We start from the raw sequence: 114,416 nt of genomic DNA on the forward strand, positions 1-114,416 counted from the left end.
CAAATTTCACACCTACATCTTTTGAACCACCTTCACTTCTTACGAGCTGAATAATTTTATTCGCTTCTTTTTGTGAATGCTTTGCCGATTTAACTGTTACTTTAATGTCTGTTCCATCAGCTCTTACAAGAGCATCCTTATATCCGCCTTGAGATTTAATCACTGTCTCAAGTAATTGTTGCTTCGTTTCCATCGTAGTGATTGCATCAAGATTATCTTTCGCTTTACTCTTTTCTTCTGCTGAAGATTTTGATGACTTCATTACATTTTGTAACTTTTCTTTCTCTACACTACGCTGATCTTCCATTTGCATACGTAGCGCTGTAAAATTCTCATCGCTTGATTGAACTGTTACGCTAGCCTCTTTTTTACTTGCTTCTTTTTTGTCATTCTCTTTCTTGTCTGTTTCTTTATTTGTAGTTTCCTTGCTTGTATTTTCTTTTGTTGTCTCTTTATTTGTAGTTTCTTTCGTTGTTTCTTTTGTAACTGCTTTATCAACGCCTTGCTTTTCTTGTCCCATCTTTTCACCCGTTGCCGGTGCTGCTGTATTCATTTTATCAGGAGTTGTTACGTAATAAACAGATAGTACAACCACTAAACTTAACATCGTTAATAGCCAAACCGTTTGTTTTTTTAACACTTTATTTCCTCCCTATCAATTTTTCGGTGATACTGAAACGCGATGAGCTGGTACATCTAATAATCGCGTCACAGCTTCTTTTACCATTGCTTTTATTTGTATATTATCCACTCCCTTTGCTACGACCAGAACACCTCGTACTTTCGGTTTCTCTGTTCGCAAAACAATTGGAGTTTCTTTATCACCTTCACGTATAATGACTGTCTTTTCATCAAGAGACTCGTCTTCTACTTCCCTTTTCCCGCCTGCTTTATCAGTTTCACCTGTCGTTTGTGAACGTTTTACTGTATTTTTCTCGAGTATTTTTTCTTCAGATGAATCTAAGTTCACTTTAATAGTTACATCTTTTACTCCGGCTATCTCTTCTAAAGAAGCTTTCAATTCTTGTTCATACGCTTTTTCGTATTTTTCTACATTTGACATATTATCATTGTTTTTTTGACCGAAAGTTGGTACATCTTTATCTTGGCTTTGACTTGTCTTTTCTTTAAACACAGGCACTTCTTCTTTTTTAGGTGATAAGAAATTACTAGAAAACATAAGCGCAATCCCAAGTATGAGTAGGACAAGCAAAAACTTAGGTGTTACCTTTTTCCCCTTCTCATTACTTTCTTTTCCATCCCCATTTAATAGGTTTCGAAAAAATGAGAACCTCGAATTTTTATCTTTATTGTCCATTTACGCTACCTGTCCTCCCTTCCATCTGAACTTGGATTTGTTTATCCTCTAGTTGCCACCTGCTTGAAAAGAAATCTTTCATTTCTACATTCGTTTCTTCTATTTTTTTTGGAGGTTCTTTCATATTAATTTCAATTGGCTTTACTGTTTCGATTGCATCCTTTTTACTACGTTCTTTTTCTTTCAACGTCACAACAACAGATTGAATATCTTTCGCTGACTTTACTTCTTCTGCATGTTCCACTGCGACTATTTGTATTTCAGAGACTGTCATACCATACTTTTTCTCAAACTCTTTTCCTACGTCTTTTTTCATTTTGGTAGCCATCTCTTCTAAACTATATGCACGTGTTAGAGCTTGTATTTCTTTTTTCTTCGAATCTATCGAATTTTTTACAGATCCATCTGCTACGTACTTTTCCTCATTGAAATTTGCGATAACTTCATTTACATCTGTTTGTAACAACTTAAATAGAGGCGTTAAAATTAATACGACTAACAATAGACTTACAACGAATTTAACGTACTTTTGCAAATTTGAATTTGGAAGAATAAGATGAAGCATTGTCGCTAAGAGTAAAAAAACGATAATATTTCTAATCCACTCTGTAACAAATTGCATACTCTTCACCTCCTACCGCATCATGAGAGTAATGTTCCCGGCAGCAATAATAATTGTGATACTTAAAAAGAACATAAATGATACGATAGCTAAGCAAGCAAATACGTAAATGATACTTCGTCCAATGATATCTAAACATTGAATAATTGCTCCTCCGCCTACTGGTTGCAATACTGCTGCTGCGAATTTATAAATAAACGCGATACAAAAAATTTGAATCGCTGGGAAAGCGACAATTAAGCATAAAATAACGAGCCCGATAATTCCGACTGTGTTTTTTAATAATCCAGATGCACTAATAACAGTATCCGCCGCCTCAGTAAACATCCTTCCTACTACAGGAATGAAATTTCCTGTTACAAATTTAGCCGTTTTCACAGCTATACCATCAGCAACGGCTGACGCTGTTCCCTGTACAGATAATACGCCTAAAAAAACCGTCAAAAAGATACCAATAATCCCAACACTAACGTTTTGCAAAAGCTTGGACAATTTCGTAACTTTATATTGATCACTCATCGTGCTTACAATACTTAATATAGTTGCAAGTAATAAAAGTGGTAGAACGATATAGTTCATAAGAAGCCCACTCGTATTCATTAAGAAAATGATGATTGGATGAAAAAATGATACAGAAACAACACCGCCGCCTGTTGCTACGAGTGCAAGTAAAATTGGTAATAGCGCTAGTATAAAATCTACCATTGTTTGTATCGTCTCTCTTGCATATGTCATAACGACATAAAAACTATTTAAAGCGAAAATAATAAGTACCATGTATACGACTGCATCAGCGATTTTACTCACGCTACTCTTTGAAAAAGCAGATTGCAACGATTGCAACAATGCACTGAAAATCGTGAGCATAATGAGCGTTCCAAGTAACTTTCCATTTGCAACAAGCTCATGAAATAAATATTTTAGTAGACCTATCATCCACTCTTTTATGGAAAACTCTTTTTCTCCCTTTACAAACTCCATAAAGCTTCCTTTTTGACTCTCTGGTAAATAGCCTCCATACTTTGTAACAAGCCCGTCCCAAAATTGCTTCACATCTTCAATTCCGAGCTTATCCAATTGTTGATCAACGACGTTTGTTTCTATAGGAGAAGCTTGTACAACAATCGGTAAAGAAAAGAAAAGGAAGCAAGCAAATAATAGCTTAGCTCCAAACTTCCTCAACATTCACTCCCCCTTATCCCGTAGGTAAAAAACCGAGAATTGTTTCAATTACAACCGTCAAAATAGGAATTGCCATGACGAGAATTAAGATTTTCCCAGCTAATTCAATTTTCGAAGCGATTGCACCTTGACCAGCATCCTTTGTAATTTGCGCACCAAACTCAGCGATATAAGCAATCCCTATAATTTTCAATAACGTTTCTACATATACGTTGCTAACCTTCGCTTCACTCGCCACTCTCTCAATCATTTGTAAAATAGAATGAATTTGATCGATTAAGAGAAGAAACATCATGCTACCAATGAACACAATAAATAACGATGTAATACTAGACTTATGCTGATTTAAAACAGCAGCTAAAAATGTAGCAACGAGGCCTAATCCGACAATTTGTATAATTTCGATTCGAACCGCCTCCTTTACTGGAAGAGAAAGACACTTTTAATCTTGTCGAATAGAGTATTAATTAAAAATGCAACATGAAACAAAATAACGACAAAACCGACAAGGATAACCCAATTTGCAATATCCTCTCGCTTTAATTCTTTTAGTACAGTATGAATGAAAGCTAAAACAATGCCGATTCCGGCGATTTGAAATATTAATCCAACATCAATGGACATCGCCTTTCTCCCCCCTATAGCAGTAAAATTACGATAAGTAGCCCTGCTAGTACCCCTAAACTCTTTATCATTTTTTCATATTGTAGTTGTAATGCTTTCGCTTCTCCTTCTTCTCTCTCCAAATGTGTAATACATAAGCGAATATGTTTTTGCTGTGATTCACGATCATGTTGTCCAAGTGTTTCACCAAATTGTTGTAAGATTTCATACTCGGTTTGTTTAAACGCCGTTAACGTCCAGTTCTCCTTCAAACTATCAATCCAAGCTTCTCTAACTGTTTGCTCCCCGTCCTCTAGCCGTTTCGAAAAGCTTTGAAATATCCAATTTAACGGCTTCGGCATTTGTTTGACTAAACGCTCTGCAGCCTCAGATAACGGCGTGTGTCCATACATAATTTCAGCTTCTAATGATTGCAATGCTGCCTTCAATAACCTAAGTTGCCGCGGTCTCTCACTGTACCTTTTAGCGTATGAAAATCCGAAAAAAGTGCTAACAGCAACTATTAATACCGCACCAAATATTTTCACCATACGCCTTGAACCTTTCTATGGGATAATACTGGTTTTCCATCTCTATCTTTCACTTGCATAACTGTTCCTGGCCCTCTCGCTTTTGATAATTCCACAAACCTATCAAATACACCAAGTTCCAGCACCGCCTGTAACGATGGACGTTTCACAACATCATCATAAGAAAATCCATGTGCACTTATAAAAAGCTGAACACCTGCATGTACCGCCTCCATAATCGCTTCACTATCTTCTTTACGTCCAATTTCATCTACGATTAATATGTCTGGGCTCATAGAACGAATCATCATCATCATTCCTTCAGCTTTTGGACAAGCGTCTAATACATCTACTCGCACGCCAAAGTCATATTGCGGGATTCCTTTCACACAGCCCGCAATTTCTGATCGTTCATCAACAATCCCCACTTTACATGAAGGAATTTTCGAAGCACTTACACCTTGACTCATACAGCGTGCTACATCTCTTAAAAGTGTTGTTTTCCCCGTTTGCGGTGGGCCAATTACCATCGTGTTTAACCATCGCGATTCATAAAGATATGGCAGAAGCGGCTCAGCAATCCCTATTTTTTGACGGGCAATACGAATATTAAAAGAAGAGACATCTCGAATCATTTTCACTGCGCTTTTTTCTGTAATGACTTTTCCAGCTAGGCCAATTCTATGTCCTCCTCGTAGTGTCACATATCCACGTTTCAATTCCTCTTCCATCGTATAAATTGAGAATTGACTTAATTTATTCAATAAATGGATTGCATCTTCCGCTGTAGCGATATAGTCATAGAAAAACACTTCTCCATGTGCAATACACTCTAGTGGCCTTCCAATTCGAACGCGAATTTCCTCTAGAGTATCGTATTGTTTACAGCCTTCAACTAACTGTCTCATCGCTTTCGGTAAAACTTCTAATACTTCTTTCATAAGCTTCTCCCCACTATACTCGACTTACTATTTCAACAACGCGATAAAAATGCAGCCAATTCCAAGCGCTAGAAAAAAGAGTTTCAAGAAAGAAATCTCACTTGCTACACTCGCTATGCCAATTGTCATTGTTAAAATTAATACGGTCGGTCCAACAAACGCCAACATACCATTTATAAACAATGCTTTCTTCGCATCATTCACGTAAAGCATAAGCAAAGCGGCGAATATTTCCGCGCTTCCTGAAAACAACCGAAGTAATCCCATAACAAGCACGGATGTTTCCATTGCCGCTAGCCACTGTTTCATTCTCCCACCTTCTCCCATAACAGTTACTACTTCCTTATTCTGAAAAAGAATATATTTGTACAACCATATGCAGAGGTTGTCTATTTCAGAAGTAAAAACATAATTTTTCTCTATCGACTTAATCTAAAACTGAATATTCTAATTAATTTATGGTATATTTAATAGAAAAGGAGCATAGATGATGAAGCAAGTTACTTTATTACCGCTCGATTTACGATATGCAAATGTGATTTTTGAGCTATCAAGCAATCCACATGTAAAAAATGCATTAGGGCTAAAAGTAGAATCAGTGGAAGATACAAAAACATTCATTCTTTTTGCAATTGAAGAGGAACGAAAAAAGCACTCCTTATCAAGAGTGATTGTAAATGAAGAAAATGAAATAATTGGCCTCACCACACTTAAACATATTAATTATGAGAAAAAGCAATCTCACATTGGCAGTTGGATCGGCTATCCATACTGGGGAAAAGGATATAACGAGGCCGCTAAAAAAGAAATCTTTAAAGTTGCTTTCTTAGACTTACAACTCACATACGTATTCGCTGGTGCCAAAACGACTAACATTCGCTCTTTAAAGGCGCAAGAGAAACTACCTTATATTTCATTGCATGTGGAAAACAAGTTTCCAGGCGAACATGCTGCACTTGAGAAAGAAGTAAAGTCACCTTGCTCACTACATGTCGTATCACGCAAGAATTTTTCAAATTGGTTGGAAGTACAAAATGAGGGGGGAAAATATGAAAGGATTGAAAATTAGTTTAACAATTGTAGTAGAATTAGCTATTATTTATCTTTTTTCAAAAATGGTCGGCTGGTCATTTATGGAGAGCTTTTTCCTTGGCAGTCTAGCAATATTTGCAATTACGTGGTTAATTATTATGAGTACCTTTAGAAATAACAATATGGATCATGCAACGAATAAAACTTTTACCGGTATTGAAACTGGTGAAATACGCCCGTTTCAAATTGTTTTGACTCCATATATTATGGGTACCCTTTCACTCGTCACAGTTAGTTTTGCTATAACTGCAATTTACTATCTGCCCTATTTCCTATAAAAAAAGCACTCGTGATAATCACGAGTGCTTTTCTACTATGCACGAGAAACGTATTTACCTTCACCAGTGTTGATGATAAGCATTTCGCCTTCGTTAATGAAGATTGGTACTTGTACAACAAGACCAGTTTCTAATTTAGCTGGTTTTGTTACGTTAGAAGCTGTGTCACCTTTAATACCAGGCTCTGTTTCTGCAACTTTTAATTCAACTGTGTTCGGAAGTTCAACACCAAGTACTTCATCTTGGTATGTCATAATAGATACTCCCATGTTTTCTTTTAAGAATTTCAATTCGCGCTCGATTTGGTTTTCACCAAGTTCGATTTGCTCATAAGTTTCGTTATCCATAAATACGTGAGACTCACCGCTCGCGTATAAGTATTGCATACGACGGTTTTCGATGTGTGCTTTTTCTACTTTTTCACCTGCACGGAATGTTTTCTCTTGAACAGATCCTGTGCGAAGGTTACGTAGTTTAGAGCGAACGAATGCAGCACCTTTACCTGGCTTTACGTGTTGGAAATCCATTACTTGCCAAAGGGCATTGTCCACTGAAATTGTTAAACCTGTACGAAAATCGTTTACTGAAATCATGTAAAAAAATCCTCCTGTGTATTACAAAATAATAAGTTCTTTTGGTGATTTCGTTATTACTTCATTACCTTCACTTGTTACAATGATATCATCTTCAATACGTACCCCGCCAACACCTGGAATATAAATACCTGGTTCTACTGTTACAGCCATACCTGGTTCAAGTACTGTATCAGAACGGAACGCTAAACCTGGTGCTTCATGGATTTCAAGACCGATTCCATGACCAGTAGAGTGTCCGAAGTATTCACCATATCCTTTTTCCGTTATGTAATCACGCGTTAATGCATCAGCCTCACGACCCGTTAAACCAGCTTTAATACCGTTCACACCACGTAGTTGTGCTTCTAAAACGATATTATAAATTTCTTTTAATTTATCAGATGGTTCACCGACTGCAATCGTACGAGTAATATCAGAGCAATATCCTTTGTAATAAGCGCCGAAGTCTAATGTAACGAAATCTCCTTTTTCTATCACTTTTTCAGATGCCACGCCGTGCGGTAATGCCGAACGAAGACCTGAAGCAACGATAATATCAAACGAAGAAGATGTTGCTCCTTGTTTTCTCATGAAAAATTCAAGTTCATTTGACACTTCAATTTCAGATACTCCCGGGCGAATGAATGATAGAATATGCTCAAAGGCAGCATCTGCAATCTGTGCAGCTTCCTTTAATATCTTAATCTCTGAATCAGTCTTTATCAAGCGTAACTTTTCTACAAGCCCAGAAGTTGGGATGAATTCAGCTTCGATCGCTTCATTATGCGTTACGTAAGAGCTATATGTAAGAGTATCTTGCTCAAAGCCTAGCTTTTGAATTCCAAGTTCTTTAACTTGTTTCGCAACTTCATCAAGAATTAATCCTGGATGCTGCACTATTTCGTATCCAACTGCTTGCTTACTAGCTTGCTCTACATAACGGAAATCTGTAATAAATAGAGCACGCTCTTTTGAAATTAGTACAACACCAGCTGTTCCTGTGAAATTCGCCATATATCTACGGCTATGTTCATTCGTTAATACGATACCGTCAATACCAGCCTCATCAAACGCACTTCTTAATCTCTCGATCTTTTCCATTACTTTATGCCTCCCTCAATTTCTCCATTAATGCAAATAACGCTAGCTTATAACCATAAAAACCAAATCCAACAATTTGTCCCGCACAAACAGCCGCTGTCACAGATTCATGACGAAACGACTCACGCTGATGAATGTTAGAAATATGTACTTCAATAACTGGAATCGAAATGCTCGCAATTGCATCTCGAATCGCATAGCTATAATGCGTAAATGCTCCAGGATTTAAAATGATCCCTTCATATATATCTTCAGCCTCATGAAGACGATCGATAATAGCACCTTCATGATTCGATTGGAAACATTCTAACTCCACTCCCATTTTCTCTGCTTCGTGTTTCATATCTGTTTCAAGCGTCGCTAACGTTCCTTTTCCGTATACATTTACTTCCCTAACGCCAAGGCGATTTAGGTTAGGACCATTTACGAGGAGTAACTTTTTCATTTTCTTAAAGCTCCTTAATATTAAAAAATGTCTATACGACATTTTAACATAGGAATCACTTATTTGAATAGTTTGTCTTCTCGACCCCTTCTCCTCTATTTGTATTATTCGATTCGAATGCTACAGAATAGGAAATAAAAACACCATATAATATAAAGAGACATATTGTCGTTACAATTGTTTCTTTCGGTAAATGGAGTGCACTTTTAATAACAGGTGCCATTAGCCCCATCCCCAAAAATAATAATGCCCACCAAAACAAACCGTATAGTACGCCAGGGAATACTCCTTCAAACTTTTTAAAAAGGGCTTTATAGAGAAATGCCACTAAAATTGAAAGAAGTCCCATACAAACGATACCTAGTACATTTCCCCAAACCCCTTCTTTCCAATCTCCAAATGCAAACGGTAAAAGTAAATAGTTAGGTCCAGCTTCTGTAAATGAGAATATATGAAGGAAATACCATATACCTCCCCAAAATAAGCCACCAAATAAACCAATTTGTACAAAGTTTCTTATTGTTGATTGTTCTTGATTCACATTGACACCTCCGCACACTAGTATGCCCGAAACTATTTTGAGGCATGTTTAAATCCTGCAAAATTTGTCTATAAAAAGAATAAGAAATGTCCGACTCTCGTAACATTTTCCCTTGTCATCTGCCTGTATTTGTCGATAAAATAAAGGAAACTCGGTGATTGTCTTATTTCAAGATGACAAAACCAAGTATGACAATTGCCTCTTTTTCTACATAAGAGAGAAACAAATACAGGTTGGTGTTAACATGGCAGAAGAGTCAAAACAAATATATGGCGGGCAGGCAGTCATAGAAGGAGTTATGTTTGGCGGTAGAGAATATACTGTTACAGCGGTTCGTCGTAAAGATAAATCGATTGAATTTTATCGTTTACCACGCGTTCGTAATAAAGCATTGTCTCTATTAAAGAAAATTCCATTTTTACGAGGTATTGCCGCTATTGTGGATGCAAGTGCGAACGGAGCGAAACATTTAAACTTTGCTTCAGAACGATTTGATGTCCACCCAGAAGAAGATGAACAACTTGCAAATAAAAAAGAAGAACAATCAAAATTAACGATGGTATTAGGAGTTGCAGCAGTTGGCGTTTTATCGTTCATATTCGGTAAAGTAATTTTCACAGCAGTTCCTGCACTTTTAGCTGAATTAACGAGACCGATTTTCCCATCTCATACAGGGCAAATCATTGTCGAAAGTGTCATTAAGCTCATGCTATTATTGAGCTATATATACTTCATTTCTTTAACCCCACTTATTAAGCGGGTATTTCAGTACCACGGTGCGGAACATAAAGTAATCAATGCTTATGAGAATAATCTTCCACTGACTGTAGAAAATGTTCAAAAGCAAACTCGCCTCCATTATCGCTGTGGCAGTAGCTTTATTATATTTACAGTCATTATTGGAATGTTTGTCTATTTCCTCGTCCCTACAGATCCACTTTGGGCAAGGGTAGTAAACCGAATTTTATTAATTCCAGTTGTTCTCGGTATTTCTTTTGAAGTATTACAATTTACCAATCGATTACGAGATGTCCCTGTTTTACGAGTACTTGGATATCCAGGATTATGGCTGCAACTATTAACAACGAAAGAACCAACAGATGATCAAGCGGAAGTTGCAATCGCATCGTTTGAAGAATTATTACGTTTAGAAAACAAACAATAATTATTTAAAAATGGTGTTCAACTCCTTTCCTCATCGTTAATATACTAATTTTAATATATGTTTTTAGGAGGTGTCCCTTATGAACGGTCGTTCGTTTACATTCGCTATATTTGTGCTTATTATCGGATTGGCAATATTCGGCCTTGTTTCATCTGTTATTACAAATCCAATGGAAGTATTGAAAAACATTGGTATCATGTTAGCTGTCGTCGGTATCTTTTACTTACTCTACAAAATGTTTACAAACTCTAGTGGTTCTGCAAATTCGCAAAGCTCATATAAGCGTGCAGCGAAACAATCGAACCGCAAACACGGGAAACAAAATGTAGCACCCCTAAGCAATTCTTTCTTGAAACGAAATGCTTCTGATGACAAGGGGAAAAAGGGTAATTCTCCATCGTTGAAAAGAAAAAGAAAACAATCTCATTTAACTGTCATTGAAGGTAAAAAAAACAAAAAGAAAGACCGTGCTTCCTTTTAGGAAATACGGTCTTTTTTTATCCCGGTTGGTGCGGGGCTAATAATCAGTGGAAGATGCGAAAAACCCTACTGATTAAAGTTTCACTTTATATGTTGAAGCACTTCTTTCAAACTTTTCTCTTTCATACTTTCGATACGAAGGTGATGGTTTTCAAATTGCAAATTTCTTGTCACATCATTAGGTACGACGACACACTTTAATCCTGCTGCCACCGCTGCTTTCAATCCATTCAATGAATCTTCAAATACAACAGCTTCTGATGGTTCAATTTCTAATTCTTCTATCGTAACTTTATAAAGAGCTGGATCTGGTTTTACCTTCTCTACATCTTCTCGCGTTTTAATCACTTCAAAATAATCTCTAATTTGTAGCTCTTCTAAAAAACGAACGACCCACTCCCTAGATGAACTAGAGGCTAATGCGATTTTCAATCCAAGTTCTTTCGCTTCTTCTAAATATTCTTTTACCCCGTCACGCGCTTTTGGTATTTTCATTTTCTCTTTATGTAAAGTTGTTACTTTTCCCTTTAATGCATGCTCGTTAAATTTTTCTTTTAATTGCTCTTTTAAATATGCATAAAGCACTTCATCTGTCGTTCCAATACATTTTGCAAATTCCCCTAAAGGTAACTCGCCGCCGTATTCACGAACAGCATCTCTGAAAGAGTGAAACCATATTGTTTCTGTGTCCACAATTAATCCATCAAAATCAAAAATAATTGCTTTCATTATTCTCCCGTCCTTTTCGATTGAAATAAAAAAGGAAACGCCACACGTTCCCCTTAATTACTTTTCTCTTCATTTGCTTTTTGAACACCACGAAGTGTTTTTACTCGAACTTCATCTTGTTCAAAGTATTGTACTAAATCACCGATACGGTCAATTGATTCCCAACTTAAATGATGTTCAATTCCTTCTACATCATTATAAATTTTGCTTTCATCCACACCGATAATGCGCATAAACTGTTCTAACAATTCATGACGATATACGAGACGTTCTCCGATTTTTTTACCTTTTGATGTTAATACAAGCCCTCTATATTTTTCATAAATTAGATATTCGTCTTTGTCTAATTTTTGTACCATTTTTGTTACAGAGGATGGATGTACACTAAGCGCTTCAGCAATATCAGATACACGGGCATAACCCTTTTCATCAATCAACAAATAAATTTGTTCAATATAATCTTCCATACTAGGGGTAGGCATCGGTTTCCTCCATCCAATTTCATTTTGCTTATTCCGTACGAAGCAATCAATAAAATGATACACCAGAAAGAATAACGTGACAAGGTGGAAACGAGCCTAAATATATAAAACAAAAAAAGAATCCAGATTCCCCTTATGTAAAATATTGAATTTCTGCATCGGGAAAATACTCATATATATAACCTCGTATTGTTTCTTCTAATACTTCCACATCATCCTTTTGATATACATATTTCCCAATACCGTATCGTCCCCATTTATATTTCCGCTTCTCTTCATCCATTTCAAGTTTCGTATTCGGATAACGTTCTTGAATGACTTTTTTGGCTGGTTTCGTAAAACGATGTTGAATTAATTCGAACGTTAAATTTGGTATCTTCATGTCTTTTAACGCATTGTACAATCGTTCAAACAATTCACGGTACCCTTCTTCCCACCCTTCATGCATATAAATTGGCGCAACAATAAAGCCAAGAGGATAATTAGCCCCCGCTACTTTACGAGCAGCCTCAATTCGCTCTTCAAATGGCGATGTCCCTGGTTCAAAATTTTTAATAACATAACGTGAATTAATACTAAATCGAAAACGCGTTTTCCCATTATGCTTTGCATCTAATAAATGATCAACATGCGAATATTTCGTAACGAAACGCAAACGTCCATGTTCACTTTCTCCGATAAACTCTATCGCCCGTTTTAATGCATGTGTCAAATGATCAATTCCAACGATGTCTGATGTACACGCCGCTTCAAATCTTGTTATTTCAGGGGCCCTTTCATCCATATATTGCTTTGCCTTCTCAAAGATTTCATCTAGATTCACATACACCCTTACGTAAGGTTTACTCCCAAGTGTCGTTTGCAAATAACAATAATGACAATGTCCCATACACCCTGTTGCAAGCGGAATTGCATATTCAGCTGAAGGTTTTGATGTATCGAACTTTAACGTCTTCCTCACCCCAACGACAAGTGTTGCTTTTGCATTACGATACTTTTGCAATTCATTTTCCCCTGGAAAATTTCTAATTTGATTGTGTGATGTCGTTTCACGGATTTCTAATCCCATCTTCGTAAACTTCTCATAAAGCTCTTTTCCAAGCGGATATTCGAGTGCCCTCGGTTCAAAGTAAACGAGTTTTGGCATAAATGGTTTCATGTGCTTCCCTCCTCTCATTAGTATGGGAAGCACATGAAAATTAACACAGATTAAAGTTTTCCACTTCAGTAACTTGCGTTGCAAGTTACTGACTGTTATAATTTGGATAACAGCTACCTTGCAAGGCAAGTTACCTGGATAAAAGGTGGTGAAATCATGCACAGCCAAATGTTAAAAGGTGTACTAGAAGGTTGCATTCTATATATCATTTCACAAGAAGAAGTGTACGGATATGAACTAAGTACAAAATTAAATAAACACGGCTTTACATTCGTAAGTGAAGGAAGCATCTATCCTTTATTGTTACGCATGCAAAAAGAGAAACTTATTGAAGGTACATTAAAGGCTTCCTCTCTGGGACCGAAGCGAAAATATTATCACGTAACTGATAAGGGATTAGAACAACTTGAAGAATTTAAAAAAAGTTGGGGAATGGTTTCAACGACGGTAAACAACTTATTACAAGGGGAGTGATAGGGATGAAAGCGAAAGACATGGTTGAATTGAACAATAAAAAACGCGAGCTTCTAACACCTGAAAACGAAGCTGCTTACGGTGATATGCTAGTATATCTCCGATTCTCTAACGTACCCGAACAAAAATTAGAAGAAATTTTATTAGAAATATTAGATCATCTCATCGAAGCACAAGCAGAAAATAAAAATGCTTATGATATTTTCGGAAATGATTTACGATCTTACTGTGATGAACTTATATCAGCTTTACCAACCCAAACAAAGCTAGAAAAAACTTCTTTAATCGGTTTTGTTATTAGCTTACTTCTTGCTATACAGTTTGGAATAGATGCACTTGTTTCGACTTTCATTTTAATCTTCGGGAAGAATATCGAACAATTAAGCCCAGCTTTTAGCATCCCTGGAACCACTTTGTTCGTTTCACTTATTATACTAGGTATACTTTTCATTTTATATTTATTAAAGCGCTATTCCTTTAATCAAAAGATGAATTGGAAAAGAAGGATTCTATTTGGATTCGCATTTGCTACTCCATTTTGTTCAGCTGTATTTTTAAATGTCTATTTTAAAAAACAACCTTATCTCATTTATCATCTAACCTTTTGGCAAAACGCCTTAATCGCTATCCTATTTTTTATTTTATATAAATTACTATACAAAAAATCAAATTTTTAACAGCCCTTCAAACGGCTGTTTTTCTTCTGTATAATTTTACAAATTGAAAAATTTCATAAAGAAAATAAGAAAAATGCAAAATAATTAAAGTTAATTGTTGACGTGATGCTTTTATTATCGGTATCATAAATCTTCGTGAGCAATTATTTTTCGTTATACGATTTTTTTATTATTACTGAATTTTTGAGAGGAGAAATTTGATGTCAGTTAAGAAGAAAACGCAAGTACGCACCGGCAAAATGGTACGTGAACTAATGTTAGCAGACGAAGATGTAAATGCTTCGCTAATTATGGTATATAGTGAAAACGGTGTAAACGCAGAAATTAAAATCGAGGGCTTAACGCCGAAATGTAACGAAGAATTATTTTTGAGCGGAAACGTGGATTGGAACAAGAGTGTTATTTATAAAATTGTTGATTTCACTGGGAACGCTGAGGTTGGTAAAGTTACATTAACAGCGATGAACAAAAACAATGTTTCTCTAGAAGTTGAACGCGTTATGTGGAGCAAAGAAAATAAAGAAGCTGCTGAGCAAGAAGAAACAGTTGTAGAAGCTACTCCGAAAAAAGAAGTAGTTGCAGAAGCTCCAAAAGCAGTTACACCTGCTCCAAAGCCTATTACGCGAGTAGCAACACCTGCTGCACCTAAACCTACTCCGGTACCAACGTCGAAGTCAGTAAGTGTTGAAGCAGCTATAGAACTATCTACTCCAGCACCTGTGAAAAAAGCAGTACCTACTCCAGTTACAAAGCAAGAGACAGCACCGGTTACTCCTATAAAACCGAAGCAACCTGCTTTGACTGAAACAAATACAAAACTACAAGAAAATTATGTTAAACTTGTGAAAAAGACAATTGAAGTTTGTCAAGATTACGAGCTTGGCATCGACATAGATGATTCTATTGAAGGATTAAAAAAAGAACTACAAAGCCAAGGTATTAGCGTTACATTCGACAAAGAAATTATGGACGTTGTAAATCGCCTTCGTTCTTTACAAGATAAAGGAATCAAAGTAGAAAAAGTACTTAATTTACTATAAAAATAAGGAGATGGCGGTCGCCATCTCCTTATTTTTTATAATTCCATTCATTACTTTCATACTTCTCTTTTGCTAAAGTTTGAACTTCATGAAGCTGTTCTTCTGTTAGTTCATACGGCACAAGCTCTATATCTAAACCTTTTTCAAATCCAGTTTCAAACGCTTTAATTAACTGTTCAATCGTAAATGTGCGGTCTGTTAATTCATTAATCGCTACCGCTTTAGAAGAAAACATGTTTTTCATACGCTCTTTTACTCGCTCATTTGGGAATAAAAATAGGTCGTATAACTCATCTAAATCTATTTCTAACGGAATAGAACCGTGTTGTAAGATAACACCTTTTTGACGTGTTTGGGCACTACCCGCGATTTTTCTTCCTTCAACTACAATCTCATACCAAGATGGTGCATCAAAACATACTCCTGAACGCGGATTTTTTAAATTCTCACGATCCGCTTCTGTTTTCGGAACTGCATAATACGCTTCTAATCCTAATGCCTTAAAACCGTCCAATAAGCCTTGCGAAATAATTCGGTATGCTTCTGTAACTGTTTTTGGCATATTCGGATGATCTTCAGACACAATAACACTGTACGTTAATTCTTTGTCATGTAGTACACCCCTGCCGCCTGTTTGACGACGAACGAATCCATATTTCTTTTCGTTAACTACATCCATATTTATATCTTTTTCAACACGCTGGAAATACCCGACTGTTAATGTTGGTACTTCCCATTCATAAAAACGAATTGTTGGTGACATTTTCTTTGCACTTTGCCAATTTAATAAACATTCATCTAACGCCATATTAAATGCTGGTGAACATTGACCAGAGTTAATATAACACCATTTTTCTTTTCCCATCCTGCACCTCATATAACCAATTATTTTTCACATTCTCTAGTCTACCAAATTCGACAAAATTTGTGAAAGAATACGAAATTTCTTCTTATATACAAATGAATCTGTTGCATAAATACATATGGGCATTATAATATTGAAAGTAGGATAAGAAAAAAGGAGCGATAGAATCGTGTCAACAAACTTGATTATTATACTAGCCGCAATTGCAGCATTCATCGGCTACACTGTATGGATGTATTTCTATCAGAAAAAATTAATTAAAACACTTTCAGAAGATGAATTTCGCGCTGGCTACCGTAAAGCACAGCTTATCGATATTCGCGAAGCGGATGAATTTAACGCGGGACATATTTTAGGTGCGCGTAACATTCCATTATCACAAATTCGCCTTCGCCACAAAGAACTTCGCCAAGATCAACCGGTTTATTTATATTGCCAAAGCGGATTCCGTACAGGTCGTGCAGCTCAATACTTAAAAAAACAAGGCTACACAGATTTCTACCAATTAAAAGGTGGATTTAAATCTTGGTCAGGAAAAATTAAAAAGAAATAATATACAAAAAACTAGCTGCACGATACAGCTAGTTTTTTCATTCCATATTGTTCGCAATGTACAGCAGATTTTGTTTAATCACATCTTCAGCTTTCTCATCTACATTACGATATAATAGCTGATATTCAATCCCCTTCTCTTTCCATATAAGCGTAGCAAATTCGTCCCCTCTCTCGTAATCATCCTTATTTTTAAAATAAGCAGGTGCTCCATTATTCAATTTCATTTGTTCTTGAAATCGATTCTCTTCTACGAGGTATGGAAAACTGTAAGAAAAGTTGGCCACTGTTAATTCTATATAATCGTGCCTTCCTTTCTCTTGTTGCTTATATTTAATCGTTAAGACAGCATTCTTCTTTCCCATCGTTCTTACCTCTCCCTGCACATCACTCGTAATGTCATAAGGTAAAAACGTTGGAACTTTAAACTTCGCCGGAAAATATTTTGGAAGTTCCTTTAGCGGAATCGGATCAGTAACACGGTCCTTAGCCCCTCCTGTTGTTCCTACAAATGTTTTTTCTTCTTGCATCGTTTGCTGAAATGAACATGAGCTAAGTATTACACTAGAAAACACGAAACAAATGATTCCTTTTTTCAATTTGTTTCCGCCCTTTCATACCGCTCTCTTAACGAGTGAAGCGTTTATACTCTCTACTATTCGCTTCGTTATCAAACGCCTCCTCCGAAAACTTTCCACGTTATTCTCACACATTCTGACAAAAATTATTTGCAGACATACAAAAAAGACCCCACTATTCTTACGCCCAAATAAAAAGGTTACGCGAACAACAGAAGTCATGCTTATAACATAGATTGTGAAAAGCTTTTCAGGTCAAGATTTTTTTCATTCTTATTATTTTCCCCTTATAATTAAGGAAAGAGGTGATACATATGGCCAATATAAAACAAATTGCAAAAACTGCTGGTGTATCTATATCAACTGTTTCTCGTGTTCTTAATAATCATCCTTACGTAAAAGAAGAAAAGCGTAAGCGTGTTTTAGATGCAGTTGAAGAATTGAACTATGCAAAAAATATAAATGCTATCCATTTAATAAAGGGAAAAACGTATACAATCGGGGTTATGCTACCTTTTATTAATCTTCCGTACTTTAGCACGATCATTGAAGGAATCGGAAACGAAGCGTTAGCAGCTGGATATCATATTAATTTATGCCAAACGAATTACGATAGTATTGAAGAAATTCGCGTTCTTGAAATGATGAAAATGAAACAATTTGACGGGATGATTATTTGCTCTCGCACGAGTTCATGGGAACAAATTGAACCGTTCGCAAAATTTGCTCCTATTATTTCATGTGAAAAAATGAACCATCCCCTCATTTCATCTGTCTATGTAGATCATTACGAAGGATTCCGCCTTGGTACTTCCTATTTACTCAGTAAAGGTCATGAAAAAATCGGCATTTGTTTAGCAAGAAAAACAAGTGTTAATTCAATCGAGCGTGAAAAAGCTTTCGCCGATACTCTTCGTCACGAAGGAAAAACAGTGCACCCTGATTGGATTTTCCATCAATGTTATACGATGCAGGACGGGGCAAAAATACTTCATCGTATTTTAAACATGAAAAATCGTCCAACCGCTATTTTCACAGCGAACGATCAAGTAGCTGCTGGTTTATTAACAGAGGCAAAAAAACATGGCATTCGCATACCTGAAGACCTCGCTATACTGGGATTTGATAACCATGAAATTTCAAAAGCATTAGAAATTACAACTATTGAGCATCCCGGGCTCACAATGGGATCACGTGCTTTTTCTTTATTTCATAAACAGATACAAAACGAACACATTATTGGAAACTCAGAAGAACTTTCATTCCATTTAATTGAGCGAAAAACAGTCTAGAAAAGAGTGCCAACCATAGCACTCTTTTTTCAGTTCTTCACCTATTGACTTTATATTTTTTATCTCATATAATGAACCTAACGAACGGTAGGTAGGGGATGAAAATGACAGCAAACCGCATTAAAGCTGTAGCACTTTCTCATTTCGCACGCTACGGCTACGAAGGAACTTCATTAGCAAATATTGCTCAAGAAGTTGGGATTAAAAAACCATCGATTTACGCACACTTTAAAGGAAAAGAAGAGCTATATTTTACATGCTTAGAATCCGCTCTTCAAAAAGATTTACAAAGCTTCACTGACGATATCGAAAGTTTTTCAAAATCGTCTACTGAAGAATTGCTAGTAAATCTGTTAAAAGGTTATGCAAAACGATTTGGTGAAAGTGAAGAATCAATGTTTTGGTTACGAACTTCTTATTTTCCGCCGGATGCATTTCGCGAACAAATTATTGATAAAGCGAATGTACACATTGAAAATGTCGGAAAACTTTTATTCCCTGTGTTTAAAAGAGCAAGCGAACAAGATGAACTGCATAACATTGAAGTAAAAGACGCTTTGGAGGCTTTTTTATGCTTACTTGACGGTCTTATGGTTGAACTACTATACGCAGGTTTAAATCGTTTTGAGACACGTTTAGAAGCTTCTTGGAAAGTATTTTGGCGCGGACTTTCAAACTGACGGATTGCTCCTTTGCAATGCGTCGTTTTTAAGCCCTTTACCTAACGACTGGTAGGAAGGAGAAATGACATATGGCATGGATTTATGTAATCATAGCTGGTATTATTGAAATCTTTTGGGTTATTGGACTTAAAAAAGCGGAGGCACCACTTGAGTGGGCTGGTGTTGCTCTATTAATTACAATTAGTTTCGTCTTATTATTTAGAGCATATAAAGATTTACCTGTCGGCACTGTATACGCAGTCTTTACAGGAATTGGAGCTGGTGGAATCGTTCTTACAGAGATTTTCATCTTCGGAGAACCTTTCTCTATCGTAAAAGTATTATTAATCGGTTTAATCTTCTTCGGAGTAATCGGTTTAAAACGAGTAACAGAAGAAAAAGAAGCGAAGGAGGCCGCATAAAATGGCTTGGGTATTTTTAATTCTAGCTGGTATTTGTGAAATTGTTGGTGTACTCTTTATGAAAGTAGCCACTGAAAAGAAAGGCTGGGCACCAAAAGTTATTTTAATCGCTAACTTTGGCGTAAGTTTCTTCTTCTTATCTCTTGCAATGAATACATTACCGATGGGAACTGCTTACGCAATTTGGACTGGAATCGGAACTGCCGGAAGTGCACTTCTCGGTATTCTTATTTTCCGCGAGTCAGCGGATTGGCGTCGCCTTGCCTTCTTAAGCTGCATTCTGTGCGGCGCTGTTGGCTTAAAATTATTAGGCTAACGTGAGGTGAATGTCATGTGGAAAGAAAAAGGAAAACAAATGTTAGCATGGATTACACTCGGGATCGTCATTCTATTACAAATAAGTTTTCATATAATAGAATGGCTGTTTCATAAAGTATTATCCATTCTTACATTCCTTCCTAACATGGCACTTGAAATTGCATCTATCGCTTGGTCAATTATTGCCTCCATTACAATCGTGATTATATGGAGTATCGCCAAGCTATGGAACAAGTTATTTAAAAAGGACAGTTCTTCTGAAAAGAAGTAACTGTCCTTTTTTATCCCGCATTAACGGGCAGTAAGACCCCCACTGATTAAAGTTTCACTTTATATTCATTCTGATTTTCTATAGAAATTTGATGCGATCAGACAAAGCAGACCAGCTATGACAACACTCATACCAATCCCTTTATACAAATTAGGAAATGGCGATGGTATATCTGAGTAAAAATTTGCTAATATGAGACCGATTGAAAATAAAAGTACCCCAATTCTATATAACCACTTTCTTTTGTTCATCATTCTCCCTCCTAAAATTTTTCATATCCTTCTTTCTTTTGGACATACTACCTAAAAAAGGAGTGGGTTATATGCAAAATTCTATACATAAGCAGATCCTGTTTTTATTTTTCCTCTTTCTCATTCTCGTTATCGTTTTCAGCTTTATATTACATACTCCAAAAGATGTTGTACCAAACAGCCTCTCTGTTTATAAACTCTTACTTTCATATTGTCGTTATTGAATAAGGTGCCTTATATAAGGCACCTTTTAAAATTCTCTCTTCTCATACAATTTCACTGAAACGAAGATAGATACTATGAACATGCAAATTGAACTAACGAATAACACGCTGTTGTATAGTTGAATTTGTTCCAGGTTGATTTGAAACAAAGTTTCTAAAATAACAATCGGCGCCATGAATATTACTATCGTAATAAAAATAGTTTTTTTATACCCTAGCCAAAACGATATCGGTAAAACAAAACTTAAATACACTAAAATAAAGCTAATACTAGCAACCATTGTCGTTTCAATAAATTCAAATAGGTTAACCCCATTCTTCATTCCCATCGTGAAACAACCGACCGTTACGCTTATAAAAAGAATAATAATTGCTACTATATATTTCGCAAATACAATTTGTTTTCTCAATATTGGTAAACTATTTACTATAACTTCACTCTCATTTTTACTATCTGCTTCAAATGTTTTTACTGTTGCCCCAATTGTAATAATTACAGACATAATTATGAATAGATTTTCCGTATCTGTTAAAGCCATATAAAAGAGAATAGGATAGAGTATGTACCAAATTAAAAATTTCCATTGAATGATGAAATCTTTTAAAATTAATTGCTTGATCATGTATTACACCTCCTAATATGAAAATGTCCCTTCTATAACTCTGCCTCCTGAAACATTTTCATTGAGAGAAACATTGATATGACTATACTTACTAACACTCCGATACCAAGAACACTCATTGCTAGTGTAGCCTCTTGAGAGTGGAGTACTTTTAACATAATTATTTCATCACCAAAAATATTGCACATAAGGCCAATCATACCCATTAAAGGAAAAATCATAATCACATTCAAGACAGTAATAGCTTTATATCCTCCAATGTAATTAGTAGGTATCGTTACTACACAATAAATCAAAGTTGCTACTATTGCTGAAAATATTGCATATCCAGGAATAACTATATCTCTGTTCAACAAAATATTTCCTAATATTACGACTATAGAAGTTATGCTCAAACCGACTATAATAAATAATGTGCTTGAAATATATTTAGCTATAACTATCTCTTTTCTCATTATCGGCAAACTCACTAATACTTTTTCTATTTTACTTTTCTCGTCATAATAAAAAGAAATATATATAATCGTACTACATGTTATAAATAATCCTATTGCAATCCCCATTGGTTCGACGGAATTCTTAAAAATAGATAAAATGGGTATTAAAAAATAGAAAGGAAACATCTTCTTCTGTAAGAAAAACTCCTTCAAAATCAACTGTTGCATCTGAATTCTCCTCTCTATAAATCACGCGTTTCATAAATTTTAATTGTAAGAAACATAGAAGCAATGTAAATACTAACTAATGTAATGAATCCAACTATAAATACACCAATATGCATAGGATTCATAATCCACTCAATGAATGAAGGTGCTGTTTCATTCAGCCCATCACTAATAAACATCCAAAAAATTACACCCACTCCCATTGATGCTGCTGATATTATACTTCTTACTACCTTCGATTTTGTACCGTAATAACTAGGGAAAAGTATCACAACAAAAAACAAGGCGTAAACAGCTCCATTTATTACTTCATACCATGGAATTTCAATGTATAGATTAGGATGATAGGCACCGATATCACCAATGACCACAATGCCTCTTATAAGAAAAACAACTAACATCGTAGAGAGTATGCCACCAACAATGAATATTGCACAGGAAATATATCTAGCAATGATGATATCCTTTCGGCTTACCGGTAAACTATTTATAATAATGTCACTTTTATTCCTTTCATCCATAAAGATTAACGTCATAACCGAGGAAAGGGTTATAAATAAACAACTCATCGGAAATAACAATTCACCACTTGGCTCTAACATAAATAACAAAAGAGGCATAACAAAATTCACTAACCACGTTACCCGAAAAAAGAACAAATCTTTATATATGAGCTGACGCATAGGCACCTCTCCCTTTCGCAGTGTAAACGATGATATCATCTAATGTAGGATTTTCTAGTACGACCTCATTTCCAAACCAATCTATAATTGCTTGTTTATCCTTCGCTAAACCTTCGAAACCAAACTTATTTTTTCGTAATCCAACAAATAGCTCTTTTCCTTCTTGATCTAATAAATCATTACTTCCCTTTACGATTACGTAATTCTCCATTAATTCATCTTTCTCACCAGTAAATATAATTTCTCCATCGTTGATGAACGTAATATAATCCGCGATGCGCTCTAAGTCTGTTGTAATGTGTGTGGAAAATAATACGGATACTTCATCCTCCATTACAATTTCTTGCAGCATATCAAGTAATTCACTTCGAACAACTGGGTCTAATCCTGCTGTTGGTTCATCCATAATAATGAATTCCGCATGGTGTGAAAGTGCGATTGCAATCGCAAATTTCATTTTCATCCCTTTGGATAACTCTTTAATCTTTTTATACGTTGGAACTTGTAATCTCTGCATATACGATTGATACTGCTTTTCGTCCCACTTTTTATATAACGGTGCAATAATCCGTTTCATTTGCTCACACGTTAAATCTTCGTAATAATGATTTTCATCATATACAAAACCGATATTTTGTTTTATTTCCTTTTCGGCTTTCTTATTGTCCTTGCCAAAAACTTTTATATCGCCGCTATCTTTTCTAATTAAATTCATAATCATTTTGATTGTCGTACTTTTCCCGGCTCCATTTGGTCCAACAAATCCCATAATATATCCTCGTGGTAATGTAAAACTTACATTTTTCACTGCAAAATCTTGATAACTTTTACAAACGTTTTTTAGCTCTAACATCCCTTATTCCCCCTCATATAAACACGCAATCATCTGCTGTAAATCTTCAAGTGAAAGCTGCAACGCTTTACTTTCATTTACAACCTCTTCCACTTTACTTTCCAATAAACGAAGCCTTTGTTCTTTTAGTAGTTCATTATTTTTACGTGAAACATAAGTCCCTTTCCCAGCAACAGTTTCTATATATCCTTCTTTTTCAAGCTCCTCGTACGCACGCTTCGTTGTAATTACACTAATCTGTAATTCCTTCGCTAAGCTACGAATAGACGGTAATTGGTCTCCACCCTTTAAACCACCATTTAAAATAAGCTGGCTTAATTGTTTTCTTATTTGCACATAAATAGGGTCTTGGGAAGAATTCGAAATAATAATATTCATGTTTTCCTCCAGTGTGTATATACTGTATATACCTTATATACACAGTATATACACACCATCCTATTTTTGGCAAGAAAAAAAGACCAACATTTTCCTGTTGGTCTTTCGTATATGTATCACTTTTCAAAGCGATCTAACATTTCGTCTCTCATTCCGAAACTAACAACCGCAATTCCTACATACATAAAAAGAAGGAATGCTGGATGAACTGTATTGTACCAGCTGCTATCAACAATTAAATAAATCGTTAACGCCACAACAAGAACAAACGCTAAAATAAACATATAAAAGTGTCGTGTATTACCCATGATAAACTCCTCTCTTCTCTCTTCACCATTCAACAGTATATTGTATCGAATAATTCGATATGACTCAAGGTTAACTTTCTGTTATGTAATCAAGTTCTACCTTTACAATGTCCTCACACGCTATTGAAATGATTGTTCCTTGTTTATCAATCGCTGTCACTTCTCTATTATCCATTACACGGTGCGCTACTCTTTCTAACACTTTCCCTTGGTCTCGGTAACAAAATTCTTTTACATCTTTAATTGTTTCTCCATTTTCTAAATGGTATACCATTCTATAACATCGATATCCCACGCTTCCACCCCCGTCTTGCTCGTTTTTTCACATATACATAAAAATGAGTAATTTCTACCTCATCACATCTTCTTAATTTCAATAAAATTCTAACAAAAATAAATACTTTTATCAAACCGACTTTTTCAACAAAATCACCTATAAAACCGCATCTTTACAGCAATATGAAACAAAAAATATAAATTTTTAACATTTTTTTCATTCTAGCCACACCAATTTTGCAAAAAAAAGAACCCGCATGTAGCGAGTTCTTTTTTTTCCAATCACACTTGTACAGGTGCTAGCTTTTCATAACGTAAAACTGGTTTACGAGCAGCCAATGTTTCATCTAAACGTTTTATTACTGTTGTATGTGGTGCTTCTTGTACAACTTCTGGATTTTCTTCTACCTCTTTAGCAATTTGAATCATCTTATCAATGAAACCATCTAATGTTTCTTTTGATTCTGTTTCTGTTGGCTCAATCATAATACATTCTTCCACATTTAATGGGAAGTAAATTGTTGGTGGATGGTAACCGAAATCAAGCAGACGTTTTGCAATATCTAATGTACGTACACCAAGTTTCTTTTGACGACGACCTGACAATACGAATTCATGCTTGCAATGTCTATCGAACGGAAGATCATAGAATGGTGCTAATCTTCTCATCATATAGTTCGCATTTAATACAGCATACTCAGTTACTGCACGCAAGCCATCTGGGCCCATAGAACGAATATATGTGTATGCACGAACGTTAATTCCGAAGTTACCATAGAATGGTTTCACACGCCCAATTGCTTCTGGACGATCATAGTTAAAGTGATAGCCATTTTCCGTTTTCTCTAAAATCGGCTTTGGTAAGTACGGAATTAAATCAGCTTTCACACCTACTGGACCAGAACCTGGACCACCGCCGCCATGCGGACCTGTAAATGTTTTATGAAGGTTTAAATGCACAACGTCAAATCCCATATCTCCTGGGCGCGCTTGGCTTAATACCGCATTTAAGTTTGCACCATCATAGTATAATTTACCGCCTGCATTATGGACGATTTCAGCCATTTCTAAAATATTTTCTTCGAATAGACCTAATGTATTTGGATTTGTTAACATAAGTGCTGCTGTTTCTTCGTTTACAACACGTTTTAAATCATCTAAGTCAACAAGACCATGTTCATTTGATTTCACCGTAATTGTTTCAAAACCAGCTACTGTTGCAGACGCCGGGTTTGTTCCGTGAGCAGAGTCAGGAACAATTACTTTCGTACGGTTAAAGTCACCGTTCGCTTCATGATATGCACGAATCAACATTAATCCTGTCCATTCTCCGTGTGCACCAGCTGCTGGTTGTAACGTAACAGTATCCATACCTGTAATTTCAATTAAATGTTCTTGTAAGTCATACATTAATTCCATTGCACCTTGCACTGTTTTTTCATCTTGAAGTGGATGAATATTTGCAAAGCCTGCGAAACGAGCTACGTTTTCATTAATTTTCGGATTATATTTCATCGTACAAGACCCAAGTGGATAGAATCCAGAATCCACACCGTGGTTACGGTTTGAAAGCGCTGTGTAATGGCGCATAATATCAAGTTCAGATACTTCTGGAAGCTCTGCATCTTCTACTCGAATATAATCACTCTCAAACACATCTTCTAATTTTACTTCTTCTACATCTAATTTGGGTAAGCTATATCCTACGCGTCCTTCTTTAGTCACTTCAAAAATAAGTGCTTGGTCTTGGTTCTTCATTGGATAGCCCCCATTTCGTTTACAAGTGTGTCAATTTCCTCTTTTGTACGAAGCTCTGTTACCGCTACAAGCATATGGTCTTCATGCTCTTTATAATCACGGCCTAGGTCGTAACCACCGATAATATTCTTTTGTATTAATACATCATTTATTTCTTTAACTGGACGTTTACAATCTACAACAAATTCATTAAAGAATGGACCAGCGAACGTTACTGTGAAACCTTTCGCTTCAAATTGACGTTTTGCATATTGTGCTTTAGAAATGTTTTGACGTGCCATTTCTTTTACACCTTGTTTGCCAAGTGCCGTCATTGCAACAGAAGCTGCTAATGCATTTAACGCTTGGTTTGAACAAATGTTAGACGTCGCTTTATCACGACGAATATGCTGTTCACGTGCTTGTAACGTTAATACAAATCCACGTTTACCATCTGAATCTACAGTTTGTCCGACAAGACGTCCTGGAATTTTACGCATAAATGCTTTCGTTGTTGCAAAGTAACCACAGTGCGGTCCACCAAACTGCGTTGGGATACCGAATGGTTGTGCATCACCGATTACAACATCAGCACCGAATTTTCCTGGCGGTGTTAATGCGCCTAATGATAATGGATTTGAAGAAACGATAAATAATGATTTTTGTTGATGAACGATTTTTTCGATATCAGCTAACTTTTCCACTTGTCCGAAGAAGTTTGGATATTGAACGATTACACAAGCAACTGTATCATCTACTTCACTTTGTAATACTTCTAAATCTGTTACACCGTTTTTATGATCAATTTCAACAACTTCAAGATTTTGACCTTTTGCATATGTTTCAAGTACTGCTCTTGATTCTGGATGAACTGCCTTAGATACAAGAATTTTCTTTTTACGAGTATGACCAGCTGCTAGCATTGCCGCTTCAGCTAAAGCTGTACCTCCGTCATACATAGAAGAGTTTGCTACATCCATTCCTGTTAATTCACAAATCATTGTTTGGAATTCAAAAATTGCTTGTAATTCCCCTTGTGAAATTTCTGGTTGGTATGGTGTGTAAGCTGTATAAAACTCTGAACGAGAAATAACATGATCAACAATTACTGGAGCGTAATGATCGTATACACCTGCTCCTAAGAAAGAAGCATATTCTTTTAAGTTCGCATTTTTGCTAGCCATTTGAGATAGCTCTTTTAAAAGCTCTGGCTCTGATTTTGCTTCTTTAATTTTTAAATCCCCTTTAAAACGAACACTCTCTGGAATATCAGAGAATAACTCATCAATCGTTTGAACGCCGATTGTTTGTAACATTTCTTTTTTGTCTTCTTCTGTCATTGGAAGATAACGATGCAACATGAAATCTACCCCTCTCCCCGTTACTTTGAACGTTTATAAAATGGTGTTGGAACAACTACTGCTTTGACGCGTTTATTACGAATTTCAATTTCTACTTCTGTATCAACTGCTGCGTATTTTACATCAATTAGTGCTAAACCAATGCTTTTCTTTAACGTTGGAGATTGTGTACCACTCGTTACTTCCCCGATTTTTTCTTCTCCTATAAATACAGGGTAATGCGTACGAGGAATACCGCGTTCGATTACTTCGATGCCGACTAATTTACGAGATGCACCGTTTTCTTTTTGCTCTTTTAACGTTTCTTTTCCAAAGAAATCTGCTTCTTTATTTGGTTTTACCGCAAAGCCAATTCCCGCTTCAATCGGTGTAATATCTTTTGATAACTCTTGTCCGTATAACGGAAGTGTTGCTTCGAAGCGAAGTGTATCACGAGCACCTAAGCCACATGGTTTTAAGCCCTCTTCTGCTCCCACTTCAAGAAGTTTCTCCCAAAGTTTTGCTGCATCTTCACTCTTACAGTAAATTTCGAATCCATCTTCACCTGTGTAACCTGTACGAGATACAAGTGCAGGAATTCCATCTACAAGAATATTATTTTTAAATTTAAAGAACTTAATTTCTTTCAAATCTTCTGACACAACTTTTTGTAAAATGCCTTCTGCTTTTGGTCCTTGAATTGCAAGCTGCGCAACTTCACTAGAAACATTGACTACTTTCGCATCGCCAATTACATGGCTAGCTAACCATTCGTAATCTTTCTCGATATTTGATGCATTGATTACTAATAAATAGTCTTCTTCACCACGTTTGTAGATTAATAAATCATCTACTGTGCCACCATTTTCATAGCACATAGCTGTATATTGTGCGCCCCCTACCTTTAAGGTAGATACGTCATTTGTAACAACACGTTGTAAAAATGCTAAACTATCTACACCTTTTACCTCTACTTCTCCCATATGAGATACATCGAACAAACCTGCTCCTGTACGTACAGCTTCATGTTCCTCTTTAATGCTTGAAAATTGAACTGGTAATTCCCAACCACCGAAGTCGACTGTTTTCCCACCATACTTCGCGTATACATCAAATAACGGTGTACGTTGTAATGTAATCATGCTCTTTCCCCCTTATGCTCTGACAAATCAATAAAAGTTGCTTCCCATATCTAAACATTTTCATTCTGAAAAGATAAGGTTATACGGAATCTCAGTATATTTTTTTATGAAAGCGTAAATAAAAAGTTACTTTCTTGGATAAAATACGAAAGATTCCACACATTTCACACCATTATCCTAACATTATTCGCTATATTTCATCAATATTCTAGCATAAAAAATAATTTAGAATTTTTTATTCTTAATCCTATTAAATACAACTTTTAAGATTTAGACCTTTATCGTTGTCTATTCTTTAACTTTTAGTAATTGTGATAGCGCCTTATTACAAGGCTTATAATAAAGATTTTTTTAATAATCACTTTAGTTTATAAAAGGTGGGAGAGTCTTAATGAATGTCGATATTTCCGTAGATCGAACGTGGCAAAATAATTTTTTAAAAAGAATTGATGAAGATGGTCCTTGGACAAATTGGGATTTATATCATTTAGCTTATAAAACAGAGAAATCGTTACTCGTCCCTACTTTTGATGGATTGCAAGCACCGAAACATTTATCACATTTCACGCCGCTTCCACATCAATTAGAGGTCGCTCAAAATGTCATTGAACAAATGAATGGTAAAGCGATTCTAGCAGATGAAGTTGGACTTGGAAAAACGATTGAAGCTGGACTTATTTTGAAAGAATATATGGTTCGAGGACTTGTAAAAAAGGTACTCATTCTCGTTCCAGCTTCTCTCGTATCTCAGTGGGCGTATGAACTAAACACAAAATTTTTTATTCCTGCGGTCGCTCAAAAGAAAAGTTATTCTTGGGAACAAGCTGATGTCATCGTTTCATCAATCGATACTGCGAAACGTTCACCGCATCGCGATATCGTTTTAAACCTAGAGTATGACCTTATTATTATCGATGAAGCACATAAACTAAAAAATAATAAAACAAAAAACTATGAATTTGCACAGCGATTAAAAAAGAAGTTTTGTTTATTACTAACTGCAACTCCTGTTCAAAATAAAATCGATGAAATCTTCAACCTCGTTTCTTTATTAAAACCAGGTCATTTAGGCAATCAATCTAATTTTGAAGAATATTACGCTTCCAAAAATCGTTCCACTGAATCCGATGAAGATTTAAAAGCTCTTATCAATAAAGTAATGGTTCGAAATAGACGCAATAACACTGGCATTGATTGGCCGAAGAGGCATGTACGAACAATCTTCGTTGAATTCAATGAAGAAGAACAAGCTTTGTATAATGAAATTGAAAATTGGCGTGGACAAGATGCCGTCACATCTGCTTTCTCATCCTTAACTTTAAAACGGGAAGCATGTAGTAGTCGTGAAGCTGTTTACTATTCATTAAAAAAACATGTAGAAAAAAGACAGAAAGAAAATGAGCACTACATAAAGGACCCACATATTGATGTGCTGATGGACAAAATTAATCATATTCCGTTCAACTCCAAAGCAAATAAAGCACTAGAGCTTATAAAAGAAGTTGACGATAAAGTCATTATCTTCACTGAATATAGAGCTTCACAAATGTATTTACAATGGTTCTTACAACAACATGGCATTTCCTCTGTTCCATTTCGCGGTGGATTTAAGCGCGGGAAGAAAGATTGGATGAAGGAGCTTTTCCAAAATCATGCCCAAGTATTAATTGCGACCGAAGCTGGTGGTGAAGGAATTAACTTACAATTTTGTAGCCATATGATAAATTACGACTTACCGTGGAATCCAATGCGACTCGAGCAAAGGATTGGACGTATTCACCGTCTTGGACAAAAAAATGATGTCCACATTTATAACTTAGCAACAAAGCACACTGTTGAAGAGCACATTTTAAAACTACTATATGAAAAAATTAATTTATTTGAACGTGTAATCGGTGAACTCGATGAAATTTTAACGAGAATCAACATGAAAAATATTGATGCGCATATTCAAGAAATTTTCGCGCAGTCAAAAAGCGAAGGTGAAATTCGAATCAAGATGGAAAATTTAACATCTATTATCGATTTTGCGAAGCGCAATGAAGCAGAGGTGCAGGACTATGCAGCAAAATGAAATTCATAATTACTTATATAACTTTTTTGAGGCGAATAACTGCGAAATTTTAGAACGTTCCCCTCACCTATTAGACGTGCAGTTAACAATTGAAATGGATAAATTATTAATGAACCGCCCTTTCTATTGGCACTATCTTGAAAAAACAGGAGGCGTTCCGAACCCGATGCGCCTTACTCTTATTACAAATCCGGAAAACGAAGAAAACGAAGGTGAACTTATTCATTACGGTTCACCCCGTTTGCATCAAATATTTGAAACAACAAAAGAACTAGGTTCATACATACGTTTATATGAGGAAGTGAAACATAGCGGGGCAACTCATACCCCCCTTCATCCTTGGCTTGGTGTAAATATAAAAGTATCTTATCAATGCGACCGAAAAAAAGACATACTTCATTCCATCGGTATTCATCTTATTTCCGGGACAATGATTGCAAACTTTCACGACACTTTAGCAGAGATCAAACTCACACCGAAAATACCTGACTTTTGTTTTACCCTCTCACCTATCATTAAGCCACAAAGTGGCTTACAACGTATAGAGGATGCTTTAAAAAGTATAATCGCTGAAGATGACCACACGTGGGCAAAAGAAGCGAGAGTGCGTTGGAATCACGATTTAGACCTTTTAAATCGATTTTACGAAGATAGCGATGAACTTCCAGAAAGCTATGAAATTGAAAAGCAAGCATTACAAGAACAATACGAGCCACGCATTACAATACAAATTATAAACGGTGGTCTCTTTTATGTTACCGCAAATCATTTTCTATCTTAAAGAAAGCTCCTTCAGATTGAAGGAGCTTCTTTTAAGATATGTTCCCAGCCTATTCTCTATCTTCATTACGCTCTTGCTGTTTTTTCTCTGTCATACGTTTCTGATATGCACGATCCTTTGCACTTACATGGTTTGCATCAGTTGGAAGATTCTCTTTTGAACGACCAATTCCATTACTCATCTTTTTCGCCTCCTTTTTGCATGTTTCAAAATGCATCTTTATTTTCAGCTAGAGGCACAATCCTTATACAAAAAAATAAGAGCAGCCAGTAGCTGCTCTTACTCATTCACGTATTTTTGAAACATATCATGGATGCCTTGATTTACGAGGTTCGAGATCTGTTCGTCAGATTTATTCGGATAACGATCACGTAATCTGATAGATGCCTTCACCATTAAATTTTCTAATACAGAACGGCCACCTTCTCCATAAATAATTTCAGCATACTTAACCAGTCTTCCATCCTCTAATGTTGCTGGATTATGATTGAAGAAAAATTTACTCATTGTCTCCACCTCTCTTTTGATAACGTTTACATTTATATAGATTATTTATGTTATTTATTTCACAATATTGTATGCATGTATATTTAATTAGTTTCATTATAAAGTAACATATCAATAGTAAATATGTGATTTTCCATCCATTTTGTGAACAAATCAAAAAATGAAAGCGTTTCCTTTATTATATACTAAAAAAACTTACTACGCTAGGGACAATTTTTTTAATCTACTAATCATCTACTTTTCTTTTTTTTATTAAACCTTATACAATTTTCAGAAATTATATTATAAAATATATGTATGACTTAAGGAGGATTTGTATGAATCAAAATAAAAAAGCTATATTAGATCTTGTCTTTTATCTCGTATTCCCATTCCTCATTTGGAAATTTGCAAAACCTTATATCGATCCTTATTACGCAATGTTAATTTCCTCTGTTCCGGGGATTATTTATACACTGTATACCTTTAAAAAAGAAAAACAGTTTAACGTTACAGGGTTCTTTATTTTAATTACACTCATTTCTAATACAACGGTAGACTTAATATCTCGATCAGCGGAACGAATGCTATGGAATGATGCATATTATCATATCGTACTTGGCTGCATCGTTATATGTACAATCTTTATAAAAAAACCACTTATGTTATATTTCGCAGCGGATATTTCAGCACTGCAAGGTCATGATCGTGATAAAAGTCGTGAGCTTTATCGTGATAGTCGTATATATCCAGCACTGCAATATTTAACACTATTTTTCGGCCTTCAATTTATATTAAAAAGCTTCTTGAAAATCTATTTCATCTCTGTTTTCGGTGTAGATGGATATGGTGAAATGAGAGCTATTATGACCGCTGTTGGCTGGGGTATTTCTATTTGCATCGGAATAGGGTTTGTATGGGTAAATAATAAGATACATGCGGTTACTGAAGAAAAAGAATCTGTGCAACAATAAATAAAGATCCCCTAGCAGCTTGTTGCACTAGGGGATCTTTATTTTGCCAGACATATTACGAAAAAGTTAGCTTGATTTTTTTCTTTTATTTTTTACATTTCGATAAAACAAAGCAGCGCTCAGTGGCATAACACCAAACCATTTATTTAAGAATGGCTCTTTCTCCGCACGACGTTGTTGTTTCTGTTGTTTTCGATCCTCTTTTGGAGCATCCATATATGACACAAATTGCTGTGTCACAAAGCGTACATAATCATTAGTAGACATATTATCATCACCTCTACTTGATTAGTATGTCCACTTTTTTATTCATTAATCTTTTGCTTTAATTCATTCATGATTTGCTTTACCGACTTATTTGTCGTATCGATATGAATATCAGCCTCTTCATAATAAGCTCGGCGCGATTCAAATTTCGTTATAAATGCATCTATATCTTTCTTCTGAAATAGTGGACGTGTCGTATCTTCACGAAGCCTTTCTGCAATTACATGTGGATCGCAATATAAATACACAACAGTTCCATTTTCCTTCATCCACTTTCGATTTTCCGCTCGTTCAATAATCCCTCCACCCGTTGTAATAATTACATTCTGAACCGGTAGTGAACGTAACATTTCACTTTCATATTCCCGAAAAGCCATTTCGCCTTCTTCGGCAAAAATATCACGAATTGCCTTCTCTTGCTTCTCTTCAATTTTTTGGTCTGTATCTACAACATCCATATGAAGTTCTTTACTTAACACTTTTCCAATTGTTGTTTTCCCGGCTCCCATATAGCCAGTTATGTATATAGATTTCATTTTCGTTCCTCTCAATCATCCGTTATTATTTGTTATTATAACGAAAGATGTTACTTTATTTAATAAAAAAACGTTTTGTTCTTCTTATGCTATGAAGAACAAAACGTAACATACTCACTATTTTCTCGTAATCAAACAAGCTGGCTCACTTTTACTTATAAGTACCTCTTCTCACCCACTGCGTTGCAATCCATTTCTCACCTTTCGTTACAGGTGCTCCTCCATGTAACGTAAGCTCATTTAGTAATTGATCTTGATAAAAATACTCAAAGTATACTGCCATTCCCTTTCTAGGGTGTACAGAAAGATTTAATTTCGGAAAGAATGTTTCCCCGCCTTCTTCTACATCATTTAAGTACATCACAAGAGTACTTATACGATTATTAGCAGCTGACCTGCTATGTTCTGCAAAATAATCATAGTGCGCTTTATATTCTTGATCCACTTCATAATTTAAAATGTGCAATCCTTCTCCATGCGCTACAGGAACATTCGTGATAGATGAAATTCGTTTTTCAATCTTCGAAGTAAGTTCATTCTCTTCCAAAAATGCACCACTACTCGTTCGAATATCATTTACATCACGTGATGAACCAACTTTAGAACGTTTCATATTACTTTTAGACAATTCAATCAATTCAACACACTCTTCATCACTTAATACATTTGCTAATACAACAATAAGAGGTTCTTCGAATTTTGAAATAATTTGTATTTCCCTATCCTCTGTCATAATCGTATTTCCTTTATGATCAAAAATAGTTTGTTCCTTACTTTCACCTATTTGATTGTTATTTGTCATTTTCTTATCTCCCTAGAAAAAATGATTGGATAGCATGAATATATCATATTCTTTCTACCTTTCTCTTTTTTGAGAAAATTTAAACTTTTGAACATCGTTCTTATCCCTTTCCTCAAAGAAATTGACTCCCTCCACAATAGAAACTCATGGTTCTTCTCCATATATTTTACATATTATCCTTCTACCCAATCAAATATTTTATTATCCTTTTTCCTATAGTGAAAGCTCACTGTATAGAAAACTCTCTGTTTTGTAACACATTGCAACGAAATGATAATAACATCATTTTCAAAGACGTACTTTCCACTCACTTCTCCTCTTTCATACTGAAATAAAAAAACATCCTCTTTTTCTTTTTGCTGTAAGTCTCTTTTTATATCTGAAATAGCTCGATCAACAAGTTCCTCCATGAAAAAACTTTGTTCTATTTCAGAATAAAATTTTTTATCCGAAAGTAACATATTCGTTTCGTACATCAAAAATGAAATGAATAAAATAAGAAAAATAATTGTTCCTGGCATTACAAATCCATTTTGTTTTCTCATGTTTCTATCTCAATTTCACTATAGCGCACAGCCACGCCTTCATATATTTCACCACTTATATCTTTCACATATATATATAAGAAATGAGGTGTTAATTTATACGAAATCGCTTCAATCCTTTGTAATATAAATTCCCTTCCGCGCATATTTACTTTTCTTATTAAATTACTATTCAACTTTTCATACGTCACCTGATCACCATTACGAAGTTGGAAGCGTAAAATATTCCCACCGTTTTCTAGCTCTATCTTCCTCCCACTTGATACTTCACGAAACTCTAATTGCATTTGTCCTAAAAACACATCCCACTCCCAGTCATTTAATCCTTTTGAATGTGTATTTTCTATCCCCATAATATGAAGACGCGGTAAAAGTAAAAAGAACATTGATAAAAGCAACAAACATGCAATCATTTCTATTAATGTAAATCCCGCTTCTTTTTTATTTTTCCTTTGCATAAAGGCATTGCTCCATCGCTTTTCCTCTCCTATCTTTCCACATCGTACAAACTTCATCTCCTCTCCAATATGTGTAATATACAATTCCTTTTATGACTTGCTCTTTTACTCGCTTTTCCTCATTCTCATACTTAAATAAGGCCGCTTCTTTTTTTAATAATATTAATGCTTTATAGCTCATTTTTATATTTTTTCTTTCTTGCATAATTAATAATGTTTGCGGGAGCAATAACGATGCCGCCATCATTATTAAACTTAACGCTACAACCATTTCAACCATTACTGATCCTTTTTGACACTTCACGATACGTAAATCTCCCTCTTCCAAGCTGAAATACAATCTCATATTTATACCCTCGATAGGAAAGTAAAATCGTACCACCCCTATTAATATTCCCGCTCGGATTATATGTCATTGGATTTGGAAAGGTATGCAAATCCATTTGGACATCTTTATCATATTCTCTCTTAACAATTAAAAGGTCTGTCTCCGATTCCGAAATATAATACATCTGTTTCCCTTTAAACCAGCGTAACGTATAATGTTGTTGACGCTTAATCGCCAACTGCTGCATATACAAAATATCATTTGAAAACTGTTTCAAAAACTGCTCAACTTTTTGTTTTTCATGTAATGAAGTAACGTTAAAATGCGTAACAACACTCAGTACAGAAATAGCAAATAAGACAAGTAGCATTTCTAAAAGAGTAAAACCTTTTTGCTTCACGATTTCCCAGCTGATACCGTACCATCATCGGAAATATGGATTGGTTCACCTTTCGGGCAAGTTTTTGAAGTAATATACTTTCCTGTTTCAAGTTCCTCTATTGATGGAATCTTATTATGTTGCAAGTGATATGCTTGTATTTGTGCTTCTATAGATTTCACATAGGCTGCACATCCTTTTCCTTGGACGGATGAGCGCTGTGTAACTACATTTGGAATAATTAATAGTAATAATACAGTTATGACAACCATAACTAATAACATTTCTAAAAGAGTAAAACCCTCCTCATTCTGCATGTAAATGCCCCCTATATAGAATTCATCATTTGAAACATCGGCATAATCATCGCTAAGTACATCAAAATGACTATAACCCCAAGACATGTAAATAAAATGGGTTGAATCACAAATAACATACGTTTAATTTTTTGTTCTACCTTTTCAATAATGAGCTCACTGTAATCACCAAGCTCATTTGCTAAATTACCGTTTGCTTGTCCATGCGTAATGATATAAGAAAGTTCTTTTTCGTAATAACCGCTTTTATCAATAATAGATTGTAACGGTTCTCCTGCAATTAATTGCCGCTCAATTCGGTCTGCTTCATACTGAAAGAACGGATGATACTTTTGCTTCATCATTATTGTTAATGCTTCGTGTACCGACAATCCACCGTGTAATAAACCACTTAATTGAGTGGAAAAATAATGCGAATGATTTAAAATAAGAAATGTTTTCATAAGGGGAATACGGATCATAATCTTTACCTTTTGAGTAGGCGGAAGTTTTCGGAAATAAAATATATATAAACTAAATCCCGTTATAACGATAAGAACAATCATATAAATGAAGTAGGGTAATAATTTAATTGCAACTAAAATTTGCTCCGTAAGTGGTGGTGCTGTAGAACGTAAAGAACTATACATCATTTCAAACTGAGGCAATAAAATGAGGTTAAAAACAGAAAGCATAATCATTAAAAAAAATGATAAAAACATAGGATATCGCATTACTTTCATCATATCTTTCCTATATTTATCTTTCTTGTAAAGAAGTACGCTCCCTTGTTGCAAAGCAAAAGAAATGTCACCATGTCGCTCTGCATAAAACAAATAACTTAACATCTCAGAGTGAAACATTAATTGGTGAAAAGAAGCGTGCAAACTTTGTCCATTTTTCAATCCCTCGATCATACGCTGTAACTGTAATTTCTTCCCTAATGGTAGTTGCAACTGCAAAAATTCTAACGCCTGCAAAAGTGAGTAACCTTTCTCTAATAAATCACTTAATCTTTTACATAATAATGCTTGATCACTTAAACTCCATTTTCTCTTAAACATATACATCTTCTTCTAAAAAGCCTAAAGCATACCCTTTTCGAACCGACGATTCCAACGTTTTATAGTGATACGTAACATGTTCTCCACTTGCTTCTTTAATCGCTTGTTTTAATTCATATCCATATAACAGTTCATAAATGCTTGCCTGTCTCACTTTCCTCATTGATTTACATAAAGTTGCACACTTCCCTCTGCAAAATGGACATTTTAATTCGACGAGCCGCTGAGCAGCTACTGCTAATAATGATTGTTCAATTTCTTGCCTTGTAATACCATAATCCATAAATCGTAGTATCGCTCCTTTCGCATCATTTGTATGCAAGGTTGTCATTACTAAATGTCCCGTCAAACTGGCCCTTACAGCTACTTTTGCTGTTTCTTCATCACGAATTTCGCCAACTAAAATAATATCTGGATCATGACGCAAAATAGCCTTTAATCCTGTTTTATATGTGATACCAGCTTTTTCATTTATTTGAATTTGTAATAAACCGTCTTTTCTTTGCTCAACTGGATCTTCTAGTGTAATGATGCGACGTGTTTGCCATTTTCTAGCTACTTCTAATAACGCATACATTGTTGTTGTTTTTCCAGAACCAGTCGGCCCAGTAAATACGAGTAACCCATGCGAATGCTTTAAAAAAGAGAGTAATTTTTCCGTTGAACTTGGAAATAACGAAAGGTGAGACAACGGCTGAGCAGATGCTTGTAAATGGAGGCGAATAACGAGACTTTCTTGATATACTGTTGGAAGTGTTGAAAGGCGTAAATACACTTCTTGTCCATCAATTTGTAAGTACAACGAACCATTTTGAGGTTTTCTCCTCTCTCCTATATCCATTGATGCTAAAAATTTAAAGTGCGAAACAAGCTTTTCTCCAAATCCCTTTTCAATACACCGTTTCGTAATTAAATCTTTTCCAATACGTAATTGAATCGCCACATCCTTCTGCCTGGGCACAATATGTAAGTCCGATGCTTGCACCCCACAAGCTTCTTTCATAATCATATTTGCAAAAAGCTCGACACTATTCATCAAGTTTCCCTCCTCACTATGTATATATCATAAAAAAATGCACAAGAAAAATTAGAGATTTTGTATTTTCACTAGGATAAAAAGGGAAAATATGTTTGTGAAATTATGAACAATTTCTGAATTATTGTCTGAAATTACCTATATGGAAGTTTATCTGTATTATAATGTTAATATCTTGGATAAAGTGATAAAGGTGGAGATCCTAATGGAACAAGCTTTAAAAATTACAGGTGTGTTATCTGACCCTACTCGTTATTACATTTATAAATATATTTCGCAAAAGCATAATTACGTAACTGTACAAGAAATTGCAGATGAGTTTAACATTCATCCAAACGTAGCGCGTTTACATTTATCTAAATTAGAAGATGTTAATATGCTCAAATCAGAAACAAAAAAAACTGGGAAAGGCGGCAGACCAAGCAGACTATACGTCTTGTCTCAAGATGTCATCCAGTTACAATTCCCATTTCGCGATTATCAATTATTAGCGCAGATAGCATTTAATTCACTGCTAAGCTTAGGTAGTGCTGGTGAAAAAGCGCTATATGAAACAGGGAAACAATTCGGCAAAGAATTAATGCAACAACATATGCATCGCTTAAATGTAAGTGCAGAAGCATTGACGATAGAACAAAAAATGCTAATCGCAAAAGAAGCATTCTCAACAGCTGGCTTATCCCCTGCTTTTGAATTAAGTACAGATGGCACAAAAATTTTCTATGATGTACACAATTGCCCATTTAAAGAAGTTGCTGCGCATCATCCGACTGAAATTTGTAATATGCACGGAGATATGATGAAGGGGATTTTTGAAATCCTATTCCCGAACGTGGAATTAACACGAAACGATAGTCTACTAGATGGCTGCAAATCTTGTAACTATAAAGTGAAACTTTAATCAGTGGGGGGGTGTTCTTCCCCCACTGATTATTAGCCCGCACCAATCGGGCTTTTACGGGCAGTTATCTCCCACCTAACTTCCTCTCATTTGCCGAATTTTGAGGTGGGAGTTTTACTGCCCGTTAATGCGGGATAAAGTTCAAATTTAGTTTTTCAACTAAGAAGAAGTCAATATTATAATTGGCTTCTTTTTATACGAATGAATATTTACAATAGTTAGAAAAATAAACTATAATGAAAAGAGGTTTTACTTTTTTTAGAAAAGGAGGGAGATGGCATGGAGCGCATGTTTCGCGTTCTCGGCTTTTGGACTGGAATTTTCTCGGTTATGTTTTACGTAGGGGATATGCATTCGACCGCACTACTATTTTTAGGACAAACAGGATTCTTCGTACTTTTAAGTTATTTAAAATTAACAGAGCGTATGTATATATACGTATTCGGAGCATATTTAACCGTTTTCTTCATCGGATTTACATGGTACACAACATTTTTACTTGTCCCTGGAGCTGGGCATTAAGAGATGGCAAATTGCCATCTTTTTTTTAATTCCGTAATTCCCTAGTTGACTTATAGGTTTTATTACCTTATATTCTATATAACACATTGGAATTAGGGGGAATCAACATGAATACACTGCTTGTCGGGATTAACATCACAGTCATGCTCATTTTAGTTGGCGTATTGTATTATATGCAACGTAAGCATGTATCTTTTAATAAACGTGTATTTACTGCTTTAGGAGTCGGAATTATCTTTGGTCTTATATTACAATTTATTTATGAACCTACTTCTAAAGTAATTATCGAATCAAATACCTGGTTTAGTTTAATTGGTAACGGTTATGTGAAATTACTTCAAATGATCGTTATGCCACTTATTTTAGTATCTATTATTTCAGCATTTACAAAATTACAATTAACGAAAAACCTTGGTAAAATCAGTGGTCTTATTATCGGAATTTTAATTCTTACTACAGGAATTGCCGCAGCTGTCGGTATAGCTGCAAGCGCAGGATTTGATGTATCAGCAACAGGTTTACAACAAGGTGATGCAGAATCTGCTCGTCTGAAATTAGTAGAAGAAAGATTTACTTCTATTGAAAAGACAACAATTCCAGACAAATTGTTAGAACTGTTGCCTACGAATCCTTTTCTTGATTTAACAGGTGCTCGTCCAACATCAACAATTTCTGTTGTAATATTTGCAGCCTTTATCGGGATTGCCTTTATAGGTGTAAAACGAAAATATCCAGAACAAGCAGAGCTATTTAAGAAAATGCTTGATGCTGTATATGCAATCGTAATGCGTATGGTAACATTAATTTTACGTCTTACTCCATACGGCGTATTAGCTCTTATGGCAAAGACAGTTGCTGGTAGCGATATTAACGCTATTTTAAAACTTGGTAACTTCGTGTTAGCATCTTACGTAGCTCTTATCGTAATGTTTATCATTCACTTATTATTAATCGCATTATCTGGTTTAAATCCAATTCAATATTTGAAAAAAGTGTTCCCTGTATTAACATTTGCATTCACATCTCGCTCTAGTGCTGGTGCAATGCCATTAAATATTGAAGCTCAAAAAGAAAAGCTTGGTATTTCTGAAGGAATCGCTAACTTCGCTGCATCCTTTGGGGTATCTATCGGTCAAAACGGTTGCGCAGGTATTTATCCAGCAATGCTTGCTATGATGGTCGCTCCAACTGTAGGAATTGATCCATTACAACCACAATTCATTTTAACTTTAATCGCTGTCGTTGCTATTAGCTCATTCGGTGTTGCCGGTGTTGGTGGCGGTGCAACATTCGCAGCGTTAATCGTACTATCTACAATGAACTTACCAATCGGCATTGTCGCTCTTGTTATCTCAGTTGAACCATTAATCGATATGGGTCGTACAGCTCTTAACGTAAGTGGTTCTATGACAGCTGGTCTTATTTCTAGTAAATGGCTTGGTGAATTAGATCAGGATACGTACAATCAAGATGATGTAAAAACTGGTGAGATTGCTTCATAATAAAAAAGGACGCTAACAAAAATGTTAGCGTCCTTTTTTATCTACTATAGCCTCGGGTTTGAACATTTTTTGCTTGCACTTGCATTGCAATGGTAACTCTGTAGATCTACTCAATAAATAATCACTTTGTTTATGAAATTTTGTACAATGATCTTATTGGATAATAAATCATCTGATTCACTTTCACACTCTTTTATTTCATTTAATAATTTTCATTTTATCCTTCAATCCATCCTATACCCACAAATAAGAGCAAAAAACCTATTATTAAAGAAATCCCTCCCAAAAGAAAATAAAATGGTGGTCCATATAACGGATTATTAAATAGTTCTAAAATATTCCCCCATACAATACCCCATCTATCTTTCTTTGTTGTCTGTTCTTTAATCTCTTTTACGAATTTATAAATACTTAGACAAATAAAAATGAAACCTAACAATATTAAACCCACCGTTATTACAATCGCCATATTCATATTACTCCATTAATTTTTTATAAAACTGACTATAGTTGTGATTACACTATACTTTATTTAGTCGTTTATTTTAACACTACATTCGATACCTTCCTATCACATAAAACTGCCCTCCAAATATTACATTGAATACTTGGAGAGCAGCTCATCTATAAGACATCTATCGATATGTCTTGCCATATAAATTTTTATCGATTGAAATATTCATTATTTGCTTTTTTTCCTACTATTCCACCATGTGATAGCCTTTGGTTTAACCTTAACATACCCCTTTCCTATCCAGTGTTGTGCATATCCAAATAGATTATCTGCTGCGATACCTTTCGTATCACTCTTTAATACGTTATCCCATGTATTTAACTTCTTTATTTTGTTTTGTCACCGCAGTGACATATATAAAGAAAGAAGAGCCAACATCAGCTCTTCTTTCTATCATATACTGATGAACCTATTTTTCCTTAAATAGCTCATAATCATATATTACGCACAATACAACTGTATAAACAATTGCTATAATATAAAAAAATATGATCGGAGTACCCTTTAAAATAGGAGTTAACAACTCAGTAAATGCCACAATTACTACTAATATAATTGGCAACAAAGTCAACAAGGCTGATAGCATATACTTTTCTTTTATACAATACAACATAATTCCTATTGCAAATAGAACTATAATTACACGTATTGGATATTCTAAAATTATATAAATGAAATGCTCTATATATTGGAGATCCATCATACGCAGCTTTACCAAATGTCTAAGCATCTTCTAACAGTCCGATTCCCCCTAAAGCTTTCCCTCCAACTTTTCTAGCTTCCTTATTTATAAATGCCTTATTAAAAGCTGGCATATTTTCCTTTTTATACATAGCTTTCCCCGTAAAATACCCGCTCGCAAACTCAAAACTAGACGATATAGCTTTCCAACCACTTGCATATCCATCTGCCCAAGCCTTAAAACCGGCTTTAGCTCCAGCCTTTGTTGAATACCAAATCTTTTTCCATGCTTTATTTCCATCAGGATCGATCTTCATTACCGGATTATTATAACCATACGTATACCCATTCTGCGTTACTGTATCATCCTCATCACCCGGATCTGGATCCACCATGCTCCGGATTATAGTATCTCGCAATCAAGTAATACATACCGATTTCTTTATCATACATGTATCCTGCATATCCAAATGGGTCGTCTGCTGCGTTGTATTCCCCTTATCATCATAACTGCAAAATTTTTTAATACAAAAGAAAGAAGAGCCAATACCAGCTCTTCTTTCTCAAAAGTAGTCCTTAACCTATTCTTCCTCTTCTACTTCTTCTGTATCATATAATAAACCTTCATTTGCAACAAAAATCGGTCCATTTGCTACATCAATGCGAAGTGTCCATGCCCACGGCGCAGATACACGATTATAAACACCTTTCCAAAATTCCATTGACTTTCTTTCAAACTCTTCCATCTCTTTTAAAATCTCTTTATAAGCATGTCCATCCAGTTGAAAATTTATTTCTTGCATCCTCATTAACGCATGATGCTTGGCTTCTATCTCCGCGGCAACTCGCATCTCTTCTTCCGTTGCCATATCAATAATTGTCCCATCTGGTGGTAAGATTTCATATACATTTTCTACTCTTATATACTCATTCGGTACTTCTTTGAATCTATTTCTTCTATTTCTACTAAGCATTTTTAATCCTCCAAAATGAATTTATTATTAAATACAGATTTCTTCTTTCCAACTACTTGTTTTAGACTGGACCACAATTAAATTTTCACTTTCCCATTTCAATGTCCCCAAAAATCTTGCATACACCATTTCGTTACCTACCTCCTCCACTAATAATTGATCACGAATCTTTAAACCCTTTTCATCATACACTTCACATCTTAGTTGGAAACCTTTTACACGATGAATTCCTTTTAATATCGCTATCTTCTTACGGCTAGGGCTTTTCTTAGGAGTTTTCCCTACCAAAAATATCCCTTCATAGTTTTGCTTTACTATTTCATCCAAAGAATCTTCAATATATCCCCTTATAGTATTCGGCAATAGATTTGAGTTTTCTTCGAGTGCAGGTATTACATATTGGCGCACTAATTTACAAAATTCTTCATATTTTTCTTCAACTGAATTAAGTGTTAAAAAATCCATAAAATCATATGAGATAGATATATCAATTTGATTCATATCCACAATGAATTCACAGAAATCTCCTTTATTAACCTTAGCTAAACAAAATACTTCTACAATTTCAATACCGTTTAGTCCTAAATCAAATTCTCTTAACTTTCTAGAAAAAATCAATTCAAAAATTCTTATTTCATGAGCTTGTAATTTATGTTTCTTCGATCTATTTTTACACCAATCATAAAACATAACGTCTATCATTTGTTATTATACACTCCCTATTCTCACCACCATGGTTGTGGTCTTTTATGATACTTGGGATTAAATTTCCCTTTAGCTTTTGATATTCTATTCACATGACCTTGTTCCCACTTCAAGGCTTTATTTCTAGTCATATTCTTCTTAACTATCCTTGATTCAAAATGAAGATTTTTAGCGTTGTTATTCCAACTATTCACTTGACGTGTAGCTCTATAAGATTTTCCAGCATTAAACGTTGCCGCTATAGATTTTGTTTCTTTTCCATTCTCTACAACTTTCACACTTGTACGATTTCCAAATCCATCATATGTGTATGATTTACTTGTTCCGTTTTGTAATGCTTCGTTTAATAATTGGTTAATCGGGTCATATACAAAGTTTGTTTCTGTTACTTTCCCGCCTGCACCTTCATGTTTAATCTTCGTACGGTTGCCCGATTGGTCATATTCATATCGTTCAGAAAGAAGAATACTGTTTGACGTACCTACTACTAAATCTTTAATTTTATTCGCATGGTCATAGTTGAAGGTAGAACCTGAGCCATTTCCAGCTGTATACGTACGAACATTTCCTTGATCATCATAATCAAATCGATATGTTTGAGAACCATCTGTTACACGTATATTTTGATCTAACGTGTTGTAATCATACGATACTTTATTTGTGTATCCACCTTGCGTTACTGTTTGTTCTTTTAATTTTTCTGTCTTACTGTTTGCTTTGTCATGATACGCCCAGTCAATTTTTCCACCTCGGCTATCCGTTGCACTTGTGACACGGTCAGCCTTATCGTATGTTTTTGTACGTTCTACACCATTGATATGGTCTTTTATTTTCGTAACTTGTCCATTCTGATCACGTTCGAATGTAAATGAATCTTTTCCATTTCGCTTTTCACCAATCGCGCGATCTGCTGTATCATATACAGATTCTAAAATAGAGCCGTTTGGCATTGTTGTTTTAATCTTGTTTGCATTTTCATCGTACGTATTTTCAATACGGCGGTTTAATGCATCGATATACACTGTATTTTTATTATCTACATCATATTCATATTTGTGTGTTTGTGTTTTCCCACCAAACATGACAGATTTTTCTGTTGTATTTCCATTATGATCATAACGATAATTTACAGAAGTACCATTTTTTAATGTAACCTTTGTTAATAGATTATCTTTGTTGTAATCATATAATTTTGTATTTCCTTTTTCATCTGTCTCGCTCTTTTTGTTTCCTGATGCATCGTATGCGAAGGTATTTTTTTGCCCCTCTTCATCATACGCGGCAATAACATTTCCATCGTTGTCATACTCGTTTTTAATAAGAGCATTTCCTTCTAGTAAACGAACATCATCAAACCATACTTTCCCTTTATTATTATTTCTAAATAACAGATATACTTGAATCTGCTTAATTGGTTTCTTAGCTGGAATGACAACCGCACTACGGTTCCAATCATTTGTCCCACTTGGGAATTTTGCTTGATAATTTTCACCGCTGCCATCTTGATAGTAAACATCTGCCCAAATTGAATAGTCTCGTGATAGTTTATCTGGCGCATCATTTTCTACATTTTCAGATTTAGACATTCCTGTTAACGTGATTGGTTCTGCTTTTTTCTGATTTAAATTTACATGATTGCCATATCCTACATTTGAACCGCCATATTGGCTACGCTCTAATACAATAGACGAATGTCCTGTAAAACTTTCCTGATGAGAAACATCTTTTGGATCACAACTTGTTCCGTCTCCTCGAATCCATCCAGGAATACATCCTTGTTCAGTTACATTCTCTACACTACTATTTGTAATAGGATTGAAACTAGAAGAAACTTCTCCTTTTTCAAGCTGTAATTTATCAAACCATACGGAACCACTTGTAGAAGAACCACCATTTTCTACTTGTAAATAGATTTTTACTTTTCTTGTTTGCTCTGTTGTTTTAAAGGTTACTTGGCGATTAACCCAGTCACTTTTTCCTTGCACTTTATTATGACGAGTATCGTGCCAACCACCATCTATACCCGCACCATGTTCATTTAGTGACTGTACATTGAAGAAAGCTGCACCATTAGATAAATCCGTTTTCACCATACCACTTAATGTGTAAGTTGTATTTGGTTCTAACGTTATTTCTTGAATTGCGGCAATATAGCCCCAATCATTATTCGTTGCTTTCGTTGTAATTTTGATTGATGATTCCCCGCCAAGACCACCTGGTGCTGGTGTTGCATCTTTTGCGATAGAACCGGAATTATTGTTATTTACTGGTGCCCATTTATCCGTGCCATTTATCTCGAAGCTCGGATTTTGAATCAGGTTTTCCCCTGTTCCTAACTCTTTACTTGTTTCAATCGGATTGCCGTATTTATCATCTTGAGTAACAGAAGATGTATGTGCCGATTGATCTGTTTCAGATACTTCTGTGTTTGCTGATTTATAAGCAACAGTTGTTTCACGATTTTCGTTATCTGTCGCTTTTATAATCCCATTGTCTTTATTGTACTCAAACTTTTCTGTCCCCATTTCATCAGTAACAGAAGTTACATTCCCATTATTATCATAGGTCGCTGTTTCTGTTTGATTTTTAGGAGTTGTTGTTTTCACTAAATTATTCGCATTATATTCATACGTCGTCGTTAAATTCAGACGCCCGGAATCTTCAACTGTTTTCACTGGATTTCCAGCATCGTTATACGTATAAATAGTCTTACGCCCTTTAGGATTCGTTAACGTAACTTCTTTCGCATCCGTATTATATGCTAATGTCGTAGCTTTCCCTAATGGGTCTGTCACTTTTACTAATCTATTATTCTCGTATGCATACGATGTTTTATACGGTTTTGCATCGGTATGTTGCGGGTCATAAATAGATGTTAATAAACCATTATCATATCCGTATTTATATACTTTTCCTTCTGGTGTTGTAGAAGAAACAAGTAAATCTCCATCATATTTAAATGTAATCGTCTTGCTATCTGGACCGATTACTCTTGCTGATTTTTTATTATTTCCATCATATTGTACGACTAACTCTTTACCAGAAGCGTTCTTTACTTTTGATAAACGTGATTCACCATCATACTCATACGTCGTCGTATTTCCGTACTTATCTTTTGTATACTCGATACGTCCTTGTGCATCTCCAGATTTATAGAAAGTAACCGTTTGGTCTTTATCTTTTATTTCATATCCGCCTGACACTTGCTTAATTTCTAAATATACACCTACTGGAGCTTGATACGTATTATCTCCCGTTCTAGTAAATGTGATATTTGCTCCATCTGCAGAAATTAAAAGTAAGTTTCCATTTCCGTCGGCCCAAATTCTTTCTTCTAATCCACTAGACCAACCTGTACCAAATAAACCTACCTTTTTACTTAGACTATTATACGTTCTTTCTACTGATACATCTGGTCCACGCCCTGATAACGTAATATCTTTCTCACTCATGATAAAGTTACCATTTGTAGCATTCACTTTACCATTTAACACCGGAACCGATGCCCAGTAATCAAACATCCCTATAAATCCGAAATCTTGGGAGAATCTAGGTACAAACTCATGCGAAATTTCACTTTCAGCATGCCCAGCTTTACTATACGCTGTTACACGGAACCAGTAGTTTTTCGAACCTGCATAGATTCCACCAGAATTCTTATACACAGGTGATGGATCAACTGCTAATTCTGCACCTTTTTTATCGTGATGAAGTAAATATTGGCCTTTCGTTATTTCATCTTTTGTTGGCCAAATCTTCTCATTTTGCGTTGTCCAATTTGTTTTATTTCCCCATTAAGTTGGTAACCTTGTGTCATAGGTTTATGACGAAAAAGTCACAACTAATTTACACAGATTGTTGTAATATCAATGAGTTATTAGTTAGCGCCGTTGTGTCGCTATACAGCCCCTTTAAACACAGAAAAAGAGAATACAATAACATATTCTCTTTTCTCAAATATATTTCATTATCTCACAGCCCGTCCCTTTCACAAATAACCATTTTGCTCGCACCATTTATGAAATTGTCCTACATCTACTCCAACTAACACAATATCCTTTAGCTCTACATCAATACTTTGTTCCCCAATTACAATAGAAAAATGGGATTCTAATTGTTTTTCATTTTTCTTTACAGTTCCAATTCGGTTCCGATGCGGCCCATTTTTTATATATGCTTTTTGTCCTACAATATCAAAGTTCAAGATTCTCACCTCTTTTACTGCGCTCAAATTGGAAATACAATCTCCACCTCGGAAAATTTCCTTTCATTGCACTATTTCTCTATATATATGACGAAACAATAAAAGAGTCCTTCCTTCTTTACAATTATTTTTTCTTTGTTTCATTTTTATGATTGAAACGTAAAGTTTATAATAAAATACACTTGGAAGCGCTTTCTACGTAATTTTTTATGTTATAATATAAAAGTAGAACTTCGTAAAGAGGGTTAAAAAATGAATATAAACATGATTAACAAAGTAATTGAAGCATTAAAAGTATATGGCTTTCAGGATGTATCATTCTGTGAAGAAACGAAGCAATTTTTATTTCATAACGAAACCGATATTATGAGCGGCTATGCAGAAATAACATATAGTAGTCAATTCGAAAAATTTAACGTACAAATTCATCCAATTGAAACGCATCACCAAGCAGAGTTACAAGAGGTTGAAAGACATATACAAGCTTGCATACGAAAAGTAGAGTATTTAAATGCACTTCTTACTGGACAAACAAAGCTAGATGATAAAATTATTATTATGTAAAAAAAAAGAACGTGAAGCTATCACGTTCTTTTTCATTATACGTTCATTTTCCCCTTCAGCTGTAATCCTGTAACAGATTCTAATACATCCATCGCTTCTTCAAACGTCATATCAAAAATTGTCTTCTCTTCTATATAGGGAAACTGTCTAAAGCGCTTTTCTAACATTTTCACTGCATCCGATGTGAAGTTTGCGCTATCAATGCCAAATTCTGTTTCAAGAAGCACAATCCAATCTAACACATGAAAACCTAATCCATTTACGAATGAAATAAGTTTTTCTTCTGGCTGTGGAGATAAGAATACGTTTCGCTCCAGCTCACTGAAAAGTTCTTCTCCTAAAATTCCTGCTAACTCATCATCATGTTCGCGTTCAATAATCTCTTCATAACCGTAATCATCAACAAGCTCTTCTACTTCTTCACTATCCGCAAAAAGCAATTGACTAAGAATTGCATCTTTCTTAAATTCACTGTTTTGTACAACCTCTAAAAAACTTGTTTCCCATCCATTTTCTAATTTCATATTTATAACTCCTTTATATGCTTTACTTATAATAACTGTGCCCAAAATAGCCTAATGGTAACCTTCACTCTTTTTTTGCAAGAAATATTTCTCACTGCATTCCCACGTCTAACATTCCACTTTATTCAATATATATGAGACAAGCCCCTCAACTTCTCCTTCGAAAATATCAACTTCTCGTAAATGGTAGAATGTCGTTTGCAACTCATTGCCCTTGTGATATATATAAATTTTCTTTTCTAAAGCAATTGCCATCCCTAATTCTGTATGACTTCCATTCCCACCCTCTAGTATGAGTAAGAAAACATCAGCTTCTCGTATCGCTTCTTGTTCTTCTTCACCAATCTTTTGCAATTGTTCTCTATTGGTTGCTCTTTCATTTTTCGTCCAATCATATGTATGCTGCCATCCCACTTCTTTCAACTGGCTTGATACGAAACGAACAAGATGTTTATTTTGAAATCCTGAAGCAATATAAAATTTCATTTATATTCACTCCTTAAATATGTATGGGGAAACTCCTTTTTTAGCGTTAATGGGATTTTTTCAAAAAAAATCCCCATCCTTAGAACTTATTTGCGTTTCAATGATGGGGTGCCTCATGATCTTCTTTTATTTTTTGTTTTTTATAACTTTCATCAGCTAACATTTCTAGTTCAGCTGTTATTTCTGATTTTTCAAGCTCTCGTTCTTGTGAAAATTTCCGTGAAATATAAACAATAACACTACCAACGTACAACACAAAGCATATAATAAGTGCAGTATTTTCATAGAGACTTAGCTCCAACACAGTCACTCCTAATCCATTCGTATTTTCACGCTTAATCAATTGGAATTTCCCTATTAACCATTTGTTACCCCGCATTAACGGGCAGTAAGACCCCCACCTCAAAATTCAACGAAAACAAAGAAGTTAGGTGTGGGATTAACTGCCCGTAAAAGCCCGATTGGTTCAACTAATAATCAGTGGGGATGAACCCCCCACTGATTAAAGTTTCACTTTATTGTAACATAAAAATATCAATTCTTGGAATCTTTCATCCTACTAAAAAAGACATGATTGTTTAATCATGCCTCTGAAATATGTTGAATGATAGTTTTAATCGCTTCTTTTCCATTATATTTTTTTAATGCTGTTTTATACGTCTCATTATTATGAGATAGCTCTTCTATATGCTTTATAAGTGAGTTCACCGTTACATCCTCTTCATATAATACCGATGCATACCCTTGTCTTTTAAAGGATTCAGCATTTAAAATTTGATCTCCACGGCTTGCAAATTTCGATAACGGAATTAAAACCATCGGCTTTTGCATTGTTAAAAATTCAAAAATCGCGTTGGATCCCGCACGCGAAATAACAAAATCTGTTGCTGCTAATATATCCGGCAACTCTTGATGTACATATTCAAATTGTCTATATCCTTCTTTATTTTGTAAGGATTCATCAAGATTTCCTTTTCCGCAAAGATGCACAATTTGATAATTTTTCAGAAGATCTGGAAGTGCCGATCGAACCGTTTCATTAATTTTCTTTGCGCCTAAACTTCCTCCCATAACAGTAATAACTGATTTCTTCCGGGAAAACCCTAGAAACTTTAAACCTTTTTCAAGATTTCCTCTTAGTACGTCTTCACGTACAGGCGATCCTGTATATATTACTTTTTCTTTCGGTAAATGTTTCGCTGCTTCTTCAAATGTAACAAATATTTTCGAGGCAAAACGGAGCGCAATTTTATTTGCTAGTCCAGGTGTCATATCAGATTCATGTAATAAAACTGGCACTCTATTTAGCCACCCTCCTATTACGACTGGTACGGATACGAAACCACCTTTTGAAAAAATAACATCCGGTTTTAGTTTACGAATTGTTACGTACGCATCCATAACACCCTTCATCACGAGAAAAGGATCTTTTATATTTTTCAAATCAAAATAACGACGTAGCTTCCCGCTTGCAATACTATGGTATGGGATTCCTTCTTTTTCTATAATCGTTTTCTCAATCCCTTGATGAGAACCAATATAAGAGATATCCCAGTTCTGCTTTTGTAAATGTGGAATAATTGCTAAATTAGGTGTTACATGCCCGGCCGAACCGCCACCTGTAAAGACTATTTTTTTCATACGTCTCCCCCTTCTACACTATAGTACACTAAAATACCTTGCCTCAGGGTGAGAAAATACCATAGCCGTTACAGACGCTTCTGGCTCCATCATAAATCCTTCTGTTAATGAAATACCTATTTCTTCTGGATGAATTAAGCAAAATAATTTTTCTTGATCAGCAAGTTCTGGGCATGCTGGATAACCAAATGATACGCGTATTCCTCTATATTTTGTACGGAATCTCTCTTCCATCGTCAGTTCAGGTGAATCTGGAATTCCCCAACGATCACGAATGAGCATATGTGTTTTTTCAGCAAGTCCTTCTGCTAATTCAAGTGCTAACGACTGAATCGCATGACTGCGTAAATAATCTCCCTTCGCCTTCCATTCCTCTGCAATATCTCGAACCCCTTCTCCAACGGTAACAGATAAGAAAGCGACATAATCCATCTCATCTCCAATCGGGCGTATATAATCTCCTAAAGTACGGTATGGTGCTTTCCCTTGTCTCGGAAATTCAAATCGCTCTATAATACGTGTGTGATCTTCCGGATCGTATATAATTATATTTTGTCCATCACTTTGCGCCGGGAAAAATTGATACACCGCTTTTGGGCGTAACCAAGATTGTCCTTCTTGTAATAATTCATCAATTAAATCATTTAGCTCATGTGCTCTTTTATCCCCTTCTTGCAAGAGTTTTTTTACGTTTCCTTTTAACCCAAGATGGTGTCCAATTAACATTTGTCTATTTAAAAACGGTGCAAGATGAAGGGCAGGAATATCCCGTAATACAACTCGTTTCGTCGAATCTGGTATCATAACAGTTGCTTTTGGCAACGGCTCAATAACTGCGGGAATTTCTATTTTTTTCTCCTCTTGTTTCACAATATGAAGATGGCGTTCCTTTTTATCTCGCTTCATCTTTTCACGTTCTTCTTCTTTTTGTAATTTGTTAATAATATCAAGACCTGTCATTGCATCACTTGCATAACATACGAGCCCTTTATAAGATGGAGAAATACGATTATCTGTAAATTTCCTCGTTAGTGCTGCACCACCTACAACAATTGGAATATCAATATTCGCTGCTTTTAAATCTTCAGCAGTCGTTACCATTTGTTGCGCTGATTTTACTAACAAACCAGAAAGGCCAATAATATCAGGTTTCTTTTCTTGTACTTCTTGAACAATTCGATCCGAACGAACATTAATTCCTAAATTAATAATTTCATATCCGTTATTTGATAAAATAATTTCAACAAGGTTTTTCCCAATATCATGTACGTCTCCTTTAACAGTCGCTAATAATACTTTCCCTTTTTTTGCACTCTCACTAGATTCCATATGTGGCTCTAAATAACTTACGGCAGCTTTCATACTTTCAGCACTTTGCAATACTTCAGCAACGATAAGCTCATTACCATTAAATAATCGCCCCACCTCATCCATTCCTGTCATAAGCGGCCCGTTAATAATATCCAGAGGTTTTCGTCCTTCTGTAAGCGCGAGACTTAGATCTTCTTGTAGTCCTTGCTTCGTACCTTCTACAATATAATTTGCCAGTCGTTCATCAAGTGTTAGCGTTTCTTGTATAACGACATCTTTCTTTTTGGCAACACGATAAAAGTTTGTAAATTTTTCTAACGTCTCTTTCGTCGTTTCAAATAATAATGCATCCGCAAGACGTTTTTCTTCCTCTGGAATTAACGCATAGCGTTCTAATTTTTCCGTATTAACAATCGCATAATCTAATCCTGCTTTCGTTGCATGATATAGAAAGACAGAGTTTAATACTTCACGTCCAGCTGGTGGTAAACCAAAAGATATATTACTCACACCTAGAATCGTTAAACATTCTGGTAACGCTTCTTTAATAAGACGAATTCCTTCTATAGTCGCTGCCGCTGAACCTATATATTCTTCATCACCTGTTCCTACAGGAAACACAAGCGCATCAAAAATAATATCAGATGGGCGTATACCATACTTTTTCGTTAGTAATTCATAGCTTCTTTTAGCAATCTCTATCTTTCTTTCTGCACTAACTGCCATACCATCTTCATCAATTGTCCCTACAACTATCGCAGCACCGTATTTCCGAAGAAGGGGTGTCACTTTTTCAAAACGTTCTTCTCCATCCTCTAAATTAATAGAATTGATAACACCTTTTCCTTGAATATAAGTAAGAGCTTTCGCCATAACATTTTCATCTGTTGAATCAATCATAATCGGTACTTTTAACACTTTCGTAACTTCTGCCAAGAATCTTTCCATATCTTCTATTTCATCACGATCAGGGTCTGCCATACAAATATCAATAATATGAGCATTTTTCTTCACTTGCGCTCTTGCCACTTCAGCAGCCTCTTCAAATTTCCCTTCTGCTACTAATCTTTTAAACTTACGCGATCCAATTACATTCGTCCTTTCTCCAACAAATAAAGGCCTCATAGAATCATCGTATTGCAACGCTTCTAGTCCACTAATTCCATGTCCAACCCTTTCATGATGCTCACGAGGGTTAATCGAGGCAAGCGCCGATTTCATTACACGTATATGTTCTGGTGTTGTGCCACAACAACCACCAATAATATTAATCCATCCTTCTTCAGCAAAACGTTTTACTTTTTCAGCAAGTGACGCTGGAGATTCGTGATAATGCCCATCTTCATCAGGAAGACCAGCGTTTGGATAACACGAAATATAACACTCCGATAAATCAGATAGGGAACGTATATGTTCCCTCATAAATTCTGGACCAGTAGCACAGTTTAATCCAACCGATAATGGCTTCATATGCTCTACCGATAAATAAAAGGCTTCGATCGTTTGACCCGCTAAAGTCGTTCCCATCGGTTCAATTGTTCCAGAAATCATAATAGGTACTATTTTGTTTAGTTCTTCAAACGCCGATTGAATTCCAATGTACGCAGCTTTCACATTACGCATATCTTGACTCGTTTCAACGAGTAATACATCAACTTCTCCTCTTAATAGTCCTCTCGCTTGCCTTGTATAGGCTTCAATTAACTCTTCAAAAGTCACACCACCTGTAACACTAATCGCTTTCGTCGTTGGTCCCATCGCTCCCGCAACATACACTTCTTTCCCACTTTCTTTAACCGCTTGCTTCGCCAAAAGCGCTGCCCTTTCGTTTAACTCTTCATCTAAATGAGACAATGCATAATCACTTAATACAATATTTGTTGCACCAAACGTATTCGTTTCAATAATATCTGCTCCAGCTTCAATGTAGACTTTATGAATATTTAAAATAACATCCGGTCTTGTTTTTACTAAATATTCATTACAACCTTCGTATTCTTCTCCTCCAAAATCTTCCGCTGTTAAGTCTTCTTGCTGAATCATCGTTCCCATTGCACCATCTAATATTAAAATTTCATGTTGTAATCTCTCTTCTATTCGTTTCATCAATTAATACCTTCTTTCACTTCTTGCTTTTCTCTCACATATTTCACGAGATGTTCTGTAATTTCATATTTTAAAAACGGTGTAATAAGATAAATACCGTTAAAGTATTTCATCGCCGCATCGATCAACTCTTGTGAAATACGAATCCCTTCCTCTATGGCTGCCTCTTTCGTTTCATGTCCATCCATTCTTTGTCTTATCTCTTCAGGGAGAGTAATACCCGGCACTTCAAAATGAAGAAAATCTGCGTTCCGCTTACTTACTAACGGCATAATTCCAATAAAGATAGGTTGTTCCAAATGCTTTGTCGCTTCATATACTTCTTCTATTAAAGCAACATCATATATCGGCTGCGTTAAGAAATATTCAGCACCAGCATCAATTTTTCGTTCCATTCGCTTGACCGCTGCTTTTAAATGCCTTACATGAGGATTAAATGCACCTCCAACAGAAAATCTTGTTGCCGGACCAATTGATTTCCCTAAAATAGAGCGTCCGTCGTTCATCTCTTTAATCATTTTAATGAGCTCTATCGATGACAAATCATATACAGAAGTTGCACCTGGGAAATCACCAACGCGCGCTGGATCACCAGTTAAAGCTAGCACTTCCTCCATACCTAATGCTGATAATCCAAGTAAGTGAGACTGTAGTCCAATGACGTTATGGTCTCTACACGTTAAATGCGTCAATACTGGAATATCATGCTTCGTTAATAATGCACCCATAGCCATATTCGAAACACGAGGAGATGCTAATGAATTATCTGCTAGAGTAATAGCATCCGCTCCAGCCCTTTTCAGTGCTCTTGCCCCTTCAAAAAAACGCTGCGTGTCTAACGTTTTCGGTGGATCTAATTCCACTACAACTGTCGTTTGTTTCTTTGCCTTTTCTGCTAGAGTAACATGAGCTCTCGAACGCTTCTCATGTGTATGGACCACTTTAGGCCTTTGAATCGTCTCCTTTGCTATTACAGGTGCAACATTTGCAATAGCACGTTTCATTCCTTCAATATGTTCCGGGGTAGTACCACAACAACCACCTAATAAACGAATACCTTGTTCAATAAATTTCGGTGTCATTTCTTCAAAATACGCTGGACTTCCCTCATATACGTAACGCCCTTCCACATAATTCGGGAGACCTGCATTCGGATATGCTGATAAATAGCCATTTTGAGGAATCGATATCATTTTGAAAGCTTCCGTCATGTGAAGCGGGCCTAGTTGACAGTTCAACCCAACAACATTGGCACCGTAATCTAAAAGCTGTTTTAATATTTCATTGACATCATTCCCATTTTGAGTCGTACCTGCCTCATGTAACGCTAACTGAGCAACAATCGGAATATTCGTTTGTTTACGCAATACTTTAACCGCATGCAATAATTCAAATTCATCATAAAAAGTTTCTAATAGTAATCCATCAACCTGTTCTTCTAGTAAAGCACCTGCCTGCTCAAGTAACATAAATTCTCGCTCTATATCAGTCGTTGTAACAGCACCAATATGTTTCATACCTCCAATTGTCCCTAAAATTGCATTCCGATCTGTTACTGATGCTTTCGCAATATTCACTGCCGCTTTATTAATTTGGACAACTTGATTTTCTAGACCATACATGCGGAGTTTCGCTTCATTCGCACCATACGTATTCGTTTGAATAACATCCGCTCCAGCAGCTACATATTGTTTATGGATCGATATAATTAAGTCCGGATCAGACAAATTCAATTCTTCAAAACTACTTTGTAAACCATGCGAATGTAATAACGTTCCAACCGCACCATCACCTATTACAATTCCTTTTGATAATAAATCTAGTAATTTCACGAATCTCCCTCATTTCTATCAATATAAAAACCCCCTCTTCACTTTGAAGAGGGGGACATAATTGTTCCTCCTCTTATTATGCAAAACACACGTTTTGCAGGTTTTAGCACCGTTTCAAACATTTAGTTTGAAGGTTGCCGGGTTTCACAGGGCCTTTCCCTCCACCGCTCTCAATAAGAGTTTGTCTTTATTATTTTATTTATGTAGCTAAAAGGAAATACGTTCCCCTTTTAACAATGTTTGTTAATTTTTTATAAATTTAGCACGCACTAAAATAAAAGTCAATGACACTTGCGGAAAAATAAAAATTATTTAAAATAAAGTTGCAATTCAATTATCTTTTGTTGTAAAGTTAAAACCATAATAAAATTTCATACGAACATTCTTATCTAGAGAGGTAGAGGGACTGGCCCTTTGACGCCTCAGCAACCATTAACATTCATTCGTTAATAAGGTGCTAATTCCAGCAAATTGTGAAAGATTTGACAGATGAGAAGAAGACTCTATTCAATCCGAAAGCCTTCTTCTTAGAAGGCTTTTTTTATTTTCACTTAGTCGTTCACTTTAAAAAGGGGGAATTTTCACATGTCAACAATCGAAACAAAACTAGCACAAATCGGGAACCGTAGCGAAGCTACAACAGGAACGGTTAATCCACCTGTTTATTTCTCAACTGCTTATCGTCACGAAGGAATTGGTAAATCTACTGGATTTGACTATTCAAGAACTGGAAATCCGACTCGTGGCCTTTTAGAACAGGCAATTGCAGACTTAGAAAGCGGTGAGCAAGGGTATGCCTGTAGTTCAGGAATGGCGGCTGTTCTCCTTGTCCTTTCACTATTCCGTTCCGGAGATGAGCTTATCGTATCTGAAGACTTATACGGGGGAACATATCGTCTATTTTCCGAACATGAAGACAAGTGGAATATTCGATGTAGATACGTAGATACACAATCTATTAAACAAATTGAGCAAGCAATCACATCTCAAACGAAGGCTATTTTCATAGAAACACCGACTAATCCATTAATGCAAGTAACTGATATCGTAAGTGTAGCAAGTGTAGCGAAAAGGCACGGACTACTTCTTATTGTAGATAACACGTTCTATACACCTTATATACAGCAACCATTAACAGAAGGTGCAAACATCGTCCTTCATAGCGCAACTAAATATTTAGGCGGTCATAACGATGTACTAAGCGGACTTGTCGTTGCGAAAGGGAAATCTCTTTGCGAGGAGCTTGCTCATTATCATAATGCCTCTGGTGCTGTCTTAAGCCCGTTTGATTCATGGCTATTAATTCGAGGCATGAAGACTTTAGCACTTCGCATGAAACAGCATGAAGAAAACGCTCATGCAATTGTTGCTTATTTAAATGATGAAGATGGTGTGACAGATGTATTTTATCCAGGAAGAGGTGGTATGATTTCATTTCGCCTTCAAGATGAAACTTGGATTAATCCTTTCTTACAATCTTTATCCTTAATTACATTTGCTGAAAGTCTTGGCGGTGTCGAAAGTTTAATGACTTATCCAGCAACGCAAACTCATGCCGATATTCCAGAAGATGTTCGAACAGCACGTGGTGTGTGTAATCGTCTTCTCCGTTTTTCAGTCGGCATCGAAAATAGCAACGACTTAATTCAAGACTTAAAGCAAGCAATTAAACTTGTAAAAGAAGGTGTAAGAATATGAGTTATTCCATAGATACGCTTTTACTGCATAATCAATACAAGCATGACACACACACAGGAGCTGTTAACGTTCCCATCTATAACACATCAACATTCCATCAGTTTGATGTAGATGCTTTCGGAAAGTATGACTATAGTAGATCTGGAAATCCAACACGTGAAGCTCTTGAAGATATCATTGCTTTATTAGAAGGCGGGACAAAAGGATTTGCCTTTGCATCAGGCATTGCAGCCATTTCTACTGCATTTCTCCTTCTTTCACAAGGTGACCATGTTCTTATTTCAGAAGATGTATATGGAGGTACTTATCGAATTGTTACTGAAGTTCTCTCCCGTTATGGTGTTTCACATACATTTGTTGATATGACCAATGTGGAAGAAGTAAAAGAAAACATTAAACCAAATACGAAGCTCTTTTATGTAGAAACACCTTCTAACCCACTTTTAAAAGTGACAGATATTCGTGCTGTTTCTAATCTTGCAAAATCTATTGGTGCTCTTACTTTTGTTGATAATACATTTTTGACACCACTATTTCAAAAACCGCTTGATCTTGGCGCTGATGTCGTTCTTCATAGCGCTACAAAGTTTATTGCTGGTCATAGCGATGTCACCGCCGGATTAGCTGTCGTAAAAGATGAAGAACTCGCTCAAAAGCTCGGCTTTCTACAAAACGCTTTTGGTGCTATTTTAGGACCGCAAGATTGTTCTCTCGTGCTTCGCGGCATTAAAACATTGCATGTACGTCTCGAACATTCAGCTGCAGGTGCCAACAAAATCGCACATTTTTTACAAGAGCACACTAAAGTTCAAAATGTCTATTATCCTGGCTTACAAACACATCTTGGATTTGACATTCAACAATCTCAAGCTACATCAGCCGGAGCTGTCCTATCTTTCACTTTACAATCAGAAGACGCACTCCGCCAATTTTTATCAAAAGTAAAACTACCTGTCTTCGCAGTTAGTTTAGGAGCTGTCGAATCGATTCTTTCCTACCCAGCTAAAATGTCACATGCAGCATTGTCGCAAGAAGCTCGTGATGAAAGAGGTATTTCTAATTCATTACTTCGTTTATCGGTTGGTCTTGAAAATGTTGACGATTTAATATCCGATTTTGAAAATGCCCTTTCTTATGTAGAAGAACCTGTAAATGCATAAAGGGAAGAAACGAAGCTGTGTACGAATAATAAAACTCTTCAAGAAATAAAATAGTTGTTTAAAAAGATGAACTCTAGAATAAATGACTGATGACTTGATTATTCTAAGATGTATCAGTTACATCCAAACATTTCATTATCATCATAAAGAAGCTGATCATAATCAGCTTCTTTTCTTTTAACCTGTTATATATTCTATATATAACATTACAATTCCTTTGTCATATTATTTTAAAAATTTTGTATATTCATTTGAAAGAATAAGAAAATCATGATAAAATTGTGTTACGAATATATCTATATCTTTCAATTTTTGAAACGCATCAAAATTTTCACTCAAAAATGTCATTTTACAAAACTGTGCAAATTTATCTATTTTATTTACATCAGGGTCTCTTTTCTTACAATTTCTTTACTTTAGGACTTTTTTTCTGCAACAACTGTTTTCTTTTCTTTGATTTTTTGGTATGTATAGTATGGTATAACAGCTCACACGGAGGTGGAAAAGAACATGTTAGAAACCTTTCAAAAAGAAATAGAACTATATGAAAGCAATGCAGAATTATTGAAAGTGCTTGCTCATCCTGTTCGCTTATGTATTGTAAAGGGATTAATTGAACGTGGCCCAAGCAACGTTTCTACAATGTACACAGGCTTAAACATGCCACAATCTACAATTTCACAGCATTTAGCAAAGTTAAAAAGTGCTAAAATCGTTTCTAGTGAAAGAAAAGGATTGGAAATTTACTACAAAGTAGAAAACGAAACAATCATTCAACTCGTTCGCGTATTATTAGGTTAGGGACCTATAGACAGAGAAAAAGAGTGTATTCTATATTTTTCATCTCATATCTTTAATATAAATATATATCATGAGAGAAAATATATAATGCTACATAATTAAAAGTCGTATTAAAAAACAAGACACAGAAAATACTGTGTCTTGTTTTTTTCATATTGTTAAATATTGATTCAAAAGTAAATTCTTCATATCTTTTGTGTGTATAACAACATCGAAAGCATTACCTAATCCTCCGTTCAAAATCATAGAGCGAATAGCTCTATTTAGTTTTTGAGTTTCAGAAAAAGGGTTGGTATCTTGATGGCTAGCAAGCTGATCTAATATTCCTGCTGCTAACAAAAACTCTGATTGCTTCCTATGCCATATCGTATTAATTCCTTGTAGCTCAAAATTCATCTTCAACTCATCCCAATGAACATGCGTAGTAAGGTCCATTTCTCCTGGATATGCAAGAGGATTACGAATTAGCTTGTGCTTATAATATCCTCTTAAACTTCCTTCACGATGTGCAGGATGCATCCATTCTTCTTTTGTATATCCATAATCAACTGTAATACATATACCTTTCTGAAACCATTTCGCAATCTCTTCTATATACTCTTCCATTGCAATAGGCACTTCAAAGCGCTGTCCCTCAGCAATATGAATGTTATATTTCAATAAGTAACGACCGACTCTTTTCTCTATCGGTCTAAATACTTCTGTAAGGTTTCCCTCATCTGTATACGTGATACGTACTTCATACAAAATTCCATTTCTTTTCTCAACTATCTCAACAGGAAACGCATCAAATAATTCATTCGAAAAAATAATTCCTTCGAAAGACTCTCCCATTTCAATATAAGATGTATAATACGACACATTATCAAATAAGCAAAGCCTCTCCTGTTGTAGCCTTCTATGAAAAGGGCTCACTTCAATAATTGAATAGTTTAAATTGATAAAGGTTTCCGGAGATAATTGTTTCCATTCTTGTAAAACATCATAGGCAAACTTTCCTGTTCCCCCACCAATCTCACAAATATTTGGAAAAACTTCTCCCTTTTCAACAAGCCGAATAAAAAACTTAGCAAAAGTCTTCGCAAATACAGAAGATACATTGCTACTCGTAAAAAAATCTCCCTGTCTTCCAATTTTTTCACGTTCTCTCATATAATACCCATGTTCCTCTGCATATAATACGAGGTTCATATACGTACTATATGAAATCGAATGATCCTTTTCTTTTTCCATCCATTCTCTTAAAATGAGCTCCATCCCCATAATGACTCCTTATTGTAAAAATGGATTATTTTCTTTTTCAAATCCAATACTTGTTTCTGGACCGTGTCCACATAGCACTGCTGTTTCATCTGGTAATACAAATAGCTTCTCTTCAATACTTCCAATTAATTCAGCAAAACTTCCACCAGGTAAATCCGTTCTTCCAATACTCATTTGGAACAATACATCTCCAGAAAATACAGCATTCGCTGCTTTACTATAATAAGAGATACTTCCTGGAGAATGTCCTGGTGTCTCAAAAATTTCAAAACTAAAAGAACTGATCGTTAATGTACCCTCTTCGTCGATAATATGATCTGCTGGTTTTGCTGTAATACTGCGGTTCATCATAAAAATTTGCGAGCCATTCACAGTTGCATCGCCTAACCAATTCGCTTCTTCTTTATGTACGTATACCGGAATATGAAAAGCGTCTCTCACGGCATCAACAGCACCAATATGATCGAAATGAGCATGTGTTAATAAAACCGCAAGTGGCTTTAACTGTGCTTCCTGTAAATATGTAACAAGTTTCTCTCCTTCATGACCAGGATCAAAAATAATACACTCATTTTGATCATTCGTTAAAATATAAGCATTTGTTTGTAATGGGCCTAAAGGCATTTGTATCCATTTCATATGAAAATCTCCTCCAGTTATTTAATTTACTTTTAATGATACAACATTTCTTTCTCTTAGGAAAAGAAGGCGTGTTATCTCGACAATCATTTTTAAAACATGTACAATATAAAAGAGTAAATATTCTAAAAACTTATTCTAAGGAATGAGTAGACAGAGGAGGATATTGTATGGGCCTTGTTATTATTTTTACGCTAGTCACTCTGTTAGCTGTATTTGCTACGCTTAGAACACTTCGCGAAAAAAACTTATTCGCGGGTGGCTTCGCTATTGCAACCGTACTTGTTTTCGGATGGTTTACAATCATGACTGTTCTATATAATGGGTACCCACCAGCTTAATCCATTTACATTTTTATTCTCCAACAAGATCTTGCATAAAAAGAGGAAGGGGGCCCCTTCCTCTTTTCATTATTCACAACTTATATCATCTTCGCCTCGTATTTGTGCTTTTTTACAAGCCACGCTCCTCCAATTACACCTGCATCATTACCAAGTATTGCAATTGCTAACTTTGTGCTCTTTACAGCACGAGAGAAAGCATATTGCTCGAAATAACGTTGAATTGGCTCTAATAGTGCGTCTCCAGCTTTAGATACGCCACCACCAATTACGATTTTCTCTGGGTTCAACGTACTAGCAAGGTTCGCTACAGCTAATCCTAAATAAGAAGCTACTTTTTCCACTACTTCACCTGCTAGTTCGTCACCTTGTCCAAGCGCTTCAAACACATCTTTTGATGTAATAAGCCCTTCTTCTGCTAACATAGAACGTAAAACACTTTCTTTATCTGTCTCTTGTATTTGTTGCATAGCAACACGTACAATACCTGTTGCAGAGGCTACCGTTTCTAAACAACCCGACTTCCCGCAATTACATGGAAAAGCGTTCTCTGTAACAACTGTAATATGTCCAATCTCACCAGCAGCACCGCTTATACCATGTACAATCTCACCATTGGCGATAACACCACCACCAACACCAGTGCCAAGTGTCATACAAATTAAATCTTTTGCTCCTTCACCAGCACCTTTCCACATTTCACCAAGCGCCGCTAAGTTTGCATCATTATCAATAACAACAGGTAATCCCGTTTCTACTTCTAGTAAATCTTTTAACGGATAGTTTTTCCATCCTAAATTAACCGCTTCATAAATCATTCCAGATGCCACATGTACAGGACCAGGAGCTCCCATACCAATACCAATTAGCTTACTTTTTAATTCACCTAATTCTTCTAACTTTTTATCAATAGCTTTCGCTACATCAAGTGTAATATGTTTTCCTTGTTCATTTGTATTCGTAGGGATTTCCCACTTATGTAAAACTTCACCGTACACATTAATAAATGCTAATTTAATCGTTGTACCACCAAGGTCAACACCAACTAACCATTTCTCTTCCATGTTACGTACCTACCTTTATCTATTTCTTATTTATCTCTTTTTGAATTTCTTGCTTCAACAAAAATAAAGCTGTTTGATAGTCTTGTGGATCGATTAGTTGTGATTGATTTAATTCACGCAATTCATCTTGCATTAATTGTAAATCAGCGATTCGATCACCCGTATAAATAATCGTGCCAAATTTCTTTAGCAATTGCTGAATATCATAAATGGATATCATTTCATCACCCTTTATGCTCACTTACTATAAAAAAATTATAATAAGAAAACGTTCACATATTTTATTATAATCAAGAAGAAAAAGTCTCGTCAATTTTTATTTGTCTATACAAGCCCATTTATAACCATTGTTCCTTTTTCTGTAATAATTTTTTCTACATTTTTATCAAATGGCTCTACCGGAATATGTTTTACAATTTGAAAATCATAAGCTAATGATAGCGTTTTCCCTTTATAGTGCACGAGATAACGATCATAGTAGCCACCGCCATATCCAATCCGTTCTCCTCGGCGTGTATAAGCTACTCCCGGCACGATAAGAAGATCAATTTCACACGCATTCACTTCTTCCGTAAGCGCTGGAATCGGTTCACGTAAATTCATATATACTGTTTCTAATTGATTTAAATTACTAATTTGTCGAAAAGACATCGTTCTTGTCCCTTTATTACACTTCGGAACAACAATTTTCTTTCCTTCTTCCCAAGCTTTTTCGATAATAGGATATGTATTCACTTCATGCTCCATCGAGAGAGTGATTCCAATTGTTTTAGCTTCAACCCACTCTTTTTGTCCATACACCGAAACTGCAATTTGTTCCGATAAAGTTGTATACTGTTCTTCAGATAAAGAATTCATGTGTTCTATTATTTGTTTGCGTAAACGTATTTTCTCTTCTTTCACACACTTTTCCCCCTTGCAGTGACACTTTACTCTACGAAGATAGTGTATCACTTTTACGTAGGAATCGCATAAAAAAAAGAAACAGTAGGAAAATATTCCTACTGCTTACTTTGTTTCACGGTGTAACGTAGACTTCTTGTCACGCTTGCAATACTTTTTAAGCTCGATACGCTCAGCGTTGTTACGTTTATTTTTCTTTGAGATATAGTTACGATCTCCGCATTCTGTACATGCTAGAGTAATATTCACACGCATTCTTATTTCCCTCCAGTCACTAATAACTTAAATCAGACTATACTATAATACCACTTTTAAAATAAAAATTCTACACCTTTTGATATTGTCTAATTTTTTCTATAAGATTTTTCATATTTTCCCTTGCTATTACTGGGTTTCTAGCATGTGAATACACCAAAATTTTTGGTTGTTTTGTATCAGAAACGATATAAGACCACTCTTTTTCGGTATATTTGAACTGTATCCCTTCAAATATACCTTCTTCTTTTCTTTCCATATCGGCCAATAATTTCCTCATTACTTTCCCTTTTTCCTTCCATGAACATACAACTTCATCATAAAGTAGATACAGTGGCGGTGATTGCTCTGCTATGCTAAGTAATGTTTTTCCTTGCAACGCTATTAATTCGAATAATTTTCCAATTCGATATAAAATATCTCGTTTCCATCTTAATTGAAAAGAGTTTTTTTCGTTATGCATATAAAAGAGGAGATAACATTCCCCTAATTTCAAAGACATTGGGTAAACATTATCTGCTGATTCGAGTAATAAATCTGGAATATCTACTTCTTCAAAATCAGTTCCTTGGTAAATATTACTGTGAGTGTCATATAATTCGAAGCGATTTCCGTGTTCAGAAAACATAAGCGCCATATTTGCTTTACTCGATTTCATCAGAGCTTTCACATGATCTTTTTGTTCACTCGCGTAAATCCATGTAACTGTGCATCCAAGCCTTTGTAGAAAGATCATAAGTAAATGTTGTAACATATCATTTCTCTTATTAATAAGAAGATGAAACTTCTGTTTTTGTATCGTTTCAATATCAATACGCTCTAACACAGCTTCTACATAATTATTTACAGAAACGTGAACTAGCTTATTTCGCCCCATTTCTTTCTCAGAAGCGTAATAAAAAGACTCAGACATATATACTTGTTCTATCGCTTTTTGCTGCTTATACGTTAAAAACGAGCCCTCCTTGCCATACAGTTGTATAACAATCCCTCTTTCGCTTTCTACTTGAACGAAAACTCCACCTGCACATTGCAAATTATGAATGGCATACTGAAAAAGCGACTCATTCATTTCTTTACATTCCATCGTATGAATCCCGCTGCCATGAATGGCATGGAGGAATAAATTTTTAAAGGAAGTTGTTTCTATATTTTCCTGACTTCCAATCAATATACTCTCTCCTTTAGCAAAAAGAGATCCATAAGCCATTGCAACTTTCACAATAAATTGAGGAGTAATTTCAACATTACCCCTTCCTACAATCCGGCTTTTTTGTAACCATCCTGCACTCTTTTCACTCTCTTTAACACCGGCAGAACCTACTATCGAATGACTATCTATCTCCTTATATGGCCATATTTTTCCTTTTTGCTTAATTACTGTACTTTTCCCTATATGACAATGATCCGCTACAATACTTTTTTGAAAAAGTGTAACATCATCTTCGACCATTGTATGATCTCCTATTGTTGTTTCTAACAACTCACAATTTTTTCCTATATGAGAGTTTGCAAAAATGATGCTTTTTTGAAGATGAGAATAACTTGAAACGATACTATTTTTCCCGATAATAGAGTACGGTTCAATTACAGCCCCTGCACCAATCATTGCTCCTTCTCCAATAAAAGAAGGGCCATGAATTTTCGTCCCTTTTCCTATCGTTACACCTTCTCCCATCCACACCATCGGTAATACTTCTGTATATGGAATAGGCACCTTCAATTTTTTCGTCAATAAATCGAATTGAGCTTGCCGATATTGATCAAATGTACCAATATCTAGCCAATAGTCTTCTGATAAATATGCAAATAAAGCATTTTTATTTGCCAATAAAGGAAACACATCATGACTGAAATCCGAAAATCCCATGGATGGTATGTAAGAAAAGATTTCTGGCTCCATTATATAAATACCTGTATTCACAATATTAGAAACTACCTCATTCCAGCTCGGCTTTTCTATATATCGTATAATTTCTTGTTCTTTATTCATTACAACTAAGCCAAATGAGAGTGGGTTTTCTACTTCTTTCACAAACATCGTTACCATTCTCTTCTTCTGTTCATGAAATGCAATTCCTTCTGATAATTGAAAGTCAGTTAGTGCATCCCCACTAATAACAACAAATGTTTCATCTAAAAAACTTTCCGCTTGCTTAATACTCCCTGCTGTTCCAAGCGGAGGAGAATCTTCAAAATAATACAAGTTAACTCCCCACTTACTACCATCACCAAAGTATTGCTTAATAGCGGTACTCATATATTGAACTGTAATTGCAATTTCACGAATACCATGCTGACGTAATAATTCAATATTATATTCAAGAACTGGTTTTTCTAACAATGGTAACATCGGTTTTGGAGTATTACATGTTAATGGTCTAAGGCGTCTCCCTTTTCCTCCAGCTAAAATAACCCCCTTCATATACTTCAGCCTCCACTTATATAATGTTCAAGAACTCCGTATATCATTTACCCCACATTAACTGCAGTAAAAGTCCGGTTTGGTACGATCTAACAATCAGCGAGAGACAGCCCCACTAATTAAAGCCTCACTTTATAAATAAATGTACCTTTTAACTCCCACCAAAAAAGAAAGCGCTTACCATTAACTTGGTAAAATAATTAATAAGACGTAACTAACATATATGTACTTATTTTTCCATTAATTATGATACATCTTATCATCATAGACTAAAGGAAACAATGAGCTTTTTTTGTCATGTTTTGACTAAAAAAAGCAGGTGATTTCTCATCACCTACTTTTCCCCCTACTCATTCAATAAATAATGCTTTCCTTTTACTACATAAAATACATTCTCGGCAATATTTGTAACATGGTCTGCTACACGCTCAATATATCTTGCAACAAAGGATAGTTGTGTAATTTGTGTAATCGCTTCTGGTTGTCCAGGGATAGATGAAATAAATTCACGAATCGCCTTCCCATAAATTTCATCAACTGAATCATCCATTTCAGCAATTTGTTTAGCAAAAGTTAAATTTTCTTGCTCATATGCTTCTAATGCTAAATTTAACATCTTATGAGCAATCTCAAACATTTCCTCAATATTATGTAAACTAACAACCACTTCTTTTTCACCAAGACGAATTGTTGATTTCGCAATATTAACAGCATGGTCTGCAATACGTTCTAAATCTGTCGCTGTTTTAATTGAAATGAAAATTCTTCTTAAATCACTTGCTACAGGCTGCTGCTTTGTAATAAGCATAAGCGCAAGGTCATTTATTTCCTCTTCTAAATTATCCATGCGATAATCTCCATCAATGACTTCTAACGCTTTCTCTACATCCCTGTTGTGAAGACCTTCCATAGCAATCAATAAAGCTCCACTTGCTAACTCACCAAGCTCGATCACCTTTTGCTGTAACGTTTTTAAATCACATTGAAACTGTTCTCTTACCATCATTTCTTCCCCCTCAATATTATGTGCCATTATATATAAAGTGAAACTTTAATCAGTGGGGGTTTTGTTCATCTCCCACTGATTATTAGCCTTCACCAATCGGGCGTTTACGGGCAGCCCGACTCCCACCTAGCTTCTTTGCTCCATCCAAATTTTGAGGTGGGAGTTTTACTGCCCGGCAAATAGCGGGATAAATCCCCTACCCCGCCTCTTGTATGTTTATTACGCCTTGAGAAAAGAGAAATATTACTCCCCTATTAGAATGAGGTGAAAGTGAGAAATGCCGATACGATAAACTTAACTAAATCTATACAATTCAATCAAATTCACACAAGTTAGTGCTTCAAAGTGTTCTCGCAACCCCGAAGGGATGAGGGGTATAACACTCCACACGAGGCAGTATCGTTACCTCATATTATCAAGCATTTATTTTACCCATCTTGATAAATTTATCGAAGCATTCAAATCCCTATCGTGATGGCTATTGCATTGAACACAGTCCCATTCACGAATCTTTAAACTCCACTGTCCTTCTGATTGAACTGAATGGTCGTATTTAACTCCGCAACATGAGCAAATCTTGCTGGAAGCGAACCATTTATCAGCTTTTACATATTCAATGCCGTACTTCTCACACTTGTATGATAAACATTGAAAGAAGAAGTTTAATTTTTGAAATGAAAATGCTTTCGATAGTTTTTTGTTTTTTAACAGGTTTGAGATAGGTAAGTCTTCCACAACAATCCTCATTGGTTTGGTTTTCACCAATTTAGCTGTTGATTGATGGATATGGTTATTTCGGATATTCGTAATTTTCCTAGATAACCGAAGGTGCTCAGTTTTAGCTTTTTCATATCCGGCAGATTGAATTTTTACACCTTTTTTAAATCTCCTAGACATATCTCTTTGCGCTGACTTTTTCCTTTTCAAAAGTTTTTTAACCTTAGCATCTTTGTTTATATTTCGTTCTTTCGTACCATTAGAAGCTACAAACAGCTCTTTTAAACCAACATCCACACCAATCGACTCATTGGTTAGTTCTTGTGATTCAAAGTCTTCCTGGAACCCTACACTAATCCACCAGTGACGACCATCAAATGTAACTCTTGGATTTGATGATTTTTTGTTTCTTGGTAGTTGTTGGCTTGTTTTCACTTCTCCAATAGACTGAATATCAACTACTTTCTTTCCTATAATCAGTCTTTCATAATTGGCATAAAATCCTTGAATTAAATCTTTTTTGGATTTATAAGAAGTGTGATAACCATTTTTGTACTTTTTGAACGAATTTCTTCTCGCCTTATCAAAATCTTTTGAAGCCTGTTTGGGAACTTGTGCGTTGATTTCATTTAACCACTCATATCTCTTTCGCTTCTTGATCTTTGTAAATCGTTTCTGTAAATCTAACTGTGAAACAGATTTTCCAAATAGCTTATAGTATCTATCACTCATTCTTTTACAATAGTTATAAGCGAATCTTGAAGCTCCAGCATGATTTCTAAGCACTTTTTCTTGTTCAGGCGTTGGAATCAGTCTGACTTTCTTCGCCAATATCATCAGAAGTCAACTCCTTAATCATCTGATTGATTTTTTCTACTTTCGCAACATTCACGCTCACCATTTCTAGCCACGTTGTAGTTCAATCAGCTTTAGGGATTGCCCGCAGTTAACCCTCACTACTAGCCAATCACTTGACTAGCAGGGCTTACTGATATATTTAATTAACTTTGGTTATAATTGGTTAAATAAATCGTAACAGTTAGTTACCCTCTGTTAAGAGGGTATTTACTCTTAGCCTTGCTAGCGATATCAACCAAATCGTCCTGTAATGTAGTCTTCTGTACGCTTATCTGCAGGTGTTGTAAATAATTTGTTCGTATCTGTATATTCCACAACTTCTCCACTTAAGAAGAAAGCAGTTTTATCTGAAATACGTGCTGCTTGTTGCATGTTGTGCGTCACGATAACAATACTAAAGTCTTTCTTTAACTCCTGAATTAGCTCTTCTACTTTTGATGTTGAAATTGGATCTAGCGCCGATGTTGGTTCATCCATTAAAATTACGTCTGGCTCAATCGCTAAGCAGCGTGCAATACATAGGCGCTGTTGCTGTCCACCTGATAAACCATATGCGTTATCGTGCAAACGATCTTTTAACTCATCCCAAATCGCTGCTCCGCGCAAGCTCTTTTCAACAATTTCATCAAGTGTTTTTTTGTCACGAACACCATGGATTTTCGGGCCATATGCTACATTTTCATAAATAGATTTTGGGAATGGATTTGGCTTTTGGAATACCATACCCACATGCGTACGTAATTCTTCAACCGGATATGACTTTTCGAATATGTTTCGTTCTCTATATTCGATAACGCCCGTAGTTCGAACGATAGGCACTAACTCTACCATACGATTTAGTGTTTTTAAGTACGTTGATTTACCACAACCACTTGGACCGATAATCGCTGTTACTTCATTCTCATGAATACTTAAGTTGATATCTTTTAAAGCGTGGTCTTCTCCGTACCATAAATTTAAATTTTTCGTATCAAATACCACTTTTTTTGGTGCTGTCTCAATCTTTTTCTCGTTTTTCACCTGTACATTTACTACTGTTGCTACCATTTGAATTCCCCTTTCATCCACTTCCAACTTATTTTCGATTTCGTAACCATAAGACAAATATATTTATAAAGAGCAGCAACCCTAACAAAACAATCATCCCAGCTGCTGCTACATACTGAAATTCTTCTTGTGGTCTACTCATCCAATTAAAAATTTGAATTGGTAAAACCGTAAATCTATCAAACATACTGAACGGAACATAATTTGCAAAGGCAAGAGCCCCAATGACTAATAATGGTGCTGCCTCACCAATTGCTCTCGATACCGCTAACGTACATCCCGTTACAATCCCTGGTAAAGCTACTGGCAATACAATTTGATACATCGTTTGCCACTTCGTAGCACCTAATCCGTAAGAAGCCTCTAGTAATGAGCTCGGCACAGTTCGAATCGCTTCTTGACTAGCTACAACAACAGTTGGTAAGACGAGTAAACTCATCGTCAGTGCCGCTGCAATTATGCTCTCTCCTAAATGGAGAGCGTATACGAAAATAGTTAACCCGAGTAAACCAAACACAACGGAAGGTACCCCTGCTAATGTTTGATTATTTAATTCAATTAACTTTTTAAAAACGGACTCCTTCGCATAATGCTCTAAATAAAGAGCTGTTCCGACTCCAAATATAAAAGAGACCGGTATAACAATGCTCATAAATAGTATTGTTCCTGACAAAGCAGCTACAATCCCAGCTTCTCTCGGATTACGTGAGGCGAAGTTTGTAAAGAAATCTATTGAAAGATAACTTATACCTTTTTCAAAAATTTGAAAAAGCAATATAAAAAGTATTACTACTGAAAACAAAATTGCTATATAAAACAAACACTTGTAAATCCGATCCTTTAAAAAACGCGATGCCATATTTTCTTGTATTCTTTTATGGTTTAACATTCGCATATTATGTCACCCTCCTAAAACGGCGCATAATATATTGCGAAATGATATTCATAATAAAAGTAAACATAAATAACGTTGCACCTACAGCATACATGCTGTAATAAGTAATCGTTCCGTGCGGAGCATCACCTAAACTCACTTGTACAATATAAGCTGTTAATGTTTGAATAGAATGAGTCGGATCTATTGATACATTAGGTGTTGATCCAGCAGCAATAACAACAATCATCGTTTCACCAATTGCCCTGGAAGCTGCTAATATAATCGCTGCCATTATGCCCGTAAAAGCCGATGGAAACACCACTTGTTTTACCATCTCAAAACGAGTTGCTCCTAGCGCTAATGAGGCTTCTTTAATTCCTTTTTCTACAGCTCTCATAGCATCTTCAGAGAGAGACGCAATCGTCGGTATCATCATAAACCCTATAACAATACCTGGACTAATAGCATTAAAAAACTGTAAATCTGGTATAATCCGTTGTAAAAGTGGTGTGACAACTGTTAACGCGAAAAAACCATATACAATTGTCGGGATGCCTGCTAGTAGCTCTAACAACGGTTTTAATATTTTCCGAGCGCCATTCGAAGCGTATTCGCTTAAAAACACGGCACAACCTAAACCAATAGGAATTGCTACGAACATGGCAATTGCTGTTACAAGGATTGTTCCACATATAAGTGGTAATATACCGAATTTTGGATCTTCAAAAAAAGGTAACCATTCCTTTTCTGTCAAAAAAGAATACAATGATATCTTTTGAAAAAACATGATTGTTTCATTTGCCAACGTAATAATAATTCCAAGTGTCGTTACAATGGACACGCTAGCAATGGCTTTTAGTATTAACGGAACAATTCGATTGATTCGCTGCGTTTTTTTTCTTCTATTTGTATTTCTCTCAATCAAATGTTGTACAGAAAATGTAATTTGACTTTTGTCATTATGAGCCACAGATGAAAACCCCTTTCCACCCTGACATTACCTTTTTATTTCTGTTAACATTCGCAGCTGTTCATTATATTTTTCTTTTGGTAATTTTACATATCCGACCTCTTCAGCAAGGCTTCCAACATGCTTAATCATAAACTCAACATAATTTGCTACATTAATTTTATTTCTGATAGATGCATGATTCACATACGTAAATAGCGGCCTAGATAATGGCTTATACGTACCCGACTGAATGGTCTCTTTCGTTGGAAATACACCATCCACCTGTATTGCTTTTACCTTATCTCGATTGGCCATATAATAAGCATATCCTACAAAAGCAATGGCATTTTTATCATTCATTACCCCTTGCATAATAACTTGATCGTCTTCAGACAAAGAAACCGTTTTTACAAGGCGATTATTTTGTAAGACAACATTTTGGAAATAATCATAAGTACCAGAGTCTACGCCTGGCGCATAAAATTTAACTTGTTCACGAGGCCATGATGAATGAATTTGTGACCATCGTTTCAATCTTCCATTTTCACTCCATAATAGACGTAACTCGTCTATCGTCATATTGTTTACCCACGTATTTTGACGATTCACAACAATCGTTAGACCGTCATAAGCAACCTCAAATGGTGTAAATTGAATGGATTTTTTCTGCATTGCATTTTCTTCTACCGGTTTCATCAATCTCGAAGCATTGTTTATATCTACTTCTCCTTTACTGAAACGATTAAATCCTCCCCCTGTCCCAGAAATACTAATAGAAATTTTCACGTTTGGATGGGCCTTTGTATATTCCTCTGCTACTGCCTCTATAATGGGGAAAACCGTTGAGGATCCATCAACTCTCACTTCTCCCATTTCATTTGTAGCGAATGCAGTAGACATATTAAAACAAAGGAAACATGTCGATAATGTCAAAACTTTAATCGATGCGCTCATCCATTTCACGTGTTCTTCCTCCTAGAAGTAACCGGAAATAACAGGATTACAGATATAAGAATACTGCTAAACTATTAATTCGGTTTTAATTATTTGTAAAAGTTTTGTAAAGTCCCACAAAAACAACTGTATACACAAACTTTATTTTCACTTTTGTACTTTAGATGCAGGAAATTTTCTAATCATCCATAAAGCGAAACTTTAATCAGTGGGGGTTTTGTTCATCCCCCCACTGATTATTAGCCCTCACCAATCGGGCGTTTACGGGCAGCAGGGCTCCCACCTAACTTCTTTGCTCCAGCTGAATTTTGAGGTGGGAGTTTTACCGCCCTCAAACGCGGGATAAAACTGCTATCGCCTATCACACACAACAAACTTAGAGCGTATGCACTAATCTTGTTGTGTTCATCGTTTTTGAAACTACATGTTTTTTCAATATTTTATGCTTGTCCACATTTACTAAACCATATGCGTAAGGCATAAAAAAAAGCACACTATCTTTTCAGATAGTGTGCTTTTTTTACAACTTTTTTATTCATCATCTTGATTTTTATTTTTTTTCACTTTTTCATCTTGCGGAGCTTCACCAGTTAATGCTTGTTTTTTCAAATCAAAGTAAGCGTCCATTATTTCACGACTGATATATCCATTAATCCCTGTTTTATCATCATGTACCCATGGCACAACAACAGAAAATGCTACTTCTGGATCTTCAAGTGGCGCATAACCTACTAATGTTAAGTTATATGTTTCAATACGCTCACCCTTTGCATTTCTACCAATCTCTTTATCTCCGCCATACACAGTTTGAGCTGTACCTGTTTTCCCAGCGGCTTTATATGGTGCACCTGCAAAGTATTTTGTAGCTGTACCACCTGTATCGTTAAACACTTGTCTAAATCCTTCTTGAACACGTTTAATTTGTGATTCAGGCATATCAACACGATTTAATACTTTCGGTTCCATGGATTGAACAACTTTTCCAACTTCCTCTGGCTTCGCCGATGGCTGACGAATTTCCTTTACAACTTGGGGTTGCATACGATATCCACCATTTGCAATCGTCGAAATATATTGCGCTAATTGAAGCGGTGTATACGTATCATACTGCCCGATTGATAAATCTAATAAGAAACCTGGTTGATTTCCTTTACCTATTTGACCAGCAGTTTCATTTGGCAAATCAATTCCTGTTTTCACACCAAGTCCAAACTGACCAAAATAGTAACGCATAGTATCGAACGCACTTTTCGGAATATCTAACGTACCGCCTCGTACATATGGAACCCCAGCGATATTCATCGCTGTTTTAAACATATAAACGTTAGAAGACATTTTTAACGCTGTCAGGTCATTAATATACCCCATCGTTTTCCAAGATGACTTCGTAGGTGTCCCTTTTAATTTAATCGGTTCATCATACTGTACAGCTCCAGGTTGAATCGCACCAGTTTGATATCCCGTAAGTACTGTCGCACCTTTTACAGTTGAACCCATCGGATAAGAACTTGTCATCGTTCCTAATGCAAAATCATCTACTTTCGTTTCCCCGTCTTTATTCACTAATTGTTTCCCCGCCATAGATAAAACTTCACCATTTTTCGGGTTCATCATTACAACGAATGCACGGTCTAAAAGAGGCTCGCTCCCTTTAAATCTCATTAAGTTTTTTGTAAGAATTTCTTCTACGCGCTTTTGTAATTTCATATCGATCGTTAAATTTAGATCGTTACCTCGTTGTCCTTGTGACACATTAATAGTTTCTAAAATATTACCCTCTTTATCTGTAACATTTCTTACTTCAGCTTTTGTACCGTGTAGGCTATCTTCATATTGTTGCTCAAGGTAACTTTTTCCTACGCGATCATTACGATTATAATCACGAACAAGATAGTAATCTAATCTTTCTCTCGGTAACCCTTCATCAGAAGAAGTTACACCACCAAGTACACTTCGGAACATATCGTCATACTTATATTTTCGCTCCCAGTCAACATTTGTATCTACGCCTGGTAATTTCGCTAAATTTTCACTAATAATCGCGTATTCTTCTTCTGTTGCACCTTTTTTAACGATTTGCGGCGTCATTGCATATCCGCTTTCCATCTTGCTTTTGATCGCCAATATTTCTAAATCTTTTGCTGACAATTGATTAATCTCTTCTTCTGTTACACGATTTCGTTGACGTTCATCTAGTTCTTTATCTTCAATTTTATTCGCTTTAAAATCTTCACGATCTTTTTTTGTGATTTTTGCTTCTGCTTCTTCTTTATGTAAAGCAAGCCAATAATCTTTCTTATCGCGATCTGTTAACTTATCTGTTGGGACTTCAATTAAATCTGCTAACTTTTTCGCCGTTTCTAAGCGATCTGCTGCAGTTGATCCCTTCATTTTTGTAAATGTAATTGTACGAATAGGCTCATTATCTACGACCGCTTCTCCATTACGATCAAATATTTTCCCGCGTGGTACAGGATTGCTTATCGTTGAATTTTCTTTTTTCTCAACTTCATTTTTATATTCCTCACCACGAACAATTTGTACGTATCCAAGCCTTACAATAACCGCGGAGAACATTAAAAACACGCAAAAAAACAACACGTTTAACCGAAAGGGAACGTGGGTTTTTTTCTTTGTCTGGTTCTTTTTCTGCTTCTTGCTCATACAAACCCCCTCTACCAACAGCTATGTAATGTGAAAGGGACACCTTCATACAGGTGCCCTCACTGCTGTCTTACATCTTTTTCTATTCTAGCATAAAACACGCGATAAGTTAACCTTCTGGTTCAGTTTGATTCTGTGTGCTCCCTTGCGCTACAACACTGGTTTTGTTCACATTCCCCTCATCATATTTGACATTTTTAACTGCAAAATAAATAAGGAAATGTCCAGCTCCTAAAATACATAGTAAGAAAGGTAAACTTTTTTCAGGCGGAAAAAATATGACAGCACATAAAAAACTTAAAATGGAACAAATTCTTCCAGCATTTAACCATAATTCCCTGACCACTATATATTCTACACGCCATTCTCTCGCCTGTTTTGCTCTACCAATTACATCGTATGTCATGGAGCCGTACGGAACGAGTAAAATAGGATATGCAACCGCAATACATGCTGCATAAATAAGTAATTTCGTATATGTAACATTAAAAATAACTAAAAATACAACCGCGTATAAAATAATACCGCCAAGTAAAATTGCTTTTTTTCGCCATTCTTTCTTTAACATACGAGCAACTAAATAATAGCATACAAATGATACTGCAGAATTCACTAAACTATATTTCCCTAGTGCTAACTCGCTACCAGATGCTAAATAGACATATACCGAAATAACGAAAATAAACGTTCCCTCTCTCAAACCTTGGAAGAAATGAGCGCGCGTAATTCTTCCCCAGTTTTCATCAACTTGCCGCTCTTTCAATACTTGCACAATTTCATAGCGTCCTTCACATTCCCTCTTCGATAAAAAAAAGCTTAGAACGACTGCAAACGCAAATAACATTAACGAGAGGAAGAAAACGACAGTATAACCACTCCATTTTTCCATACGTGAAATTGTATATCCGGCTGCTATCGGTCCAATCATTCCAGAGAACGATGTAAGAAGTCCTAGAAAACCGTTAAAAAAATCTCTTGTTTCTGGTTCTGTAATCTCAAATGTTAACAAGTTAAAAGCGAGCCAATAAAAACCATAACCAACTCCTAAAAGGGCTCCCATTAATAAAATATAGTGAGATGCACTTTTTCCCGCTACTAAAACGACGATAAAAAAAACAGCTAACGTGCCTACACCGATTCTCAATAAAATCGAGCGATCAATACGTTTCGCTAATTTCCCGCCCACAAGAAATGTTAGAGGCTGCAATACAACGCTGGCCAAATTATACAAGCCCAGATTCACATAATTTTGTGTTTGCTTCCATAAATAAATGTTTACAAACGTATTCGATAAAGAAATTGCGAGCGTGTATAAACCTCCTATAACGAGCAATAATACTAAATCCCGATTCACTTCAACATCACCGATTACATGTTTCCACTTCATACACAACTCTCCTTTACTTCATGTTCTAGTCTTCCAAAAACAAGCTCAATTATGTAAAAGGAGAACATAGAAAAAAGCTAGGAGAAAACCCCCTAGCTTTTTTCTAGCTGTATTAACTTTAATTATTTTGCTTCTTGGTAAAGTTTTTCAGCAACGTTCCAATCTACAACGTTCCAGAATGCACCGATGTAGTCAGGACGACGGTTTTGGTAATTTAAGTAGTAAGCATGCTCCCAAACATCTAAACCGATAACTGGAGTTTTACCTTCAGTTAGAGGAGAATCTTGGTTTGGAGTGCTTGTTACTTCTAACTCACCATTGTTTACTACTAACCAAGCCCAACCAGAACCGAAGCGAGTTGCGCCAGCTTTTGCGAATTCTGCTTTGAATGCATCGAAGCTACCGAATTTCGCTTCAATCGCAGTTGCAAGTTCGCCTACTGGTTGTCCCCCGCCGTTTGGAGATAGGATTGTCCAGAAGAATGTATGGTTAGCATGTCCGCCACCATTGTTACGTACTGCTGTACGGATTGCTTCAGGTACTTCGTTTAAGTTTGCAACTAATTCTTCAACGCTTTTGTCAGCTAATTCTGCATGACCTTCTAAAGCAGCGTTTAAGTTTGTAATATACGTGTTGTGATGTTTTGTATGATGGATGTTCATTGTTTCTTTATCAAAGTGAGGTTCTAAAGCATCATACGCATAAGGTAAATTTGGTAATTCGTGTTTTGCCATTGTTATATTCCTCCCGGTTTATGTATTGTCACTACATATGTGACCTACAACTTCATTCTACCCTAATTGCCATAGGGTGCAAACAAATAAATCGCTTTGTCTTGCTATCATTAAAGTAGCAAAATTCCCACTTCTTTTCAATTAAAATGCTCATATATTCCGAAAAAAAGCTTCCTTCTACAAGGAAGCTTCCTGCTGACATAATAAACATATGAAATGGATATGGACCCTGTAGGACTCGAACCTACGACCGGACGGTTATGAGCCGTCTGCTCTAACCAACTGAGCTAAGGGTCCACGATTATGTATGTACCATTAAAAACAACTAAATTCCAATCGGATATATCGTTTGAAAAATGTAAGATAAATTTACCATATACGAAAGAAAAGTGTCAATTGTATTTTTCTCTACTAAAAGAAGTAAATTAATAAGAAGGAATTTAGTCCTCTCTACTATATGTAAATATAATATATCTTGAGCTTCTCTAGATTCGTACGTTACAATGATTTTATACATACATAAAGGAAGTGAATCTATGTCCATTTTTACACAGCTAGCAAAAAGCGTATATTCGCCTAAAGATATGGCGCTTTTCCGTTTTCAAAAAATCGGTAAAACCATTTTGTATATTATGCTTCTTTGCCTAATCACTACTATTCCAAGAACTTTCTTGTACGGTAGCGTTATTCAAGATGGTGTTAACATGGTAAATAAAGTAATCGAAAAAGATTTACCTGATTTTAAAATTGAAAATGGCGAGCTAACAGCTGATATTGATCAACCTATCGAAAAAGAAGATGGAAATGCCCTTTTCGTATTTGATCCAAATTCAACAGACTTAGAAAAATATCAAAATAAAACAGGTTTATTTGTTTTAAAAGATAAAGTAGTCTCCATGGGGAATGGTCAAACACAAACATACTCCTATAATGACTTATTAGGCGCATCTCTTGAGAAAAAAGATTTACAAGATTTCATTTCGTTATTTGACAGTATTTATCCAATCTTATTATTCGTTATTGGGTTCTTACTGTACTTGTTCCAATTATTTATTACCTTTGTAGGAGTTACATTGCTTGCCTTCATCGGTTCTGCGATGAGCGGTCAACGCAAATTATCTTATAAACAAGTTTGGACATTAACTGCTTACAGCTACACAATTCCAACAATCTTCTTTATGATTATGGATTTATTCAAAATAAACGTACCTGGCGCAACATTCATTTACATTGCAGTTGTTTTAATCGTTCTATACTTAACAATTAAAGAAGTTCCAAAGCCGAAAGAAAAACAAGAACTATAAAAAAATGCCTAAATAGGCATTTTTTTTTTGGACAAGCATATATTCCTAGCAAAGGAGTGAAGGATATGAAGAGATTAGGTGTACTCTTATTCGTGCTTGTCCTCGGTTATATATTTTATTACGACATAAAAATCGGTACTTTACCGATGTTAAGTTCATACAAAAAAACATCTGCTGCCCAAACGATAAAAAAAGAAAATACAGATACAAAACAAAATAAAGAGAAAGAAACAGAAAAAGAAACGGATACAGCTTATAAAGCAATCGAAGTAAAAACTGGCGATACAGTTCTTTCTATTACAGAAGCGATTAATAAGAAAAAAATTCCTTCTATTGAAAAAGTAATTGATGATTTTAAGCAATTAAATAAAAATACATCTGCTACAAAAATCCAAGTTGGAAAGTCTTATAAATTCCCCTTATATCAATAAGCAATCACTTAATCCTTGTCAATTACATAAAGGCGCTGATACAATAGTAAAAGTGAAACCGAGTACTTTGGTTTCTATAGCCCTTTCTCACACATACTATCATTGATGTAAGGGACTAAAATAAGAAACTTCTTTTATAAGGAGAGCGATCAATTCGTGAATGAAATGACTCAACGCACAAAAACACGTCCAGTTAAAGTCGGTAATTTAACAATTGGCGGTAACAATGAATTAATTATACAAAGTATGACGACAACAAAAACGCATGATGTTGAGGCTACAGTTGCTGAAATTAAACGTTTAGAAGAAGCTGGCTGTCAAGTTGTTCGTGTTGCTGTTCCAGACGAACGCGCAGCAAATGCTATTGCTGATATTAAAAAACAAATCAACATTCCACTTGTTGCTGATATTCATTTTGATTACCGCCTTGCTTTAAAAGCAATCGAAGGCGGCATTGATAAAGTACGTATCAATCCAGGTAACATTGGACGTCGCCATAAAGTAGAAGCTGTTGTAAATGCAGCGAAAGAGCGTGGCATTCCAATCCGTATCGGTGTAAATGCCGGCTCATTAGAACGTCATATTTTAGAAAAGTATGGATATCCAACTGCTGATGGTATGGTCGAGAGCGCACTGCACCATATTAAAATTTTAGAGGACTTAGATTTCCACGATATTATCGTATCAATGAAAGCCTCTGATGTTAACTTAGCAATTGAAGCATACGAAAAAGCTGCTCGCGCTTTTGATTATCCATTACATTTAGGTATTACAGAATCAGGAACATTGTTTGCTGGGACTGTAAAAAGCGCCGCCGGTCTTGGAGCAATTTTAAGTAAAGGCATCGGAAATACACTTCGTATCTCTTTAAGCGCTGATCCAGTTGAAGAAGTAAAAGTTGCACGTGAACTATTAAAATCATTCGGTCTTGCATCTAATGCCGCAACACTTATTTCTTGTCCAACTTGTGGTCGTATTGAAATCGACCTAATTAGCATTGCTAATGAAGTCGAAGAATACATCTCCACACTTAAAGTTCCAATTAAGGTTGCAGTACTCGGCTGTGCCGTAAACGGTCCTGGTGAAGCTCGTGAAGCTGACATCGGTATTGCCGGTGCACGCGGAGAAGGTTTATTATTCCGTAAAGGGCAAGTCGTTCGTAAAGTACCAGAAGAAACAATGGTAGAAGAACTGAAAAAAGAAATTGATGTAATCGCTGCTGAAATGGCTGCCGAACGAGAAAAAGAAAAAGAAAAGCAAGAACAATAAAAAGAAGGTTGCCACAATTTTTGTGAGCAACCTTTTTTTACATTCAAATTAAAAACTCGTCAGTTATATAACTGACGAGCCCTCTCATTTTGCACATTTTGGGCAACGACCATATATTTCAAACTTATGCCCCGTTACCTCATAACCTTTAAAATCTTTATTCATAAAATCCATCGGGCAGGAATTAATCTCTTTTGTACCACCACAATCTAAACAAATGAAATGATGATGATGTTCCATAATGGAGCATGTAAAACGGAAATGCTTTTCACCATTTAATTCCGTTTGCTCTAAAACACCGACTTCAGCAAAAACCGTTAAGTTACGATAAATCGTATCAAAACTAAGTCCTGGATAACCACCCTTCATATGCTCTAAAACATCTTTCGCAGTTAAATAACGATTATGAGCTGCGAATAATCTCAGCATTTCTTCCCTTTTCCCCGTATGTTTGTATCCCTTTTCCTTCATTAGGCGTAAAGCTTCTGTTAGATTCATACCTATCCCTACTTTATGCAGTTTTTTTCTTCTTCCATAAAATTGCACCAATTAAAATAAGAACCGCTATCATAACAATTGTACCACCTGGAGCTAAATCAAGTTGATACGAAGCAAACATTCCACCAATTACTGCAATTTCACCAAATAAAATGGAAAAGAAAATTGTTTGTTTAAATCCTTTTGCAATACGAATACTTGCTGCAACTGGTAACGTCATTAAAGATGATACGAGAAGAACACCTACAACACGCATTGATACCGCAATTACAAGAGCAACTAATATAATGAAGATAAAGTGAATCCACTTTGCACTTAAACCGGTTGATACAGCGTATTCCTCATCAAATGATAGTAAAAACAACTCTTTGTATAATAAAACAATCGTCGCAATAACAACAATTGCTACTATACCAATAATAATTAAATCCGCACTTGTTACAGCACTTACACTACCAAATAAATAACTAAATAAATCCGTATTGAATCCATTAGCAAGTGAGATGAAGATAACTCCAATCCCCATCCCTGCTGAAAGTATAATCGGGATTGCTAACTCTTGATAATGTTTATATACAGTACGTAATTTTTCAATTAGCAATGCTCCACCGATTGAAAAAAACATCCCCATATATAAAGGGTTTAAAAACCCACCGGTAAAGATTGTCTTTTCAAGTAATAAACTTGCTGCAATTCCTGATAACGTCACATGACTTAATGCATCCGCAATAAGCGACATGCGGCGAATTACAACGAACACGCCGATAAGTGGTGCGACAAGCCCTATTAAAATACCAGCGTATAAGGAATTACGTAAAAAATCATATTGTAAAAAATCCTGTATCATTATATCCTCCCGTGATGCCCATGTTCATGTTCTAAGCGATGAACATGATGTCCATATAAAATCGACATTTCTGCATCTTCTAACTCTCGGAATTTCTCTACATTCCCATGGAAATGTAAATGCTGATTCAAACATGCAACATGCGTCACCTTCTCTGTCACAGCACCCATATCGTGCGTAACAAGAATTAACGTAATTCCCAATCTTTTGTTTAAATCCTCTAGTATCTCATAAAAACTTGCCACATTCTTCACATCAATCCCAACAGTAGGCTCGTCCAAAATAAGCAATTCCGGATCACTTACAAGTGCACGAGCAATAAATACACGCTGTTGTTGTCCACCAGAAAGTTCTCCAATGTTGCGACCTCGAAACTCGCTCATACCTACATCAGCAATCGCTTTTTCTACTTTCGCATTATCGTCTTTCGTAAAAAAGCGAAAAAGCCCTTTTTTCGAAACGAGCCCCATTGAAACAACCTCGAAAACAGTTGCCGGGAAACCTGAGTTAAAGCTACTTGCCTTTTGGGATACATAACCAACTTTATTCCACTCTTTAAATTTCTTACTATCAATGCCAAACAATCTAATACTTCCTTGCTTTGGTTTTAAAACACCCAATAAGCATTTAAGTAAAGTCGATTTCCCTGAACCATTCGGTCCAACTAAACCTAAAAAAGCTCCCTTCGGAACTTGCAAATTAATATCTTCTAACACGTTGCGATCTTCATACCGAAACGTTAATCCTTCTATTTCCAATATATTATTCATAGCATCTCACCTATTTTAATTCAGAATGATTCCGATTTATCTCTATTTGAATTATAGTACAGCTTATTATAGTTGTAAACCAATCTGCCTAAAATATATTCTTTATTTCAAGAAACCTTATTATTATAACAAAAAGCAGAGAATAATTCTCTGCTTTCAAAAGATATTACAATTAACTTTTTAGTGAATTGCTGATTTAAACTTACCACCATTTGTCTCTTGTGTATTCATAATCGTAACAAATGCGTTTTCATCAATTTCATGCACAATTGATTTTAACTTCGTCACTTCCAGACGTGTTACAACTGCATAAATAACTTCTTTTTCTTTATCTGTATAGCCACCTTTAGCAACAAGTTTTGTTGTTCCACGACCAAGGCGGTGTAAAATTGCATTTGATACTTCCTCATATTGATCCGATACTATTAAAACTGCTTTCGTTTCGTCCAATCCTTGAATTACCGTATCAATTGTTTTGAATGCGATATAGTACGTCATAACAGAATACATCGCTTGTTCAACACCAAAAACAAATGCTGCCCATGCAAAAATGAATAAGTTCACAAACATTACGAATTCACCAACAGAAAACGGTAATTTCTTCGTTAATAGAATTCCCATAATCTCGGTCCCGTCTAACGATCCACCATGACGAATAACAAGTCCTACACCAATCCCTAAAATAAGACCGCCGAAAACTGTTGCTAAAATCGGCTCTGTTGTAAATGGCGGGATAGCATGCAACGTTGATTCAATAAATGCTAAAGCTACAATTCCAAATGCTGAAGATAACATGAATGTTTTTCCAATTTGCTTATACCCGGAGTACATAAAAGGAATGTTGAGGATAACAACTAAAGTAGAAAAGCTTAACCACCAAATATTAGGAGTAAGATAATCTAATATAAGAGAAATACCAATAATTCCACCATCAATAATTTTATTTGGCATTAAAAACAGTTCAATCGCTACCGCCGCACACGCTGCCCCAAAGACAATCATAACTAAACGATATACAAGATGAATAACACTTTCTTTTCGATGTTGCTTTTTTTCCATAAGTCCTCCTTATACTCTTTATCTATAGTTTTGTTCTTATATTATAACATAAGCTTCTTTTCCCCATTGAAAAAATGCACCTTGATACGAATATGTACAAGCTATGCGTACATATATTTCGATAGAAGAACGTGTGAAGGAGGACAACACGATGAACCTCATTAAACAAATTGTCAACAAAAAATTAAATCATATTTCTACAAAAGAACTATTGAAATATAGTAAAGAATACGAAGTTCCAATCACAACTGCACAAGCTGATAAAATCGTTTTACTTATGAAAGGGAAAAACATTAACATTTACGATAATACCGAGCGACTAGATTTGTTAAAACAAATCGCTAAAGTAACTACTCCTGCCACTGCCCAACAAGTAAATATTTTATTTCAGCAGCTATTAAAATAAGGAGGGGAAAATCCCCTCCTTATTGCGCTTTAATTTTTTCAAGAATCCCTTCATCAAAAGTACCATTTTTCAGCATTTCGATTTCTAATTTATATGGTGGCTTCTTATCTTTTTTATCTTCACCTACATACGGCGTTTCAAGAATTTTTGGTACGTGCGTAAGTTGTGGGTGATGCACAATGTGATGCAATGCCTTATAGCCAATATGACCAAAACCAATATTTTCATGACGGTCTTTTCCAGCTCCGCGTACATTTTTGCTATCGTTAATATGAAGTACTTGTAAACGATTTATCCCAACAATTTTATCAAATTCGTTTAACACACCGTCAAAATCATTTACAAGGTCATAACCTGCATCATGCGTATGACACGTATCAAAACATACAGATAGTTTTTCATTATATTTCACACCATCAATAATTTTCGCAATTTCTTCAAAGCTACGACCGCATTCCGTTCCCTTTCCTGCCATCGTTTCTAGCGCAATATTAACCGTTTGTTCTGGCGTTATTACTTCATTAAGCCCTTTAATAATTTGTTGAATACCAGCATCTGCTCCTGCACCAACGTGAGCTCCTGGGTGAAGAACAATTTGTGTTGCTACCCCTAATGCTGCCGTTCTTTCAATTTCCATACGCAGAAAATCAACACCTAATTGGAACGTCTCAGGTTTCGTCGTATTCCCAACATTAATAATATACGGAGCATGGACGATAATTTCCTCAATACCGTTTAGTTCCATATGTTTTCTTCCTGCTTCTATATTCAATTCTTCAATTGGTTTTCTTCGTGTATTTTGCGGTGCACCTGTATAAATCATGAACGTTGTTGCACCGTACGAAACAGCCTCTTCACTTGCTGCTAATAACATCTTCTTACCACTCATTGAAACATGAGATCCAATCTTTAACATACAATCACCTCTTCAATATACAATAGATATAATGATAGCATAATTTGTAGAAATATGTAGCGAATTGTTTGTTCACACAAAAGGCACTACATAAATTAAACAGACTATTCAAACAATCTGCACTCTATACTTAAATTAACCCAATAAAGCGAAACTTTATTCAACGTTTTTTGTACCCCTCACTAATTATTAGTCTGCATTAATCGACTTTCTCTCAAGCAGTGAGATAAAAAAAAATAAGGGAAATCCCTTATCTTTTTTTATTGCTATATTTTTTCTTCACTTTGTCACGTTCTGTTGCAAGTTTTCGTTTATAGTTTGGTTTTACTTTTTTCGGCTTCTTAACAACTTTTGTTGCCATAACATCTAGTCCATCACTTGGTTTTTTACGGCTCTTACGACGACGACGGTCACCTAAATCCGCCCATTCATCTCCGCGTAAATCTACATGTTTAAACTCGATATGACGTTGTTTTTCCAAACTATCTAACGCTTCTTCATTTGCTGGATCATAAATCGTCACTGCAATACCTGAATGACCCGCACGTGCAGTTCTTCCAACACGGTGAACGAAGAAATCTAAATCTGGTGGAAGTTCATAGTTAATAACATGGCTAATTCCTTCAATATCAATACCGCGTGCCGCCAAATCTGTTGCGACAATGTATTGGAACTCTAAATCACGAACTTGTTTCATCATTTTTCTACGATCACGTGGTGATAAATCACCGTGTATACGCCCTACTTTTAATCCACGTTCTGCTAATCCATCGGCTACTTCGTCAGCCTTCTTCTTTGTGTTTGTAAAGACAATTGCTAAATATGGTTTAAATTGAAGTAGCATATTTTTCACTAATTCAGTTTTATTACGGTGTCTTGAAGGCACAAGGTAATGATCAATATTTCCTGCTGCAACTTGCTTCGGATTAATATGAATATGTTCTGGATTCTCCATATATTTCTTCAAAAATGGTTTTAATTTTTGAGGAATTGTTGCAGAGAAAACTAACATTTGCAGATTTTTAGGCATACGTGCCGCAATTTTATCTACATCTTGAATGAATCCCATATCAAGCATTAAGTCCGCTTCATCGACAATAATAGTATCCGCTTTATAAACAAATAGCGCCTTTTCTTCTACTAAATCTTTAATACGTCCTGGCGTTCCAACTACAATATGAGGTTGTTTTTTCAACTTTTCAATTGATCGTTGTTTATCAGTTCCACCAATTAAACAGCGTGCTGTAATCATTTGACCTTCTGCACAAAACTTTGTTAGTTTCACAATTTCTTCGTAAATTTGTTGTGCTAACTCACGAGTAGGCGCTGTAATAACAAGTTGTACCTCTTCACGACTTGCATCAATTCTGTTTAATGTAGGAAGTAAGTATGCATGTGTTTTCCCAGAACCAGTTTGGGATTGTCCAATTATACTCACACCTTTTTTCACGACCGGGAAAATTTTCTTTTGAATTCCTGTTGGCTCTGTAAAGCGTAGTTCACGAACTGCATCTATTAAAAATGGTTTAAAATCATACTGTGTAAAAGTTTGTAGTGTCATAAGTTACACCTTCTTTCTAAAATTTCTACTGCGCACAAATCAGTCAAGTCTACATTATATCGAAATCTACAAGTAAAATCCATCTTTAGTTTAGGTTTTTATCTCAAAAACTAACCTTTTTTCCTTCCATTGCATATTGTATGTGTATATACCTAACTGAAGAAAGGAGGATTTCCCACATGTTTCCGAAATCCCCTATAAGACAAATGTATCCGAATCGAGGACAACAATCTTACACACCATATCCGATTCCACAACTACCACCGATGGCTCAAAAAAAGAAAGGTTTCCTTGCTAAACTCTTTAAAAAACACGATCCAACCGAACCTTTCATGCAAATGGTCCCTCCTTATCGACAAATGGAAGGGCCACCGATGATGCACCAACAACCGCCGCCCCAATATCAACAGCAACAGCCATACCAACAACAATATACACAACAATATCAGCCATACATGCAGCAATATCCAGAGCAGATGATACCACCTCAAATGTATGAATCAAATGATACACGTGGTGCTGCATCAGCTGCAGCGGCATCTAGCAGCGGCATCGGTAGTTTTTTTTCAAATTTAATTTCGAACCCAACTAATATGATAAATAATATCGAAAAAGTATCTCAAGTCGTGCAATCTGTCGGTCCTGTTGTCGAACAGTACGGTCCCATTATGCGTAGTCTACCAAGCATTGTTAAAATCCTCACCTCTGGAAAAAGTACGGAAGAAAATCAAACTGAAGATGCAACAGAACAGGTTGAGGTAGCAACTCCACCTCCTCCACCTCCAAAAAGGAAACGAAAAAAAATAGTGCTTGAACCGGTAATAGAAAAAGAGGTTCCGAAAGAATCCGTTCAACAATCAGCAACAAAACCAAAACTATATGTGTAACAATCCTTTGTTTTCTATCCACTCCTCCTTTATAATGTAATGGACTATGCACAAAAGTATCCCTTGTTTAGAAGGAGAGGATTACTCACATGAAGATTGTTAAAATTTCCCCTCGTGGTTATTGCTACGGTGTTGTTGACGCAATGGTTATTGCACGTAACGCCGCATTAGATAAATCATTACCGAGACCCATTTATATTTTAGGTATGATTGTTCACAATAAGCATGTCACAGATGCTTTCGAAGAGGATGGCATCATTACATTAGACGGTCCAAGTCGATTAGAAATTTTAGATAAAATCGATTCTGGTACTGTTATTTTCACTGCACACGGTGTTTCTCCAGAAGTTAAACAACGTGCAAAAGAAAAAGGTTTAACGACAATTGATGCAACTTGTCCAGATGTTACAAAAACACATGACCTTATCGAAGCAAAGAAAGCTGAAGGATACCATGTCATTTATATCGGCAAAAAAAATCATCCAGAACCAGAAGGCGCAGTTGGTATCGCACCTGATATCGTTCATCTTATCGAAAAAGCTGATGATTTAAAAACACTAGAAATTCCAACGGATAAAATTTTAGTTACGAATCAAACAACAATGAGTCAATGGGATGTTCAACATTTAATGGAGGACATTCAGAAAAAATTCCCAACAGCAGAATTCCACAAGGAAATTTGTTTAGCAACTCAAGTTCGCCAAGAAGCTGTCGCTAAACAAGCTGATGTTGCAGATTTAACAATTGTTGTCGGTGATCCGAAAAGTAACAACTCAAACCGTTTAGCACAAGTATCACAAGAAATCGCTGGTACGACAGCATACCGCGTTGCAGACGTAAGTGAAATCCAATTAGAATGGCTACAAGGTGTAGAAAACGTAGCTGTTACAGCAGGTGCTTCTACTCCAACGCCAATTACAAAAGAAGTTATTGCTTTCTTAGATCAATATGACCCAATGAATCCAGCTACATGGGAAAGAATTCGAAAAGTACCACTTCAAAAGATACTACCTCGTGTAAAAGTGAAAAAAGAACAATAATAAAAACCGTTGCCTACATGAGCAACGGTTTTTATTTTTCTTATACAAATGTGAATGGATCTGTATGTAACTGCGAAGCGTGAATGTGTACATTGAATTTCTTCACATCTACTTTTTCTTGCAATTGTTTTTGTACACCTTGCTTCATTACTTTTTCAACGTTATGTCCTGGATCGACTATATTTAAACCAATCATCATCGCATCGTGAGCAACATGATAATACATATCACCTGTTACATATACATCTGCTCCTTTAAATTTCGCTTGGTTTATATATTTATTACCGTCACCACCAAGTACAGCTACTTTACGCACCTTATCATCTAACTTTCCAACAACTCTTGCACCCTTTACATGTAATGATTGTTTCACATGTAAAGCAAACTGCTCAAGCGTCATTTCTTCTTGTAAATACCCTATTTTACCAAGACCTAATGTTTCACCTTTATTATCAAGCGGATATACATCATATGCCACTTCTTCATATGGATGGGCTGCCAACATCGCTTTAATAACTTTTCTTTGTAATGAAGCTGGAATAATCGTTTCGACACGCATCTCTTCCACACGTTCTAACTGCCCAGTTTCTCCGATATAAGGATTTGTACCTTCTTGAGGGATAAACGTACCTACCCCTTCGCTACCGAACGTACAGTGGCTATAATTACCGATATGACCTGCATCCGCATCTCCAAGAGCTTTGCGCACTTCTTCTGCATGGGTTACTGGAACAAATACAACAATTTTTTTCATTTCTTCTGCATATGTAGGAGCTAATACTTCTGTATTTTGTAACCCTAACGCATCAGCAAGTAAATCATTTACCCCGCCCTTAGCAATATCTACATTTGTATGTGCGGCATAAATTGCAATATCATTTTTAATACACGTTTCAATAATTCTTCCGTACGCCTTATCTGTATGAATTGCTTTTAATGGATTAAAGATTAAAGGGTGATGCGCTATAATGATATTTGCTCCTAATTGGATTGCCTCGTCCACAACTTCCTCAGTTACATCTAATGCGATTAATACGTGCTGCACAGGTTTATTAAGCGCTCCAATCTGTAAGCCGATCTTATCCCCTTCCATCGCTAAATGCTTCGGATACATACCTTCAAATAAAGAAATAATTTCATGGCCATTTGGAATTTTACTCATGATAAAACCTCTCCTATCATTTTCATTTTCGCTTCTACTTCTGCACGCTTCGCTTTCTTCTCTTCAGACTCTGCTGCACGCTCTAACTGTTTTAAAATATTTTGGAAGTTTTTCAATTCCCCTTCCCACTTTTCAACAAAAGCTTCACTTTTTTCTTTTATTAGAAATGGACCCATAAACAATTCAGTTTGTTTATTTTCAGAGTAAGGTACTGTTGTATCTCCTCGCTCTCCGACTAAAATCTCGTAAATCTTTCCGTCCTCTATTATAATTTTCTCACGGATAAGCTCCCATCCATTTTCAATAAACCATTCACGAATATGGTGTGCTGCAATATTCGGCTGTAAGATTAAACGTGTTACACCTTCTAATTTTTCTTTACCACTTTCTAAAATGTCACGAATTAACGCTCCACCCATACCAGCAATCGTAATAACATCTACTTCTCCTGGTGCAATAACAGCTAATCCATTCCCTTTCCGAACGTCTACTTTATCTTGTAAGCCACTTTCAGCTACAGTTGCTTGTGCAGAGCGAAACGGTCCATCTACAACTTCTCCTGCAACTGCTTTTGTAGCAATATTATTTATAATTGTATAACACGGTAAATACGCATGATCCGATCCAATATCAGCTACTGTAGAGCCTACTGGAATCTCCCTCACAACTTCTTCTAATCGTTTCGAAAGCTTTACTTCATTCATGTATTTCCATTACTCCTTCTCTTGTCAGTCTGTCTCCATGATAATGAATTTATAGTAGTTGTTGCAAGTCCATAACAACACTTCAATTCTCTATTACTAATCGTATTTTAGAAAGTATAGAAAAACAAGCCTTTTGCACAAAAGCAAAAGGCTTGTAATATGAAACTTTATTTTTTCTTCGATAACCAATCAGCTACTTTTGCCGCTTGATCAGCTGGAACTATATTTGGTGGCATATTTCCTTTTCCTTTTGAAAGAACTTCTTTAATTTCATCTTTCGAAAGTTTCCCACCAATTTTTTGTAAATTAGGTCCCACTGCCCCTTGTAACTGATCACCGTGACAGCTCGTACAGCTTTGCTTTACAATATCCTCTGGCTTTGATGCTGTTTGCGCTGGTTTCCCACCATTTTTTGCATCAGCTAACTCTTTAGATTTATTTAGCCCCTGAAATGAAAATACAAACATAACGATAATACCTAATGCTGCAATAAGAGCGAACGGAATCAACGGATTACGTTTCATATCTCTTCTCCCCCCTCTATACCGCTAAATAGTTAGATGATTCAGTCATTTATATTGTACTTGAAAACGCCCTATCAGAAAAGAGCAAACTACTACTTGTTAAAAATATTCCGTAAATTCATTTTATTGATTTTCACTATTATATCGCATATTATTTCGATAATTACTAACGTTTCTCATCATATTTTTTACTTTTCTACATATTATTTTGTATATAATAAACAAAATAAATCGAAAAATCGAAAAATGAGCATTTGCAAATCAAAAGACAATTCTGTAAAATAAATTACAAGAAATTGTAATCGTTGCCGATAGCTAAACTTTAACAAAAATTAACAAAATAAAAAAGTTTACTTCACAAAAGTGAAGTAAACTTAAAGGTAGCCTATTCTAAGAAATCCTTAAGACGCTTACTACGGCTTGGATGTCTTAATTTGCGAAGTGCTTTCGCTTCAATTTGACGAATACGTTCTCTCGTTACGCCGAATACTTTCCCAACTTCTTCAAGCGTACGAGTTCGTCCATCATCTAAACCAAAACGAAGACGCAGAACATTTTCTTCACGATCTGTTAGTGTATCTAACACATCTTCTAATTGTTCTTTTAGCAATTCATACGCTGCATGGTCCGCAGGCGATGTTGCTTCTTGGTCTTCGATAAAGTCACCTAAATGGGAGTCGTCTTCTTCACCAATTGGTGTTTCAAGAGAAACTGGCTCCTGTGCAATCTTTAAGATTTCGCGTACTTTTTCTGGAGCAAGATCCATTTCTTCACCAATCTCTTCAGGAGATGGTTCGCGTCCTAAATCTTGTAATAATTGACGTTGTACACGGATTAACTTATTAATTGTTTCAACCATATGAACTGGAATACGAATTGTTCGCGCTTGGTCTGCAATCGCACGTGTAATAGCTTGGCGAATCCACCAAGTTGCATACGTACTAAATTTAAAACCTTTACGGTAGTCGAACTTTTCAACTGCCTTAATTAGACCCATATTTCCTTCTTGGATTAAGTCTAAGAAAAGCATACCACGGCCCACGTAGCGCTTTGCAATACTTACTACAAGACGTAAGTTTGCTTCCGCAAGACGGCGTTTTGCTTCTTCATCGCCTTCTTCAATACGTGTCGCAAGTCGAATTTCTTCTTCAGCAGATAGTAAGTCTACACGACCAATTTCTTTTAAGTACATACGAACAGGGTCATTGATTTTCACACCTGGCGGCACACTTAAATCATTAAGGTCAAATTCTTCTTCCGTTTTTGTAATTTGACGATTATTAGGACCTTCGTCGTTGTCATTGTCACCAACTAAGTCAATCCCTTGTTCACCTAAATATTCATAGTATTCATCCATTTGATCGGATTCAATTTCAAATCCATTCATGCGTTCTGCAATCTCTTCATATGTAAGAACGCCACGTTTTTTTCCGAGCTCAGTGAGTTGTTCTTTCACTTGCTCAAGGGTCATTTCAGTTTCAATTTGTTTAGAACGAGCTGGTTTATCAGCCATCTGTTCCCCTCCTTACGCGAGATACAAACATTCATTATACTAAAACTTTATCGAAAAAGCTATTTTCTTGCTTTTTGACTTTGTAAATATGCCACATAATATTTAGCAGCCTCTACAGGATCTGTTTTTTCCATTTGTTTTACTTTAAAGATAATTTCCATCTTTTCAAGTTTTTCTTTATGGCGTCTTAGCGCCTCCAAATGACCTTGTAACGCTTCTTCTGTGTACTCTGGATTAATAAATTCATCCGTCGAAATATCAGTAATAATATTTTTCAACTTTTCATCAGAGAGCCAACTTAAAAATGTTCCGACTGAAGGTTCATTCCCCTTTTCATAATATGCGTATAGTTCATATAAAATCCCTTTATGTTCTTCTGTATAAAAATCTTCTATATGAGGTTCCATACGCACTGTCACTTCTGCACTTTGCAACATATGGTAAATAATTTCTCTTTCTGCCCTTTCAAAACCTGTTAATTTCGGTTTCGTTTGAACAATTTGAGATGGCTTAGAAACCTGCTTTATTTGTTTTTGCTGTACCTTTTGTTCTTTGCGATATTGGTGCAATTGATTCAAAAGTGTTTCCATTGAATACGAAAATTCTTGCGATAATGATTTTAAATATGATTCCGCCTGCATCGCATCCTGTAGCAATGATAACTCTTTTAAAACACTTTTTACATATTCTTCTTTGCCAGACTCATCTTGCAAATTTTTCCCTAAACGCAAATAATTTATTTTGAAACCAACAAAACTTATACTTGATTTCACAAGATTTTCAAAAGCGGTTGTCCCATATTGTTGCACATATTCATCAGGGTCAAGCTTATCTGGCAAGGATGTAACTTTCACTTGGCAACCAACTTGCAATAGTAATTGCCCTGCTTTCATCGTCGCTTCTCGCCCTGCTTTATCACCATCATAGCAAAGAACAACAGTTTCAACGTTACGTCGCAGAAGTTTCGCTTGTTCTTCAGTTAAAGCTGTTCCCATTGTCGCAACAGCTTCTTCCACACCACTTTTCACCGCGGCTAGTACATCGGCATAACCTTCAAAAAGGACAACCTGCCCACGTTTTCTAATAAACGGCCTTGCTTGGTGGAAATTATACAACAGCTTACTTTTGTAAAAAATCGGTGTTTCAGGACTATTCAAATATTTCGGAGTGTCATCTCCTAATGCCCTTCCACTAAACGCTATCACCTTACCTTGTAAAGTATAAATCGGAAACATAACTCTTCCGCGGAAGCGGTCATAATGACTGCCATCCTTCTCACTTCTTACAAGAAGGCCAGCCTGTTCCATACTAGATAGCGACAAACCTCTTTTTTGTAAAATTTTCGTTGCTGCATCCCAAGCTTGTGATGCATAACCAATTTCAAATTTCTCAATCATCTCTTTTGTAATACCACGTTTTAATAAATATGAAAGTGCTTCATTTCCTTCTTCTGTATTTACTAATAAATGATGATAATACTTTTTCAAAAGTTCATGAGCCTGTTGCATGATGACAGTGTCATCAGATATGTCTTCTTGTTGTTGTTGTCCTTGCCCTGATGTATATTCTGCAACTGCAATTCCATTTCTTTCGCCAAGCTTTTGAACAGCCTCTGTGAAAGCAAGTCCCTCCATTTTCATAAGAAAAGAAAATACATTTCCACCTTCTCCACATCCGAAACAATGAAAAATTTGCTTATCAGATGAAACAGAGAATGAAGGAGAATTCTCACCATGAAATGGACAAAGGCCGAAATAGTTACGCCCCTGCTTTCTAAGTTGAACATACTCACCAATCACTTCTACAATATCGGATGATGTCCGAATCTGTTCAACAACTTCTTCAGGAATTCTGTTCCCCATAACTCCATCTCCGTGTCGTATTTTGTATTCGATATAAATTAAAAGATTCCTTTATAATTCGACAATATTTTTCTAAATTTGTTAGAAAGTACTGTCGATCACATTGTGTAAACGATTTTGGACCTTTCGTATAAGTCCCCAGTCTGCGTAAATTCGCAGATACATACTACTATATAAAATTGTATACATTTGCTCATCTGTTACAAATGTATCTCCTGGAGACAATACATATACTCCTTTTTCACAAGAAGACTAGCAAGAAGCACTATAGCCTGTATGATCATGAGATCTGTAGCTTTTGCATGTTAATAAATATAACAGTCAACTTCATCTTGCTCAGAATCTACATAGACCCAATTACCTTGCTGTTTTCTTGAACGATGAGCATAGGATACGACAAACAAAATTTCGACATAAAATTTTGTTCCAACTTGCACAATTGCATTCTTCACGGGATACGCATCTGCATCAAATAATATCTTATCTGATGTTTTGCATATGTCTGTATTCTACATCCCTTCTGTGAATCCTTCCATAATGTGCGTTTTCTTGTCTAGATTTTGTCGATTTAGCGTAAATACATGTCTTTTTCGAAAATCCTATCCCTAGTTTATTCTGAAAAATTAAAGTCTAAACGTAAAATATAGGTTTTTATCACAATTTTTTATTATAATATATTTTCTTCAACTACGCTACATATCCCTTTAATTTTCATCTTACACTTAAAGATAACGAAATCGTTCCTTTAGCATAATAAAAAAACAGAAGAATATAAGTATAACCATTCCGCTATATTCTATTACTAAGCCGAAAGTTCATGCTCTACTTCGCATCTTCCTCTAACGCCTTCTCACGAGCGAAAAAAGCACATTCACCTTTGGTAAATGTGCTAAAACATTTTTTGGTTTTGCACTGCATTCACAATAATATTTGCTGTTTCTTCAATTGCCTTATTTGATACATCAATCACTTGACAATTTATTTTACTAATTACTTCCTCAAAATGATCAATTTCTTCTTGAATACGATTAATATTTGCATATGTTGCTCCATCACTTAATCCAAGTGACTTCAATCGTTCTTTTCGAATATGATTTAACTTATCTGGTATAATTTTCAAACCGAAACATTTCTCTTTTGCCACTTGATATAATTCCTCAGGCGGATCCACTTCCGGTACAAGTGGTACATTAGCAACTTTCAAACGTTTGTTATGCGCTAAATATTGTGAAAGTGGTGTTTTTGATGTACGTGAAATTCCAATCAACACGATATCAGCTTTTAAAATACCACGTGCATCTCTACCATCATCATACTTAACTGCAAATTCAATCGCTTCAATTTTTTTAAAGTACTCTTCATCTAATCTTCGAACGACACCTGGCTCATACCTTGGTACTTGCCCTGTAATTTCTTCAATTTGATCGATAAGAGGTCCGATAATATCGTATGCCTCTACTCCTTCTTTTGCCGCTTCTGTCAATAAATATTGACGCATATCAGGCTTTACTAACGTAAAACAAATAAGCGCTTGATTGTTCTTGGCAATCGAGATTACTTCTTTTAATGTCCCTGTATCTTCTACATACGGTACACGCCTAATATCAGGAGCGAATGGGAACTGTCCCATTGCCGCTCTAACAACCAAATCAGCCGTTTCTCCTACCGAGTCAGATACGACATATACGATTTTATTATCCATTACATTACCTCACTTTAAACAAATTACACTTATTCGTTATTTACTAAATTTACAAACGCACGTGTAATATTTGTTTTTGTAATTCGTCCAATCACTTCTAAACCTTGTTTCGTATCCTTCACAACTGGCAACGCATCAATCTGTCTTTCTATTAATTCCATCGCAATATCATATAAAGAATCCTCCCTGCGACACATCGCAATGTTTGGCATCCTTGTCATGATAATATTAACCGGAAGAGAGGTTAAATCCTGCTTTCCTAAGCTAGCTCGTAATAAATCTTTACGAGATACAACGCCAACTAATAAAGTAGCTTGATCTACAACAAATAATGTACCAACGTCCTCTAGAAACATAGTACAGATTGCATCGTATACTGATACATTTTTATCAATTACAGCCGGTCTAGATTGATAATCTTGCACTTTAATTTTCTTAACAGCTTCAGATAATAGCTGTCCCCCGGTTTTACCCGTATAAAAATAACCTACACGTGGACGCGCTTCTAAATAACCAGCCATCGTTAAAATTGCTAAGTCTGGTCTTAGCGTTGCACGTGTTAAACCCAATTGCCCAGCAATTGACTCCCCTGTAATAGGACCGTGATCTTTTACAATCTGAATGATATGCTCTTGCCGTTTATTCAGCTCTATGATAATCACCACCTTTAATGCACAACGAAAAAAGTTATACTATCTCTTAAATATTATATACTAAATATGCTATTCGAAAAAGAAAGTATGTAAAAAGGACCGTATACGGCCCTTTTTATATTTGAAACTTATCAAGTTGTTCCAAGAAACGCCTTGTTTTCAAATAAATCCCACAATATTCATCATAATATGTATTCAATACTGTGCGCATTTGTTTTTTTGTACTATCCTTCACCGATACATTACCGAGTCGGTGTAAATCAAAATGAAAAAAGAGACGTAATAATTTATGAACAGCCTCTCCCACCGGAATACGATACGGATCTTGTTCCGCATGACGCGAGCACAGAAAACCGCCTTCCCTGACAGAGAAGGCGACAAAATCTGTTTCTTGATGACAAATAGCACATGTATCAAAGTACGGGTGCATCCCTAATACCGGAAGCATTTTCGTTTGATAAATTAATGATAATACTTCTGGGTCAACACCCTCACACATATAATGCAACGTTTGATATAACATTTCAAATAAATACGGATTATGCTTCTTATCTTCTGTTGCTTTATCAGTTAATTCGATAATAAATGATGCATAAGCAGTTAAAAATATATCCTCGCGAATTTCTTTCATAGATGAAATAATCTCGCCTTGTTGCAAAGTTCCAAGTCCAGATCCCATTTGAATAAGAAAATGACCATGTGTCATAAGTTGCGAAATAGCTGCTAACCGACTCTTCGGCTTTTTCGCCCCTCTTGCCATTGCACTTACCTTACCAAATTCCCGTGAGTATATTGTAACAATCTTATTTGTTTCTCCGTAATCTGTCGTACGGATAACAATGCCCTCAACTTTTTGAAACATGTTCGTCACCATCCAAGGTTTGAACAAAACGGGTCAAGAAATTGGAGAGTCTAGATGCGCTAACTCCTCTTCATGTTGATCCATCTCATCGTTTACGTCTTTTTCCATTTCTTTCAAAAGCAAATACGTTTCAATGCTTCCTGTTTTGGAGAAAAACTTCCAGGTAAAATCTAGCATAAGAATCCACCTTTCTCAATAAGCGTAGCCTATAAACCAATTTCTTTTGTTGTTATTAAGTTGACCCATTTTGTTCATTTTCATGTGAGAAAAATTTTTCCTAATTTATCAAGGTTCATAAAAACCAATAATCAGTGGATGAACAAAACATCCACTGATCACAACTTTACTTCATATTAATACTCGTCTTCACGGAAACCAAGGTCACGAAGCTGTGACATCTTATTGCGCCAATCTTTTTGCACTTTCACCCATACTTCTAAAAATACTTTAGAACCAAGAAGTGCTTCAATGTCAAAACGAGCTCTCTTACCGACTTCTTTTAACATCTTCCCTTGCTTACCTATAATAATTCCTTTTTGTGATGCACGTTCAACAACAATCGTTGCGTTTATATAAACCGCTCCGCCCTCACGCTTTTGAATTGCATCAATAACAACCGCTACAGAATGCGGTACTTCTTCACGTGTTAAATGTAATACTTTTTCACGAATAAGCTCTGAAATAATAAATCGCTCTGGATGATCCGTTACTTGATTATCCGGGTAATATTGCGGTCCTTCTGGTAAATACTTTTTAATTGCTCCGATTAACGCTTCAACGTTATTACCGTCCAATGCAGAAATTGGCACAATCTCCGCGAACTCATATAATTTACGATATTGATCAATCAACTCCAGCAATTGCTCTGGATGAAGTTGGTCAATTTTATTAATTACCAAAAATACCGGTTGTTTCGTTTCTTGTAATTTCTCAATAATAAATTCCTCACCACGACCATATCCTTCAGTTGCATTGACCATAAACAAAACAATATCAACTTCTTTTAATGTCGTTTGAGCCATCTTCACCATGAAATCGCCTAGTTTATGTTTAGGTTTATGTATTCCTGGTGTATCAATGAAAACTACTTGTGAATCATTTTCTGTATATACACCTTGAATTTTATTACGAGTTGTTTGTGGCTTATCGCTCATAATGGCAATTTTTTGGCCAATAATACGATTTAAAAATGTAGATTTCCCAACATTCGGTCTGCCAATAATAGAGACAAAACCTGATTTATAACCTTTTCTATTCATGTAAATCCTCCGCTAAAAATGCTCCTGGTAACAATTCTCCGACTGTTGTCTCTTGAACATCACCATGTAAGTTTGATAGGTATACTTTCGTATCCTGTTTACATAATTCTATCATAACTTGTCGACATGCTCCACAAGGAGGTACTGGACGCTTTGTATCCGCTACGACTGCAATAGCTACAAACTCGTTATCCCCTTCAGAAATTGCCTTAAATAACGCTGTTCTTTCTGCACAATTACATAAACCATATGATGCATTTTCAACATTACATCCACGATATATTTTTCCATCCTGAGTTAGTAAAGCTGCACCTACTTGAAATTTAGAATATGGTACGTACGCTCGTTTACGCGCTTCGGTTGCTTCTTGAATTAATTGTTTGCTATTCATATTCCCGCATCCTTTCCGTTCATAGATGTGAACAGATACACTCTTTCATTAAAGGCCTTCACGGCGCTCCCAAAGCTTAATAAAAGCTTCGGAATGCAACTATACCATATACGGTAAAAAGATAATAGCACCAATTACAGCAGCTATAATTGCAAATAATAAAACTGCCCCTGCTGCAACATCCTTTGCAATTTTTGCAACCGGATGAATATCGACGGTTGCTAAGTCTACTGTTTTTTCAATAGCCGTATTCACCATCTCTAAACTCATTACAATCCCTATCACAATAAGTACGACAATCCATTCCATTGTTGTAATATGGAAATAAAAGCCGCAGCATATAACGATGACTGCGGCTAAATAATGAATTTTCATATTTCGTTCATGACGAAGACAAAAGTATATACCATCTATAGCATATCCAAAACTATCTAAAAGTTTTCCTGTTTTCATCGCCCTAATCCAAAGGCCTCTAAAATTTCTTTTTGTCTTCCAAACATTTCTTTCTCATCTTCTTCTGTCATATGATCATAACCAAGCAAATGCAAAAAGCCATGTAGTGCTAAAAACCCAAGTTCTCGATCAAAAGAATGTCCATATTCTTCAGCTTGTTCTTTTGCTCTTGGAATAGAAATAATAAGATCTCCTAACATACGCGGCATCTCTGCACCGACAATTTCCATTTCGCCTTCTCCCATTTCTTCCATAGCAAAAGAAATAACGTCCGTAGGCTGATCCTTATCTCGGTAATCACGGTTTATTTCACGAATACGTTCATTATCTACAAATGTAACCGATAATTCTGCGCCTTCTTCTATGTTCTCCATTTGGGCTGCTTTCTCTACTAAACCTCGAATCAAACTTATATATTCTTCTTTCACTTCTTCTGTTTCATCAATAAAATCAATTAATAAACTCATTCTTTCTCCTTTTCTTCCGGCGGTTCCGGATATGTAATACGGGAATGGAAAATACCATTTAACGTTTCACATAACGTTTTTCCAACGATTTGTAGTTCCTTAAATGTCAAATCACATTCACTAAATTGACCATCTTGCAGGCGATCTTTAATAATACTTTGCACTAAATTATTAATCTGATCTGGTGTTGGATGGTTCATCGAACGTACCGCCGCCTCCACACTATCAGCAATACCAACGATCGCCGACTCTTTAGAAGTTGCTTTTGATCCTGGATAGCGGAACATTTCCTCCGTATATTTCTCTTTATCTTCTTTAATCGCATTATAATAAAAATATTTAAGTAACGTTGTACCATGATGCTGTCCAGCAATATCGATAATTTCTTGAGGTATATGGTGTTCTTCTAACATTCTCACCCCATCGGTTACATGAGCAATTATAATATCTTTGCTCGTTACAGGGTCTAATCTATCATGCGGGTTTTCAATACCCATTTGGTTTTCAATAAAAAACTGTGGTTGTACCGTTTTCCCTACATCATGATAATACGCCCCTACACGCGCTAATACTCCATTTGCTCCAACTGCTTCACAAGCAGCTTCTGAGAGATTAGCTACCATTACACTATGATGATATGTACCTGGTGCTTCTAATAAAATTTTGCGCACGAGCGGGTGATTCGGACTTGAAAGTTCCATCAATTTCATACTCGATACAATCCCAAGACCACTTTCTAAATACGGTAAAATCCCCATAGCTAGAACAGAAGAGATAATACCCGAAACAGCAGCCATTAATAATTGCACCCCAATTTCAAGAGGCGAAAAATTCCCGTTACGTAATAATAGCAAAGCCGCTAATACGACTACATTTAATACAGAAACGAGTATACCAGCTTGTAAAATCATTGTACGACGATTTTTTTCTCTCAAGAAAATACTAACTGATAATGAACTTAATAAAACATAAATCCCCACACTATAATTCAGTGTACTCGTTACACCTTCATTAAACATAATACTTCCGCATACAGAAAAGATCATACTCGTTAAAAATACAAATCGATCACCAATCATTAATTTTACAAGTATTGTTCCCATGGCAACTGGAACAACATACGCGATTCCTGCATACTCAAGTTTTTGAAACAAACTAATGATTTTCATTAAAACAATCGTGATAGACAAAATTGTAATATAAGCTAAGACATACGGCCTATCTTCTCTTTTCCGCTGTAAAAACACTTCAAACTGCTTATGCATAAAGTACAATAGCACACCAATGAGTACCGCTAACCCAACATAGGGTTGAAAACTGTTCCCTTTTTCTAACAGGCCAACTAATTTCAACTGATTGTACATATCACTTGAAATCGTTTCACCTTCTCTAACAAGGACTTGCCCTTGAAGAATATAAACAGGTGGAACTAAATCTTCTTCCGCTTTTCTCTTCTCTTTTGTTAAGGTCGGATCATAAAAATAGTTTGCAGAAATCGCATATTTCCCTAACGCCTTAATAGATTCCTTTAAACCATTATCAACATTAACACTATTCATCTCACTTACATATCGTTCCTTCGCATCCTTCAATTCGTCCATTTTAACATGCTCAGTCATGATACTATTAATAGCTGTAACTGTTGCATCTTTCGCTAATACTAATTGGTTCGAATCTGCATTAATTAAGTTTAGTAAGTTTGAATCAGATAATTCTTTCGTTAAATCAGTAGGCAATTTTTTTTTCAACTTGTCCACTTTTTCAGCATCAGTAATCTTTTTTTGCTCATCCGGTCCAACCGCTTTAATCTCTTGTATCACTTCATCTACTTTAGCAAAGACGTCATTCACAATATCCACTTTATTTTGTTTATACTCACTTTTATATGTATATTGATCTTCAACTTTTGTAGCGGCTTCTTTTTTCTTTTTGTCCGTTGTAACTTTATCTTCAATTTTAATAGGAGAATGGATTGTTTTTTTCGCAATAGAATATGTTGTAACATCTAATTGCTCTGGTTTTACATTATTCATAAGTGCAAAAAACAGCACTGCTCCTAATAAAACGTAAGAAATCCAACTTAGTTTTTTCGAATGTTGTAAATTACGAAACCACTTAGAAATTTCTTGAGATCTTGACATGATTTCAATACCTTCTCCTCTCCAGAAATAAAGTGAAACTATTTATAGCTTTCATTTCTTCTAGGCAACGATACTTTTTGGACAACGTTTTTATCCACTATCACCTATAGTTCATTTCCCTCGTCTTTAATGATAGTAAAAAATATGCCACTCGCCAACCTTATCATACAAAAAGAAATGACCCTGACAAATAGGATCATTCCATTTTATCATATGCCTCAATAATACGTTGCACTAACGGGTGTCTCACAACGTCCGTTTGTTCCAATGTAATGAACGAAAGACCTGATACACCAGATAAAATATTAGCAGCAATAGAAAGACCTGACTTTACCCCTTTTGGCAAGTCTACCTGTGAGGGATCCCCCGTAATAACCATTTTAGAACTAAAACCTAATCGTGTTAAAAACATTTTTATTTGAACACCAGTTGTATTTTGCGCCTCATCTAATATAACAAATGAATCATCAAGAGTACGCCCTCTCATATAAGCAAGAGGTGCAATTTCAATTACACCACGTTCCATCATACGTTGTGTATATTCTTGTCCAAGAATATCATGTAACGCATCATATAGTGGACGTAAATACGGATCTACTTTTTCTTTCAAATCACCTGGTAAAAACCCTAAGCTCTCTCCAGCTTCTACAGCAGGTCTTGTTAAAATAATTTTCTTTACATACCCTTGCTTTAAAGCTCTCACAGCCATTACTACGGCTAAGTATGTTTTTCCTGTCCCAGCAGGTCCTATCCCAAATACAATATCATTCTTTTTCATTGCATGAATATATCGTCTTTGCCCCATCGTTTTCACACGAATGGATTTACCTTTTGCCGTTTTAAAAATTTCCTCTTCATATAATTCTTCGAATTGAGCAATTTTCCCTTGTTGCCCAAGCTGAATCGCATACGCAACATCTCTTTCCGAAATTGATACACCTTTACGGATAACAACAAGTAACTGTTGTAAGATTTTTTCTACGAGCACCACAGTTTCATCTGCCCCAGATACACGAACAGATTCTCCTCTAGTCACAATCGATACACTAAGTTCTCGTTCAATTACTTTTAAATGAGCATCATTTACCCCAAAAAGAGCGATTGCTTCGTTGGGATTTTCCAATTGTTGGTTCATTTCTACTAATTGTTCTGCCATTACTCAGTCTCCTTGAATATCGGATTCAGATATTGGTTGTGGCTCTGCAATATTTTCAATCACTGTATAATGTAATGTGACCTTTAGGTGATCCGCCTCAACCTCTTTACTCAAAATGTTATCACTTACAATCATAGCATGTTCATCCAATTTTTTCTTCAGTTCTTTTTCTGCCATCTCTTTCGCTACTTTCATTGCTTGTTTTTCGGTATATTCTCGGTTCGCTTCTTCCTCTTCTCGTACAATATCTTTCTCGTATGCAATTGGTAATGTAAATCCAAATAATTTCACATCATGTTTTACACTTTCAGTACGAGAGCGCTTATACTTATCCTGTAGAAATCCCCATATTTTTATTTTAGTACTCCCAAATTTAAGGAAATATTCATTGTATGAATTACCAGTATACACTTGAAATTGTGTCTTTAACGGAACATCCACCTCAGATTTATACCACGTTTCTCCATATACAATCCCTTTAGCCGAAACAACTGTCGGATTCTCCTCATTACCATACATCCCGGATACGAGAAGTTGCCCCTTTTCTACATGGTCATTTTTCATGACAACCGGCTTCCCAACTTCCACAAATGTTTTTGTAATAATCCCTTCTTTTTTTGCTACTAAGTTTTGTGGCTGTTGTTCACTTTCTTTTTTCGGCTCATTTTTTTCAACAATCTTAAAATGATATGTTGTCCCTCTTATTTCTAATCCCGCCCAAGTAATCGCATTAATATTGTCTGTCAAATGACGTTGAACATCTTCTACACTCGGCATTTGGAATTGTAATTTACCTTTTTTTATACCCATTTTGTCCAATTCTTTCATCAATATATATTCTGTTTCAGGTTTTGCTCCTGTAATTTCAATTTTCCACACCATATTTGACAATGCGATCATTCCGAAAAAAAATATTAAAAACCCAATTAAAAATCCACTATTTTTAATTATACGCTTATTCCAAAAAGGAAAACCGTAACGTCCAATAAAATATAATTTACATTCATTTTTTCTATAAATTGGTTTTATCTTTTTCACATCTCGTAATAACATACAAAAAACTAACGTTTCATCAGCTATCTTCTTTACATCCCAAACGAGTAATTTCTTCCGCACACACTCGTTAACAAAGCGTTCCGCTCCTCTACCTTCAATTCGCACCTTTACATACCCAAGCCATTTTATAAACCATTTATTTTTCATCGACTATCTCCACTACCTTTCTAAAAGTAGATACACTACTTTTCAATTCGATTATCAAACTAGCTCTTACTAAAATCTTAATTAGCAGATTCCTTGATCCTCACTAATTATTAACCTTCACGAGCCAGTTTTTTACGTGGAACTCAATTCCCACCTATCCTCTTTGTACGAACCGAATATTGAGGCCAGAACGTTACCGCCTGTTAATACAAGGTAACGAAGAAAAACTTCACAAACGGAAGTTTCTCCTCACTCCTCTTTCTTTTCATTTTCTAAAAACGTCACTTGTTCAATAATCCCTTCAAGCAACAGTTCTTCTGGAAGGATTGTTTTAATAACAAAGGATTGACCTTTAATTAATAATTGACCATGTTTCAATAGCAATCTTACCTCTTTATCTGAAAACACTAATAATCCTCGATGATTTTCTATATAGATATGTACTTGCCCAACAAGCGTGATCCGAGGTAGATCCATTAACACATCCACTGGCAGGTCTATTTGCTTCGTTAACCAATTCTTCATTTGTTCTATTTTTTTCATCTCAAAAGACCCCCTCTCATCCCATATGTATGAAAAAAGAGCTTGTAATATCACGTCCAAACTGAAAAAAGCATAAAAAAACGTCTCATACGAAATGAGACGCTTTTTTATGCTAATAGCTGGATAACCAGCTTATTCACAAGTGATCCGTCTGTTTTACCTTTTACTTTCGGCATAACAGCAGTCATCACTTTACCCATATCTGCTTTAGATGTAGCACCAACTTCAGAAATAACTTGCTTAATTATATCCGCTAGTTCTTCTTCTGTTAATTGCTCCGGCAAATATGCGCTTAAAATCTGAATTTCACTTTGCAGTTTATCAACAAGGTCTTCACGACCAGCTTTTTTAAATTCAAGGAGGGAGTCCTTATACTGTTTTACTTCACGAGCTAAAACTGTTAATTCCTCTTCTTCAGTAAGAGTATGTTGCAGTTTAATACCTTCATTTTGTAAAGCAGCCTTAACCATACGAATAACGGTTAATTTTTCTTTTTGTTTATTCTTCATCGCTTGTTTCATATCATCGTTTAAACGACCGAGAAGACTCATAACTTACACCCTCTCTTAGAACTTACGCTTTCTTGCCGCTTCAGATTTCTTCTTACGTTTTACACTTGGCTTTTCATAAAACTCGCGCTTTCTTGCTTCAGCAAGTGTACCAGTTTTAGAAACCGATTTTTTAAAACGGCGAAGTGCATCCTCCAAAGACTCGTTTTTACGAACGACTGTTTTTGACATTCTCTTTCCCTCCCTCCGAAACATCACACTTACATACTAATTTCAGCATGCAAAAAGAAACCCTTCTTCAGCATGTCTTTTACGATTATAATACATTTTATCACTTCAGGTCAACTATTTGGCAGAATAAAAGAAGAATAGATGCCCTTACCTGTTCAAAAGCTATGTAGATAGCTATTATCCTTTTCCCCTGAAGACAACTATATTTTTTATCATTACACCTTGTTTAATACAAGAAAGCATTAAATAACTACTCATTCAACGTACCTGCCTTTTCAGTACTTAACTTCTCCACAAAAAAAAAGAAAGCATGCAAATTGTTTCCGTTTGCATGCTTTTTTATCCCGCTATTTGCCAGGACAGTAAGAACCCCACCTCAAAATTCAACGAAAGCAAAGAACTTAGGCGGGGGTCAGGCTGATAATCAGCAGGGATGAACAAAACCCCCCACTGATTAAAGTTTCATTTTATGCGCTTGCTGATTCTTTTTTTACATCATCTTCAAGAACACGAACAAACTGCGCTTCGTTATATGGATAACCAGCTTTTGTAATTTTCACTTTTACTAGCTTACCAATCAATTCTTCAGATCCTTCAAACACAATTTTTAAGTAGTTATCTGTATAACCTACATATAAACCTTCACGGTCACCATCTTTAAATGTCTCTTCCGGAATGATTTCAAGTACTTCACCTTCAAATCTAGAAGCATACTCTTTCGCTAATTGATTTGATAGCTCAATTAGACGGTGAACACGATCGTTCTTCACGTCTTCAGGAACTTGATCTTCCATACGTGCTGCTGGAGTACCTGTACGTTTCGAATAAGGGAAAACGTGTAATTCAGAGAAACGATTCTCTTTAATGAAATTGTACGTTTCCATGAATTCCTCTTCTGTTTCGCCTGGGAATCCAACAATTACGTCTGATGTAATCGCAAGACCTGGTAACGCTTCTTTCAAACGATCTAAACGCTCTTGGAAAAATTCCATCGTATACTTACGGCGCATACGTTTCAATACAGTATTAGATCCTGACTGTAATGGAATATGCAAGTGGCGTACAACTACTTCTGATTTATCTAACACTTCAATTACTTCATCAGAAATTTGACTCGCCTCAATAGAAGAAATACGAAGGCGTTTCAATCCGCCTACTTCCGCTTCCATATCGCGCAGTAATCCAGCTAAGTTATACTCTTTTATATCTTCACCGTACCCACCTGTATGAATACCTGTTAATACGATTTCTTTATAGCCCGCATCTACTAATTGCTGCGCTTGTTTAATAACTTCTTTTCCATCACGAGAACGCATTAAACCACGCGCCCAAGGAATGATGCAAAATGTACAGAAGTTATTACAACCTTCTTGTATTTTTAAAGATGCACGTGTACGGTCCGTGAAATATGGTACATCGAGCTCTTCATATACACGTGTTTTCATAATATTACGGACAGCATTAATTGGTTGACGCTCTTTACGGAATTCTTCGATGTATCCTAACATCTTCTCACGATCTTGCGTACCAACAACAATATCTACACCTGGAATTGCCATAATTTCCGCTGGAGATGTTTGTGCATAACATCCAGTTACACAAATTACCGCATCTGGATTTTGGCGTACAGCACGTCTAATTACTTGACGGCTTTTTTTATCCCCAGTATTCGTTACTGTACATGTGTTAATAACGTATACATCAGATTTTTTTTCATATTCAGTTCTTTCATAACCACCTTGTTTAAACAATTGCCAAATCGCTTCTGTTTCATAGTGGTTTACTTTACAACCTAACGTGTGGAACGCAACAGTTGCCATTGATTATCACCCCATCAATTCAAAATGATAAGAAGCGGCACTTAACGCATACAGCGGAGCCGTTTCTGTTCTTAAAATTCTTGGTCCTAAACTACATGGTACAAATTTATGTTCACGAAGTGCGGTTATCTCTTCCTCCGCTAAACCGCCTTCTGGTCCAAATACAATCAGCAGTTTTTGGCCTGGTTTAATCGTCGCTAAAGCTTTCGCAAAATTAGATTTCTCACCTTGTTTCGCTTCTTCTTCATACGCAACAAGGCAAACATCATACTCGCTACTCATCGACAGCAGTTGTTTAAATGATGAGGGAACGTGTACTTCTGGAATTTCACTTCTATGCGATTGTTCCGCAGCTTCTTTTACAATTTTTTTCAAACGCTCAACTTTTTTATCTGCTTTTTTCGCATCCCACTTTACAATAGATCGAGATGCTTGAAATGGTAAAAATGCAGCTGCCCCAAGCTCAGTTCCTTTTTGAAAAATTAACTCTAGCTTGTCTCCTTTCGGCAGTCCACTTGCAATCGTCACGAACACAGGAAGTTCGCTTGACGCCTCTACCCATTCTACAATAGTGGTATCCACAAATTCACTGGTAATTTCAGCAATTGAACACTCTGCTGTTTTACCATTTACACAGCAATAAATGTGGTCACCAGCTGACATACGCATCACTCTTGCGATGTGATGGACATCATCACCCATTATGCGAATACTTGTCTCATTTACATATTTCTCTTCTACAAAATAACGTTGCATATAATCACCTTAGTAGAGTTTCGTTCCTTTCGTAAGTCAACACTTACGAAAAGAACGAAACGTTATCATTTTCATATAACAAACGGCAAGTCCCTCACCTTATACGGTGAGAGACTCCCCTGTTCTTTATAGACTAAAATCTATATTACGCATTTCGTGCAATAATTGCTACCCAATCTTCCATTCGAAGTACTTCTTCAATTGAAAATCCAGCTGTTTCTAACGCTTCAGAAATTACTTTTTCTTTCGCCCCAATAATACCAGATGTAATAAATAATCCACCTGGCTTCACAACTCTCGCTGCATCTTCAGGGAATAGAAGAATAATTTCCGCTAGTAAATTTGCTACGATTAAATCAACTGGACCTTCAATACCTTCTAATAGACTATTCTGTCCAACATTGACAATGTCATCTGTTTTATTTAAGCGCACATTCATTTCTGCACTTTCAACTGCAACTGGGTCTAAATCATACGCTTGAACAGAAGCCGCACCTAATTTTGCCGCAGCAATACTAAGTACCCCCGAACCTGTCCCCACATCAATCACAGTATCACCTGGCTGAACCGTTTTTTCTAACGCACGAATACACATCGTCGTTGTTGGATGTGTCCCTGTACCAAACGCCATACCTGGATCTAATTCAATAATTTTTTCATCTGGAGAAGACGGTGTATACTCTTCCCACGTCGGCACAATTGTGAATGTATCAGAAATTTGAACTGGATGATAATACTTCTTCCAAGCAGTAGCCCAATCTTCCTCATCGACTTCATTAATTGTAATAGTTCCTTTACCAATTTCGATGTCGAAAGATGGTAGTGCATCAATAGATGATTTTACACCTGCAACCGTTTCGTGTAAAGAATCCGTTTGCGGGAAATATGCTTTTACCAAAACACCCTCACTTGGATATTCATCTGGGTTAAGTGCATAAATCTCACCGTATTGTTGCTTGCGCTCTTTCGTCAACTCCGCTGGGTCCTCAATCGCAACCCCGCTAGCGCCTGCTTCATGCAAAATATGAGAGACAGCTTCTACTGCTTCTTCTGTTGTATGAATACTAATTTCTGACCATTTCACAATTTACCAACTCCATTTTTTATTTCCATTATTCCCCTTTGAAAGCACGTTTAAGCTTTCTGAATAAGCTATCATCCTGCTCTTCTTGCCCTGCAAATTCACGCAATAAATCTTTTTGATGTGAAGTTAATTTCGTCGGCACAACAACACGAACGACTACATATTGATCTCCTTGACCATATCCACGTACGTTCGGAGCACCTTTTCCTTTTAAGCGGAATTCTGTTCCTGTTTGTGTTCCTGCTGGAATTTTCAGCTTCACTTTGCCATGAACGGTAGGAACTTCTACTTCCGCACCAAGTGCCATTTGCGCAAATGTTATTGGCATTTCGCAAATAATGTGATCCCCTTCGCGTTCAAAGAATTCATGATTTCTCACATGAACAACAACATATAAGTCACCTGCCGGTCCGCCATTTACGCCTGCTTCACCTTTTCCAGATACACGAATTTGTTGACCATTATCAATACCCGCTGGAATTTTAACATTGATTTTTTTACGTTTACGAACTTTACCAGAACCATGGCATGTCGTACATTTCTCTTTAATCATTTGACCTGTTCCTGAACAATGTCCACAAGCTTGACGGTTTACAATACGCCCAAATGGTGTATTTTGTTCTACACTTACTTGCCCTGATCCTGAACAATGTTTACATGTTTCTTTTGAAGTCCCTGGTTTTGCTCCACTACCCTTACAAGTATCACATGGATCCTCCACTGGAATCTCAACGTTTAATTCTTTACCAAAAATAGCTTCTTCAAACTCTAAAGTAACTTGATATTGTAAATCAGCACCTTGACGTGGAGCATTTGGATCACGACGTCTGCCGCCACCGCCAAAGAATGAACTAAAGATATCTTCGAAACCGAAGCCACCGCCGAAGTCTCCTCCGCCACCGAAACCTTGATTCGGACCAGCGTGACCAAATTGATCATACTGCGCACGCTTTTGATCATCGCTCAATACTTCGTATGCCTCTTGTACTTCTTTAAACTTTTCAATTGCATTTTCTTCTTTACTTACGTCTGGATGATATTTTTTAGCCAAACGACGATACGCTTTTTTAATTTCATCTTTTGAAGCGCCCTGGCTAAGTCCAAGGACCTCATAATAGTCTCGTTTATTCATAAATTTGCAACCCCCGAATCTTTCACATAAACGTAATTTTAACACCGAAAGAAAGTGCTTTGCAACAAAGTTTCCTCACTTACAGTATGCAAAATAAAAAACTTAAGATCCTCACACATTTCTTCTTATTCGTGAAAAAAGCCAAAGCCAAGGCACGCTTGACTTTGACTTTTTGTCATCTTACTTATTTTATTTCACTGTATTACTTGTCTTCTTTTACTTCTTCAAACTCAGCGTCTACTACATTATCTTTTTTCGCGCCAGCGTCTTGTGCTCCTTGTGCACCTTCTGCTTGCCCTGCAGCCGCTTGAGCTTGCTCGTATAATTTAACAGTTAATTGTTGTACGATTTCTTGAAGAGCATCTTTTTTTACACGGATTTCTTCAAGTTCGTTTTTCTCGATTGCCGCTTGTAATGCTTCTTTCGCTTCCGTTGCTTTCGCTACTTCAGCTGCATCTACTTTACCTTCTAAATCTTTTACAACTTTGTCTGTTTGGAATACAAGTTGGTCAGCTTCGTTACGAAGTTCAACTTCTTCCTTACGTTTTTGGTCAGCATCAGCATTTGATTCAGCTTCTTGTACCATACGATCTACTTCTTCATCAGAAAGACCTGAAGAAGATTGGATTGTAATAGTTTGCTCTTTGCTTGTTCCTAAGTCTTTTGCACGTACGTTAACGATACCGTTCGCATCAATATCGAATGTTACTTCGATTTGTGGAATTCCACGTGGTGCTGGCGGAAGGTCTGTTAATTGGAAACGACCTAACGTTTTGTTGTCAGCTGACATTGGACGCTCACCTTGTAGTACGTGAATGTCTACCGCTGGTTGGTTATCAGCAGCTGTTGAGAATACTTGTGACTTACTTGTCGGAATTGTAGTGTTACGCTCGATTAGTTTCGTGAACACACCGCCCATAGTTTCGATACCTAAAGAAAGTGGAGTTACGTCTAATAATAGAACGCCCTCTACATCACCAGTAAGTACGCCACCTTGAACTGCAGCACCTAATGCTACAACTTCATCTGGGTTTACACCTTTGTATGGCTCTTTACCAGTTTCACGTTTAATTGCTTCTTGTACAGCTGGGATACGAGTAGATCCACCAACAAGGATAACTTTATCTAATTCGCTTGGAGCAAAACCAGCGTCTTTTAATGCACGACGAGTTGGCTCTAATGTTCTTTCAACAAGACCAGCTGAAATTTCTTCGAATTTAGCTCTTGTTAACGTTAATTCTAAGTGTAATGGGCCAGCAGCTCCAGCACTAATGAATGGTAATGAAATTTGTGTTTGTGTTACACCAGAAAGATCTTTCTTCGCTTTTTCAGCTGCATCTTTCAGACGTTGAAGTGCCATTTTATCTTGGCTTAAATCAATGCTATTTTCTTTTTTGAATTCAGCTACTAAATGATCGATGATAACTTGGTCAAAGTCATCTCCACCAAGACGGTTGTCACCAGCAGTTGAAATAACTTCGAATGTGCCGTCTGCTAACTCAAGGATAGATACATCAAATGTACCGCCACCTAAGTCATATACTAAGATTTTTTGCTCTTCATCTTGTTTTTCTAAACCGTAAGCAAGTGCTGCGGCTGTTGGTTCGTTAATGATACGCTCAACTTCTAAACCAGCGATACGACCAGCATCTTTCGTTGCTTGACGCTCTGCATCGTTGAAGTATGCAGGTACTGTAATAACAGCTTTCGTTACTGTTTCACCTAAGTATGCTTCAGCAGAAGCTTTTAAGTTTTGTAAAATGATTGCAGAAATTTCTTGAGGTGTAAAATCTTTACCTTCAACTTCTACTTTGTAGTCTGTACCCATATGACGTTTAACAGACATGATTGTATTTGGGTTTGTAATTGCTTGACGCTTCGCAACTTCCCCAACTTGACGCTCTTCATTTTTGAAAGCTACAACAGAAGGTGTTGTACGATTTCCTTCTGGATTTGGGATAACCTTTGGTTCTCCACCTTCCATAACAGCTACACAAGAGTTTGTTGTACCTAAGTCAATACCGATAATTTTACTCATGGCGAATCCTCCTACTTTTATGTAAATTATTGATTTACTTTTACCATTGATGGGCGAATCACACGGTCTTTTAGTTTATAACCTTTTTGGAATTCTTCAACTACCGCGTTTGATTCAAATTCACTGTCTTCCACTTGCATAATAGCTTGGT

At 36.0% G+C, this 114,416-nt stretch carries 130 protein-coding genes, 1 tRNA gene, 3 pseudogenes and 2 riboswitches (2 of these 136 running past the window's edge); of the genes and pseudogenes, 31 read left to right on the plus strand and 103 right to left on the minus strand.

From position 1 onward, the window contains the following. The 9 genes in view from QCI77_RS21405 to QCI77_RS21445 are tightly spaced (at most 27 nt apart) and all read right to left on the minus strand, a layout consistent with a single transcriptional unit that may run on beyond the window. Nucleotides 1-640: the 5' portion of a SpoIIIAH-like family protein gene (locus QCI77_RS21405; RefSeq protein WP_353825454.1), read on the minus strand. It extends 17 nt beyond the left edge of the window; the window shows 640 of its 657 coding nt (coding positions 1-640); it begins with the start codon at nt 638-640; the stop codon falls past the left edge of the window. A gap of 15 nt (nt 641-655) precedes the next feature. Then, a complete protein-coding gene (gene spoIIIAG, locus QCI77_RS21410) occupies nt 656-1,318 on the minus strand; it encodes a stage III sporulation protein AG (protein ID WP_002088572.1) in 663 nt (220 codons plus the stop codon). Continuing rightward, nucleotides 1,308-1,940, minus strand: a complete 633-nt coding sequence (gene spoIIIAF / locus QCI77_RS21415) for a stage III sporulation protein AF (protein ID WP_353825455.1) — start codon at nt 1,938-1,940, stop codon at nt 1,308-1,310. Before spoIIIAF ends, spoIIIAG begins: the two co-directional genes overlap by 11 nt. Before the next feature lie 12 nt (nt 1,941-1,952). Further along, the gene (gene spoIIIAE / locus QCI77_RS21420; RefSeq protein WP_002067101.1) at nt 1,953-3,125 is read right to left on the minus strand and encodes a stage III sporulation protein AE; all 1,173 of its coding nucleotides are present in this window, start codon (nt 3,123-3,125) and stop codon (nt 1,953-1,955) included. A 10-nt stretch (nt 3,126-3,135) separates the two neighbouring features. Next, a complete protein-coding gene (gene spoIIIAD / locus QCI77_RS21425; RefSeq protein WP_078172833.1) occupies nt 3,136-3,519 on the minus strand; it encodes a stage III sporulation protein AD in 384 nt (127 codons plus the stop codon). A 23-nt stretch (nt 3,520-3,542) separates the two neighbouring features. After that, nucleotides 3,543-3,746, minus strand: a complete 204-nt coding sequence (gene spoIIIAC, locus QCI77_RS21430; RefSeq protein ID WP_000020914.1) for a stage III sporulation protein AC — start codon at nt 3,744-3,746, stop codon at nt 3,543-3,545. Nucleotides 3,747-3,760: 14 nt separating this feature from the next. Then, nucleotides 3,761-4,276, minus strand: a complete 516-nt coding sequence (gene spoIIIAB, locus QCI77_RS21435; protein WP_002088574.1) for a stage III sporulation protein SpoIIIAB — start codon at nt 4,274-4,276, stop codon at nt 3,761-3,763. After that, nucleotides 4,270-5,196, minus strand: coding sequence for a stage III sporulation protein AA (gene spoIIIAA, locus QCI77_RS21440; protein ID WP_002143102.1), 927 nt, complete (start codon nt 5,194-5,196; stop codon nt 4,270-4,272). Before spoIIIAA ends, spoIIIAB begins: the two co-directional genes overlap by 7 nt. Nucleotides 5,197-5,223: 27 nt before the next feature. Continuing rightward, entirely contained in the window at nt 5,224-5,505 is a 282-nt protein-coding gene (locus tag QCI77_RS21445) for a YqhV family protein (protein WP_000816054.1), read from the minus strand. Between the two features lie 181 nt (nt 5,506-5,686). On the opposite strand from QCI77_RS21445, the gene QCI77_RS21450 reads away from it, so the two are divergent. Together QCI77_RS21450 and QCI77_RS21455 are read left to right on the plus strand one after the other, a co-directional pair. Further along, complete coding sequence (locus QCI77_RS21450) at nt 5,687-6,265, plus strand: GNAT family N-acetyltransferase (protein ID WP_181150761.1); 579 nt, start codon at nt 5,687-5,689, stop codon at nt 6,263-6,265. Then, nucleotides 6,246-6,566, plus strand: a complete 321-nt coding sequence (locus tag QCI77_RS21455) for a hypothetical protein (RefSeq protein WP_002129051.1) — start codon at nt 6,246-6,248, stop codon at nt 6,564-6,566. Before QCI77_RS21450 ends, QCI77_RS21455 begins: the two co-directional genes overlap by 20 nt. Before the next feature lie 35 nt (nt 6,567-6,601). Here QCI77_RS21455 and efp read toward each other — a convergent pair whose 3' ends face one another. From efp to QCI77_RS21475, 4 genes are read right to left on the minus strand one after another with little or no spacing between them, the layout of a single operon-like run. Further along, nucleotides 6,602-7,159 (minus strand): elongation factor P, encoded by a 558-nt coding sequence (gene efp / locus QCI77_RS21460; protein ID WP_002190649.1) that lies wholly within the window; start codon nt 7,157-7,159, stop codon nt 6,602-6,604. Nucleotides 7,160-7,180: 21 nt separating this feature from the next. Continuing rightward, entirely contained in the window at nt 7,181-8,242 is a 1,062-nt protein-coding gene (gene pepQ / locus QCI77_RS21465; protein ID WP_002033991.1) for a Xaa-Pro dipeptidase, read from the minus strand. A 4-nt stretch (nt 8,243-8,246) separates the two neighbouring features. Then, nucleotides 8,247-8,687: a type II 3-dehydroquinate dehydratase gene (aroQ, locus tag QCI77_RS21470; RefSeq protein ID WP_002015049.1), complete on the minus strand. Its 441-nt coding sequence runs from the start codon at nt 8,685-8,687 to the stop codon at nt 8,247-8,249. A gap of 55 nt (nt 8,688-8,742) precedes the next feature. Continuing rightward, complete coding sequence (locus QCI77_RS21475) at nt 8,743-9,228, minus strand: YqhR family membrane protein (RefSeq protein WP_353825456.1); 486 nt, start codon at nt 9,226-9,228, stop codon at nt 8,743-8,745. 244 nt (nt 9,229-9,472) lie between these two features. On the opposite strand from QCI77_RS21475, the gene QCI77_RS21480 reads away from it, so the two are divergent. After that, on the plus strand, nt 9,473-10,393 hold the full coding sequence (locus QCI77_RS21480) for a DUF1385 domain-containing protein (protein WP_002015047.1): 921 nt from the start codon (nt 9,473-9,475) through the stop codon (nt 10,391-10,393). Between the two features lie 79 nt (nt 10,394-10,472). Beyond that, nucleotides 10,473-10,874: an SA1362 family protein gene (locus QCI77_RS21485; protein ID WP_002015046.1), complete on the plus strand. Its 402-nt coding sequence runs from the start codon at nt 10,473-10,475 to the stop codon at nt 10,872-10,874. A gap of 80 nt (nt 10,875-10,954) precedes the next feature. Here QCI77_RS21485 and QCI77_RS21490 read toward each other — a convergent pair whose 3' ends face one another. The 3 genes from QCI77_RS21490 to splB form a co-directional block, all read right to left on the minus strand. Next, a complete protein-coding gene (locus tag QCI77_RS21490) occupies nt 10,955-11,602 on the minus strand; it encodes an HAD family hydrolase (protein ID WP_002033993.1) in 648 nt (215 codons plus the stop codon). 53 nt (nt 11,603-11,655) lie between these two features. Next, nucleotides 11,656-12,084, minus strand: a complete 429-nt coding sequence (mntR, locus tag QCI77_RS21495) for a transcriptional regulator MntR (protein ID WP_002143106.1) — start codon at nt 12,082-12,084, stop codon at nt 11,656-11,658. 133 nt (nt 12,085-12,217) lie between these two features. Continuing rightward, complete coding sequence (splB, locus tag QCI77_RS21500) at nt 12,218-13,243, minus strand: spore photoproduct lyase (protein ID WP_353825457.1); 1,026 nt, start codon at nt 13,241-13,243, stop codon at nt 12,218-12,220. Nucleotides 13,244-13,399: 156 nt separating this feature from the next. On the opposite strand from splB, the gene QCI77_RS21505 reads away from it, so the two are divergent. The 3 genes from QCI77_RS21505 (at nt 13,400) to QCI77_RS21515 (ending at nt 15,434) form a co-directional block, all read left to right on the plus strand. Next, complete coding sequence (locus QCI77_RS21505) at nt 13,400-13,717, plus strand: PadR family transcriptional regulator (RefSeq protein WP_000556081.1); 318 nt, start codon at nt 13,400-13,402, stop codon at nt 13,715-13,717. Between the two features lie 5 nt (nt 13,718-13,722). After that, nucleotides 13,723-14,394, plus strand: coding sequence for a DUF1129 family protein (locus QCI77_RS21510; protein WP_353825458.1), 672 nt, complete (start codon nt 13,723-13,725; stop codon nt 14,392-14,394). A gap of 200 nt (nt 14,395-14,594) precedes the next feature. Beyond that, on the plus strand, nt 14,595-15,434 hold the full coding sequence (locus tag QCI77_RS21515) for a dihydrolipoyllysine-residue succinyltransferase component of 2-oxoglutarate dehydrogenase complex (protein ID WP_353825459.1): 840 nt from the start codon (nt 14,595-14,597) through the stop codon (nt 15,432-15,434). A 28-nt stretch (nt 15,435-15,462) separates the two neighbouring features. Here QCI77_RS21515 and QCI77_RS21520 read toward each other — a convergent pair whose 3' ends face one another. Next, a complete protein-coding gene (locus tag QCI77_RS21520; protein WP_002015039.1) occupies nt 15,463-16,299 on the minus strand; it encodes a lipoate--protein ligase family protein in 837 nt (278 codons plus the stop codon). A gap of 169 nt (nt 16,300-16,468) precedes the next feature. Here QCI77_RS21520 and QCI77_RS21525 point away from each other — a divergent pair, with 169 nt between their 5' ends. Further along, a complete protein-coding gene (locus QCI77_RS21525) occupies nt 16,469-16,852 on the plus strand; it encodes a rhodanese-like domain-containing protein (RefSeq protein WP_002015038.1) in 384 nt (127 codons plus the stop codon). Nucleotides 16,853-16,889: 37 nt separating this feature from the next. On the opposite strand, the gene QCI77_RS21530 is transcribed toward QCI77_RS21525, so the two are convergent. Further along, the gene (locus QCI77_RS21530; RefSeq protein ID WP_002165082.1) at nt 16,890-17,426 is read right to left on the minus strand and encodes a hypothetical protein; all 537 of its coding nucleotides are present in this window, start codon (nt 17,424-17,426) and stop codon (nt 16,890-16,892) included. A gap of 317 nt (nt 17,427-17,743) precedes the next feature. Here QCI77_RS21530 and QCI77_RS21535 point away from each other — a divergent pair, with 317 nt between their 5' ends. The 5 genes from QCI77_RS21535 (at nt 17,744) to QCI77_RS21555 (ending at nt 20,394) form a co-directional block, all read left to right on the plus strand. After that, the gene (locus tag QCI77_RS21535; RefSeq protein WP_002034002.1) at nt 17,744-18,721 is read left to right on the plus strand and encodes a LacI family DNA-binding transcriptional regulator; all 978 of its coding nucleotides are present in this window, start codon (nt 17,744-17,746) and stop codon (nt 18,719-18,721) included. Between the two features lie 98 nt (nt 18,722-18,819). Then, nucleotides 18,820-19,401, plus strand: coding sequence for a TetR/AcrR family transcriptional regulator (locus QCI77_RS21540; RefSeq protein WP_353825461.1), 582 nt, complete (start codon nt 18,820-18,822; stop codon nt 19,399-19,401). Between the two features lie 71 nt (nt 19,402-19,472). Next, nucleotides 19,473-19,805, plus strand: a complete 333-nt coding sequence (locus QCI77_RS21545) for a DMT family transporter (protein ID WP_000312339.1) — start codon at nt 19,473-19,475, stop codon at nt 19,803-19,805. A 1-nt stretch (nt 19,806) separates the two neighbouring features. Beyond that, nucleotides 19,807-20,121 (plus strand): DMT family transporter, encoded by a 315-nt coding sequence (locus tag QCI77_RS21550; RefSeq protein WP_002015033.1) that lies wholly within the window; start codon nt 19,807-19,809, stop codon nt 20,119-20,121. Nucleotides 20,122-20,136: 15 nt separating this feature from the next. Continuing rightward, complete coding sequence (locus QCI77_RS21555; protein ID WP_002034004.1) at nt 20,137-20,394, plus strand: DUF3975 family protein; 258 nt, start codon at nt 20,137-20,139, stop codon at nt 20,392-20,394. 65 nt (nt 20,395-20,459) lie between these two features. Here the strand turns inward: QCI77_RS21555 and QCI77_RS21560 are convergent, their stop codons facing one another. The 11 genes from QCI77_RS21560 to gcvT form a co-directional block, all read right to left on the minus strand. Continuing rightward, nucleotides 20,460-20,645: a hypothetical protein gene (locus QCI77_RS21560; protein ID WP_016100624.1), complete on the minus strand. Its 186-nt coding sequence runs from the start codon at nt 20,643-20,645 to the stop codon at nt 20,460-20,462. Between the two features lie 250 nt (nt 20,646-20,895). Next, nucleotides 20,896-21,492, minus strand: coding sequence for an ABC-2 transporter permease (locus tag QCI77_RS21565; RefSeq protein ID WP_060749616.1), 597 nt, complete (start codon nt 21,490-21,492; stop codon nt 20,896-20,898). A gap of 32 nt (nt 21,493-21,524) precedes the next feature. Further along, nucleotides 21,525-22,157, minus strand: a complete 633-nt coding sequence (locus QCI77_RS21570) for an ABC-2 transporter permease (protein ID WP_113769221.1) — start codon at nt 22,155-22,157, stop codon at nt 21,525-21,527. A gap of 14 nt (nt 22,158-22,171) precedes the next feature. Beyond that, nucleotides 22,172-22,840: an ABC-2 transporter permease gene (locus QCI77_RS21575; RefSeq protein ID WP_113769220.1), complete on the minus strand. Its 669-nt coding sequence runs from the start codon at nt 22,838-22,840 to the stop codon at nt 22,172-22,174. Further along, a complete protein-coding gene (locus QCI77_RS21580) occupies nt 22,821-23,693 on the minus strand; it encodes an ABC transporter ATP-binding protein (protein WP_113769219.1) in 873 nt (290 codons plus the stop codon). Before QCI77_RS21580 ends, QCI77_RS21575 begins: the two co-directional genes overlap by 20 nt. Nucleotides 23,694-23,696: 3 nt before the next feature. Beyond that, nucleotides 23,697-24,071 (minus strand): GntR family transcriptional regulator, encoded by a 375-nt coding sequence (locus QCI77_RS21585; protein WP_002015024.1) that lies wholly within the window; start codon nt 24,069-24,071, stop codon nt 23,697-23,699. 116 nt (nt 24,072-24,187) lie between these two features. Then, nucleotides 24,188-24,379, minus strand: coding sequence for a hypothetical protein (locus tag QCI77_RS21590; protein WP_002088608.1), 192 nt, complete (start codon nt 24,377-24,379; stop codon nt 24,188-24,190). 70 nt (nt 24,380-24,449) lie between these two features. Continuing rightward, nucleotides 24,450-24,653, minus strand: coding sequence for a DUF3929 family protein (locus tag QCI77_RS21595; RefSeq protein ID WP_000262495.1), 204 nt, complete (start codon nt 24,651-24,653; stop codon nt 24,450-24,452). A 284-nt stretch (nt 24,654-24,937) separates the two neighbouring features. Further along, the gene (gene gcvPB, locus QCI77_RS21600) at nt 24,938-26,413 is read right to left on the minus strand and encodes an aminomethyl-transferring glycine dehydrogenase subunit 2 (RefSeq protein WP_002122485.1); all 1,476 of its coding nucleotides are present in this window, start codon (nt 26,411-26,413) and stop codon (nt 24,938-24,940) included. Further along, nucleotides 26,410-27,753 carry an aminomethyl-transferring glycine dehydrogenase subunit 1 gene (gene gcvPA / locus QCI77_RS21605; RefSeq protein ID WP_002034012.1) on the minus strand — a complete coding sequence of 448 codons (1,344 nt, stop codon included), beginning with the start codon at nt 27,751-27,753 and terminating at the stop codon, nt 26,410-26,412. The genes gcvPB and gcvPA overlap by 4 nt, the downstream gene beginning before the upstream one ends. A gap of 20 nt (nt 27,754-27,773) precedes the next feature. After that, entirely contained in the window at nt 27,774-28,874 is a 1,101-nt protein-coding gene (gene gcvT, locus QCI77_RS21610; RefSeq protein ID WP_002034013.1) for a glycine cleavage system aminomethyltransferase GcvT, read from the minus strand. 391 nt (nt 28,875-29,265) lie between these two features. On the opposite strand from gcvT, the gene QCI77_RS21615 reads away from it, so the two are divergent. Continuing rightward, a complete protein-coding gene (locus QCI77_RS21615) occupies nt 29,266-30,948 on the plus strand; it encodes a DEAD/DEAH box helicase (RefSeq protein WP_002015016.1) in 1,683 nt (560 codons plus the stop codon). Continuing rightward, the gene (locus QCI77_RS21620; protein WP_113769218.1) at nt 30,935-31,729 is read left to right on the plus strand and encodes a YqhG family protein; all 795 of its coding nucleotides are present in this window, start codon (nt 30,935-30,937) and stop codon (nt 31,727-31,729) included. The genes QCI77_RS21615 and QCI77_RS21620 overlap by 14 nt, the downstream gene beginning before the upstream one ends. A 49-nt stretch (nt 31,730-31,778) precedes the next feature. On the opposite strand, the gene QCI77_RS21625 is transcribed toward QCI77_RS21620, so the two are convergent. Next, complete coding sequence (locus QCI77_RS21625) at nt 31,779-31,910, minus strand: hypothetical protein (RefSeq protein WP_002088613.1); 132 nt, start codon at nt 31,908-31,910, stop codon at nt 31,779-31,781. Between the two features lie 98 nt (nt 31,911-32,008). Further along, on the minus strand, nt 32,009-32,236 hold the full coding sequence (locus QCI77_RS21630; RefSeq protein WP_000032698.1) for a hypothetical protein: 228 nt from the start codon (nt 32,234-32,236) through the stop codon (nt 32,009-32,011). Nucleotides 32,237-32,307: 71 nt separating this feature from the next. Between QCI77_RS21630 and QCI77_RS21635 the strand changes: the two are divergent. Together QCI77_RS21635 and QCI77_RS21640 are read left to right on the plus strand one after the other, a co-directional pair. Beyond that, nucleotides 32,308-32,425: pseudogene (locus tag QCI77_RS21635) on the plus strand (GTP pyrophosphokinase). Between the two features lie 128 nt (nt 32,426-32,553). Next, the gene (locus QCI77_RS21640; RefSeq protein WP_353825464.1) at nt 32,554-33,189 is read left to right on the plus strand and encodes a VC0807 family protein; all 636 of its coding nucleotides are present in this window, start codon (nt 32,554-32,556) and stop codon (nt 33,187-33,189) included. A gap of 66 nt (nt 33,190-33,255) precedes the next feature. Here QCI77_RS21640 and QCI77_RS21645 read toward each other — a convergent pair whose 3' ends face one another. From QCI77_RS21645 to comGA, 10 genes are all read right to left on the minus strand, one after another. Beyond that, nucleotides 33,256-33,456, minus strand: coding sequence for a YqzE family protein (locus QCI77_RS21645; RefSeq protein WP_002015009.1), 201 nt, complete (start codon nt 33,454-33,456; stop codon nt 33,256-33,258). Nucleotides 33,457-33,494: 38 nt separating this feature from the next. Beyond that, a complete protein-coding gene (locus QCI77_RS21650) occupies nt 33,495-33,992 on the minus strand; it encodes a shikimate kinase (RefSeq protein ID WP_002129082.1) in 498 nt (165 codons plus the stop codon). A gap of 151 nt (nt 33,993-34,143) precedes the next feature. Continuing rightward, on the minus strand, nt 34,144-34,794 hold the full coding sequence (locus QCI77_RS21655; protein WP_215571260.1) for a 2OG-Fe(II) oxygenase: 651 nt from the start codon (nt 34,792-34,794) through the stop codon (nt 34,144-34,146). A 173-nt stretch (nt 34,795-34,967) separates the two neighbouring features. Beyond that, the gene (gene comGG / locus QCI77_RS21660; RefSeq protein ID WP_033709423.1) at nt 34,968-35,339 is read right to left on the minus strand and encodes a competence type IV pilus minor pilin ComGG; all 372 of its coding nucleotides are present in this window, start codon (nt 35,337-35,339) and stop codon (nt 34,968-34,970) included. Continuing rightward, nucleotides 35,336-35,797, minus strand: a complete 462-nt coding sequence (comGF, locus tag QCI77_RS21665) for a competence type IV pilus minor pilin ComGF (RefSeq protein WP_061689623.1) — start codon at nt 35,795-35,797, stop codon at nt 35,336-35,338. Before comGF ends, comGG begins: the two co-directional genes overlap by 4 nt. After that, complete coding sequence (locus QCI77_RS21670) at nt 35,781-36,077, minus strand: hypothetical protein (RefSeq protein ID WP_016100615.1); 297 nt, start codon at nt 36,075-36,077, stop codon at nt 35,781-35,783. Before QCI77_RS21670 ends, comGF begins: the two co-directional genes overlap by 17 nt. Beyond that, nucleotides 36,070-36,525 (minus strand): competence type IV pilus minor pilin ComGD, encoded by a 456-nt coding sequence (gene comGD / locus QCI77_RS21675; protein ID WP_002129089.1) that lies wholly within the window; start codon nt 36,523-36,525, stop codon nt 36,070-36,072. Before comGD ends, QCI77_RS21670 begins: the two co-directional genes overlap by 8 nt. Next, a complete protein-coding gene (gene comGC / locus QCI77_RS21680; protein ID WP_002088623.1) occupies nt 36,522-36,821 on the minus strand; it encodes a competence type IV pilus major pilin ComGC in 300 nt (99 codons plus the stop codon). Before comGC ends, comGD begins: the two co-directional genes overlap by 4 nt. An 11-nt stretch (nt 36,822-36,832) precedes the next feature. Further along, nucleotides 36,833-37,870 carry a competence type IV pilus assembly protein ComGB gene (gene comGB / locus QCI77_RS21685; RefSeq protein ID WP_016096112.1) on the minus strand — a complete coding sequence of 346 codons (1,038 nt, stop codon included), beginning with the start codon at nt 37,868-37,870 and terminating at the stop codon, nt 36,833-36,835. Next, nucleotides 37,857-38,900: a competence type IV pilus ATPase ComGA gene (gene comGA, locus QCI77_RS21690; RefSeq protein ID WP_353825465.1), complete on the minus strand. Its 1,044-nt coding sequence runs from the start codon at nt 38,898-38,900 to the stop codon at nt 37,857-37,859. Before comGA ends, comGB begins: the two co-directional genes overlap by 14 nt. 205 nt (nt 38,901-39,105) lie before the next feature. Between comGA and QCI77_RS21695 the strand changes: the two genes are divergently transcribed. The 3 genes from QCI77_RS21695 to QCI77_RS21705 all read left to right on the plus strand — a co-directional run bounded on the left by QCI77_RS21695 (nt 39,106) and on the right by QCI77_RS21705 (nt 41,825). Further along, on the plus strand, nt 39,106-39,801 hold the full coding sequence (locus QCI77_RS21695; RefSeq protein WP_002014995.1) for a helix-turn-helix transcriptional regulator: 696 nt from the start codon (nt 39,106-39,108) through the stop codon (nt 39,799-39,801). A gap of 279 nt (nt 39,802-40,080) precedes the next feature. Beyond that, nucleotides 40,081-40,323 (plus strand): DUF2626 domain-containing protein, encoded by a 243-nt coding sequence (locus QCI77_RS21700; RefSeq protein ID WP_002015110.1) that lies wholly within the window; start codon nt 40,081-40,083, stop codon nt 40,321-40,323. 107 nt (nt 40,324-40,430) lie between these two features. Then, on the plus strand, nt 40,431-41,825 hold the full coding sequence (locus QCI77_RS21705) for an L-cystine transporter (RefSeq protein WP_002138338.1): 1,395 nt from the start codon (nt 40,431-40,433) through the stop codon (nt 41,823-41,825). Between the two features lie 217 nt (nt 41,826-42,042). On the opposite strand, the gene QCI77_RS21710 is transcribed toward QCI77_RS21705, so the two are convergent. From QCI77_RS21710 to QCI77_RS21740, 6 genes and pseudogenes are all read right to left on the minus strand, one after another. Next, nucleotides 42,043-42,294 carry a hypothetical protein gene (locus QCI77_RS21710; protein WP_353825789.1) on the minus strand — a complete coding sequence of 84 codons (252 nt, stop codon included), beginning with the start codon at nt 42,292-42,294 and terminating at the stop codon, nt 42,043-42,045. 767 nt (nt 42,295-43,061) lie between these two features. After that, nucleotides 43,062-43,506: pseudogene (locus tag QCI77_RS21715) on the minus strand (RHS repeat-associated core domain-containing protein); the annotation flags it as partial. A 95-nt stretch (nt 43,507-43,601) separates the two neighbouring features. Further along, the gene (locus QCI77_RS21720) at nt 43,602-43,994 is read right to left on the minus strand and encodes a hypothetical protein (RefSeq protein WP_353825466.1); all 393 of its coding nucleotides are present in this window, start codon (nt 43,992-43,994) and stop codon (nt 43,602-43,604) included. Between the two features lie 27 nt (nt 43,995-44,021). Further along, a complete protein-coding gene (locus QCI77_RS21725; protein WP_353825467.1) occupies nt 44,022-44,696 on the minus strand; it encodes a hypothetical protein in 675 nt (224 codons plus the stop codon). Between the two features lie 221 nt (nt 44,697-44,917). After that, nucleotides 44,918-48,490 (minus strand): annotated as a pseudogene (locus QCI77_RS21735) (DUF6531 domain-containing protein); the annotation flags it as partial. Nucleotides 48,491-48,687: 197 nt separating this feature from the next. Continuing rightward, entirely contained in the window at nt 48,688-48,903 is a 216-nt protein-coding gene (locus tag QCI77_RS21740; protein ID WP_353825468.1) for a DUF3912 family protein, read from the minus strand. Between the two features lie 252 nt (nt 48,904-49,155). Here QCI77_RS21740 and QCI77_RS21745 point away from each other — a divergent pair, with 252 nt between their 5' ends. Beyond that, nucleotides 49,156-49,467 carry a hypothetical protein gene (locus QCI77_RS21745; RefSeq protein ID WP_002165070.1) on the plus strand — a complete coding sequence of 104 codons (312 nt, stop codon included), beginning with the start codon at nt 49,156-49,158 and terminating at the stop codon, nt 49,465-49,467. Between the two features lie 35 nt (nt 49,468-49,502). Here QCI77_RS21745 and QCI77_RS21750 read toward each other — a convergent pair whose 3' ends face one another. The 6 genes from QCI77_RS21750 to QCI77_RS21775 form a co-directional block, all read right to left on the minus strand. Further along, nucleotides 49,503-49,991 (minus strand): hypothetical protein, encoded by a 489-nt coding sequence (locus tag QCI77_RS21750; protein WP_002015119.1) that lies wholly within the window; start codon nt 49,989-49,991, stop codon nt 49,503-49,505. A gap of 108 nt (nt 49,992-50,099) precedes the next feature. Next, nucleotides 50,100-50,477, minus strand: coding sequence for a nucleoside 2-deoxyribosyltransferase (locus QCI77_RS21755; RefSeq protein WP_353825469.1), 378 nt, complete (start codon nt 50,475-50,477; stop codon nt 50,100-50,102). 97 nt (nt 50,478-50,574) lie between these two features. Beyond that, complete coding sequence (locus tag QCI77_RS21760) at nt 50,575-50,817, minus strand: DUF3966 domain-containing protein (protein ID WP_085960924.1); 243 nt, start codon at nt 50,815-50,817, stop codon at nt 50,575-50,577. A 242-nt stretch (nt 50,818-51,059) separates the two neighbouring features. After that, nucleotides 51,060-52,118: an undecaprenyldiphospho-muramoylpentapeptide beta-N-acetylglucosaminyltransferase gene (locus QCI77_RS21765; protein WP_199662357.1), complete on the minus strand. Its 1,059-nt coding sequence runs from the start codon at nt 52,116-52,118 to the stop codon at nt 51,060-51,062. 18 nt (nt 52,119-52,136) lie between these two features. Next, on the minus strand, nt 52,137-55,535 hold the full coding sequence (metH, locus tag QCI77_RS21770; RefSeq protein WP_353825470.1) for a methionine synthase: 3,399 nt from the start codon (nt 55,533-55,535) through the stop codon (nt 52,137-52,139). Further along, nucleotides 55,535-57,367 (minus strand): bifunctional homocysteine S-methyltransferase/methylenetetrahydrofolate reductase, encoded by a 1,833-nt coding sequence (locus tag QCI77_RS21775; protein ID WP_002190677.1) that lies wholly within the window; start codon nt 57,365-57,367, stop codon nt 55,535-55,537. Before QCI77_RS21775 ends, metH begins: the two co-directional genes overlap by 1 nt. A 70-nt stretch (nt 57,368-57,437) precedes the next feature. Next, a riboswitch (SAM riboswitch) is annotated at nt 57,438-57,547 on the minus strand. 202 nt (nt 57,548-57,749) lie between these two features. Beyond that, nucleotides 57,750-57,863: riboswitch (SAM riboswitch) on the plus strand. An 89-nt stretch (nt 57,864-57,952) separates the two neighbouring features. On the opposite strand from QCI77_RS21775, the gene metI reads away from it, so the two are divergent. The 3 genes from metI to QCI77_RS21790 all read left to right on the plus strand — a co-directional run bounded on the left by metI (nt 57,953) and on the right by QCI77_RS21790 (nt 61,026). Further along, nucleotides 57,953-59,065 (plus strand): cystathionine gamma-synthase/O-acetylhomoserine thiolyase, encoded by a 1,113-nt coding sequence (gene metI, locus QCI77_RS21780; RefSeq protein WP_002143142.1) that lies wholly within the window; start codon nt 57,953-57,955, stop codon nt 59,063-59,065. Next, nucleotides 59,062-60,225: a cystathionine beta-lyase gene (metC, locus tag QCI77_RS21785; protein ID WP_002143144.1), complete on the plus strand. Its 1,164-nt coding sequence runs from the start codon at nt 59,062-59,064 to the stop codon at nt 60,223-60,225. The genes metI and metC overlap by 4 nt, the downstream gene beginning before the upstream one ends. 510 nt (nt 60,226-60,735) lie before the next feature. Then, nucleotides 60,736-61,026 (plus strand): ArsR/SmtB family transcription factor, encoded by a 291-nt coding sequence (locus tag QCI77_RS21790; protein ID WP_000894375.1) that lies wholly within the window; start codon nt 60,736-60,738, stop codon nt 61,024-61,026. Between the two features lie 150 nt (nt 61,027-61,176). Here the strand turns inward: QCI77_RS21790 and QCI77_RS21795 are convergent, their stop codons facing one another. Further along, complete coding sequence (locus QCI77_RS21795; RefSeq protein WP_002190678.1) at nt 61,177-62,289, minus strand: class I SAM-dependent methyltransferase; 1,113 nt, start codon at nt 62,287-62,289, stop codon at nt 61,177-61,179. A gap of 9 nt (nt 62,290-62,298) precedes the next feature. Further along, nucleotides 62,299-62,928: an MBL fold metallo-hydrolase gene (locus QCI77_RS21800; protein WP_340778288.1), complete on the minus strand. Its 630-nt coding sequence runs from the start codon at nt 62,926-62,928 to the stop codon at nt 62,299-62,301. Between the two features lie 170 nt (nt 62,929-63,098). Here QCI77_RS21800 and QCI77_RS21805 point away from each other — a divergent pair, with 170 nt between their 5' ends. Next, the gene (locus QCI77_RS21805; protein WP_002034036.1) at nt 63,099-63,269 is read left to right on the plus strand and encodes a DUF2759 domain-containing protein; all 171 of its coding nucleotides are present in this window, start codon (nt 63,099-63,101) and stop codon (nt 63,267-63,269) included. Nucleotides 63,270-63,349: 80 nt separating this feature from the next. On the opposite strand, the gene glcK is transcribed toward QCI77_RS21805, so the two are convergent. From glcK to QCI77_RS21885, 16 genes are all read right to left on the minus strand, one after another. Then, complete coding sequence (glcK, locus tag QCI77_RS21810; RefSeq protein ID WP_353825471.1) at nt 63,350-64,333, minus strand: glucokinase; 984 nt, start codon at nt 64,331-64,333, stop codon at nt 63,350-63,352. 19 nt (nt 64,334-64,352) lie between these two features. Further along, complete coding sequence (locus tag QCI77_RS21815) at nt 64,353-64,553, minus strand: YqgQ family protein (protein ID WP_002015140.1); 201 nt, start codon at nt 64,551-64,553, stop codon at nt 64,353-64,355. A gap of 104 nt (nt 64,554-64,657) precedes the next feature. Next, nucleotides 64,658-65,236, minus strand: a complete 579-nt coding sequence (locus QCI77_RS21820; protein ID WP_002015142.1) for a 5-formyltetrahydrofolate cyclo-ligase — start codon at nt 65,234-65,236, stop codon at nt 64,658-64,660. A 105-nt stretch (nt 65,237-65,341) separates the two neighbouring features. After that, on the minus strand, nt 65,342-65,491 hold the full coding sequence (gene rpmG / locus QCI77_RS21825) for a 50S ribosomal protein L33 (protein WP_001265616.1): 150 nt from the start codon (nt 65,489-65,491) through the stop codon (nt 65,342-65,344). A gap of 70 nt (nt 65,492-65,561) precedes the next feature. Next, a complete protein-coding gene (locus QCI77_RS21830; protein ID WP_113769211.1) occupies nt 65,562-67,916 on the minus strand; it encodes a sugar phosphate nucleotidyltransferase in 2,355 nt (784 codons plus the stop codon). A 346-nt stretch (nt 67,917-68,262) separates the two neighbouring features. Next, the gene (gene phoU / locus QCI77_RS21835) at nt 68,263-68,919 is read right to left on the minus strand and encodes a phosphate signaling complex protein PhoU (RefSeq protein ID WP_033728155.1); all 657 of its coding nucleotides are present in this window, start codon (nt 68,917-68,919) and stop codon (nt 68,263-68,265) included. A 426-nt stretch (nt 68,920-69,345) separates the two neighbouring features. Further along, on the minus strand, nt 69,346-70,476 hold the full coding sequence (locus tag QCI77_RS21840) for an RNA-guided endonuclease InsQ/TnpB family protein (protein WP_353825472.1): 1,131 nt from the start codon (nt 70,474-70,476) through the stop codon (nt 69,346-69,348). Between the two features lie 252 nt (nt 70,477-70,728). Further along, nucleotides 70,729-71,544: a phosphate ABC transporter ATP-binding protein gene (pstB, locus tag QCI77_RS21845; protein WP_353825473.1), complete on the minus strand. Its 816-nt coding sequence runs from the start codon at nt 71,542-71,544 to the stop codon at nt 70,729-70,731. 28 nt (nt 71,545-71,572) lie between these two features. Continuing rightward, entirely contained in the window at nt 71,573-72,439 is an 867-nt protein-coding gene (gene pstA, locus QCI77_RS21850) for a phosphate ABC transporter permease PstA (protein WP_199672704.1), read from the minus strand. Between the two features lies 1 nt (nt 72,440). Further along, nucleotides 72,441-73,391, minus strand: a complete 951-nt coding sequence (gene pstC / locus QCI77_RS21855) for a phosphate ABC transporter permease subunit PstC (protein ID WP_353825474.1) — start codon at nt 73,389-73,391, stop codon at nt 72,441-72,443. Between the two features lie 27 nt (nt 73,392-73,418). Continuing rightward, nucleotides 73,419-74,336, minus strand: a complete 918-nt coding sequence (locus tag QCI77_RS21860; protein ID WP_002138359.1) for a PstS family phosphate ABC transporter substrate-binding protein — start codon at nt 74,334-74,336, stop codon at nt 73,419-73,421. Between the two features lie 522 nt (nt 74,337-74,858). Next, a complete protein-coding gene (locus tag QCI77_RS21865; RefSeq protein WP_353825475.1) occupies nt 74,859-76,991 on the minus strand; it encodes a peptidoglycan D,D-transpeptidase FtsI family protein in 2,133 nt (710 codons plus the stop codon). Between the two features lie 109 nt (nt 76,992-77,100). After that, entirely contained in the window at nt 77,101-78,378 is a 1,278-nt protein-coding gene (locus tag QCI77_RS21870; protein ID WP_353825476.1) for an MFS transporter, read from the minus strand. Nucleotides 78,379-78,500: 122 nt separating this feature from the next. Beyond that, on the minus strand, nt 78,501-79,112 hold the full coding sequence (sodA, locus tag QCI77_RS21875; RefSeq protein WP_001052029.1) for a superoxide dismutase [Mn]: 612 nt from the start codon (nt 79,110-79,112) through the stop codon (nt 78,501-78,503). Between the two features lie 223 nt (nt 79,113-79,335). Then, nucleotides 79,336-79,409: transfer RNA gene (locus QCI77_RS21880), tRNA-Ile, on the minus strand. 28 nt (nt 79,410-79,437) lie between these two features. Then, nucleotides 79,438-79,629 (minus strand): hypothetical protein, encoded by a 192-nt coding sequence (locus tag QCI77_RS21885; RefSeq protein WP_002034057.1) that lies wholly within the window; start codon nt 79,627-79,629, stop codon nt 79,438-79,440. Nucleotides 79,630-79,648: 19 nt separating this feature from the next. Here QCI77_RS21885 and yqgB point away from each other — a divergent pair, with 19 nt between their 5' ends. From yqgB to ispG, 3 genes are all read left to right on the plus strand, one after another. Continuing rightward, complete coding sequence (yqgB, locus tag QCI77_RS21890) at nt 79,649-80,416, plus strand: protein YqgB (protein WP_002034056.1); 768 nt, start codon at nt 79,649-79,651, stop codon at nt 80,414-80,416. 65 nt (nt 80,417-80,481) lie between these two features. Continuing rightward, nucleotides 80,482-80,847, plus strand: coding sequence for a hypothetical protein (locus tag QCI77_RS21895; protein WP_002129120.1), 366 nt, complete (start codon nt 80,482-80,484; stop codon nt 80,845-80,847). A gap of 165 nt (nt 80,848-81,012) precedes the next feature. Then, nucleotides 81,013-82,116, plus strand: a complete 1,104-nt coding sequence (gene ispG / locus QCI77_RS21900; RefSeq protein WP_161793976.1) for a flavodoxin-dependent (E)-4-hydroxy-3-methylbut-2-enyl-diphosphate synthase — start codon at nt 81,013-81,015, stop codon at nt 82,114-82,116. 84 nt (nt 82,117-82,200) lie between these two features. Here ispG and QCI77_RS21905 read toward each other — a convergent pair whose 3' ends face one another. From QCI77_RS21905 to QCI77_RS21920, 4 genes are all read right to left on the minus strand, one after another. After that, nucleotides 82,201-82,614 (minus strand): Fur family transcriptional regulator, encoded by a 414-nt coding sequence (locus QCI77_RS21905; protein WP_353825477.1) that lies wholly within the window; start codon nt 82,612-82,614, stop codon nt 82,201-82,203. Between the two features lie 13 nt (nt 82,615-82,627). Then, complete coding sequence (locus tag QCI77_RS21910; protein WP_002015165.1) at nt 82,628-83,461, minus strand: metal ABC transporter permease; 834 nt, start codon at nt 83,459-83,461, stop codon at nt 82,628-82,630. After that, nucleotides 83,461-84,231: a metal ABC transporter ATP-binding protein gene (locus tag QCI77_RS21915; protein ID WP_002015167.1), complete on the minus strand. Its 771-nt coding sequence runs from the start codon at nt 84,229-84,231 to the stop codon at nt 83,461-83,463. Before QCI77_RS21915 ends, QCI77_RS21910 begins: the two co-directional genes overlap by 1 nt. Nucleotides 84,232-84,411: 180 nt before the next feature. After that, nucleotides 84,412-85,290 (minus strand): YitT family protein, encoded by an 879-nt coding sequence (locus QCI77_RS21920; protein ID WP_002015168.1) that lies wholly within the window; start codon nt 85,288-85,290, stop codon nt 84,412-84,414. A 151-nt stretch (nt 85,291-85,441) separates the two neighbouring features. Between QCI77_RS21920 and QCI77_RS21925 the strand changes: the two genes are divergently transcribed. Continuing rightward, a complete protein-coding gene (locus QCI77_RS21925; RefSeq protein ID WP_002088657.1) occupies nt 85,442-85,696 on the plus strand; it encodes a DUF2624 domain-containing protein in 255 nt (84 codons plus the stop codon). A 19-nt stretch (nt 85,697-85,715) separates the two neighbouring features. Here the strand turns inward: QCI77_RS21925 and QCI77_RS21930 are convergent, their stop codons facing one another. Beyond that, nucleotides 85,716-86,612: a deoxyribonuclease IV gene (locus QCI77_RS21930; RefSeq protein WP_002138366.1), complete on the minus strand. Its 897-nt coding sequence runs from the start codon at nt 86,610-86,612 to the stop codon at nt 85,716-85,718. A 250-nt stretch (nt 86,613-86,862) separates the two neighbouring features. Continuing rightward, nucleotides 86,863-88,173, minus strand: a complete 1,311-nt coding sequence (locus QCI77_RS21935; protein ID WP_353825478.1) for a DEAD/DEAH box helicase — start codon at nt 88,171-88,173, stop codon at nt 86,863-86,865. Nucleotides 88,174-88,352: 179 nt separating this feature from the next. Between QCI77_RS21935 and vrrA the strand changes: the two genes are divergently transcribed. Both vrrA and QCI77_RS21945 read left to right on the plus strand, forming a co-directional pair. Beyond that, nucleotides 88,353-89,060: a VrrA/YqfQ family protein gene (gene vrrA, locus QCI77_RS21940; RefSeq protein ID WP_353825479.1), complete on the plus strand. Its 708-nt coding sequence runs from the start codon at nt 88,353-88,355 to the stop codon at nt 89,058-89,060. A gap of 89 nt (nt 89,061-89,149) precedes the next feature. Further along, on the plus strand, nt 89,150-90,100 hold the full coding sequence (locus QCI77_RS21945) for a 4-hydroxy-3-methylbut-2-enyl diphosphate reductase (RefSeq protein ID WP_002067184.1): 951 nt from the start codon (nt 89,150-89,152) through the stop codon (nt 90,098-90,100). Between the two features lie 40 nt (nt 90,101-90,140). Here QCI77_RS21945 and QCI77_RS21950 read toward each other — a convergent pair whose 3' ends face one another. The 26 genes from QCI77_RS21950 to grpE all read right to left on the minus strand — a co-directional run. Further along, nucleotides 90,141-91,262: a Nif3-like dinuclear metal center hexameric protein gene (locus QCI77_RS21950; protein ID WP_353825480.1), complete on the minus strand. Its 1,122-nt coding sequence runs from the start codon at nt 91,260-91,262 to the stop codon at nt 90,141-90,143. Next, the gene (locus QCI77_RS21955; RefSeq protein ID WP_016092329.1) at nt 91,259-91,966 is read right to left on the minus strand and encodes a tRNA (adenine(22)-N(1))-methyltransferase; all 708 of its coding nucleotides are present in this window, start codon (nt 91,964-91,966) and stop codon (nt 91,259-91,261) included. The genes QCI77_RS21950 and QCI77_RS21955 overlap by 4 nt, the downstream gene beginning before the upstream one ends. A 167-nt stretch (nt 91,967-92,133) precedes the next feature. Next, nucleotides 92,134-92,490, minus strand: a complete 357-nt coding sequence (gene cccA / locus QCI77_RS21960) for a cytochrome c550 (RefSeq protein ID WP_002111879.1) — start codon at nt 92,488-92,490, stop codon at nt 92,134-92,136. Between the two features lie 385 nt (nt 92,491-92,875). Next, a complete protein-coding gene (gene rpoD / locus QCI77_RS21965) occupies nt 92,876-94,003 on the minus strand; it encodes an RNA polymerase sigma factor RpoD (RefSeq protein ID WP_000764062.1) in 1,128 nt (375 codons plus the stop codon). A 59-nt stretch (nt 94,004-94,062) separates the two neighbouring features. Then, entirely contained in the window at nt 94,063-95,865 is a 1,803-nt protein-coding gene (gene dnaG / locus QCI77_RS21970; protein ID WP_002015179.1) for a DNA primase, read from the minus strand. A gap of 81 nt (nt 95,866-95,946) precedes the next feature. Beyond that, a complete protein-coding gene (locus tag QCI77_RS21975) occupies nt 95,947-96,090 on the minus strand; it encodes a hypothetical protein (protein ID WP_162836445.1) in 144 nt (47 codons plus the stop codon). Between the two features lie 664 nt (nt 96,091-96,754). After that, complete coding sequence (locus QCI77_RS21980; protein ID WP_085312390.1) at nt 96,755-97,567, minus strand: pyruvate, water dikinase regulatory protein; 813 nt, start codon at nt 97,565-97,567, stop codon at nt 96,755-96,757. 29 nt (nt 97,568-97,596) lie between these two features. Next, nucleotides 97,597-98,229: a transcriptional regulator CcpN gene (gene ccpN / locus QCI77_RS21985; protein ID WP_088034669.1), complete on the minus strand. Its 633-nt coding sequence runs from the start codon at nt 98,227-98,229 to the stop codon at nt 97,597-97,599. A gap of 106 nt (nt 98,230-98,335) precedes the next feature. Continuing rightward, the gene (gene recO / locus QCI77_RS21990) at nt 98,336-99,082 is read right to left on the minus strand and encodes a DNA repair protein RecO (protein WP_002088669.1); all 747 of its coding nucleotides are present in this window, start codon (nt 99,080-99,082) and stop codon (nt 98,336-98,338) included. Between the two features lie 33 nt (nt 99,083-99,115). Next, nucleotides 99,116-99,259, minus strand: coding sequence for a YqzL family protein (locus QCI77_RS21995; RefSeq protein WP_000883924.1), 144 nt, complete (start codon nt 99,257-99,259; stop codon nt 99,116-99,118). Nucleotides 99,260-99,435: 176 nt separating this feature from the next. Beyond that, nucleotides 99,436-100,341 carry a GTPase Era gene (gene era, locus QCI77_RS22000; protein ID WP_002088672.1) on the minus strand — a complete coding sequence of 302 codons (906 nt, stop codon included), beginning with the start codon at nt 100,339-100,341 and terminating at the stop codon, nt 99,436-99,438. Next, nucleotides 100,334-100,732 carry a cytidine deaminase gene (locus QCI77_RS22005; RefSeq protein WP_002015184.1) on the minus strand — a complete coding sequence of 133 codons (399 nt, stop codon included), beginning with the start codon at nt 100,730-100,732 and terminating at the stop codon, nt 100,334-100,336. Before QCI77_RS22005 ends, era begins: the two co-directional genes overlap by 8 nt. A 99-nt stretch (nt 100,733-100,831) precedes the next feature. Then, the gene (locus tag QCI77_RS22010; RefSeq protein WP_088034237.1) at nt 100,832-101,185 is read right to left on the minus strand and encodes a diacylglycerol kinase family protein; all 354 of its coding nucleotides are present in this window, start codon (nt 101,183-101,185) and stop codon (nt 100,832-100,834) included. Further along, the gene (gene ybeY / locus QCI77_RS22015) at nt 101,182-101,652 is read right to left on the minus strand and encodes an rRNA maturation RNase YbeY (RefSeq protein ID WP_002165062.1); all 471 of its coding nucleotides are present in this window, start codon (nt 101,650-101,652) and stop codon (nt 101,182-101,184) included. The genes QCI77_RS22010 and ybeY overlap by 4 nt, the downstream gene beginning before the upstream one ends. Next, nucleotides 101,649-103,793 (minus strand): HD family phosphohydrolase, encoded by a 2,145-nt coding sequence (locus QCI77_RS22020; RefSeq protein ID WP_016120818.1) that lies wholly within the window; start codon nt 103,791-103,793, stop codon nt 101,649-101,651. Before QCI77_RS22020 ends, ybeY begins: the two co-directional genes overlap by 4 nt. A gap of 196 nt (nt 103,794-103,989) precedes the next feature. Beyond that, complete coding sequence (locus QCI77_RS22025; RefSeq protein ID WP_002015189.1) at nt 103,990-104,949, minus strand: PhoH family protein; 960 nt, start codon at nt 104,947-104,949, stop codon at nt 103,990-103,992. A gap of 3 nt (nt 104,950-104,952) precedes the next feature. Beyond that, nucleotides 104,953-106,152, minus strand: a complete 1,200-nt coding sequence (gene yqfD, locus QCI77_RS22030) for a sporulation protein YqfD (protein WP_060751620.1) — start codon at nt 106,150-106,152, stop codon at nt 104,953-104,955. A gap of 249 nt (nt 106,153-106,401) precedes the next feature. Then, nucleotides 106,402-106,695, minus strand: coding sequence for a sporulation protein YqfC (gene yqfC / locus QCI77_RS22035; protein ID WP_002067170.1), 294 nt, complete (start codon nt 106,693-106,695; stop codon nt 106,402-106,404). Between the two features lie 107 nt (nt 106,696-106,802). Beyond that, on the minus strand, nt 106,803-107,246 hold the full coding sequence (locus QCI77_RS22040) for a GatB/YqeY domain-containing protein (RefSeq protein ID WP_000054578.1): 444 nt from the start codon (nt 107,244-107,246) through the stop codon (nt 106,803-106,805). 15 nt (nt 107,247-107,261) lie between these two features. After that, entirely contained in the window at nt 107,262-107,435 is a 174-nt protein-coding gene (gene rpsU, locus QCI77_RS22045; protein ID WP_002088683.1) for a 30S ribosomal protein S21, read from the minus strand. Between the two features lie 467 nt (nt 107,436-107,902). Further along, nucleotides 107,903-109,255 (minus strand): tRNA (N(6)-L-threonylcarbamoyladenosine(37)-C(2))-methylthiotransferase MtaB, encoded by a 1,353-nt coding sequence (gene mtaB / locus QCI77_RS22050; RefSeq protein WP_002015193.1) that lies wholly within the window; start codon nt 109,253-109,255, stop codon nt 107,903-107,905. Nucleotides 109,256-109,261: 6 nt separating this feature from the next. Further along, nucleotides 109,262-110,011 (minus strand): 16S rRNA (uracil(1498)-N(3))-methyltransferase, encoded by a 750-nt coding sequence (locus QCI77_RS22055; RefSeq protein ID WP_002015195.1) that lies wholly within the window; start codon nt 110,009-110,011, stop codon nt 109,262-109,264. Between the two features lie 145 nt (nt 110,012-110,156). After that, nucleotides 110,157-111,095, minus strand: a complete 939-nt coding sequence (prmA, locus tag QCI77_RS22060) for a 50S ribosomal protein L11 methyltransferase (protein WP_002067162.1) — start codon at nt 111,093-111,095, stop codon at nt 110,157-110,159. Nucleotides 111,096-111,123: 28 nt separating this feature from the next. Then, nucleotides 111,124-112,227, minus strand: coding sequence for a chaperone protein DnaJ (gene dnaJ, locus QCI77_RS22065; protein WP_002129144.1), 1,104 nt, complete (start codon nt 112,225-112,227; stop codon nt 111,124-111,126). A gap of 202 nt (nt 112,228-112,429) precedes the next feature. Next, a complete protein-coding gene (gene dnaK, locus QCI77_RS22070; protein WP_002015198.1) occupies nt 112,430-114,265 on the minus strand; it encodes a chaperone protein DnaK in 1,836 nt (611 codons plus the stop codon). A gap of 26 nt (nt 114,266-114,291) precedes the next feature. After that, nucleotides 114,292-114,416 carry the end of a nucleotide exchange factor GrpE gene (gene grpE / locus QCI77_RS22075; RefSeq protein ID WP_193652049.1) on the minus strand. Its footprint extends 442 nt past the window's final position, so only the last 125 of its 567 coding nucleotides appear in the window; its start codon lies off the right edge, out of view; it ends in the stop codon at nt 114,292-114,294.

This window comes from Bacillus cereus group sp. MG9, from assembly GCF_040459995.1.
Classification (GTDB): Bacteria; Bacillota; Bacilli; order Bacillales; family Bacillaceae_G; genus Bacillus_A; species Bacillus_A mycoides.

What these genes read in the sequence shown, in the direction of transcription:
- spoIIIAG (WP_002088572.1), bottom strand. Translation starts at nt 1,318, where the DNA reads ATGGACAATAAAGATAAAAATTCGAGGTTCTCATTTTTTCGAAACCTA.
- spoIIIAF (WP_353825455.1), bottom strand. Translation starts at nt 1,940, where the DNA reads ATGCAATTTGTTACAGAGTGGATTAGAAATATTATCGTTTTTTTACTC.
- spoIIIAE (WP_002067101.1), bottom strand. Translation starts at nt 3,125, where the DNA reads ATGTTGAGGAAGTTTGGAGCTAAGCTATTATTTGCTTGCTTCCTTTTC.
- spoIIIAC (WP_000020914.1), bottom strand. Translation starts at nt 3,746, where the DNA reads ATGTCCATTGATGTTGGATTAATATTTCAAATCGCCGGAATCGGCATT.
- spoIIIAB (WP_002088574.1), bottom strand. Translation starts at nt 4,276, where the DNA reads ATGGTGAAAATATTTGGTGCGGTATTAATAGTTGCTGTTAGCACTTTT.
- spoIIIAA (WP_002143102.1), bottom strand. Translation starts at nt 5,196, where the DNA reads ATGAAAGAAGTATTAGAAGTTTTACCGAAAGCGATGAGACAGTTAGTT.
- QCI77_RS21445 (WP_000816054.1), bottom strand. Translation starts at nt 5,505, where the DNA reads ATGAAACAGTGGCTAGCGGCAATGGAAACATCCGTGCTTGTTATGGGA.
- QCI77_RS21450 (WP_181150761.1), top strand. Translation starts at nt 5,687, where the DNA reads ATGAAGCAAGTTACTTTATTACCGCTCGATTTACGATATGCAAATGTG.
- QCI77_RS21455 (WP_002129051.1), top strand. Translation starts at nt 6,246, where the DNA reads ATGAAAGGATTGAAAATTAGTTTAACAATTGTAGTAGAATTAGCTATT.
- efp (WP_002190649.1), bottom strand. Translation starts at nt 7,159, where the DNA reads ATGATTTCAGTAAACGATTTTCGTACAGGTTTAACAATTTCAGTGGAC.
- pepQ (WP_002033991.1), bottom strand. Translation starts at nt 8,242, where the DNA reads ATGGAAAAGATCGAGAGATTAAGAAGTGCGTTTGATGAGGCTGGTATT.
- aroQ (WP_002015049.1), bottom strand. Translation starts at nt 8,687, where the DNA reads ATGAAAAAGTTACTCCTCGTAAATGGTCCTAACCTAAATCGCCTTGGC.
- QCI77_RS21480 (WP_002015047.1), top strand. Translation starts at nt 9,473, where the DNA reads ATGGCAGAAGAGTCAAAACAAATATATGGCGGGCAGGCAGTCATAGAA.
- QCI77_RS21485 (WP_002015046.1), top strand. Translation starts at nt 10,473, where the DNA reads ATGAACGGTCGTTCGTTTACATTCGCTATATTTGTGCTTATTATCGGA.
- QCI77_RS21490 (WP_002033993.1), bottom strand. Translation starts at nt 11,602, where the DNA reads ATGAAAGCAATTATTTTTGATTTTGATGGATTAATTGTGGACACAGAA.
- mntR (WP_002143106.1), bottom strand. Translation starts at nt 12,084, where the DNA reads ATGCCTACCCCTAGTATGGAAGATTATATTGAACAAATTTATTTGTTG.
- splB (WP_353825457.1), bottom strand. Translation starts at nt 13,243, where the DNA reads ATGAAACCATTTATGCCAAAACTCGTTTACTTTGAACCGAGGGCACTC.
- QCI77_RS21505 (WP_000556081.1), top strand. Translation starts at nt 13,400, where the DNA reads ATGCACAGCCAAATGTTAAAAGGTGTACTAGAAGGTTGCATTCTATAT.
- QCI77_RS21510 (WP_353825458.1), top strand. Translation starts at nt 13,723, where the DNA reads ATGAAAGCGAAAGACATGGTTGAATTGAACAATAAAAAACGCGAGCTT.
- QCI77_RS21515 (WP_353825459.1), top strand. Translation starts at nt 14,595, where the DNA reads ATGTCAGTTAAGAAGAAAACGCAAGTACGCACCGGCAAAATGGTACGT.
- QCI77_RS21520 (WP_002015039.1), bottom strand. Translation starts at nt 16,299, where the DNA reads ATGGGAAAAGAAAAATGGTGTTATATTAACTCTGGTCAATGTTCACCA.
- QCI77_RS21535 (WP_002034002.1), top strand. Translation starts at nt 17,744, where the DNA reads ATGGCCAATATAAAACAAATTGCAAAAACTGCTGGTGTATCTATATCA.
- QCI77_RS21540 (WP_353825461.1), top strand. Translation starts at nt 18,820, where the DNA reads ATGAAAATGACAGCAAACCGCATTAAAGCTGTAGCACTTTCTCATTTC.
- QCI77_RS21545 (WP_000312339.1), top strand. Translation starts at nt 19,473, where the DNA reads ATGGCATGGATTTATGTAATCATAGCTGGTATTATTGAAATCTTTTGG.
- QCI77_RS21550 (WP_002015033.1), top strand. Translation starts at nt 19,807, where the DNA reads ATGGCTTGGGTATTTTTAATTCTAGCTGGTATTTGTGAAATTGTTGGT.
- QCI77_RS21555 (WP_002034004.1), top strand. Translation starts at nt 20,137, where the DNA reads ATGTGGAAAGAAAAAGGAAAACAAATGTTAGCATGGATTACACTCGGG.
- QCI77_RS21560 (WP_016100624.1), bottom strand. Translation starts at nt 20,645, where the DNA reads ATGAACAAAAGAAAGTGGTTATATAGAATTGGGGTACTTTTATTTTCA.
- QCI77_RS21565 (WP_060749616.1), bottom strand. Translation starts at nt 21,492, where the DNA reads ATGATCAAGCAATTAATTTTAAAAGATTTCATCATTCAATGGAAATTT.
- QCI77_RS21570 (WP_113769221.1), bottom strand. Translation starts at nt 22,157, where the DNA reads ATGCAACAGTTGATTTTGAAGGAGTTTTTCTTACAGAAGAAGATGTTT.
- QCI77_RS21575 (WP_113769220.1), bottom strand. Translation starts at nt 22,840, where the DNA reads ATGCGTCAGCTCATATATAAAGATTTGTTCTTTTTTCGGGTAACGTGG.
- QCI77_RS21580 (WP_113769219.1), bottom strand. Translation starts at nt 23,693, where the DNA reads ATGTTAGAGCTAAAAAACGTTTGTAAAAGTTATCAAGATTTTGCAGTG.
- QCI77_RS21585 (WP_002015024.1), bottom strand. Translation starts at nt 24,071, where the DNA reads ATGAATATTATTATTTCGAATTCTTCCCAAGACCCTATTTATGTGCAA.
- QCI77_RS21590 (WP_002088608.1), bottom strand. Translation starts at nt 24,379, where the DNA reads ATGGGTAATACACGACACTTTTATATGTTTATTTTAGCGTTTGTTCTT.
- QCI77_RS21595 (WP_000262495.1), bottom strand. Translation starts at nt 24,653, where the DNA reads ATGGTATACCATTTAGAAAATGGAGAAACAATTAAAGATGTAAAAGAA.
- gcvPB (WP_002122485.1), bottom strand. Translation starts at nt 26,413, where the DNA reads ATGAAGAACCAAGACCAAGCACTTATTTTTGAAGTGACTAAAGAAGGA.
- gcvPA (WP_002034012.1), bottom strand. Translation starts at nt 27,753, where the DNA reads ATGTTGCATCGTTATCTTCCAATGACAGAAGAAGACAAAAAAGAAATG.
- gcvT (WP_002034013.1), bottom strand. Translation starts at nt 28,874, where the DNA reads ATGATTACATTACAACGTACACCGTTATTTGATGTATACGCGAAGTAT.
- QCI77_RS21615 (WP_002015016.1), top strand. Translation starts at nt 29,266, where the DNA reads ATGAATGTCGATATTTCCGTAGATCGAACGTGGCAAAATAATTTTTTA.
- QCI77_RS21620 (WP_113769218.1), top strand. Translation starts at nt 30,935, where the DNA reads ATGCAGCAAAATGAAATTCATAATTACTTATATAACTTTTTTGAGGCG.
- QCI77_RS21625 (WP_002088613.1), bottom strand. Translation starts at nt 31,910, where the DNA reads ATGAGTAATGGAATTGGTCGTTCAAAAGAGAATCTTCCAACTGATGCA.
- QCI77_RS21630 (WP_000032698.1), bottom strand. Translation starts at nt 32,236, where the DNA reads ATGAGTAAATTTTTCTTCAATCATAATCCAGCAACATTAGAGGATGGA.
- QCI77_RS21640 (WP_353825464.1), top strand. Translation starts at nt 32,554, where the DNA reads ATGAATCAAAATAAAAAAGCTATATTAGATCTTGTCTTTTATCTCGTA.
- QCI77_RS21645 (WP_002015009.1), bottom strand. Translation starts at nt 33,456, where the DNA reads ATGTCTACTAATGATTATGTACGCTTTGTGACACAGCAATTTGTGTCA.
- QCI77_RS21650 (WP_002129082.1), bottom strand. Translation starts at nt 33,992, where the DNA reads ATGAAATCTATATACATAACTGGCTATATGGGAGCCGGGAAAACAACA.
- QCI77_RS21655 (WP_215571260.1), bottom strand. Translation starts at nt 34,794, where the DNA reads ATGACAAATAACAATCAAATAGGTGAAAGTAAGGAACAAACTATTTTT.
- comGG (WP_033709423.1), bottom strand. Translation starts at nt 35,339, where the DNA reads ATGAGAAAACAAAATGGATTTGTAATGCCAGGAACAATTATTTTTCTT.
- comGF (WP_061689623.1), bottom strand. Translation starts at nt 35,797, where the DNA reads ATGCAAAGGAAAAATAAAAAAGAAGCGGGATTTACATTAATAGAAATG.
- QCI77_RS21670 (WP_016100615.1), bottom strand. Translation starts at nt 36,077, where the DNA reads ATGGTTGAAATGGTTGTAGCGTTAAGTTTAATAATGATGGCGGCATCG.
- comGC (WP_002088623.1), bottom strand. Translation starts at nt 36,821, where the DNA reads ATGCAGAATGAGGAGGGTTTTACTCTTTTAGAAATGTTATTAGTTATG.
- comGB (WP_016096112.1), bottom strand. Translation starts at nt 37,870, where the DNA reads ATGTATATGTTTAAGAGAAAATGGAGTTTAAGTGATCAAGCATTATTA.
- comGA (WP_353825465.1), bottom strand. Translation starts at nt 38,900, where the DNA reads ATGAATAGTGTCGAGCTTTTTGCAAATATGATTATGAAAGAAGCTTGT.
- QCI77_RS21695 (WP_002014995.1), top strand. Translation starts at nt 39,106, where the DNA reads ATGGAACAAGCTTTAAAAATTACAGGTGTGTTATCTGACCCTACTCGT.
- QCI77_RS21700 (WP_002015110.1), top strand. Translation starts at nt 40,081, where the DNA reads ATGGAGCGCATGTTTCGCGTTCTCGGCTTTTGGACTGGAATTTTCTCG.
- QCI77_RS21705 (WP_002138338.1), top strand. Translation starts at nt 40,431, where the DNA reads ATGAATACACTGCTTGTCGGGATTAACATCACAGTCATGCTCATTTTA.
- QCI77_RS21710 (WP_353825789.1), bottom strand. Translation starts at nt 42,294, where the DNA reads ATGGCGATTGTAATAACGGTGGGTTTAATATTGTTAGGTTTCATTTTT.
- QCI77_RS21720 (WP_353825466.1), bottom strand. Translation starts at nt 43,994, where the DNA reads ATGCTTAGTAGAAATAGAAGAAATAGATTCAAAGAAGTACCGAATGAG.
- QCI77_RS21725 (WP_353825467.1), bottom strand. Translation starts at nt 44,696, where the DNA reads ATGATAGACGTTATGTTTTATGATTGGTGTAAAAATAGATCGAAGAAA.
- QCI77_RS21745 (WP_002165070.1), top strand. Translation starts at nt 49,156, where the DNA reads ATGAATATAAACATGATTAACAAAGTAATTGAAGCATTAAAAGTATAT.
- QCI77_RS21750 (WP_002015119.1), bottom strand. Translation starts at nt 49,991, where the DNA reads ATGAAATTAGAAAATGGATGGGAAACAAGTTTTTTAGAGGTTGTACAA.
- QCI77_RS21755 (WP_353825469.1), bottom strand. Translation starts at nt 50,477, where the DNA reads ATGAAATTTTATATTGCTTCAGGATTTCAAAATAAACATCTTGTTCGT.
- QCI77_RS21765 (WP_199662357.1), bottom strand. Translation starts at nt 52,118, where the DNA reads ATGAAAAAAATAGTCTTTACAGGTGGCGGTTCGGCCGGGCATGTAACA.
- metH (WP_353825470.1), bottom strand. Translation starts at nt 55,535, where the DNA reads ATGAAACGAATAGAAGAGAGATTACAACATGAAATTTTAATATTAGAT.
- metI (WP_002143142.1), top strand. Translation starts at nt 57,953, where the DNA reads ATGTCAACAATCGAAACAAAACTAGCACAAATCGGGAACCGTAGCGAA.
- metC (WP_002143144.1), top strand. Translation starts at nt 59,062, where the DNA reads ATGAGTTATTCCATAGATACGCTTTTACTGCATAATCAATACAAGCAT.
- QCI77_RS21790 (WP_000894375.1), top strand. Translation starts at nt 60,736, where the DNA reads ATGTTAGAAACCTTTCAAAAAGAAATAGAACTATATGAAAGCAATGCA.
- QCI77_RS21795 (WP_002190678.1), bottom strand. Translation starts at nt 62,289, where the DNA reads ATGGGGATGGAGCTCATTTTAAGAGAATGGATGGAAAAAGAAAAGGAT.
- QCI77_RS21800 (WP_340778288.1), bottom strand. Translation starts at nt 62,928, where the DNA reads ATGAAATGGATACAAATGCCTTTAGGCCCATTACAAACAAATGCTTAT.
- QCI77_RS21805 (WP_002034036.1), top strand. Translation starts at nt 63,099, where the DNA reads ATGGGCCTTGTTATTATTTTTACGCTAGTCACTCTGTTAGCTGTATTT.
- glcK (WP_353825471.1), bottom strand. Translation starts at nt 64,333, where the DNA reads ATGGAAGAGAAATGGTTAGTTGGTGTTGACCTTGGTGGTACAACGATT.
- QCI77_RS21815 (WP_002015140.1), bottom strand. Translation starts at nt 64,553, where the DNA reads ATGATATCCATTTATGATATTCAGCAATTGCTAAAGAAATTTGGCACG.
- rpmG (WP_001265616.1), bottom strand. Translation starts at nt 65,491, where the DNA reads ATGCGTGTGAATATTACTCTAGCATGTACAGAATGCGGAGATCGTAAC.
- QCI77_RS21830 (WP_113769211.1), bottom strand. Translation starts at nt 67,916, where the DNA reads ATGAAGGGGGTTATTTTAGCTGGAGGAAAAGGGAGACGCCTTAGACCA.
- phoU (WP_033728155.1), bottom strand. Translation starts at nt 68,919, where the DNA reads ATGGTAAGAGAACAGTTTCAATGTGATTTAAAAACGTTACAGCAAAAG.
- QCI77_RS21840 (WP_353825472.1), bottom strand. Translation starts at nt 70,476, where the DNA reads ATGATATTGGCGAAGAAAGTCAGACTGATTCCAACGCCTGAACAAGAA.
- pstB (WP_353825473.1), bottom strand. Translation starts at nt 71,544, where the DNA reads ATGGTAGCAACAGTAGTAAATGTACAGGTGAAAAACGAGAAAAAGATT.
- pstA (WP_199672704.1), bottom strand. Translation starts at nt 72,439, where the DNA reads ATGCGAATGTTAAACCATAAAAGAATACAAGAAAATATGGCATCGCGT.
- QCI77_RS21865 (WP_353825475.1), bottom strand. Translation starts at nt 76,991, where the DNA reads ATGAGCAAGAAGCAGAAAAAGAACCAGACAAAGAAAAAAACCCACGTT.
- QCI77_RS21870 (WP_353825476.1), bottom strand. Translation starts at nt 78,378, where the DNA reads ATGAAGTGGAAACATGTAATCGGTGATGTTGAAGTGAATCGGGATTTA.
- sodA (WP_001052029.1), bottom strand. Translation starts at nt 79,112, where the DNA reads ATGGCAAAACACGAATTACCAAATTTACCTTATGCGTATGATGCTTTA.
- QCI77_RS21885 (WP_002034057.1), bottom strand. Translation starts at nt 79,629, where the DNA reads ATGTATAAAATCATTGTAACGTACGAATCTAGAGAAGCTCAAGATATA.
- yqgB (WP_002034056.1), top strand. Translation starts at nt 79,649, where the DNA reads ATGTCCATTTTTACACAGCTAGCAAAAAGCGTATATTCGCCTAAAGAT.
- QCI77_RS21895 (WP_002129120.1), top strand. Translation starts at nt 80,482, where the DNA reads ATGAAGAGATTAGGTGTACTCTTATTCGTGCTTGTCCTCGGTTATATA.
- ispG (WP_161793976.1), top strand. Translation starts at nt 81,013, where the DNA reads ATGACTCAACGCACAAAAACACGTCCAGTTAAAGTCGGTAATTTAACA.
- QCI77_RS21905 (WP_353825477.1), bottom strand. Translation starts at nt 82,614, where the DNA reads ATGAATCTAACAGAAGCTTTACGCCTAATGAAGGAAAAGGGATACAAA.
- QCI77_RS21910 (WP_002015165.1), bottom strand. Translation starts at nt 83,461, where the DNA reads ATGATACAGGATTTTTTACAATATGATTTTTTACGTAATTCCTTATAC.
- QCI77_RS21915 (WP_002015167.1), bottom strand. Translation starts at nt 84,231, where the DNA reads ATGAATAATATATTGGAAATAGAAGGATTAACGTTTCGGTATGAAGAT.
- QCI77_RS21920 (WP_002015168.1), bottom strand. Translation starts at nt 85,290, where the DNA reads ATGGAAAAAAAGCAACATCGAAAAGAAAGTGTTATTCATCTTGTATAT.
- QCI77_RS21925 (WP_002088657.1), top strand. Translation starts at nt 85,442, where the DNA reads ATGAACCTCATTAAACAAATTGTCAACAAAAAATTAAATCATATTTCT.
- QCI77_RS21930 (WP_002138366.1), bottom strand. Translation starts at nt 86,612, where the DNA reads ATGTTAAAGATTGGATCTCATGTTTCAATGAGTGGTAAGAAGATGTTA.
- QCI77_RS21935 (WP_353825478.1), bottom strand. Translation starts at nt 88,173, where the DNA reads ATGACACTACAAACTTTTACACAGTATGATTTTAAACCATTTTTAATA.
- vrrA (WP_353825479.1), top strand. Translation starts at nt 88,353, where the DNA reads ATGTTTCCGAAATCCCCTATAAGACAAATGTATCCGAATCGAGGACAA.
- QCI77_RS21945 (WP_002067184.1), top strand. Translation starts at nt 89,150, where the DNA reads ATGAAGATTGTTAAAATTTCCCCTCGTGGTTATTGCTACGGTGTTGTT.
- QCI77_RS21950 (WP_353825480.1), bottom strand. Translation starts at nt 91,262, where the DNA reads ATGAGTAAAATTCCAAATGGCCATGAAATTATTTCTTTATTTGAAGGT.
- QCI77_RS21955 (WP_016092329.1), bottom strand. Translation starts at nt 91,966, where the DNA reads ATGAATGAAGTAAAGCTTTCGAAACGATTAGAAGAAGTTGTGAGGGAG.
- cccA (WP_002111879.1), bottom strand. Translation starts at nt 92,490, where the DNA reads ATGAAACGTAATCCGTTGATTCCGTTCGCTCTTATTGCAGCATTAGGT.
- rpoD (WP_000764062.1), bottom strand. Translation starts at nt 94,003, where the DNA reads ATGGCTGATAAACCAGCTCGTTCTAAACAAATTGAAACTGAAATGACC.
- dnaG (WP_002015179.1), bottom strand. Translation starts at nt 95,865, where the DNA reads ATGGGGAACAGAATTCCTGAAGAAGTTGTTGAACAGATTCGGACATCA.
- QCI77_RS21980 (WP_085312390.1), bottom strand. Translation starts at nt 97,567, where the DNA reads ATGGATAATAAAATCGTATATGTCGTATCTGACTCGGTAGGAGAAACG.
- recO (WP_002088669.1), bottom strand. Translation starts at nt 99,082, where the DNA reads ATGTTTCAAAAAGTTGAGGGCATTGTTATCCGTACGACAGATTACGGA.
- QCI77_RS21995 (WP_000883924.1), bottom strand. Translation starts at nt 99,259, where the DNA reads ATGCTAGATTTTACCTGGAAGTTTTTCTCCAAAACAGGAAGCATTGAA.
- era (WP_002088672.1), bottom strand. Translation starts at nt 100,341, where the DNA reads ATGAATAGAAAAGGTTATAAATCAGGTTTTGTCTCTATTATTGGCAGA.
- QCI77_RS22005 (WP_002015184.1), bottom strand. Translation starts at nt 100,732, where the DNA reads ATGAATAGCAAACAATTAATTCAAGAAGCAACCGAAGCGCGTAAACGA.
- QCI77_RS22010 (WP_088034237.1), bottom strand. Translation starts at nt 101,185, where the DNA reads ATGAAAACAGGAAAACTTTTAGATAGTTTTGGATATGCTATAGATGGT.
- ybeY (WP_002165062.1), bottom strand. Translation starts at nt 101,652, where the DNA reads ATGAGTTTATTAATTGATTTTATTGATGAAACAGAAGAAGTGAAAGAA.
- QCI77_RS22020 (WP_016120818.1), bottom strand. Translation starts at nt 103,793, where the DNA reads ATGTCAAGATCTCAAGAAATTTCTAAGTGGTTTCGTAATTTACAACAT.
- QCI77_RS22025 (WP_002015189.1), bottom strand. Translation starts at nt 104,949, where the DNA reads ATGGCAGAACAATTAGTAGAAATGAACCAACAATTGGAAAATCCCAAC.
- yqfD (WP_060751620.1), bottom strand. Translation starts at nt 106,152, where the DNA reads ATGAAAAATAAATGGTTTATAAAATGGCTTGGGTATGTAAAGGTGCGA.
- yqfC (WP_002067170.1), bottom strand. Translation starts at nt 106,695, where the DNA reads ATGAAAAAAATAGAACAAATGAAGAATTGGTTAACGAAGCAAATAGAC.
- QCI77_RS22040 (WP_000054578.1), bottom strand. Translation starts at nt 107,246, where the DNA reads ATGAGTCTTCTCGGTCGTTTAAACGATGATATGAAACAAGCGATGAAG.
- rpsU (WP_002088683.1), bottom strand. Translation starts at nt 107,435, where the DNA reads ATGTCAAAAACAGTCGTTCGTAAAAACGAGTCTTTGGAGGATGCACTT.
- mtaB (WP_002015193.1), bottom strand. Translation starts at nt 109,255, where the DNA reads ATGGCAACTGTTGCGTTCCACACGTTAGGTTGTAAAGTAAACCACTAT.
- QCI77_RS22055 (WP_002015195.1), bottom strand. Translation starts at nt 110,011, where the DNA reads ATGCAACGTTATTTTGTAGAAGAGAAATATGTAAATGAGACAAGTATT.
- dnaJ (WP_002129144.1), bottom strand. Translation starts at nt 112,227, where the DNA reads ATGAATAAACGAGACTATTATGAGGTCCTTGGACTTAGCCAGGGCGCT.
- dnaK (WP_002015198.1), bottom strand. Translation starts at nt 114,265, where the DNA reads ATGAGTAAAATTATCGGTATTGACTTAGGTACAACAAACTCTTGTGTA.